The following is a 110883-nucleotide window of genomic DNA, read 5'->3' as shown; positions in this document are numbered from 1 at the left end:
CATGGCCCTCGTCGCGGGCCTCGCCTACAAGGCCTGGCAGAACCATCAGGCGAAAAGCGCCGGAGAGCTGCCCCCGCAACAGCAGCCCCAGCAACATCCGCAGATCGCCCATCAGCCGGCCCAGGAACTGCCCTCCCCCGAAGGCACCGCCTTTGCGCCGGACGGCCACGAGGCGGAAGACCGCGCCCGCCTGATCCTGTCCGCCATGATCGCCGCGGCGAAGGCCGACGGCTATATCGACCAGGACGAGCAGGAAGCCATCTATGGGCGCATCGAGGCGCTCGATCTCGACAGCGAGGACAAGGGCCTTCTCTTCGACGAGATGCGCCGCCCGCTCTCCATCGACGATCTCGTCGAGCGAACGCCAAACCAGGAAGTGGCCACCGAAGTCTACGCCGCCTCGCTGCTCGCGATCGATCCCGACCATCCGGCGGAGAGAGCCTATCTCGACATGCTGGCGGCAAGGCTCGGCCTGCCGGAGGCGCTGACGCACGAAGTCCGCCGCGCCACCGACGAGGTGCAGGAAGACGGGGTGCCGGCATAAGCGGCCCGCAGGCATAAAACACGAAAGCCGGGGTTGAGCCCCGGCTTCGGTTCCACGCATCCGCTCAGCTTATCGCCCGCTCAGCGCAGGCCAACTCGGCTCAGGAGCACTCAGCTCGTCGGCTGCTGACCGCCGCTTTTTTCGGCCTCTTCCTCGGCAATCGCCTTCTCCAGCGCCGGCATGAAATCCGTCTCGAAGGCCTTGGTATTGAGCGGGCCGACATTCTTGTAGACGATGATGCCGTCGCGCACGATGAACGTCTCCGGCACGCCGTAGACGCCCCAGTCGATCGCCGTGCGCCCGGTCGAATCCGTCGCGATGCGATCGAAGGGATTGCCGAGCGTGCCGAGGAAACGGCGGGCGTTTTCGCCCTCGTCCTTGTAATTGATGCTGGTGACGTCGAAGCGGTCGTCTTCCGACAATTGCATCAGCACTGGGTGCTCGCCGCGGCACGGGCCGCACCAGGACGCCCAGATATTGACGAGATGCACGCCTTCTTCGAGGTCGGCAGTCTTGAGGCCCTTGCCGTCTTCGTAAAGCGGCGGAAGATCGAAATCGGGCACTTCCTTGCCGATGAGGGCGGAGGGAACCTGCGAGGCGTCCTCGCCGAGCTGTTTCCAGAAGATGGCCACGAGAGCCATGAACAGAACGAGCAGCAGGACGAGCCAGACGCGTTTCATCGCGGGCGAATTGCGCCGTTTGCTCGTCGTCTTGATGGGAGGTTTCATAGGCCTTGTGTCGTCGAGCGGCGGCGCCTGGGGCCGGCCTTTTCCAATTCGTTGAGCCGACGCTTCTGAATGCGCGTATCGGCCACGACCCACACGATGAGGCCGATGAGAACGAGCGCGCTCGCACCATAGGCTGCGAGGATGAAAGGCAGATGCGTCATGGGGCGACCTCTAATGCGCGGCGGCGGGTCTGACGGCCGTGCTCGGGCGGCGGGCCGCGATCAGGATCTCCGTCGTGCGCGCCCTGCGCCGATAGATCTCCGCACGCATCGCCGCAAGATGCAGGGCGACAAAAATAAGTGTGTAGGCGACGGCCATCACCACGAGCGGCCACAGCATCGACGGCGCGATCGACGGCCCGTCGAGGCGGATGACGCTCGCCGATTGATGCAGCGTGTTCCACCAATCGACCGAGAACTTGATGATCGGGATGTTGACGAAACCGACGAGGATGAGGACGGCCGCGACCTTCGCCGCCCGCGTCGGGTCATCGAAGGCGCGCCACAGGGCCAAGAGCCCGAGATACATGATGAAGAGCACGAGAACCGAGGTGAGCCGTGCGTCCCACACCCACCAGGTGCCCCACATCGGCTTGCCCCAGACGGAGCCGGTAAAGAGCGCGAGGAAGGTGAACGCCGCCCCGATCGGGGCTGCCGCCCGCGCCGACACGTCGGCGAGCGGATGGCGCCAGACGAGCGTGCCGAGAGCCGCGCCCGCCATCACCAGGTAACAGAACATCGCAAGCCAGGAGGCCGGCACATGCACATACATGATGCGCACGCTGTCGCCCTGCTGATAATCCGGCGGCGAAGCCACCAGCGACAGGTAGAGGCCGATGGCCAGCGTCACCACCGCGAGAACGGTGACGAAGGGCAGGATACGTGCCGACCACGACAGGAAGCGTGTCGGATTGGCGAGGCTGGAGATGGTACCCATGAGAAGACTTTAGGACCATTCTAGAGTGACAGCAAACACCACTTGCTTTCACGTCCAGGCTCAACCAGCCATGAGCTAGATCAATCGAGACCGAGACGAAGTGCCGCTGCGCCCGCAATCGGCGCCAGAACCGCTGAAAACATCGTGAACGCGCACAAAATCAGGAAGGGCGCGAGGAACGGGTCCGGGTCGGCGATCGCCCCGTTGACGGCCGCGACCCCGAAAATCAGCACCGGGATCGACAGCGGCAGGACGAGGATCGCCGCCAGCATGCCGCCCCGCGCCAGCCCCGCCGTCAGCGCCCCGCCCACCGCGCCGATCATGGCAAGGGCCGGCGAGCCGACGACGAGCGTCGCCGTGACGGCCGCAAGCGACAGCGCGTCGAGATTGAGGATGAGCCCGAGGATCGGCGCCACGACCACGATCGGCAGCCCATGCGCCAGCCAGTAGCCGGCCGCGCGCGCGAAGACGAAGAGCGCCAGGGGCTCGCCCGACACCATGATGAGTTCGAGCGCCCCGTCCTCGCGGTCCTGGCCGAAGAGCCGGTCGAGCCCGAGAAGCAGCGACAGCAGCACCCCGATCCACAGAACCGCCGGCCCGATGCGGGCGAGAAGATTGAGATCCGGTCCGACGCCGAACGGAAACACGGTGACGACGGTCAGAAAGAAGAGGAGGCCGGTGAGCGCGCCGCCGCCGGCGCGGAAGCTCGCTTTGACCGTCTGTCCGATGATGGCGGAAAAGGCGCTCATGAAGGCTTTCTCATTGCAGCTCGAGCGTGCGGGTCGGCGGCACGGGAAGGGTGAGATGGGTCGCCGCGATGATGGCGCCGCCGGCATCGAGATGCGTCCGCATCAGCCCGCCGAGCACCGCCTCGCCGTCGCGGTCGAGGCCCGAGGTCGGCTCGTCGAGAAGCCAGACGGGCCGCTTCGACAAGACGAGCCGCGCAAGCCCGGCGCGTCGCCGCTGCCCGGTCGAGAGCGCCCGCGCCGGCAGATGCATGGCATGCGCGAGGCCCACCTTTTCGAGCGCGTCGTAGATCGCCTCGCCGCCCGTCTCGCCGCCATAGATGCGCGACCAGAGCTTCAGGTTTTCTTCCACCGTGAAGACGCTTCTGAGCCCGTCGCCATAGGCGAGGAAGTGCAAGAACCCCTCCTCCAGCGTGCCGGCCTTGATGGTCACGGAGCCGGCGACCGGAAACAGAAGCCCTGCGATCATGCGCAACAGGCTCGATTTGCCGGTGCCGTTCGGACCGACGATGGCGAGCACTTCGCCGCCTGACAGCGAAAAGCTGACGCCTTCGAAAATCGGCCGTCCCCCGCGTTCGCAGGCGAGATCTTCGGCATTCACGGAAATCGGGATGGGAAAGGAATTTTGGACCAAGTGTCGTTCTCTGCGGCATCGGCCGTTTGCGCGGCTGGTCTCCGCTTTAAGAATATTCTATATGCCCGGCAACCGGCGGCGGCAGGCGCTCCTCTCCGCCGGCCTCCAAAAAATCAGCCGGAACCGCACCGGAGGAGAGGCATTGGCCCAAGAGCGGCCGGCCTCATTGTGCGATCAAAGGAGCCTCGCGTGACCAAATCTCTCGACAGTTTCAAGGCCCGAAAACAGCTCGAAGTCGATGGGCGGACCTATACCTATTTCTCTCTGACTGAAGCGGAAAAGAACGGGCTCGACGGCGTTTCCCGCCTGCCCTTCTCGCTCAAAGTCCTCTTGGAAAACCTCCTGCGCTTCGAAGACGGGCGCAGCGTCACCGCCGACGACATCAAGGCCGTCGCCGAATGGCTGAAGGAGCGCCGCTCCTCGCGTGAGATCGCCTATCGTCCGGCGCGCGTCCTCATGCAGGACTTCACCGGCGTGCCCGCCGTCGTCGATCTCGCTGCCATGCGCGACGCCACGACGCATCTCGGCGGCGACCCGAACGTCATCAACCCGCTCGTCCCGGTCGACCTCGTCATCGACCATTCCGTGATGGTCGATTATTTCGGCACGCCGGAATCCTTCGAGAAAAACGTCGAGATGGAATACGAGCGCAACGGCGAGCGCTATCAGTTCCTGCGCTGGGGCCAGGGCGCGTTTGAAAATTTCCGCGTCGTTCCTCCGGGCACCGGCATCTGCCACCAGGTGAACCTCGAATATCTCGCCCAGACGGTGTGGACGCGTGAGGAAGACGGCGAAACGTTTGCCTTCCCGGATACCCTCGTCGGCACCGATTCCCACACGACGATGGTCAACGGCCTCTCCGTTCTCGGCTGGGGCGTCGGCGGCATCGAGGCGGAGGCCGCCATGCTCGGCCAGCCGATCTCCATGCTCATCCCGGAAGTCATCGGCTTCGGCCTCACCGGCCGCCTGCCGGAAGGCACGACCGCGACCGACCTCGTTCTGACGGTCACCCAGATGCTCCGCAAAAAGGGCGTCGTCGGCAAGTTCGTGGAATTCTTCGGTGAGGGCCTGTCCAACCTCTCGCTCGAAGATCAGGCCACGATCAGCAACATGGCGCCGGAATATGGTGCCACCTGCGGCTTCTTCCCGATCGACAACGACACGCTCAAATATCTGAAGGCGACCGGGCGCGATCCGCATCGCGTCGAGCTGGTGGAGGCCTATGCCAAGGCGCAGGGCATGTTCCGCTTCGACGACACGCCCGATCCGCATTTCACCGACACCTTGACGCTCGACCTCTCCACGGTGGTTCCCTCGCTGGCCGGTCCGAAGCGGCCGCAGGACCGGGTGCCTCTGACGGACGCCGCAGGCGCCTTCGAAAGCGCCCTCGGCGAATTGCGCGGCGGCAAGAAGAGCTCGCAGGAGCCGCCGGAAAGCACCGGCGAGGCCCGTTACATGGACGAAGGCGCTGAAGGCGTCATGGACGTGCCGTCCTATCCGGTCGAGGGGATGGAATATCATCTGCGCGACGGCGACGTGGTCATTGCCGCGATCACCTCGTGCACCAACACCTCCAATCCGAGCGTTCTGATCGCCGCCGGACTTCTCGCCCGCAAGGCGCGCGAGAAGGGCCTGGAGGTGAAGCCGTGGGTGAAAACCTCGCTCGCCCCGGGTTCGCAGGTCGTCACCGACTATCTGGCGAAATCGGGTCTGCAGGAAGATCTCGACGCGCTCGGCTTCGACCTCGTCGGCTATGGCTGCACCACCTGCATCGGCAATTCCGGACCGCTGCCGGAGGCGATTTCCGCAACCATTGCCGAAAACGACCTCGTCGCCTGCTCGGTCCTCTCGGGCAACCGCAACTTCGAAGGCCGCGTCAATCCGGATGTGCGGGCGAATTATCTCGCCTCGCCGCCGCTCGTCGTCGCCTATGCGCTGGCCGGCTCGCTCCGCCTCAACGTCACCGAGGAGCCGCTCGGCGAGGACAGAGAAGGCAACCCCGTCTACCTGAAGGACATCTGGCCGAGCTCGAAGGAGGTCGCCGAGATCGTTCGCCAGGTGATCTCGGAGGAGATGTTCCGCACCCGCTACGGCGACGTCTTCCGCGGCGACAAGCGCTGGCAGGGGATCAAGGTCGAAGGCGGCATGACCTACACCTGGCCGTCGTCGTCGACCTACGTCCAGAACCCGCCCTTCTTCGAAGGCATGGACAAGACGCCGAAGCCGGTGGAGGACGTGGAAAAGGCGCGCATTCTGGGCCTCTTCCTCGATTCCATCACCACCGACCACATCTCGCCCGCGGGCGCCATCAAGCGCGACAGCCCCGCCGGCGACTATCTGGTGTCACATCAGGTGCGGCCGATCGAGTTCAACTCCTATGGCTCGCGGCGCGGCAATCATGAAGTGATGATGCGCGGCACCTTCGCCAACATCCGCATCAAGAACCAGATCCTGTCGGGCGTCGAAGGCGGCTACACCCGTCACTATCCCTCCGGCGAGGAGCTGCCGATCTACACGGCCGCGATGCGCTACGAGGAAGAGGGCGTGCCGCTCGTCATCTTCGCCGGCAAGGAATACGGCACCGGCTCGTCGCGCGACTGGGCGGCGAAGGGCACCCGTCTTCTCGGCGTGCGCGCCGTCATCGCGGAGAGCTTCGAGCGCATCCACCGCTCCAACCTGATCGGCATGGGCGTCCTGCCGCTCGTCTTCAAGGACGACACCTCCTGGCAGTCGCTCGGCATCAAGGGCGACGAGGAAGTGTCGATCGCGGGCCTCACGGATATCCGTCCGCGCAGCGAGGTGACGGCCAGGATCACCTTCGCCGACGGCCGCACCGAGGAGGTGCCGCTCATGGTGCGCATCGACACGGAAGACGAGCTCGACTACTACCGCCACGGGGGAATTCTGCACTATGTGCTGCGCAACCTCGTGAGCGACAAAGAAGCCGCATAGGGATCTTCTGATCTCGGCGGTTCAAGACATGTCACAAGGGTGTGCGCTCACCCCCTTGTGACACTCTTTTGGGGGAGGAGCAGGCATAGTGCGCCGCGTCATGCATCGCTATTTCCGCCTGCTTCCTTTCGCCCTGCCCGCCACGCTCGCTGTCATGCTCGGCGCCGCACTGGCGATCGCAGCCGCGCCGGCCAGGGCCGAAAGCGCGCAAGCCGCCACACCCAGATCAGGGACGAAGGCCGTCATCGAGCTCTTCACGAGCCAGGGCTGTTCCGCCTGTCCGCCGGCCGACGCCTTTCTCAACGAATTGTCGACCCACGACGACCTCATCATCCTGTCGCTGCCGGTCGATTACTGGGACTATCTCGGCTGGAAGGACACGCTCGCCCAGCCCGAAAACACCGCCCGTCAGCGCGCCTATGCGGCGGTGCGCGGCGACGGCAAGGTCTATACCCCGCAGATGGTGGTCAACGGCCACGGCCATTATGTCGGCAGCAACCGCCACAAGATCACCTCGCTGCTCGCCACGGCCCATCTCCCGGTCTCGGTCTCTCTCTCCCGCAGCCACAAGCGCCTCAACGTCGACATCGGCGCCGGCACGCCCCCGCAAGACGGCATGGTGACCGTGCGCCTCGTCACCTTTCTGAAGAAGGTCGATGTGCCGATCCGCTCCGGCGAAAACCGCGGCCGCACCCTCACCTACCGCAATGTCGTCCTCGACAACGAGCCGATCGGCATGTGGGACGGCAAGGCGATGAAGCTCGTTCTTCCGACGGAAGCCGTCATGGAAGGGCCCGGCAAAGGCTGCGCCATCATCCTGCAGATCGAAAGCGACAAAGGCCCAGGCCGCATCCTCGGCGCCGGCACGCTGCACGCCGAGGCGCAGGGCTGAGGTTTACGAAGGACAGCGGCGAGAGGCGCGTCACGACGCCCGCCCTCACTCCGGCGCCTGCTCCTGGCGCACCTCTTCGATCAGCTCCTTCACCTTCGGCAGAATATGGTCGACGATCACCGTCACGCCCTCTTTCGTCGGATGCAGCCCGTCCGGCTGTTTCAGGCTGTCGTCGAGCGCCACGCCGTCGAGGAAGAACGGATAGAAGAGAACGCCCGTCTCTTTCGCGAGATCGGGATAGATCGCGTTGAAAGCCTCGCCATATTCGTCGCCGAGATTGGGCGGCGCGTACATGCCGGCGAGAAGCACCTTCTGGCCGCGCTCTTGCAAGCGCCTGACGATCGTGGTCAGCGCCGCACGCGTCACCTTCGGGTCGACACCGCGGAGCGCATCATTGGCGCCGAGTTCGACGATGACGGCATCCGCCGTCTCCGGCACCGACCATTCGAGACGCTGCTGCCCACCGGTCGCCGTATCGCCGGAAACGCCGGCATTGATCACCTTGGCCGCGATCCCCTCTTCGTCGAGGCGCGCCTGCAACTGATCGGCAAAGCCCGCGCCGGAGGCAAGGCCATAGCCCGCCGTCAGGCTGTCGCCGAAGGCGACGATCTCCACGGGCTCGGCCGCCTGCGCCCGCGTGCCCACAAGTCCGCCGCCCATGATCCCTCCCATGATGAGAGCGAGCCCGAGCCCGAGCGCCGGCCAGATCCGGCCCGCACCACCTGTCCTCGCACCACCTTTGCTCAAAGGAACGTGACCCGGGCCACCCTGGCCCCCATAAACGCCCCCAGAAACTTTGAATGTCATATGCGAAGCCCCATATGCGCAGCCGTGCCCGAAGGCGGATATAGGTTTTCATAAGCGTGCGTGAACCGGCCATTCTGATCGACGGTGCAGAGCTGACGCTCGGCACCGGCCGCTCCCAAGTCCATGTTCTGAGGCAGGCGAGCCTCGTCGCCGCCCCTGGCGAGATGATCGGCCTCATCGGCCCGTCGGGCTCCGGCAAATCGACGCTTCTGATGGTGGTCGCGGGGCTCGAGCGCGTCGACCGCGGCCGTGTCGCCGTGGCCGGGCGCGATTATTCGGAAATGGACGAAGACGCGCTCGCCGCCTTCCGCGGCGACAAAATCGGCTTCGTCTTTCAGGCTTTTCATCTGATGCAGACGATGACGGCGCTGGAAAACGTCGCCGTGCCGCTCGAACTCGCCGGAAAATCGGACGCCTTCGCCCGCGCCGAAAAGATGCTGGCGCGCGTCGGCCTCGGCGAGCGCCTCTCCCATTATCCGGCGGCGCTGTCGGGCGGCGAGCAGCAGCGCGTGGCGATCGCCCGCGCCCTCGTCACCGAGCCTGCGATCCTGATCGCCGACGAGCCGACCGGCAATCTCGACGAAGACACCGGCCGCGAAATCGCCGATCTCCTCTTCGAAACGGTGCGCGAGCACGCCACCACCCTTCTCCTCGTGACCCATGATCGGGCGCTCGCCGAGCGCTGCGACCGGACCGTGAGGATCGCAAGCGGCCATATCGAGCCGGTCAGCGGCGACAAGGCAGTGCCGGCGCGCGAACGCGCCGTAGCGAGCCCGGCCTGAGCGGCCGATGACAGCCTCTTCCTCCCCCGCCCCTCGCCGCGCCCCCGCAACCACCTCGCTGCGCTTTGCGCTGCGCGAGCTGAGAGGCGGTCTTGCCGGCTTCTACGTCTTCCTCGCCTGCATCGCACTCGGCGTCGCCGCGATCGCCGGCGTCAATTCCGTCTCGCGCGCCCTGACGGAAGGCATCGCCCATGAGGGCCGCACCATCCTCGGCGGCGACATCTCCTTCTCGCTCATCCACCGTCAGGCGAACCCGGACGAATATGCCTTCCTCACGAAGACGGCCGACGATGCCGGCGGCACGCTCGCGCTCGTCTCCAATATGCGGGCGATGGCCCGCCGTCTCGACGGATCCGACCAGACGCTGGTCGAGCTGAAAGCGGTCGGGCCGGGCTATCCGCAGCTCGGCACCTTTGCGCTTGCCGGCGGCGGCGATGTTCAAGACGCGCTCTCCACTCAGAATGGCGTCGCGGGCGCCGTCGCCGCGCCGGAGCTGATGGAGCGGCTCAGCCTCAGCGTGGGCGACGAAGTGGCGCTCGGCGCCACAAAAGTCGCGATCCGCGGCGTCGCCGAGACCGAGCCCGACCGCCTCTCCGACGGCATCGGCTTCGGCCCCCGCCTTCTCGTTTCCGAAGAAACGCTGGAGGCGACAGGCCTCGTGCGCCCCGGCAGCCTGATCACCTACGAATACCGCCTCGTCCTGCCCGGCGCCTCGGATGAACGCCTCGCAGCGATCCGCGACACGGCCGACGAGCGCTTCCCCGAAGCCGGCTGGCGCATGCGCTCGCGCGACAACGCCTCGCCACGGCTTTCCGACAACATCGACCGGTTCGCCCAGTTTCTGACCCTCGTCGGCCTCACGGCCCTCGTCGTCGGCGGCGTCGGCGTCGGCAATGCGGTCGCAAGCTTCGTCGATCTGAAGCGGCCGTCGATCGCCACGCTCAAATGCCTCGGCGCCTCGCGCAGCTTCGTCTTCCGCACCTATCTGACGCAGATCCTCATTCTCGCCGCCCTCGGCATCGCGATCGGCCTCGCCGTCGGCGCCATCCTTCCCTTCGTGGCCCTTGCCGCCCTCTCCAACATCCTGCCGCTTTCCGCCGTCCCCGCGCTCTATCCGCGCGAGCTGGCGCTCGCCGCCCTCTACGGGCTTCTCGTCGCTCTCTCCTTCTCGCTCTGGCCGCTCGGCCGAGCCCGCGATCTCAAGGCGTCCAGCCTGTTTGCCGACCGCTCCGCGCATTTTGCCGCAAAACCGGCTCTGTCGATCCGCCTCCTGCAACTCGGCCTTCTCGCCGGCCTCGCCGCGATCGCCATCCTCCTCTCGGCCGACTGGCATATCGCCGCCTGGTTCGTGGCCGGCGTCATCGTCGTCTTCTTCGTCCTGCGCCTCATCGCCTTCGCCATCGTCTGGGCCGCCGCTCATGCCAGCACCATCCGCAACACCACTCTGCGGCTCGCCATTCGCAACATCCAGCGCCCGGGCGCCTTGACCGGCAGCGTCGTTCTCTCGCTCGGTCTCGGCCTCACGCTCCTCGTCACGCTCGCCCTCATCGACACCAATATGCGCGCCCAACTGACCGGGCGCATCGCCGACGAGGCGCCGGACTTTTTCTTCGTCGACATCCAGAATGCCGAGCGCGAGCCGTTCATCGCCCTCCTGCGCCAGGCGGCGCCCGACGGCACCATCCAGACCGTGCCGATGCTGCGCGGCCGCATCACCGAGCTTCACGGCACCCCGGCTTCGGAGATCGAGCCCGAAGAAGGCTCCGGCTGGGTGCTGCGCGGCGACCGCGGCATCACCTATTCGAGCGACCTTCCCGAAAACTCGCGCATCGAAGAGGGCGAATGGTGGCCTGAAGATTATGCGGGAGAGCCCCTCGTCTCCTTCGATGGCGAGCTTGCCCGTGGCCTCGGCCTCAAGCTCGGCGACACCGTCACCGTCAACGTGCTCGGCCGCTCCATCACCGCGAAAATTGCCAATTTCCGTTCCGTGGAGTGGGAATCGCTCGCCATCAACTTCGTCATGGTGTTTTCGCCCAACACGTTTGCGGGCGCGCCGCACACCCATCTCGCGACCCTCGCTCTGCCCGAAGGAAGCCCGGAGAAAGTCTCCGGAAACGTCCTGCGCGAGGTCACCAACGCCTTTCCGGGCGTCACCTCGGTACGGGTGAAGGACGCGATCGAGGCGGTCAATTCCGTGGTGCGGCAATTGGCACTCGCCGTCCGCATCGCGGCCTCCTTGGCGCTCGTCGTCTCCATGCTCGTTCTCGCCGGCGCGCTCGCCGCCGGACATCGCCAGCGCCGCCAGGATGCCGTCATTCTGAAAGCACTCGGGGCGACCAGGCGTCAGCTGATGACGGCGTTTGCCGTCGAATACGGGCTTCTCGGCCTCGCCACAGGCTTTTTCGCGCTTCTGGCGGGCGCCGGCGCCGCCTGGCTCGTCGTCTCCGCCCTCATGGATTTCCGCTTCACGCTCTTCCCCTGGGTCGCGGGCGCAGCGGCCGTCATCGCCCTCGTCGTGACGATCGGGCTCGGCCTTGCCGGCACCTGGCGCATCCTCTCGGTGCGCCCCGCGCCCTTCCTCCGCAATCTGTGATCGGGATAATGTTTCGCTTAACCTTGCGTGATGTTAATTTCTTCCAGGACGGACAGGTCTTGTGATGGACTTGTCCCATTGCCATATGCGGAGCGACGCCCGTTTTTAGCTTAGGCGGAGCACCCCAACAGGAGGAATTCGATGGCTGAATTCGACCGGCAGTACCAGACTGTCGATCGCTCGAGCACAGTATCCCGGGCCGGCGCCCGCGCTGGCATCGACGAGGGCCTGCGTGCCTTCATGCTCGGCATCTACAACAACATGGCGATGGGCCTTGCCGTCACCGGCGTTGCCGCCTTCGCCACGTTCTATTTCGCCGTCGAGCAGACGGCGGGTGGCGCGATGCTGACGCCCTTCGGCCAGGCCGTTTATGCGAGCCCGCTGAAGTGGGTGATCATGTTCGCCCCGCTTCTCTTCGTGTTCGGCTTTTCGGCCGGCATCAACCGCATGCAGCCGGGAACGGCGCGGATGGTGTTCCTCGCCTTCGCGGCGGTGATGGGTCTGTCCCTGTCGACGATCTTCCTGGTCTTCACCGGCCAGTCGATCGTGCAGACGTTCTTCGTCACGGCGGCGGCCTTCGGTGGCCTCTCTTTGTGGGGTTACACCACCAAGAAGGATCTGTCGGGCTGGGGTTCGTTCCTGGTGATGGGCCTGATCGGCATCATCATCGCCTCGATCGTGAACATCTTCCTCGCCTCGTCGGCGCTGCAGTTTGCCGTCTCGGCGATCGGTGTCCTGCTCTTCGCAGGCCTCACCGCCTACGACACGCAGCGGCTGAAGAACACGTATGATTACGTGTCCGGCGACACGGTGGCCGCGGGCCGCGCCTCCATCATGGGCGCCCTGCAGCTCTACCTCGACTTCATCAACCTCTTCATGTTCCTGCTTCAGTTCATGGGCAACCGCAACTGAGCGGAATGAGGTTTTTGAGATAGCTTCGAACGGCGCCTTCGGGCGCCGTTTTTGTGTGCGCTTTCTCCCATCGACGCTGATCGCGCAAAGCGCTATGGCGAAACGATGGACACACCCGCCTCTCTCACCATTCGCGCCGCCGAAGCGGCCGATATCCCGGCCATCACCAAGATCTACGCCCATGCCGTCCTTCACGGCACGGCGAGCTACGAGCTCGATGCGCCCGACGAAGCCGAGATGCTGTCGCGTTTCGAGACGATCCTGGCGGGTGGCCATCCCTACCTCGTGGCGCTTCGTGGCGATGAGATCCTGGGCTACGCCTATGCCGGCGCCTTTCGCGCCCGCCGCGCCTACCGCTACATGGTCGAGGACGCGATCTACATTCATCCCGAAGCGCACCGCCAGGGGATCGGCCGGCGCCTGCTCGAAGCGCTCATTCAGGAATCGGAACGGCGCGGCTTTCGTCAGATGGTCGCCGTCATCGGCGACGGCAGCCGCCATGTCGCCTCCGTCGGCCTGCATGCGTCGCTCGGCTTCCGCCATGCCGGCACGGTCACCGCCTCAGGCCTGAAATTCGGCCGCTGGCTCGACACGGTATGGATGCAAAAAGAACTCGGCGAAGGCGGCAGCACCCTGCCCGATCGCGAGCCCGGGCTCCCGGCAGAATAAGCGCGCAGGCGGCGAGACGGGCCGCCCGCCGATCAGCCCGAAACGAGCTTCAGCTTCGGCTTGTCGAGGATCTTCAGAACCTGCGCCAGATCGTGGCCGCGCTTCAGGATCGTGCCGCCGGTCGCCACCACCCGGTAGGCGCCCTGTTTGCGGGCGAGAGCGGGCACCTTCTCCACCTTGTAGAGCGGCATTTCGCTGGCGCGCCGGAAGATCGAGAAAATCGCCCGATCCGCCAAATGGTCGATGGCGTAATCGCGCCATTCGCCTTCCGCCACGCGCCGCCCGTAAACTCTGAGGATGACGTCGAGTTCGGTGCGGTGGAAGGCGACCAGCGCCTTGTTGGCGCCCGGCTTCCCACCGGCATGCGTCCCAGACTGCGCCCCAGAATGCGTCGACGAATGCCCCCCGGGATGCATCGACGAATGCCCGCTCGTTTTCTCGCTCGAATGCGCTGCGAAACCCGTCCGCAGCGCGGCCCTAGACCCGTCTTCTGTCTCGCTCAAGCAAGCCTCCTGATGGCCGTTCATTAAAGCGGCAATCGCGGCAGGCAGGCAAGGCTAGATTGGTTGAACGTCCCGTCGCGGGAAAGAAATTTCATATTGTCGCCGGAATTCAGCCCTTCGCACGCCACTCTGGAAAGCGAGATTGAGACTGCCTCATATAATTCGTCGGAGCCGGGGCGACGGTTCGCCCCCAGCCCCCGAACTCCGGTTCCGCCGAATATTGTTCCGAGTAGGTTCAATCCCCCAGAGGTAACACCTTAAAGGCCGGTCAGTCCGGCCTTTTTCTTGTCCGGCCCTTTTCTTCTACGGCCCCTCATCGTGTTCGCTGCCGGATCGGGCCAGGCGTCACGCCTGGTCTTTTCGGTCCCCTTCTTTCCTTTCCCCATCTGGCCCTAGAATAGGGAGCAGTCGCGGTGCCCATGCGTGATTCGCAAGGCACAGCCGAACCGGCCCGAAGGCCCCGCATGGGAGACCGTCATGCCCCGCCTCTTCACGGCGCTCGAGCTTCCCTCCGACATCGCCTTCTCGCTCTCCCTGTTGCGCGGCGGCCTGCCCGGAGCGCGCTGGATCGACCCGGAGAACTACCACATCACGCTCCGCTTCATCGGTGATGTCGACCACCGCACGGCGAACGAGGTCGCCGGCACGCTGGCGCAGGTGAGCCGGCAGGGTTTCGAACTCTCCTTGTCGGGCCTCGGCACCTTTGGCGGACGCAAACCCCATTCCGTCTGGGCGGGCGTCTCCGCCGGCGACAAGCTGCGCGAACTGCAGGCCGATCTGGAACGCCGCCTGCAGCGTCTCGGCCTCGATCCCGACCGGCGCAAATTCAGTCCGCATGTGACGCTCGCCCGCCTCAAGACGGCGAGCCAGGGCGATGTCGCGGCCTATCTGGCGCTCCGCGGCGATTTCCGCACGCCCCCCTTCGAGGTCGGGCGCTTCGTGCTTCTCTCCTCGCGCGATTCCAGAGGCGGCGGCCCCTACATCATGGAAGAAGCCTACCCGCTCGCGGCCTGACACCGCCCGGACGGACGGGGCGGACCCCAGCCCAATCATCCCTCTCAATCGCGCATCGGATCGCGCGGCGCATGCGGCCGCCCGTCGAGAAAGCCGAGATCGCGCAACCGCGCTTCCGGCATCTCGTCGAGATCGAGCCGTCGCGGCCTGCCCCGCCAAGCCATAAATTGCGCCATGAGAGCCGCAAACCATTGGATGCGCCGGACTGGGCGTCCGGACGCGCATGTTTCTGCGAACATCGCCCATCTCCTGAACAGGTCTCTCCTGAGTGATGTTCGTTTCTAAGCCTTGCAGCGGCCTCCGATCCAACCAATAATCCGCACCTTGCAATAAGGTGCACTTATGCCTTCTTCGCTTCCGCCAGTGGCGGCGATCCGGGTTTTCGAGGCCGCCGCGCGGCATCTGAACTTCACGGCGGCCGCCGAAGAGCTCGCCATGACGCAGGCGGCCGTCAGCTATCAGATCAAGCTTCTGGAAGAGCGCCTCGGCACGCGTCTCTTCGTGCGCCGGGCGCGCGGCGTCGAGCTGACGGAGGCGGGCGCCCGCCTTGCCCCGGCCGTGCTGCGCGCCTTTGAAGGGTTGCGGGAGAGCTTCGCCGCCTTGGCCGTCACCAGCGAACACATTCTGTCGGTGAGCGCCGTCGCCACCTTCGCGACCACCTGGCTTGTTCCAAGGCTCGGCTTCTTCCAGCTCGCCCATCCGGAAATCGCCGTGCGTCTCGACACCAGCAACCAATTGACGGATTTCGCGCGCGATTCCGTCGATCTCGGGCTGCGGGCAGGCCGCGGCGACTGGTCGGGCCTTGCGATCCACAAGCTGCGCGACATCGCCTTCTCGCCTATGCTGAGCCCGGCGCTTGCCGCGCGCCTCGGCCCCGCGCCGAAACCCGCCGACCTTCTCGACCTCCCCTTGATCGATCCGTCGGATTCCTGGTGGACGGACTGGTTCCGCCTCGCCGGCATCGAGGCCGGTGACATCGAGGAACGCTCGGGCCTGCATCTTCTGTCCCAGCATCTCGCCGCCCGCGCGGCCCTCGCGGGCCAGGGCGTCGCCATCCTGGAGCCGGCCTTCTTCGCCGAAGAGGTGGCGGCGGGGCACCTCGTTCAGCCTTTCTCCCTCGCCGCCTCTTCCAACTGGGCCTATTACCTCGTCTATCCCGAGACCCGCCGTCCGCCCCGCAAGGTGCGCGTCTTTCGCGATTGGATCATGAGCCGTCTGCAGGAAGAGGCGGCGCTCCGCCCGGACACGGCGGCGAGAGAGGCACCTGATCCCCGCACGAGCTGAGGCGGCGATGCGGCCAGGCGGCGCCAGTCATTAGCAGCGTTGGCAGCTCGCCCCTCCGCTCCAGATAAAGGCCCAAGGCCAGACAAAAGTGTACGGACGGACGTCTCGGCATCATCCCAGCATCAGCGACGCACGGAAGGCTCGAACATGAAAATCGGCTTCATCGGATTGGGCCAGATGGGCACCGGCATGGCGAAAAACCTCATCGCCGCCGGTCACCAGGTCACGCTCTACAACCGCACGCGTTCCAAGGCGGAGGCCCTGGCTGGAGATGGTGCAACAGTCGCTGACACGATCGCCGACGCCTGCCGCGGAGAGGCCGTCTTCACCATGCTGCCGGACGACAGGGCGCTCGCAGGAATCGTCGACGGCCCCGACGGCATCCTGGAACACCTGCCCAAGGGCGCGCTCCACATCTCCTCGAGCACGATCAGCGTCGCGATGGCGGAGCGGCTCGCCGCATCCCATGCCGAAAAAGGCCAGGCGTTTCTTTCAGCCCCCGTCTTCGGGCGTCCGGAAATGGCCGCCGCCGGCAAGCTCTTCGTCGTCGCCGGCGGCGCCGCGGCCGCCATCGAGACGGCGAAACCGCTCTTCGAGGCGATCGGCCAGCGCACCTTCGCCATATCCGAGGAGCCGAAGGGCGCGAGCCTCGTCAAACTCTCCGGCAATTTCCTCATCGCCTCGGTGATCGAATCCCTCGGCGAGGCGATCGCCCTCGTCGACAAAGGCGGCATCGACAAGAACGCCTATCTGGAGCTTCTCACCTCGACGATTTTCGGTGCGCCCGTCTACAAGACCTATGGCGGCCTCATCGTGGAGGAGAACTTCGAGCCGGCCGGCTTCCCAGCACCCCTCGGCAAGAAGGACGTCGATCTCGCCATGCAGGCGGGCGATGCCCTGAACGTCCCGCTGCCGATCGCAAGCCTCTTGCACGACCGCTTCCTGCGGCTTCTCGCCCATGGCGGGGAAAATCTCGACTGGTCGGCGATGGGCGCGCTCGCGGCAAAGGATGCCGGCAGAAAGAACTAGCCTCTCTCTCGACCTTCTTCGCGCATCGCCTTGTGGCGCTGCGCACGCCATTCCTCGCGCGTGATTTCCCAGATCTCCGAGGGCAGGCGGCCGCTGACGAAGCTGCGCTCCGTCACCGCGACGAGGCGCATCCCGCCGCGCTCGGAGACACGCCTGGAACGGTCGTTCGCGACCGCCTTGGAAACACGCAGCAAAGGCTCACCGAGCGTCTCGAACCAGAATACGCCGACGGCCTCGGTCGCCTCGCCCATCAGGCCCTGCCCCTGCCATTCGGGCGCCAGCCAGAAGCCGCGCTGGTCGTCGTCGCTGTCCCGCCTCAGGCTGATCACGCCGATCGCCTCGTCCGGCCCTGCTTTCGGGCGAAGCGTCCAGTGCCATTCGCGCCCGGCCTCGATCGCCGGCAGCGCCACGTCGCGGATATAGGTGAGCGCCCCATCCTCCGGATAGGGCCACGGCACCACCGCATTCAGATAGCGGACGATCTCAAACTGCGGAAACCTGCGCTGAATGGCGGCAGCGTCATCGATCCGCAATGGTCGCAAGGTTAGGCGCGGCGTCGAGATCTCCGGAATTTTTTGCATGGCCGCAGACCCGACCACCTTACTGCCCGCGCGCCAACAGGATGCGGAAGGCGAAGCCGCCGAAAATGCTGGCACAAAGCCAGTCGATCGCGCGCGAGATCTTGCGCGAACGGCGCAAAGTGGCAGAAACGCGGTCGGCCGCGAGCACCATTGCTGCGCAGGAGGGGACGCCGAGACAGATAAAATAAGATCCGAGAAACGCCAGCTTGGCAGAGGCGTGCGGGTCGTTTACCGAAATGAACTGCGGCAGGAAGGTCACGAAGAACAGAACGATCTTCGGATTGAGGAGATTGATGCCGAAACCTGCAAGCCAGCTCTTCACGAGCGGCTGTCTGGAGCGCAGGCTCGTATCGAGTGTCAAAGCCGAACCACGGCGGATCGCCTGGAACGCGAGGTAGAGAAGATAGAGCGCTCCGACAATCTTCACCGCGAGGAAAGCCTTTGGCGAGGCGGCGAGGAGCGCCGACAGCCCGAAGGCCGCGAGCATCGTGTGCACCACGAGGCCCGAGGTCGCGCCCAGCATGGCGGCAAGTCCGGCCGCGCGTCCCTGCGTCAGCGTGCGGCTGAGAAACAGCGTCATATCGGGCCCGGGCGTAATGATGAGCACGCCGGCCGCGAAGGTGAAGGTGGCGATGACCGCCAGCGAAGGAAGAAAGTCCATACGCGCCTCCTGAGGACCGCATTCATGCCTCTTGCCGATGTCACGCGCCACCCGTTTTTTGCGCCGGTTTTGCGGCTGATGCCCGCGGTCCGCACGGCCGGATCGCGGCCTTTGGCGGATCTTCCCGTGCTTCTGCCACCGCCCGCGCGCCGCGGTCGCCGTGTGGACGACGCCATGGACTTCGTGAAGCGGCGCCCGACGATGACGGCGCTCTCCGCACTTCTTGCGATCCTCCTCGTCTTCGCCGCCTTTCCCGCCATCGATCTCGCCGTCGCCAGGCTCTTCTTCGATAGCAGCCACGGGTTCACGGCGACGGGCGCGCCGCCCTTCTGGCGCAATGTCGGCCGCGGCCTCGAAATCTTTATCGCCATCGCCATCGGCCTGCCCTTCGTCGCGAGACTCCTATGGCCGGACAGGCCGATGCTCGTGCGCCCGCACAAGCCGGTCTTCCTCTATCTCGTTCTGGCGATCGGGCCGGGGCTTCTCATCAACGGCCTTCTCAAGACGTTCTCGGCGCGCCCGCGCCCCCGTCATCTCTTCGAATTCGGCGGCGAAGAGGTCTTCGCCCGTGTCGGCGATCTCTCCGGCACCTGCCATTCCAACTGCTCCTTCGCCTCCGGCGAAGCGGCCTCCGCCTTCTGGCTGATCGCGCTCGTCTTCGTCGTGCCGAGGGCCTGGCGTCTGCCCGTCTTTCTCGCCACCTTCGGGCTCCTCCTCATCGTCTCGTGGACGCGCCTCGCCATGGGCGGGCATTTTTTGAGCGACGTTCTCGTCGCCTGGCTCGTCACCTTCCTCGTCATGATCGTTCTGCGCTTGCCGGTGCTCTACCGGTTCCAGCCCGAGATCGATCGCGGCGTCACCGCCGCCCTCACCATTCTCGGGCGCCGGCTGCGCGCGGCCGGGCGGTTTGTCTTCTCGACCCGCGCATAAGGCCACAGGCCCCCGTTCGTCGCCATCAAGCCGGGCCTCACGTCTTGCACCGCACCGCACCCGGCCTATAGTGCGCGGCCGATCATAACCCTGCGCAACAAGCGGATTTCCATGGCTTCCGACGTCAAGAAAGTGGTGCTCGCCTATTCCGGCGGCCTCGACACCTCCATCATCCTGAAATGGCTGAAAGTCACCTATGACTGCGAGGTGGTGACCTTCACCGCCGATCTCGGTCAGGGCGACGAGCTCGAGCCGGCCCGCAAGAAGGCGGAGATGCTCGGCATCAAGGAAATCTACATCGAGGATCTGCGCGAGGAATTCGTCCGCGACTTCGTCTTCCCGATGTTCCGCATGAACGCCGTCTATGAAGGCGTCTACCTTCTCGGCACCTCGATCGCGCGCCCGCTCATCTCCAAGCGCCTCGTCGAGATCGCCCACGAGACCGGCGCCGATGCGATCGCCCATGGCGCCACCGGCAAGGGCAACGACCAGGTCCGCTTCGAGCTCAGCGCCTATGCGCTCGATCCCGACATCAAGGTGATCGCCCCCTGGCGCGAATGGGACTTCAAGTCGCGCACCGACTTGATCGATTTCGCCGAAAAGAACCAGATCCCGGTGCCGAAGGACAAGCGCGGCGAGGCGCCCTTCTCCGTCGATGCGAACCTCCTGCATTCCTCCTCGGAAGGCAAAGTCCTGGAAGACCCGAACGAAGAGCCGCCGGCCTACGTCTTCCAGCGCTCCGTCTCGCCGGAAGAGGCACCCGACAAGGCGACGATCATCGAGATCGCCTTCAAGAACGGCGACCCCGTGTCGATCGACGGCAAGGCGATGAAGCCGCATGAGCTTCTGGCGGCCCTCAACGATCTCGGCCGCGACAACGGCATCGGCCGCGTCGATCTCGTCGAAAACCGCTTCGTCGGCATGAAGAGCCGCGGCATCTACGAGACGCCGGGCGGCACGATCCTGCTTGAAGCTCACCGGGCGATGGAATCGATCACGCTCGACCGCGGCGCGGCCCATCTCAAGGACGAGCTGATGCCGAAATACGCCGAGCTCGTCTACAACGGCTTCTGGTATGCGCCGGAGCGCGAGATGATCCAGGCGCTCGCCGACAAGAGCCAGGAGAAGGTCGAAGGCACCGTCCGACTGAAGCTCTACAAGGGCAATGTCATCGTCATCGGCCGGGCGAGCGCGCAATCGCTCTACAATGACGAACTCGTCACCTTCGAGGACGATCGCGGCGCCTACGACCAGCGCGATGCGGCCGGCTTCATCCGCCTGAACGCCCTGCGCCTTCGGACGCTCGGCATGCGCGACCGGCTGAAAAGCTGACGAAAGACTGGCGGCAAGTCCGCATGTCTTTGCAATTGGAGAGGATCAGGACCATTTATTTCCTATGTCCTGGTCCTTTCCCATCGGCCGGCTCTTCGGCTCGGAAATCCGCATCCACGCCACCTTCTTTCTTCTCCTGGCGTGGATCGGGTTCGCGCATTACCAGATGGGCGGGGCCGCGGCCGCCATCGACGGCGTTCTCTTCATCCTGGCGATCTTCGCCTGCGTCGTCGCGCATGAATTCGGTCACGCGCTGACGGCACGCCGCTTCGGCATCAAGACGCCCGACATCACGCTTCTGCCGATCGGCGGGCTCGCCCGTCTCGAACGCATGCCGGAAAATCCGCGCGAGGAAATGCTCGTCGCGCTCGCCGGCCCGGCCGTCAACATCGTCATCGCCGCCGTCTTGATCCTCGCCCTCGGCGGCGCCGTCGATACGGCCTCGCTCGCCTCGCTCGACAATCCGCAGGTGAGCTTTCTGGCCCGCCTTGCCGGCGTCAACCTGTTCCTCGCCCTCTTCAATCTCATCCCGGCCTTCCCGATGGATGGCGGGCGCGTCCTGCGCGCGGCCCTCTCCTTCAAGCTGAGCCGCCCGGCCGCCACCACGATGGCCGCACGCATCGGCCAGGGCATCGCCGTCGGCTTCGGCTTTCTCGCCCTTTACGGCAATCCGATCCTTCTCCTCATCGCCGCCTTCATCTTCCTCGCCGGCAATGCGGAGGCGCGCTCCGTCGGCCTCGAAGATGCCGCACGCGGTCTCAGGGTGCGCGATGCCATGATCAGCGAGTTCGAATCCCTCGCCCCCTCCGCGACCTTGGGCGAGGCCGCCGAGCTTCTTCTGCGCACCACACAGCATGAATTCCCGGTCGTCGACGGCAGCGGCCGCCTGCGCGGCATCCTCACCCGCGCGACGCTGATCGAAAAGCTCGCAGCCGAGGGGCCGGACGCCCCCGTCCTGCATGTCATGACGACCGATATTCCGGTGATTGCCGCGCGCGCCCGCCTGAGCGATGCGCTGAAGCGCCTCCAGGCCGGCATGGCGCCGGCGGTCGGCGTCGTAGAGGGCGGCATCAGCCTGGCCGGCCGCACCGAAGGCGGCCGCTTCATCGGCTATATCACCGTCGACAACATCGACGAGCTGATGATGATCCGCGGCGCCACCGGGCCCGCCTCACCACCAGGCCGCGGCACCGGCCCCGTCGTGCCGCAATAGCCGGTTGCGAACCCGGTCACCGGGCGCGCCCAACCGCCCGGGCCGCAGCGCCCCGCAATCACCCGGGCGGAGCCGAACGAACCCCGATCAACGACTGACACGCAGATTGGAAAGCGAATCGCCGATCTGTTTGAACGCCGTCTGCAAGGCCGAGGTATCCGGGGAATCGAAGTAGAAGCTGTCCTGCGACGCACAGCGTCGCATCATCTGCTCGGTCGAATAACCCGGCTTGTTGAAGGCGATCGTGTAGACGAGAATCCCGGCATTTTTCATCGAGGTGCAAACCTGCTCGAGACGTTTGTTCAACTCGCCCTTGGGATTGCTGTACCCCAGACGTTGTTCGGACTCTGGGCCATAAGCAGAATATTCTTCGCCCCAAGTGTTTTCACCATCTGTCATAATGATGGCGGCCTTATCCATCAGTTCATTGTTGTAGTCGAGTGGCAAGCCGTTTGTGCCCATATCTCCGCCCCAGTAGCCGCGCCAACGCGGTGACAACATCCGCCAGCCCCAGACCGCACCGAGATTGATGTGGGTATTGCCGTCTGTCGTCATCCTGTTGATACCGGCCTCGATCGTCGACTTGACGGGCGTCATTGGTGTCACGGCCTCAGGGCAATATTTGTTTGGGCTCCGCCAAGAATTATTATACGGCGTATAATACGCAGTCGGCTTAGTAACTTTCCACTCACCCCAATAGCATTTGTCCCAAACTTCATAACCCGTGCAGTATCTAGTTGAATTATTCCAGTCATTTTTGGTAGAGTCAGGCCAGAGATACACATGAAAACGGGATTCGACAGGAGGTTTGACCGTGTCGTCGTGCATGGGCGGGGTATCCGTCACGTCCTGGCCATCGGCGCGCGCCTCCACGCAGCCGCCCCACGCTCCGCCGGCTGACTGACCGTAATCGGCGTAAGGGAGGTCACTTGGATCTGTGACATTCTCTATGATCCAACCCGTGTTTCCTCCCCCGATATTTACGGCCTGCGAGAACGGCACCAGGCCCACATAGAGGTTCTCAGCGACGGCATCGTCTCCGAACAGGATATCGACCAGCGTCTTGGCCGCGGTTTTCAACGACCCCAGGCTCGATCTCATCGACCCCGTATTGTCGAGCACCATCACGACTTCGAGCCCACCCATCTCGCGCGTGACCTCCGAATGGGCGCTCACCGTCAGCGACTTGAAGCCGAGGAGGCGCATGAACGTGGTCGGCACCTTCGCCGAGGCATTCACGGTGATCGTGGTCTGCGCCGCATTCACCGTGGCCTTGACGTCGGTGATATGGGCATCCGCATAGCCGTCGGGGAAGTTCGCCCGGACGAACTGCTCCACCTCTTCCTGCACATTGGTCGAGTTGATCCGCGATCCGGCCGCAAGCCCACCGGCATCGGCCGCATTCAGGAGTTTCGCCTGAACGAACTGCGCGCGCCCGACATCGACGGCAAAGCCCATCAGGACGATCAGCCCGAGCGCCGAGAACCCGATCAGCGGCGCAACGGAACCGTCTTCCCGGCGCAGATAGCGATGAAAGAGGCGACGGAGAGAACACAACATCACGAACATCCCGCTGTCGTCGTCAGCTGCCCCAGACGGGGGCGGAACATGGCGTATTTGTAGATACCGTGGTCACCGAAGAAGTAGCTGCCGAATGTCGGCGTCCACTCGTAGAACACCTCGGTGATGATGAGATAATCCTTGGGATCGAGCGTGAGGTCGCCCGGCACGTCGGCGATGTCGCCGATATCGCCGATGCGGCTCGCCACATCGAGTATCCCGCCGCCCTTGCACTGCCATTTGACCCGGATCTTGGTCTCATCGCTGTCTCGGGCGACGGCGCTCAGGATGACGAGGCCGTGGTCGCTGAAATCGAGCGGCTTCATCAACTCGGTTGACGCCTGGAACAGCTGGTCGGCCATCGAATAGGTGAGGGTCTTGTCGCGGGCCACGGCGTCGGCGACGGTGAAGGCCATCTTGTCGGCCTTCTGCTGAACCAGGATATAGCGGCTCATTTCAAAGCCGCCGAGCGTCAGGATCACGAGGAAGGGCGCCGAAAGCGCGAATTCGAGCGCGGCCACACCCGCCTCGTTGCGCCGCAAGGCGCGCAGTCGCGCAGATACCCGGCGTGCTACGCGCCGTGATATCCCACAGGCCAGGTTCAGGATCGGTCGCATCAGAAAGGCTCGTTCTTCACCACCGCATGCACGGTGATATCGAGAGTGTTGTCGCTGCCGCCGAGGATTGAGCCGATCATCGGCGTGATGAACTTCCAGGGATAGGTGATGGTGTAGACGACGACCGTCTTGCCTCCGCCGTAACCCGGCGTGCCGGAATTGTCGTCGTATTTGCCGTTGCCGTTGAGATCCGTGTAGTTCTCGCCATCGTCGCGCACGCCATTGCCGTTGGCGTCGATGAACGGCTCGGGGCCTGCGGTCATTTCGTCGAAATCGGTAAAGGAGCGGCTGCTGATCTTGACCCTGGCCGGGTCGATCAGAACGCTCGCATCCGCTTCGAGGGCGGCGCGGATCGTCTGCTCGCGGGAGAGCTTGTTCTCCTTATCGGTGTAGCCCGTGCGCCCGAGCCGGGTTGCAGTGTAGCTCGCATGCTCCAGCACGCTTTCGGCGGAGAGATAAAGCCCGAGCTCGACGACCCCCATCATCATGAAGATCAGGAGGGGCGAAATCAGCGCGAATTCCACCGCCGTCGCGCCGTCTTCGTCGCGACGCCACCGCGAACATCTTGTTCGATATCGTCCGAGCATAGTTAACGCCTTACGATGACGTTTTCTTTTGTCTCTTCGAGCCGTCATGTGGCTTGCATCTTCGACCCAAAAAAGCACGAAGCGATTAAAATGCGCTGCATTTGGCGGGAAACCTGCAAGAAGCCTCAATGAGGCGTTAAGGGGCGCGTGAAAAATCCGGAGAAATGTGTCAAAGGGCGCTTCTGAGGCGCCTTTTCCGCGCTTCGGACGATGTTTGCGCCACAACCCCTGTCTTCCATGACTGGAATGGAGTATGGGCGGCGCACATATAAAGGCCCTCATGACAAAGACTCTACGTAACATCGCCATCATCGCGCATGTCGATCATGGCAAGACGACGCTCATCGACGTGCTCCTCAAGAGCTCGGGCTCCTTTCGCGAGGGGCTGCGTGTCGCCGAGCGCGCCATGGATTCCAACGCGCTGGAGCGCGAGCGTGGCATCACCATTCTCGCCAAGGTGACGTCGCTCGTCTGGCACGACGCACGCATCAACATTGTGGATACGCCAGGCCATGCCGATTTCGGCGGCGAGGTGGAGCGCATCCTCAATATGGTCGACGGCGCCCTCCTCCTGGTGGACGCGGCCGAAGGCCCGATGCCGCAGACGAAATTCGTGCTCACCAAGGCGCTCGCCGCCGGGCTGAAGCCGATCGTCGTCATCAACAAGGTCGACAAGGGCGATGCCCGTCCCGACTATGTGCTCAACGAAGTCTTCGATCTCTTCGCCGCCCTCGGCGCCTCCGAAGAGCAGCTCGACTTCCCCGTGCTTTACGGCTCTGCCAAGCAGGGCTGGATGGCGGAAACGCCGCAAGGCCAGCATCAGGGCATCGATGCGCTCCTCGATCTCGTCGTGCGCCACGTCAACGCGCCGACCACCGAGGAAGGCCCGTTCCGCATGCTGGCGACGACGCTCGAAGCCGATCCCTTCCTCGGCCGCATCCTTACGGGCCGCGTGCGCTCCGGCGAGATAAAGCCCGGCCAGACGGTGAAGGCGCTGTCGCGCAAGGGCGACGTGGTCGAAAATTTCCGCGTTTCGAAGGTGCTCGCCTTCCGCGGCCTGGAGCGTCAGCCGATCGACAAGGGCGAGGCCGGTGACATCGTCGCTCTCGCCGGCATGAGCGATGCGACCGTCGCCGATACGCTCGCCGATCCGGAGGTGACGACGCCGATCGCCGCCCATCCGATCGATCCGCCGACGCTCTCCATGTCGTTTCGCATCAATGACGGGCCGCTTGCCGGGCGCGAGGGCTCCAAGGTGCAGAGCCGCGTGATCCGCGAGCGCCTTTTGCGTGAAGCGGAAGGCAACGTCGCGCTGAAGATCACGGAATCGACCGACAAGGACGCCTTCGAGGTCGCCGGTCGCGGCGAATTGCAGCTCGCCATCCTGATCGAGACCATGCGCCGCGAAGGCTTCGAATTGACCATCGGCAAGCCGCGCGTCGTCAACAGGACGGACGAGAACGGCGAGGCGCTGGAACCGATCGAAGAGGTCACGGTCGACGTCGACGACGAGTTCTCCGGCGTCGTCATCGACAAATTGTCCACCCGTCGCGGCGAGATGGTGCAGATGCAGCCCTCGGGCGGCGGACGCACGCGCATCGTCTTCTATGTCCCGACACGCGGCCTCATCGGCTATCAGCCGGAGCTTCTCTCCGACACGCGCGGCACGGCGATCATGAACCGCGTCTTCCACGAATGGCAGCCCTGGCGCGGCGAGATTCCGAGCCGCCAGCGCGGCGTCCTGATCTCCAACGGCACCGGCGCGGCCGTGCCTTACGCGCTGTTCAATCTCCAGGATCGGGGTTCGATGATGATCGGGCCGGGCGAAGCCGTCTATCCGGGCATGATCGTCGGCGAGCATTCGCGCGGCAACGATCTCGAGGTGAACGTCCTCAAAGGCAAGCAGCTCACCAATATCCGCTCCGCGGGCAAGGACGATGCCGTGCTTTTGACGCCGCCTTTGAAGCTCAGCCTGGAGCAGGCGCTGTCCTACATCGCCGAAGACGAACTCGTTGAAATCACGCCGCAATCTATCCGTCTGCGCAAGGCGATCCTCGATCCGAACGATCGCAAACGGGCCGAGCGCAGCAAAAAAGATGCCGCTTGACGTATCGACAGTGATTGCTCGAAAGGGGCGAAGCGGCTTACGCTTCGCCCATGAGCGCTGTCGTTATCGATATCCGCTATGCGGAACATTCCGATGCAACCGCCATCGCGGATGTGCATGAGCGTTCCTGGAGCGAGGCCTATGCCGGCATCCTTCCGGCCGTCGCGCTTCGCCAGATGGTCGCCCGCCACGGACCCCGCCACTGGGTGGAGGTGATCGGCCGCAGGCGCAATGTCCTCGTTCTGGAAGTGGGCGGCGTGATCGCCGGCTATGCCACCTTCGGCGTCGCCAGGCAGCGCTCCCATGCCCGCACCGCCGAGATCTACGAGCTCTATCTCCTGCCGGAATATCAGGGCATCGGCGGAGGACGCCTGCTCTTCGAAGAGACCTGCCGCACCTTGAAGGAGCGCGGCTTCACCCGTCTCATCGTTCGCGCCTTGACGGAAAACGCCCGCGCGCTCGAATTCTACGAGCACCGCGGCGGCGAAATCCGCTCCATGGCGCAGACGCTTTTCGGCGAGCGGCGCATGCCCGTCGCGGTTTTTTCGTTCAAGCTCTAAGAGCTGTCGAGCGTTCAGACGACACTCTGAAGCTTCTTCTTAAGCGCGTCCGCATCGCCGGCGAGAAGCAGCACCTTCACGCGGCTCGTCCCGCCGCTTGCAACCGACACCGAGCTCTTCGGCACACCGAGCGTCTTCGCCACCAGATTTTCGAGCGCCTTGTTGGCCGCGCCCTTTTCCGGCACGGCCCGCACGCGCGCCTTGATGACGGCGCGCCCGTCGGCAAGCTCTTCCACCCCTTCGAGCGCATCCTTGGCGGCCTTCGGTGTCAGACGCACCGAAAGCAGGAGCCCCTCGGAGGTCGCCTTGAACGGCTCGCTCAAAAGACGACGGGATAGATGTAATAGACGATGATCCGCTGCAGCAGAAAGATGAGAAGGATCGCGATGATCGGCGAGATGTCGAGCCCGCCGAAGGCCGGCACGAAGCGCCGGATCGGCCGCAGCACCGGCTCCGTCAGCTGATACAGCATGCGCCCGATCGTCGAGACCACCTGATTGCGCGGATTGACGACGTTGAAGGCGTAAAGCCACGAGAAGATCGCGCTGGCGATGATCACCCAGGTATAAAGATTGAGGATCAGAAGGATAACGTCGAGAATGGCGCGCATGGAGGTCCGAGGTGTCTGTGGTGGCAGGACGCTCGCCCATGTAGCTGCCAAGCCGGCGCCTTACAAGGCGTGATCCCGCCGCGCCCCGGCCGTCGAAGCGCGCCCTTCAACACACAGGCGTCGATCTTACGCGACGAGCCGGCAGAGCCGCCGCACCTCTTCGGCCCCATGGGCGCCGGAGCTGAGGGCCACTTCGCGGGCGATCCGGTCTTCCTCGCGGCACAGGTCGCGCTTGGCGCGCAGGGCGCGGATGAGGGCATTGGCGGCGCAGCTGCGTGCCGGATCTCCCGGCTGATAGACTTCCTGCATCAGGAGTATGATCTTGGCATCTTCGCCCATGGCAAAGTCCCTCCTTCGCAGATGACAACGCCCTTTGATTCAAAAGCGTTTCAACTCCGCGACAGTAAGTGCGCGTTATGCTTAACCATTGGTTACGCCCCCGCGCAATGAGCCTCTTCCCCCCTGTGGAAAGCGCCCAAGGTGTCTTCTAGCAGCTGAGGCTTGCGCCGGCCGTGCCTCCAAACGCGGACCAGCCATCTCCGTGCGCAGACGGGGCTTGCGCAGGCAGGGCTGGCGGACGCCGCATCGCGCCCGTCAGGCAGCGAGATCGTGATGCGGCAGCTTGCTGCGCTGGCTCACGGCCCAGCCGGAGACGACGACCGGCTCGCGCTCGAAGCGCGGCAGAAGGCTGCGCCCCAGAATATGGTCGGCCGCCTTCTCGCCCACCATCAGCGAGGGGGCGTTGAGGTTGCCGTTGGTGATCTGCGGGAAGATGGAGGAATCGGCCACTCTGAGCCCCTTGACCCCGATCACCCGGCATTGCGGATCGACGACGGCGCCGACATCGTCGGCCGCCCCCATGCGACAGGTGCCGCACGGGTGATAGGCGCTTTCGACTTCACTGCGCACGAAATCGTCGAGTGCCGCATCGCTCATCGCCCCCGGCCCGGGCGCGAGCTCGGCGCCGGAGAATTCTCCGAAGGCCGGCTGTGCAAAAATCTCGCGCGCCAGCCGGATCGCCGCCCGAAAATCGCGCCAGTCCTGTTCGTAGCTCATATAGTTGAAGCGGATTGCAGGCGCCGTCGCCGCATCCGGCCCATTCAGCCGCACAGAGCCGCGCGAGGGGGAACGCATCGGCCCGATATGGATCTGGTAGCCATGCGCGCTCGCCGCCGCGCTGCCGTCATAGCGCACCGCCGCCGGCAGGAAATGCATCTGCAGGTCCGGATATGCGACGCCCGGCGCGGAGCGGATGAAGGCGCAGGCCTCGAAATGATTGGTGGCGCCGAAACCGGTGCGCGTCAAAAGCCAGCGCGTACCGATGCGCCCGCGGCCGACGAGCCCGAGATGCGGGTTGAGCGTGACCGGCTTGCGGCATTCCTGCTGCACATAGACTTCGAGATGATCCTGCAGATTGCCGCCGACGCCCGGCCGGTCGGCGACGACGTCGATGCCCTGTTCGCGCAAATGCTCCGCCGGACCGATCCCCGAAAGCATCAGAAGCTTTGGCGAATTGATCGACGAGGCGGCGACGATGATTTCCCGCCGTGCCCGGATCGTCTCGCGGGCGCCACCGCGGGAGACGACGAGCCCGACGGCCCGGCGATCCTCGAACAGGATGCGCTCCGCCAGCGTATTGCTCATAAGCTCGACATTCGCGCGCTTCAACGCCGGGCGCAGATAGGCCTGGGCCGATGACCAGCGCTGGCCGCGCCACACCGTCATCTCCATCGGCCCGAAACCTTCCTGAGCCGAGCCGTTGTAATCGAAGGTGAGCGGATAACCCGCCTCCGCGCCCGCCCGGATGAAGGCCGAATAAAGCGGATTGCGCATCATGCCGCGCGTCACATGCATCGGGCCGTCGCTGCCGCGCCAGCCGTCCTCGCCGCCATGGCTCGTCTCCAGCCGCTGGAAATACGGCGCCACGTCGGCATAGCCCCAGCCGGCGGCGCCCATCTCCTGCCAGGTGTCGAAATCCTGCGGATGGCCGCGCACATAGACCATGCCGTTGATCGACGAGGAACCGCCGATCACCTTGCCGCGCGGGCAGGCGAGCGAGCGGCCGCCGAGATGCGGCTCCGCCTCGCTGCGATAGCCCCAATCGTAGCGGCTCGTATTCATCGGGATCGAGAAGGCCGCCGGCATCTGGATGAACGGCGAGACGTCGCTGCCGCCATATTCCACGACGAGCACGCTGTTCTGCCCGTCCTCGGACAGCCGGTTGGCGAGCACGCAGCCGGCGGAGCCGGCGCCGATGATGATGAAATCGACGTCACGCATGAGCTTGTTTCCGATTGAGGAGAGCATCGACGGCATGTTCGAGGAGCGCGGCCGCACCGTCGGGATCGGCGGGCTCCGCGAGCGAACGGCGGATCCACACGCCGTCGATGAGCGCGGCGAGCGTTTCCGCGATCCGCACCGCCTCCTCGCGCACCACCAGATCCTGCAGTGCGTGCAGGAGATTGCTTTCCAGCCGCCGCGTATAGACGCGCAAGAGCCGGCGCGCTTCGGGCTCCGTCTGCGCCGCCTCGTAGAAGGCGAGCCAGGCGGAGATGACGGCGGGACGAAACTGGGCTTCCGAAAAATTCCCGGCGATGATGGCGCTGATGCGGGCCCGCGGCGTCGCCGCGGTTTTCAGGCATCGCTGCATCTCTTCGCCGAGCTCGGAGAGAAGATGGCGCATGGTGGCGAGCAGGAGCTTGTCCTTGCCGCCGAAATAATGATGCGCGAGCCCGGCCGACACGCCGGCCCGCTTGGCGATCGTGCCCATGGTGATATGCGCCATGCCCTCCTGATGGATGGCCTCGATGGCGGCGTCGATGAGCGCCTTGCGGCGCACGGGTTCCATTCCGATGCGTGGCATTGTCGTCTCCTGCCGCTCTTCTGCTTTTTTTTGATTGATCAGTCAATCAAGCAAACATTGCCATTCCGCAGCGATGGTGTTTCGATGCCGCCGCCGCGTCGGAGGCCGCCTGACGACCCCGCCGCACCGGCGGGCCTGGCGCCTTGAGCCGCGCGGCACGCAATTGAATAACCAAGACGGAGACACCGAATGACGCCCATCGCCCGACAGCTTCTTGCCGCCCTATCCGGCGGCGTCTTTGCCCTGTCGCTCGCGGGTCCGGCGCTGTCCCAAAGCGCCCCCGATGCCTGCAAGACGGTGCGCTTTTCCGATGTCGGCTGGACCGACATCACGGCGACGACGGCGCTGGCCTCTGTGGTGCTGGAAAGCCTCGGCTACGAGCCGGACGTGAAAGTCCTGTCCGTGCCGGTCACCTATGCGTCGCTGAAGAACAAGGACATCGACGTGTTCCTCGGCAATTGGATGCCGACGATGGAAGCCGACATCGCCCCCTATCGCGAGGACGGTTCGGTGGAGACTTTGGAGCCCGCCAACCTCACCGGCGCCAAATACACGCTCGCCGTGCCCGCCTACACCTACGAGAAGGGTCTGAAGAGCTTCGACGACATCGCCAGGTTCAAGGACGAGCTCGACGGCAAGATCTATGGCATCGAACCCGGCAATGACGGCAACCGTCTCATCCTCGGCATGATCGAGGACGATCAGTTCGGCCTCGGCGATTTCGAGCTCGTGGAATCCTCCGAGCAGGGCATGCTCGCCCAGGTCGGCCGCGCGGTGAAACGCGACGAGCCCATCGTCTTCCTCGGCTGGGAGCCGCATCCGATGAACGCCAATTACGAGATGAAATATCTCTCCGGCGGCGATGACGTCTTCGGCCCCGATTACGGCGGCGCCACGATCTATACGAATGTCCGCGAAGGCTATCTCGACGAGTGCCCGAATGTCGGCCAGTTCCTGAAGAACCTGAAGTTCACGCTGCCGATGGAAAACGAAATCATGGGCGCGATCCTCAACGACAACAAGGAAGGCCGGACGGCCGCCAAGGAATGGCTCGAAGCCCATCCCGACACCCTCGACAAATGGCTTGAGGGCGTAAAAACCTTCTCCGGCAAGGATGGCCTGCCGGTGGTCAAGGAAAGCCTCGGGGGCTGAGGCCCCGGCAAACAGCCAAAAATTCCGGGCCGGCGAAGATCTCCGCCGGCCCACCGCAACCCAGGACGGGGATCAGCCGTTCACCGCAAGAAGACAGCGGATGCTCCGCCGTCAGAAGCGGTTGGGAATGCACAAAAAAAACCTGAGATCGCCGGCGGCGGATCGTCTTGAAGAGCTGACGCGGGAGAACGCCGAACTGAAGGCGCAGCTCGCGGCTTTGGGCGCGGGCGGGAGCGCCTCCGCCGCAGAGGAAGACAATGCCCGGGCCCGCCTGTTGCGCCGCGAAGAGCAGCAGGCGATCGTCGCCGCGCTCGGCAATCGCGCGCTCGCCGGCGCTCCGCTCGACGATCTGTTGGGCGAGGCGGTCTCCGGTGTCGGCAAGGCGCTCGGCTGCGACTACACCGCCATTCTGCGGCTTCTTCCCGATGGCGAGAACTTCCTTCTGACCGCCGGCTCGGGCTGGCGGACGGGCCTCGTCGGCACGCATCTCGTCAGCGCGCGCACGGGCTCCAAGGCCTCCTTCGCTTTGAGTTCCGGACAGCCCGTCGTCACCAGCGACATCGGCCACGAATCCCGCTTCGACCAGAGCGACATTTTTCTCGAACACGGCGTCAAGAGCGGCGTGACCGTCCTCATCGGCAAGCAGGACAACCCCTGGGGCGCGCTCGGCGTGCATGCCTGCGAGACCGAGCGCTTCGTCGCCGAGGACATCGGCTTCGTGCAGGCCGTCGCCAACATTCTCGCCGTGGCGATCGAGCGGCAGCGTGCCGAAACCAGATTGCAGGCGCAGGAACGGCGCCTGCGTCTGGCGCTCGACAGCGCCCATATCGGCACCTGGGTCTGGCACAAGGAAGAGGGCCTCTCCTATTGGGACGAGACCACCTTCGACATCTTCGGCGTTCAGGAACGAAGCGGCCCGCTCACCCATGAGGAGGCCCTCGCCTTCGTCCATCCCGCCGATCGCGAGCGCGTCTCGCGCGAGCTGAAAGCTCTCATCGAGGAGGGCCGGCCGTTATCGATCGAGTTCCGCATCACCCGCTCCGACGGCGAAATCCGCTGGCTCGCCTCGGCCGCCGAATGCCATCGCAGCGACCAGGGCACGCGCGCCTATGGCGTCAATTACGACATCAGCGCCACCAAGAAGGCGCAGGCCGAGCTTGCCGACAACGCCGCCCGTTACCGCCTTTCGCTGCGCGCCGTGGCGGGCGTCGTCTACCAGCGCGACATGACGACGGGCCAGGTGACGGCGAGCGAAGGCCTGGAAAGGCTGGTCGGAGAAAGCCATGGCGGCACCTCCTTCCTGCCCTGGTGGATCGAACGCGTCCATCCCGACGACCGCGACAGGCTGCGTGCCCTCGACGCCGAGCTGCAAAAAGGCGAGCGCGACAGTTTTGAGGCGACCTATCGCGTCCGCCACGCGGACGGCCGTTGGATCGACGTCTGGGACCGCGCCTATCTCGTGTTCGACAAGGAAGGGCGTCCGAGCCGCCTCTTCGGCTTCGCCTCCGATGTGAGCGAGCTCCTCGAGGTGCAGCGGCGCCAGACGGTGCTTCTCGCCGAGCTCGACCACCGCGTGAAGAACATGCTCGCCAATATCAGCGCCATCGCCACGCAAAGCCGCAGCGAGACGCATTCCATCGATTCCTTCATCCGCTCCCTGCGGGGCCGCATTCAGGCGCTCGCGGATGCGCATGAACTCCTGAGCCGCTCCGGCTGGAACGGCGCGCTGTTGCGCGACCTCGTCGAAGGCGCCTTGAGGGCCGCCGGCGGGCGCGCCAATGTCCGCCTCGAAATCGACGGTCCCGATGTGATGCTGCCGCCGCGCCTCACGCAGAGCCTCGCCTTGAGCCTGCACGAACTCGCCGCCAATGCCGCCCGCTTCGGAGCGCTCTCGGCGCCGGGAGGTCATCTCAAGATCAGCTGGGAACGCGACGACCTGCGCAACGGCCATCTGTTCTCATGGGACGAAACCGCCCCGGAGGCTCTGCAGCCGCCCGCCAATGAGGGCTTCGGCACTTTCGTCATCCGCTCCATGATGGAGACGGAGCTGCGCGAAAAGGTGCGTCTGGAATTTCGTCCCCAGGGTGTTCTGTGCACGTTCCGCATCCCGCAGATGAAGGAGGCGCCGCGGCACGATTTGCCGGCGGCCGCACGCGGCCGTCAAAACGGCAGGAATGGTGCCGAACCCGCTTTGCCGAAAGGCTCGATCCTGATCGTGGAGGATTCCCCCCTCCTCGCCTCCGTCATGCAGGAAGCGGTGGAAGCGGCGGGGTGGCCGGTCGTCGGCCTCGCCGCCGATGTCGCGGAAGCGCGCCGCATGGTGGCGGAGCGCAGTTTCTCGCTCGCCCTCCTCGACCTCAATCTGCAGGACGAGATTTCGACCGAAGTGGCGCGCGACCTCCGCCGCAAGGGCGTGCCCTATGTCATCGCCAGCGCCTATCGCCCGCAAGATCTTCTGGAGCCGGACTTGGCCGATGCCCCCTATCTGCCGAAACCGATCGACCAGAGAGCGCTCGTCGAAATCGTGCGCCTGTTGATGTCGAGCCCGCTCGAAAGCTTCGCATCCATGTGAGAGGCCGTCGATGTGAGAGGCCGCGATGCATCGCCCGGATCGACGGGAGCCCGGAACCAGACGGCGGGCGACCGAGCCGAACGCCCGCGCCCCCTCTATGAGAGCGCCCCTCCATGAAAGCAGAGTCAGGACACCATCTCAAAGCCGGCGAGCTGGCGCACGGCGGCTTCGACGGCGACCCGCTCGAACGGCTTGCGCACGATCAGGGCATCCCGCTCCCCGACGGAGCGCAGCACTTCGCTCGGAAATGCCGTCAGATACATGACCCGCGCTTCATGGAAGCGGCGGATGGTGCTGACGGCGTTGAGCCCGTTGCCCTCGGCGAGGCGGACATCGGCGAGGATGAGATGCGGCCGCTTTTCCGCCGCCTTGAAAACGGCCTCGCTCTCTTTGCTGGCCGTGCCGATGACCTCGATGCCCATGCCCGAAACGATGCCGGAGATGTCGTTGGCAAGAAGCGGCTCATCCTCGATGATCAGCGCCGACAAGGTCGGCGAAGCGAGCATCCGGTAGCCGTCGTCGACGAGATGCTGCGCCCGGTCCGGGCTGATGCCGAGGATCGTCGCCACGTCCTCCGCCCGAAAGCCGCACACGGCTTTCAGGGCAACGGCTTCGCGTTCTTTCTGCGGCAGACGCAAAAGACCGCCATGCAGCACTTCCTGTCCGATGGCACGGCCGTTGCTGACCCACATCGGCGAGATCTCGGACGCGCCGACCTCATGGAAATGGCGGAAAAGGATGATGAGCGGATCGCCGTGCCCGTCGAGGCGCGCCGGATCGAACCGGCGCAGACAGCGTTCGATCACCTCGTCGGCCTGCGGCAGCGAGCCGAACAGGCAGAAGGCGTAGCGGCGAAGACGAGCCACCGCTTGTTTCACGTCGTCGGAAACCTGCGTGTTCATAATCTCCCCCGATCCGGATGAAAGCCGCCCAATCCGACCGAAACCCGAAGGATCAACCTAGACGAATGCTGGCGCGACCACATTAACCTGAGCGAACTTAGTATCCAAACGCGCCTCGAGGCGCCAAAAGCGCGTAGCCGTCTAATTACCTTAGACGTGAAACCCCGACAAAATATGGCAGGCTTCGCCGCCGCGGGTGATTCTTGCGCGAAACCGGGCATTGGGGAAGAGAGCAGGCAAACGGTGCCATGACGACCGGTGACGACCGGAATGACAAAGTCCGTCGCGAGATCGCCGAGCTGATCCCGCATCTACGCCGCTTTGCGAGGTATCTCGTCCAAAATCCGGAATGGGCGGACGACCTCGTGCAGGAGTGCCTGGTGCGCGCGGTCGCCTCTTTGGGGCGCTATGAAGACGGCACCAATCTGAAAGCCTGGCTCTTCACCATCCTGCGCAACATCTACAAGAACGATCTGCGCAAGAGCGCCAATCGGCGACGGGTCGAAGAGGACCTGACGCATGAGGCGAGCACCCACAGCAAGCCCGTCCAGGAATCCGCCGTGGCTCTCCAGGAGGTGCGCCAGGCCTTTGCCCACCTCTCGCCGGAGCATCGCGAGATCCTGCTTTTGACGGCGGTCGAAGGCGTCGGCTACGAGGAAGCGGGCGAGATGCTCGATATTCCGATCGGCACGGTGCGCTCGCGCGTCTCGCGCGCCCGCGCCCGCCTCACCGAGCTCCTGGGGCAAGGCAATGCGGACGAAACCGCCGCCGGGGAGCCCCGCGGCGCCGAAACCGGAATGCACAAGAAAGACGGATAGGGCTCAACGCGCGTGAGCCGCAGGCCCTCTGGTGGGGAAAGCAGGGCCTCTGGGTGACGTGAAAGAGCGGCTGGGCGCCGCCCTCGCTCGCCGATGTCAGATGCTGAGCTGCAGAGAGATTCCCGTGCCGCTCTCGCGGGGTGCGGCCGCAAGGCGAGCCCTCAAACGCCGAGGGGCCGCCGAACCGGCCGCCGCACCGGCTCACGCGCCCCTGAAAGCCGCTCGGCTCAATCCTCGCGTTTCGTCGTTCTGAACGGAGAATAGTCGGCAGAAGTCCCCGCCCCGTCGCCAGCCATCGCATCAGACGCGTCTTCCGGCGCCTGCGCAGCGCCGGTGAGCGCCTGAAGCAGGCGCTCCGGCACGTCCTCCGCCAGGACTTCCTCGCCGAGCTTCGCGAGCTGCCTTTGCAGATTGGTGTCGTCCTGCGCGACGGGGGGCGAAGATACCATGGGTTTGCCGCCGAATTGAGTTCGCGGTCTGATCATCTCAACTGCCTTGAACCAGCGCTTCGTCGCGCGATGTTGCTCGACCGCCGGTCCGCTGTCAAACGGCCGCCTACCGTGCGGAAACCGCCTCTGCGCCGCCGTTGACCGCAGCCCCGGACGCCGAAGCGGCGGTCTTGCGGACCGGATTTCTCGGCGCCTTCCAGCGCCCGGCCTTGCGGTAGAGGCTCGCCTCCAGGTCGGCAAGCGCTTCGTCGAGGAACGCCCGCATCATCGGCGACACCGACTGCATCACATCCTCGTCGGCGCGCTGCCACAGCGCTTCGATCTCGGCGACCTTCTCCTCACCCTTCTCGGTGAGTTCGATCATGCATTTGCGCTGATCCTGCGGGGCGGTCCGCCGGCGGATATAGCCGTTGCGCTCCAACCGCACCGTCATCTTCGTCACCGTCGGCGGCTGGATGGCGAGCAGCAGCCCGACATCGGAGAGGCACATGGCGCCCTTTTCCTTGAGCAGCATCAGGACGCCGTCCTGGCCCGGATGCAGATCGATCTCGCGCAATTTCGCCGCCACGAAAACGCGCTGGGCCTTGCCGGCCTGCGAGAGTTTGTAAAGCAGTGTGTCTTGGACCAACACCGTATCCTTCCTCCTCGGTGACGCGCCGATTTCTTCAAGCGCGTCAGTGCATTCGGTGGCAGGAAACACGGCAGTCGGAGGCTGGTTCCGCTCCAGGCTGCTCGAAACGCGCTTTTGTCGCGCGTTCCGCAGGGTCAGTGAAAAGGGCGCCGGACGGCGAGCCCGCGCCCCTTATCCAGCGATATCGCTCTCCGCCGAGACGTCGTTCCGCTCGCGCCGCCTCGGGGCGTTCTGCCGCTCGCGGGCCTTCGCCTTGGAGCGCGCAGCGGCGGCTTTCTGCGCCTCCGCGGTCAGTTTCATCGTCGACACATAGGCGTTTTCCAGATGCGCCCGCATCCGCTGCGCCGCGAGCTCCCGGTCGTTGGCGCACAGCGCATCCATGATCTCCATGTGCTCCTTCACCCAGGTCACAATTCGTTGAACCGGCTGAATGCCTTGATATTCCAGAAGCCGCCGCATCCGGTTCTGGTGCTGGATCGCCTGCACGAAGAAGCTGTTGTTGGAGAAGCCCGCCATCATCTCGTGGAACTGCGCGTCGATGGCGAACAATTCCAGGCTGCTCGGCGCCAGCATCTCGCCCTGTTCCAGGAGCCAAAGATGCCGGGCGCGGGCGCGGTCGAGCGCCACCATGTCGATCTCGAACGTCTCCAGCATCAAAGCGGCGGGCTCCACCATGATGCGGAAATCGTAGCTGTTGCGCATCGCCACCGAGGTGTCGATCGCCGGCTGAAACGTCCAGCCGCGCCCCTTGTTCTTGGTCACGATGCCTTCTTCGGCCATGCGCGACAGCGTGCGCAACAGCACCGCCCGGCTCGTCTTGAAGCGGTCGAGCAGCATCGTCTGAGTGACGGTGTTGGGAATATCCCCCTGCAGACGCTCGCGAATGAGGTCGAGATAGAGCTCGTCGTCGCTGCTGCTCGGCGCCGCCAGGATCGTGCTCTTCAGGGCCGTCCAGCCCTTGAGGAGGACATATCCCTGGTTCGGACGCGCCCGCACGATCTCTTCCTGGGCGAGGAGAGAGAGCGCCGCCCGCACCGGCGTGCGCGACACGCCGAGCTGGGTTGCCAGCGCCACCTCCGCCAGGCGATCGCCTTCTTCGAGCCGCCGATCTCGCACGATGTCCAGAATCTGATTGGCCAGAGCATATTGGCTCCTGGAACCGCGTTGCCCGTTGGTTTCCTCTCGTCTGGCGCGCATTCGACTCCCCCTGTGGCCTCTGCTTCGATAGATTTGGGTAAACGCTTCGGCGTCCGACGGCAATTCCCCGTTGGACGCAGTAACCGGCACGTAAGTCTCATCTAATCGCGACAGATCTGTCGCCCGCACCCAGTATTCTCGCGGCCGCGTCATTGCGCACCGCGATCTGTGCCGACCCCCGCAAACACCGCATCACATTGCACCAATATGTGCATTTCGTCCATTGCCGACTCAATCATAAAACTTGCCGGGGAATTCCAGCAATAAGAAATCACCGACGGTTGAAAATGCTTGGGGGATAAACAGTGACGCTCTGGGCGCTACGCCGATGCCAGCAAAGAGCGCATATCTTCGCCGCTTGTCTTTAATCTGTACAAATAAGCTAAAATAAGACGCAATGAGGTCGCACCCGCGCCGAGGCGATCGGGGCCCGGACCTCACAATTTCTGCGACAGTGCGCGGAGATCAGGTTTGCCGTCTAACTTTCTTCCGACACCATTGCGTGAGGAAGGTCGAGCGCCACGCATCCCGGCTCGCCTTGCGGCAGAAACGGCGCCGGCCGCCCGTGCAACCGCCTCACGAAACCTTCGAGCCGGTAGGCCTCCCGCCGCAGTTTTCCGAAGCGCCCGCTGACGAGGCACACCGCCATGCTGCCTGCCAGCCGCAGAACGGCGAGGGCCCGGCTCCCCCGCCCCGCACCTCGCCCGATTTTCTCCATCACATAGGCGTGCGACCAGCCGAAAGAGATGTCTTTGACGCGGTTCGATTTCGCGGCCGGGCGGGCGGAAGGCCCGGAAGACCGGTTGCCGAGATGCACCGCCTCCGCCTCGGCCACATAGATGATCGGACGCCGCGCCGCCCGGTAGCGGAAGGCGAGCTCGTCGTCTTCGAAATAGAGAAAGATCGCCGGATCGAAGCCGCCGAAGGCGAGGAACGGCGCCACCCGGACGAGCATCACCGCCCCCGACAGCATCGCGATGCAGGCATCGCCGTCGGGCGGACGGCGGTGCTTCTGGCGCGGTTCCAGCGCCGAATCGACCCGAAAGAACACCTTGCCCGTCTCGTTGACGATGCGCGGCACGAAGAGCGCGCAGTCCGGATAGCGCTCCGCCGCGGCAAGAAGCGCCGCGACGGCATCCTCCGACATCGCCGCATCCGGATTGATGACGAGCGCGAATTCCGTCGTGACGGCGGCCAGCCCGGCCATCACGCCGCGGCCGAAACCGCAATTCACCTCGAACGCCAGAATGCCGAGGCCCCGCTCCCTGGCCGCCGCCTGTGTGGCGTCCGAGCTGCCGTTGTCGACGACGAGGCCCGGCAGCCGTGCCGAATGCGCGCCCTGCCAGCGCAGCGCCTCGGCCGAATTGTAGGCGACGGTGACGAGCGTGACGTGTCGGGCCACATCCGCGCGGCTCGGCGCATCACCACCTGTCCCGGCGCTGCTCGCCACCCGCTCCATCCCCTCGTTCGTCACGCCGCGCTCCTGAAATCCGATGCCGCCGGCCTTGCCCGACCGCCAGCCCCTTGTCGAGGCCCCCGTGTCGAGGCCCCGTGTCGAGAGCCACTTGTCGAGCCCCGTGTCGAGGGCCGCCCCTCGAAAGCCCCCCATCGAGAGCCGGGCCTCATCGGCCTTTCACATCAATGATGCACACGCGACCCTGGCGAAGGGCCCGTCCCGCGCTACCATTCGCCACATCGCTCGCACGGCCGGCGCCAGAAGCGCAAAGCTCGGCACCCGGCCGAACGGAGCCGGCACCCTGTCGGCAGCAAGACAAAAAGGGGGCGTGCGTTGAACACACAATCCGAAAACAGAAACACGGTGGGCCTTTGGCTCGCCCGGCTACTCGGCCTCGTTCTGGCTCTCATCGGGCTCGTTCTGGTCGGCGGCGGCGGCTGGCTCGCAAGCCTCGGCGGCTCGTTCTATTACGTTCTCGCCGGCCTCGGCCTTCTGGCGTCCGGCATCTTGATCATGGCGGGCCGTGCCAGCGGTGCCTGGCTCTACATCCTCGTGTTTTTCGCCACGCTTCTCTGGGCCTATTGGGAAGTCGGCCTCCACGGCTGGGCGCTCGTGCCCCGCGTCGTGGCGCCGACCGTGCTTCTCGTCCTCGTCATTGCCGCGATGCCGCCGCTCGCGCCGTGGGATTATTCCTGGCGCTCGGCCTTCGCCGGCATCGCCGCAGTCCTCGTCCTGATGGTGGGCGGTGGTGTCTATATCGCCACCGTCAACGCCCCGAAGGTCGAGGGTCCTCTGCCGGCGGCCGGGCATCTCGCCATGAGCGACCCTTCGCTCAAGGAGGTCGGCAGCGACTGGCCGGCCTATGGCGGCACCTATTCGGCGCGGCGCTATTCCCCGCTTGCCGAAATCAACCGCGACAATGTCGGCAAACTGAAGCGCGCCTGGGTCTACCACACCGGCGATCTGCCCGACAGCGAGCTCGCCAAGGGCAAATACGGCGCCGAGACGACGCCGCTCAAGGTCGGCGACACGCTCTATCTCTGCTCGGCGATGAACATCATGATCGCCGTCGATCCGGAAACCGGCAAGGAGCGCTGGCGCTACGACCCGAAGGTGTCCGACGATTGGATCCCGTACACCGCGGCCTGCCGCGGCGTGACCTATTTCGAGGTGCCTGACGCCACGCCCGATCAGGTCTGCCCGACGCGCGTCATCGAAGGCACGCTCGACGGCCGCCTCGTCGCCGTCGATGCCGAGACCGGCGAACCCTGCTCCGATTTCGGCGACAACGGCTCCGTCGACTTCAAGCGCGGCATGGGCGAGGTCGTCCCCGGCATGGTCTCCATGACCTCCGCCCCCACCATCGTGCGCGGTGTCATCGTCACCGGCCACCAGGTGCTCGACGGCCAGAAACGCTCCGCCCCTTCGGGTGTCATCCAGGGCTTCGATGCCGTCACCGGCGAGCAGCGCTGGGCCTGGGACATGACGCAGCCGGAGATCACCGGCCAGCCGCCGGAAGGCGAGACCTACACCCGCGGCACGCCGAATATGTGGACGACGGCGAGCGGCGACGAAGAGCTCGGCCTCGTCTATCTGCCGATGGGCAATTCCGCCGTCGATTACTGGTCGGGCGCCCGCTCCGATGCGGAGAACGAATATTCGACCTCCCTCGTCGCCATCGATGTCGAGACCGGCAAGCCCGCCTGGCATTTCCAGACCGTGCATAAGGATGTGTGGGATTACGATCTCGGCGCGCAGGCGACGCTCGTCGATTTCCCCGTCGGCGAGGGCACCGTGCCGGCACTCATTCTCCCTTCCAAACAGGGCGACATGTACGTCCTCAACCGCGAGACAGGCGAGCCGATCACCGGCGTCGAAGAACGCCCCGTGCCGACCGGCGGCGTCGAGCCGGACCAGCGCTCGCCGACCCAGCCCTTCTCGCTCTATCACACGCTGCGCAAGCCGGAGCTGACGGAAGCCTCCATGTGGGGCATGTCGCCGATCGACCAGATGGTGTGCCGGATCGAGTTCCGCCGCTCCTCCTATGAGGGCTTCTACACGGCGCCGACCTCCGACCAGCACTGGATCGAATATCCGGGCTACAATGGCGGCACCGATTGGGGCGGCATCGCCGTCGATCCCTCGCGCGGCGTCATCGTCGCCAATTACAACGACATGCCGAACTACAACCGCCTCGTGCCGCGTGCCGAGGCCGAGCGCAAAGGCTGGGCGCCCCGCGGCCAGCAGCGCGGTGCCATCGGCGGTGCGGAAGGCGCCGGCGATCCGCAGGCCGGCACGCCCTACGCCATCAACGTCAATGCCGGCTGGCGCCTGCCCTTCACCGGCCTCCTGTGCAAGGAGCCGCCCTATGGCGGCATCCGCGCCATCGACATGGAGACGGGCAAGACCCTCTGGGACCGCCCGTTCGGCGAGGCGCGCACCAACGGCCCCTTCGGCATCCCCTCCATGCTGCCGATCACCATCGGCACGCCCAACAATGGCGGCTCGGTGGTGACCGCCGGCGGCGTCATCTTCGTCGCCGCGGCGACCGACAATCTCATCCGCGCCATCGATATGGAGACGGGCGAGACCTTGTGGAGCGACGTGCTGCCGGCAGGCGGCCAGGCGACGCCGATGACCTATGAAGCGAACGGCCGGCAATATCTCGTCATCATGGCGGGCGGCCACCACTTCATGGAAACGCCGATCGGCGACGCCCTCGTCGCCTACGCTTTGCCGCAGCAGCAATAGGCCTCAGCGCCTCCAAAAAGCACCGCCCGGGGCATGTCCCCGGGCCTTTTCATGTTCGCAGCTGCTGGTAGTTTCGGACATTCGGGGCGCCGCAAGCGGGCCCTATCCCGGCATCTTCAGCGGCGGAAAGCCCTCGTACCATTCCCCATGACGGCCCTCGTGATTGTCCATGCCGGGCCGCGTCAGATAGCCCCTCGGCGGAATGTAGCTCGAGATCGTGCGCGCCGGCCGCTCCGACCAGGTCAGGTTGAAGGCCGCGAGTTTCGGAAAGAATTCCATCGCCGAATAAGCCAGATGGTCGTGCACCCACCACGCCATGGCGCGCCAGTCGGCCCCATCGGCATAAAGGTCGGCAAACCACGGGATGACGATGCAGGCCGTCGCCCCCATCTCGCCTTGAGGCCCGCGCCGGTCCCAGATATGCCCGGCATAACTCATCTCGTTGCGCGCGCAATTGAGCTTGTTCTCGTTGCCGAAGGCGTTGAGTGCAGGCGCCCGATAGGCCGAGCGGATGGCGATCCGCCCGAACGTCGCCTCGAGCGGTTCGAGAAGCTCCTCGCAGAGCCGCCGCCCCGCCGCGATCATCAGATCGGGATCGTCCGGCACGTTCGGCAGGCCGTAGAAGCCTGAGATTTCCGAATAGAGAAAGTCGCGCAGGAAGAAATTCTGCGACAGCCGCACCCGCCCGAGCTCTTCGAGCGCTTTCATGCTGGCGGGCTTCCTCCTCACCCCACCCTCACGGCCGGCGCCAACTGTGCGAAACGGCACGCAAAAGGTCTCGCGAAAGACCGCGAGCCGAACAGAACAGCGCACCGGCCGCAGCCTTGGAACGACCGGCGGAGAAATCCGAAAAACGACGAAAACATGGGAAGAAAATTGGTGGAGCCGAGGGGAATCGAACCCCTGACCTCTGCAGTGCGATTGCAGCGCTCTCCCATCTGAGCTACGGCCCCGCCGCGAACCGAAAACGGTCGCAAGCGACGCGCATTTAGGGTGTGCCCCCGGAGGGTGTCAAGCGGACTTCCGCATGGCGGGCCGTTCGGTGCCCTAATCTTTGACCGCACGCCCCGCATCGTCTTCGAGAGCCGCATCGCCTTCCCGTCCCACATCGCCTTCCCGGGCCGCATCGTGTTCCAGGAACGTGATCCGGCCCTCCGGCCGAGGTGCCACCTCGCGCGCGGACCGCACGAAGGCCATGACGTCGTTGGCGATCAGCCGGCCGTCGCGCCCGTTGATGAGGGCGTGCCCCTTCGTCAGCGCCACATAGCCGTCGCCGCCGTCCGCCATGAAGTCGTTGGTGGCGAGCGTATAGACCGCGCCCGGATCGAGCGGCTTGCCGTCGATCTCCACGGCCTCGACGCGTTCCCCCGCGGGCCTTTTGAGGTCGACCGTCACGCGCATGCCGGAAATCTGCGGGAAGCGGCCACTCGCATTTTCCACATCGCCAAACCCGTGTTCGAGCGCCTCCAGGATCGCCGCGCCGGAAATCTCGAGCTTCACCGTCACATTGCCGAAAGGCAGCTCGGTCAGGATATCGCGCCGCGTGATCGTGGCACCCGGCTCATAGGTCCGGTTGCCGCGAATGCCGCCGCCATTGGTGATCGCGACATCGGCTGCGGTGCCGGCCCGCATCGCATCGGCGACGAGATTGCCGATCGCGGCCTCTCCGGTGCGCAAGGTGGCGCGGCGGCTGTCGAGCGTGGTCTTGGTGGTCCCGACCCCGACATCGAGCTCCTTGGAAAGATCGGCCTGAAACTCGTCGATCTTCGCCTGCACGGCGCTGTCGCCGATGACGCCCGCCGTATCGATCGGACGAAATTCCGGCCACCACGAAAGCCTGCGCGCGCCGCCTTTCTCTTCGATCCCCATGCGCACATCGACGGCGATGACGTACTCGCCCTGCTCCTTCGATTCCGCCATCGCGGTCTTGCCGTCGAAGAAGATCATCAGATCATGATCGTCGCCGGAGAGGATGAGATCGAAGGCGCGGCTTTGGATGAGCGCGCGGTCGACCTCGCGGCCGGCATGCGCGACGGCGACGAGAAAATCCGCCCCCTTGGCGCGCAAAGCCTCGGCCGCGTCTTCGCCGGTCGCAAGCGCCGGCGCGATTTTCAGCGTGCCGGGGCTCGACTTCTGATAGGAATCCTCCGCCGTGAGGCCGACGATGCCGATCTTCACGCCCTCCGCCTCGATCATGCGCGTATCGGCGATCGTGCCGATCCTCTTGCCGTCCTGATCGCGGAGATTGGCGGCGAGCACGGGAAACTCCGCCTCGCCCATGCGCCGCGCAAAGACCGCAGGTCCGAAATCGTATTCGTGGTTTCCCGGCACGAAGACGTCCGGCTTGATGATGTTGAGGAGCGTGATGATATGCGCCCCCTCGTCGAAGCCCGCCATCAGCGAGGGCGAAATCGCATCGCCTGCATGCGCGAAGATGACGTGATCGCGTTCGGCACGTTCGCGCGCCACCACGGCGCCGATGCGGGCATAGCCGCCGCGCACGTCGTCGGAACCGGCCATCTGGTCGGCATCGTTGACGAGAAGAAAGGTGACGGAGACGTCCTCGGCCGCCGCAAAAGAGGGCGCGAGCGAGACGGCAATGACGAACGCGGCAAACCACCGCAGCGTTGAAGCCATGGCTTCATTCCTCTGTTCGGACAATCACTTTACAGAGTTTCCAGGATTATGCGTGCTTCGACCCGCTGCTCCATTGGCTCCGCTTGTGCTACGACCTATCTTGCACAACTCGGTGACGCCATGCGCAGACAGGTGGAAGGTGCGCCGTAGAGTCTTATCTTGGCCCTGATGCCAGAACGAGGGAAGCCGTAGTGCTGGACCGGCCCATTTTTTCCAGTTTTTCCGATTCCAGACGCAATGACATGAAGGACATGGTCCTTCCGTCGGATCATCCGCCCGTGCGGGCCGGGCGCATCGGTGTCCTGCTCGTCAATCTCGGCACGCCCGACGGCACGGATTACTGGCCGATGCGCCGTTATCTGAAGGAATTCCTGTCCGATCGCCGCGTCATCGAAACGCCGCGTCTTTTGTGGTGGCCGATCCTCAACGGCATGGTTCTGTCGACCCGCCCGCAAAAGAGCGGCGAGGCCTATGCCACGATCTGGAACAAGGAGCGCAACGAATCGCCGCTGCGCACCTTCACCCGCAGCCAGGGCGAAAAACTTGCCGCCGATTTCGCCGCCGAAGAGCGCATCGAGGTGGACTGGGCGATGCGCTACGGCAACCCGACGATCGCCGAAAAGCTGAACGCGCTGCAGGAAAAGGGCTGCGAGAAGGTTCTGATCGTTCCTCTCTACCCGCAATACAGCGCCACGACGACGGCGACGGTGAACGACAAGACCTTCGATGCCTTGAAGGAGATGCGCTGGCAGCCGGCGATCCGCACGGCGCCGCCCTGGCATGACGAGCCCGCTTATATCGACGCCCTCGCCCAGTCGGTCGAAGAGCACATCGCCGGGCTCGATTTCACGCCGGAGGTCGTCATCGCCTCCTATCACGGCCTGCCGAAATCCTATTTCGAGAAGGGCGATCCCTATCACTGCCATTGCCACAAGACGACGCGGCTCCTGGCGGACCGCCTCGGCTGGCCGAAAGACCGGCTTCTGACCACCTTCCAGTCGCGCTTCGGCCCGGAGGAATGGCTGCAGCCCTACACCGACGAGACGACGGCCAGGCTTGCGAGCGAAGGCGTGAAATCGCTCGCCATCATGAATCCGGGCTTCGTCTCCGACTGCCTGGAGACGCTCGAAGAGATCGCCATCGGCGTCGGCGAGACGTTCGAGGAGCATGGCGGCGAAAACTTCAGCCACATCCCCTGCCTCAACGATTCCAAGCACGGCATGCACGTCATCAAGACCGTCGTGATGCGCGAACTGCAGGGCTGGCTTTAGGGAATTCTCGTCCGAGTTGAACCTCGCCACCAAAGGGGATGGCATCGTCTGCGTCGGTGTATTAACGTGTACACATCCTAGCACATAGGCGTATCCATGACCGCCAGCACCACCATGACGATTCGGGTTCGCCCCGATGTGAAAGACAAGCTCACGCGCATTGCGACCGAGACACAGCGGAGCAAGTCCTTCCTCGCCGGCGAAGCGGTCGCCGCCTATGTCGAGCGTGAGCTTGAAATCATCGACGGCATCAAGCGCGGCCAGGCCGACGCCGCGGCCGGTCGCGTGATCCCCCATGATGAGGCGATGGCGGAAATCTACGCCGTCATCGCGGAAGCCAAAGCCAAAAAGCAGACGGGCAAGGCTTGAAACGGCCGGTCACGTGGTCCCGCACAGCGCTGGACGACATCAAGGAACAGGTCAGGTACATCGCCAGAGATAACCCGACAGCCGCTACGCGGGTCGCCGAACGGATTGAAGACGCGGGCAAGGCCCTTGGGCAGATGGCGACTGGCCGGCCCGGTCGCGTGACAGGAACCTATGAGAAGTCCGTTCCCCGTCTGCCTTACGTCATCGCCTACGAGCTGCGGGAGGCGGCGGGCCTCGAAAGCATCGTGATCTTGCGCATCATCCACACGTCGCGGAACTGGCAGGTTGAGGAGTGGCCCGACTAGGCTGAACCACCGCGCCCCGGCCGCGACCTCCGAGACGATCGCAGCCATCGTCTTGCCCACTCCCATCGAGGGCGCGCCGGAAGAGCGCGGCCTTGCGCGTCCGGCAGCATCTCGGCGATGTGATCATCCCCGTCGTGTTCGATTAACGGAAATCTGCTACCGCCCTTGGCCGGCAAGATTGCCCACGAAGATTGGCGCGGCAGGACCGCCATTCCCATGTAGAGGAAGACGGCCTCGCGGCAGGCCCAAGGAGAAGTAACACCCATGCTCGGTGGATTTGATATCGTCGTCATCGGCCTTGTCGTCTTGATCGCGCTCGTTCTCTTCGCGAGCGTCAAGACGGTCCCGCAGGGCCACAATTACACGATCGAGCGCTTCGGCCGTTACACCCGGACGCTGTCGCCCGGCCTCAACATCATCGTCCCTTTCATCGACCGCGTCGGCGCCAAGATGAACATGATGGAGACGGTGCTCGACGTGCCGAGCCAGGAGGTCATCACCCGCGACAACGCCACGGTGACGGTCAACGGCATCACCTTCTTCCAGGTCATGGATGCGCCGCGCGCCGCCTATGAGGTGAACTTCCTGGAAAACGCCATCGTCAATCTGACGATGACCAACATCCGCTCCGTCATGGGTTCGATGGATCTCGATCAGCTTCTCTCCAACCGCGACGAGATCAACGAAAAGCTTCTGAAGGTGGTCGATGCGGCCGCCGGCCCCTGGGGCGTGAAAATCACCCGCATCGAGATCAAGGACATCGATCCGCCGCGCAATCTCATCGATTCCATGAACCGTCAGATGATGGCGGAGCGCGAAAAGCGCGCCTCGATCCTGACGGCACAGGGGCTGCGCGAGGCCGCCATTCTGAAGGCGGAGGGCGAAAAGCAGTCGCTCATTCTCCAGGCCGAGGGCCGGCGCGAGGCCGCCTTCCGCGATTCCGAGGCGCGCGAGCGCGAGGCGGAGGCCGAGGCGAAGGCGACCGCCTATGTTTCGGAAGCCATCTCAAAGGGCGACGTGCAGGCGATCAACTATTTCGTCGCCCAGGAATATGTCGGCGCGCTGAAGGCTTTCGCCACCTCGCCCAACCAGAAGACGTTCCTGATGCCGGTCGAGGCCTCTTCCGTCATCGGCGCGCTCGGCGGCATCACCGAAATCGCCCGCGAAGCTTTTGCCGACAAGGACGAGCGTCCGGTGCGGGCGGGCCGCAGCGGCGCCAGCAGCAGTGGCAGCGTGCCCTTCACCGGCCAGCGGCCGGAGCCGTCCGGTGACATCTCATGATCCAAGCCGCGATCGAAAGCCTCGGCGGCTGGACCTGGTGGATCCTCGGGCTCGTGCTTCTCGGTGTGGAGGTTCTCGCCCCCGGCTTCTTCTTCCTGTGGTTCGGCGTCGCCGCGCTCATCATCGGGGTGAGCGCCGTCACCGTCTCCTGGCCGTGGCAGATGCAGATCCTGGGCTTCGCCGTTCTGTCAGTGGTCGCCGCGCTCGCCGGCCGCCGCTTCTTCGGCTATCGCGACGCGCCGTCGAGCGATCCGCATCTCAACCTGCGCACCGCCCGTCTCCACGGCCGCACCTTCACGCTCACCGAGCCGATCGCGGAAGGCTCCGGCCGCATCCGCATCGACGACAGCATCTGGCGGGTGAGCGGCCCCGACACCCCGGCGGGCGCGCGCATCCGCATCGTCGGCGCCGACGGCGCGCTTCTGCTGGTCGAACCGGAAGCCCCGCTCAACCACGACTAGCCCCCCGGCGACTTCCGGCTGGCCTCCCGACTGACCCGGGGCTGGCCCGCGCAAACCTTGCGTTAACTATAAGCGTTTACCGCTTGGCAGGCATGTCTCGCGCGTCGCGGGACGGGAAAGCCTATGCGCGTGCGCCTGCCGGCCATCATTGCTTCCGCCGCACGGATCGGCGTCCTGGTTCCCGCACTTCTCGTCGTGCAGGCGAACTCCGCTCGCGCCCAGGAAACCTCAGCCCCCACCGACTTCACCTTGCGCGGCAGCGATGCAGCCGACGAGGACACGCTGTTTCAGGATAGCGGCGAAGCAAATAACGGCGACGCGGACGACGCGACCGGACGGAGAGCGAGAGCCGCACCCCCGCCGCCGCCGGGCGAGCCCTATCCGAGCCCCGATGCGCCCATCGGCCCGCCGCCCTTTGGGCCGAGGCCGGACGAACCGATCGGTCCGCCGCTCGCCGGGCCCCCGTCCCCGCCTCAGCCGGAACCGCGCCAGCGCCGCGCCACGCCAAAACCGCAGCTCGACGGCCGCCGTCTCATCCGCCGCGTCGTGGAGGAGGAAGAGGCGGAAGATCCCTATGCGCAGGTCGGCGTGCGCCTCGGCACCTTCGTCCTGCGCCCGACGCTCGATCTGGGCGCCATCGCCTCCGACAATCCCGATGGCGACGAACAGCAATCCTGGGAGGCGGGCGGCCTCGTCGCCCCCACCCTCAATCTGCAATCCGACTGGGACCGTCACGCCGTCGAACTCGATCTCCGCGGCACGGCAAGCTTCTACGACGACCATGCCAACGACGACCGCGAGGCGGAGGCGAAATTCACCGGCCGCTACGACATCAGCTCCGACACGGAAGTGAATGTCGAGGCGGGCTACCTCTACACGCTCGAATCCTTCACCGATCCCGACACGCCGTCAGCCGCCGTCGAACGTCCGGCCGAACAGAATTACAACGCCGCTCTCGGCGTCACCCAGCGCTTCAACCGTCTCGGCATGTCGTTGCGCGGCTCCTTCGAGCGCGAAACCTACGAAGACGTCACCACGGCCTCCGGCGCCACGATCAGCCAGGAAGACCGCAACAACAACGATTATGCGCTGACCGGGCGCGCGAGCTATCTCATCTCGCCGGCGCTCGAGCCCTTCGTGGAGGCGCGTCTCGGCACCACCCGCTACGACGAGAGCACGGATGCCGCCGGCTATCGCCGCGACAGCCGCTGGGGCGAGCTGACCGGCGGCGTCATCGTCAATCTGTCGCCGAAACTCGCCGGCGAGATCGGCGTCGGCTATCGCCACGAAAACTACGACGATCCGCGTTTTGAGGATCTCAACGCGCCGCTCGCGACGGCCGCGCTCTTATGGTCGCCCCGCCGCCTCACCAATGTCCGCCTCGACATCGCCACGACGACGGAGGGAACGACGGTCGAGGGCGCGTCTGGCTCCGTCATCCATTCCGCCGATCTGACGCTCGAACGGCGCATGCGCCACAATCTCTTCGCGGAGGCAGGCCTCGGCCTCGATTACCGCGATTACCACGGCGTCGATCTGACGGAGACGACCTGGACCGCCTTCGGCGGCCTCGTCTACGACCTCAACCGCTACGCCGCCCTCGTCGGCCGCTACACCTACGAGCGCAAGATCCTCGATCCCGGCGACACGGTCGAAACCAACACCGTCTCCGTCCGCCTCCGCCTGAAGCGCTAGGGTCCAAGGCGCCCCAGAATCTCGCACCCGACTCCGGGGCCAGAATTTAGGGCCAGAATTGAGCGTCAGACTCCAAGGATTGACGGAAGAAGCCCATGACACGGCCTCTTCCCCTCCCCCTTGCGGGGAGGGGTGTCTTCGATGGCCGGGCGGGCAGCGGCTCTCGCCTTGAAACTCACCACTCCTTCATGCCCCAGCGCCCGGACCCATCGGATTTCCCGATCATATCGCCGAGAATTTCGAACTTTTTATTCAAATTTCACGGACCTACCTCCCTCCCGTAACAGCAACGGGATTTCAGCTATGAGCGAAGATTACTCCTCCACCAGACCCGAGGAACTGAAGCCGTTCCTCGGCCGCCATTTCATCTACACCTATGACAATGGCTGGCAGTACGAGATGTACATCAAGAACGCCGACACCATCGACTACCGCATCCACAGCGGCATGGTCGGCGGTCGCTGGGTGCGCGATCAGAAGGTGCATCTGGCGCGTCTCTCCGACGACGTGATCAAGGTGTCCTGGGACGAGCCGACCGGCACCTCCGTCAGCGTGTCGGTGAACTTTGCCGAGCGCCAGCTCCATGGCGTCATCTTCTTCCCCCAATGGATCGCCCAGGATCCGAAGAAGACGGTGTGCTTCCAGAACGAGCATCTCGACGAGATGCGCGCCTTCCGCGATGCCGGCCCGACCTATCCGAAGCTCGTCATCGACGAATTCGCGAAAGTGACGTTCCTGGAGACCTGCGCAGTCGACGACGAAACCGTCGTCGCGGTGGCGCCTGAGGAATTGCCCGAAGGCTATGCCAGCCGGACCTGATCCGGCCCGTCGAGCAACAGGCGGCCCAGCGCCAGAGCCGCCTTGCCGGCCCGCGTCTCGTCGGCCCAGCTCAGCGCGAGCGGGATGACCCTCCGGCTGCCGCTGACGAGATCGAGCTCCACCAGGCGTCGCGCCGCCAGATGCGCGGCAACGAGATGTTCGGGCAGCCAGCCCCAGCACAAACCGCTGAGAACTGCCTCCACACCGGCTTCCAGGCTGTTTACGTCCCAGGTGCGGCCATCGGAGGGCGACAGCCCCTCGCTCGCCATCACCGCACCGTCACCGCTGATCGCCACACGCAGATGGCGCGCCAGCGTCGCCGGCGTGATCGCACCGCCCGACCTTTGCACCAGCGGATGCCCGGGGTCGGCCACGGCCAGCATCGGGATGTCGATGAGCGGATGCTGATCGGCTCGTCCCGGCTGCCAGAGCGAGATGGCGAGATCGAAATCGTCGGAGGCCCGATCCGGCTCGGGCACGCGCACACTCTCGCGCAGCGCCACCTCCACATTCGGATGGTGCTCGGCAAACACCTGCAGCGCGCCGAACAACCTCTGACGGGGAAAGATGCTGTCCACGCGAAGCCGCACCTGGCTCTCCTCGCTGCCGAGCGACCGGGCGCGATCCTCCAACCGGGTGAGATCGTCGATGAGCGGATTGGCCTCCGCCAACAGGGTTCGCCCGGCCGGTGTCAGCCGGGCCTTGCGGCCTTCGATCTCAAAGAGCGCGACGCCGAGGCGCTCCTGCAGGCGGCTGATGGCATAGCTGACCGAGGACTGGCTGCGGTTGAGCCGTTCCGCGGCCTGGGCGAAGCCGCCGCTCTCGACGACGGCCTGCAGGACGGCCCATTGCTCCATCGTGGTTCTGGGAATCCGCATCGCGCCCGTCCGGTCCCCGCCCCTCTTTGATTCCCGGCTTGAAGCCCCCCGTCCTCTCCCGGGGCGAGATGTCCCTCGCGCTGATCCCGCGCTGATGAAGCGTGGCGCGACAGGCGCGAGGTCGGGTCGGAGACGTCATCGCCTCCGACCTTTCCGCATCCCTTGGAGGGAGCCCCCTTATACGTCGGCGCCATAGGGCGGCGCCGACGTGATCGGCCAAACTAGCCGATGAGGCCCTTCAGCCAATCCTTGCCGAGCTTCTTCAGCTCCGCCTTGAAATCGTCCGCGATATCCTCGCGGTCGAGCGCATAGGCGACATTGGCGGCAAGGAAGCCGGATTTCGCGCCGCAATCGAAGGTCACGCCGCGGAAGCGCACGCCCGTAAAGCGCTGCTTCTCGGACAGGGCCTTCATGCCGTCGGTCAACTGGATCTCGCCGCCGGCGCCGGGCTTCGTCGTCTCCAGAAGCTTGAAGATCTCCGGCTGCAGGATGTAGCGGCCGGAAATATAGAAGGTCGAAGGCGCCTCTTCCTTCTTCGGCTTCTCCACCATGCCGGTGATTTCGACGCCGACATCGTCGTCCTCGCCGAGCGCCACGATGCCGTATTTGTGCACCTGTTCCGGCACCGTCTCTTCGAGCGCGATGACGTTGCCGCCGTGTTTCTCGTAGGCGGTCATCATCTGCGCCAGACAGCCGGGTTCTGAACGCATCAGCATGTCGGGCAGAAGCACGGCAAACGGCTCGTCGCCGACGATCTCGCGCGCGCACCAGATCGCATGGCCGAGACCGAGCGGCGCCTGCTGGCGGGTAAAGCTCGTGCCGCCCGCCGGCGGCAATTCGGCCTTCAACACGTCGAGCTCGGCGGTCTTGCCGCGCGCCTTCAGCGTGTCTTCGAGCTCCGGCTGAATGTCGAAATGGTCTTCGATGACGCCCTTGCCGCGCCCGGTGACGAAGACGAAATGCTCGATGCCGGCGGCCTTCGCCTCGTCGACCACATATTGCAGCACGGGCCGGTCGACGATCGTCAGCATCTCCTTCGGCACGGCTTTGGTAGCGGGAAGAAATCGTGTGCCGAGGCCTGCGACAGGCAGGACGGCTTTTCTGATCCGGTTAACCACGGGAACCTCTTGGGGTACGGACAAGCGCGACACCCGTTTAGAATAAGCGTCCCGCACGAGTCCAGGCGGGTCGGGGTGGCGCACGCAGGCTCAAAACCTAGGCGACGCCCGCAGAAAGTGAAGGCCAGAAGAAAGGGGACGGGCGCGCATGAGCGTTCTGGTAACGGGGGGCGCCGGTTATCTGGGCAGCCAGCTCGTGCTCGCGCTTCGCGACGAGGGCGAGAATGTCGTCGTCCTCGACAACCTGTCCACAGGCTATGAATGGGCCGTGCCCCGAGGCGCCGAACTCGTCATCGGCGATGTCGGCGACCGGCTTCTCCTCAACCATCTCATGCGCACGCGCCGCGTCGATGCCGTCCTGCATCTCGCCGGCGCCCTCGTCGTCGTCGATTCCGTCGCCGACCCGCTCGGCTATTATCTGAACCACTCGATCAAGACGCGCGAACTGATCGCCGCCGCGGTCGCCAACGGGGTCGAGCACATCGTCCTGTCCTCCTCGACCGCAATCTATGGCCACCCTGCCGAAAATCCGGTCCCGGAGACCGCGCCGCTCGAGCCGCTGACGCCCTACGCCGTCTTCAAGGCCTCGGCGGAGCGCATGCTCGCTGAGGCCGGCGCCTCCTACGGCCTCAAGAGCGTCAGCCTGCGCACCGGCCACATCGCCGGCGCCGATCCGTCGGGCCGCGTCGGCCATGCGATCGTCGGCGCCACCGATCTCGTCAAGATCGTGCTCGAAGCGGCCCTCGGCCGGCGCGAATACGTGCCCGTCTTCGGCACCGATTACGACACGCCCGACGGCACCGGCATTCGCGATTACGTCCATGTCGCCGACGCCGCCGATGCGCATCTCGCCGCCCTCGCTCATCTCCGAGCCGGCGGCGACAGCCTCACGGTCAATTGCGGCTACGGCCAGGGCCACAGCGTGCTCGAAGTGATCGACGCGGTGCAGAGGATCGCCGGCAAAGTGCTCGATGTGCGCGCCCGCGCCCGCCGGGCCGACGATATCGTCAGCCTCGTCGCCGATCCGCACCGCATCCTGAAGACGCTCGCCTGGCAGCCACGCTTCTCCAATCTCGAAACGATCCTGGAACACGCGCTCGCCTGGGAGGCCCGCGCCGCCATGCGCGCCGCCTGAGACGCAATCGCCGCCCTCTCACGGCCGGTTTCTCGCCCCGGCGTGGCACGGCGGCTTTTGCCGCGCCTGAAGCCACGCTAACATGGGCCCTCAAACGAGCGGCTTGAATGCCGCGCCGGTTCGCGTCATGTGCTGCGGCACGATGAACCCTCGGCGCGGAGCCGAAAGGCGCCGCCACCGTCGATCCCGGTGATCGACCGGACGAACCGGCCAGGCGCGGGAGCGTGAGATGCGCAGTTTCTTTGCAGGCTTCATGGTGGCGCTCGCCGCTCTCGCCTTTCTCGGCGCGGAGACGGAATTCGTCGCCTCGCGCGCCGCAGCGGCGGAGGCGATCGTCGTCGCCCAGAACGACCGCCAGCCGTCCCTCTTCCGCTTCCTGTTCGGCCCGCGGCGCAACGCCCAGCCGCAGCGCCAGGAGCCGCAAACGCGCCAGCGCGCCCCGCAACGCTCCGCCCCGAGCCGGTCCACGCGCCGTAGCACGCCCCGGGCGCCCGTGGAGCCGCAGGTCGACATCGTGGAGAAGGCGGAAGACGCAAAGCGCGTCCTCGTCGTCGGCGATTTCTTCGCCCGCAGCATCGCCAAGGGTCTCGACGAAGCCTTCGCCGAAAACCCGAAAGTCATGATCATCCAGGCCGCCAACGGCTCCTCGGGCCTGGTGCGCGACGATTTCTACGACTGGCCGGCGCGGCTTCCCGAGCTCATCGAAGAGCACAAGCCCGATGCCGTCGTCGTCATGCTCGGCGGCAACGACCGCCAGGAGATCGGCAAGCTCGCGGTGCGCGGCGACGAATGGAACGAGGCCTATGGCGACCGCGTCGCGAAACTCGCCAATGTCATCGCCGAAAGCGGCGAGCCCGGCATCTGGGTGGGCCTCGTGCCGGTCGCCTCCTCCGTCATGTCGCGCGATTACAGCGCCTTCAATTCCATCTACCGCGAGACCCTGGAAGATTCGCCGGTCAAATTCGTCGATGTGTGGAACGGCTTTGCCGACGACGAAGGCAAATACGTCTCCTCCGGCCCGGATATGAACGGCCAGAACCGGCAGCTGCGCGTCGGCGACGGGCTCAATTTCACCCGCGCCGGCCAGCGCAAGCTCGCCTTCTTCATCGAGCGCGATTTGCAGGAAATCCTGAAGACCGGCTCGCCGTTCCTGGCCGCCCTCGAGGAGGGCGAGGCGCCGGCCGAGAAGGAAGCCCGGCCTGCGATCAGCGCCATGATCCCGATCGACAAATTGATCTTGGGCAATGCCGGCGGCCTGTCCACCTACACCCCCCGGATCCGTGCCGAAGCGCCGACAGGCGCCGACAAGGAAGAGCCGACAGGCGCCGACGAGAAAGCGTCTGCACCCGAGGACGAAACGGCGGCGGACAAAGCCGTACCGCCCTCCTCGCCCGCCGAGGCCGCGCCGCAAAAGGTCGAAGACGGGGACGCCGAGCCGGAGGCGGAAGCCCTGCTCGCCAAAATGATCGCCGGCACGCCGCCGCCGGCCGGCCGCATCGACGATTACCGCTGGCCGCCGGAGCGGCGCACGCAACCGGTCAAAGCCGCCGACAAGGCGGCCGAAAACGGTGAAAGCGCCGCAGCCAAAACCTCATCTGACGCAACAGTCGAGACTCCGGACCCGGCCGAACGCGCAGCGGAAGCGACCGCCGAATAGACCTCACGCGTCGAAACGCGCCGAGGCCCCGGCCCTCGCTATATCTGAAGTCACATCGCCGCTTAGATCCGCCGTCACAGCGGCAGCGAGGTCTCGCCCATCAGAAACTGGTCGATCGAGCGCGCCGCCTGCCGGCCTTCGCGGATCGCCCACACCACCAGCGACTGCCCGCGCCGCACATCGCCGGCCGCGAACACCTTGTCGACGGAGGTGCGATAGCTCTTCTCATCGGCGAGAATGTTGGTGCGCCGGTCCTGCTTCAGCGCGCCGCCGAATTCCTTGACGAAGGTGTCTTCCAGCGGTCCGGAAAAGCCGATGGCGATGAAGGCGAGATCGGCCTTCAGGATGAATTCCGTGCCTTCGAGCGGCTGACGCTTTTCATCGACGCGGGCGCATTTCACGCCGGTCAGAACGCCGTTCTTGCCGACGAATTCGAGCGTCGCCGCCTGGAATTCGCGCTCCGCCCCCTCCGCCTGGCTGGAGGAGGTGCGAAGCTTCGTCGGCCAGTACGGCCACACCAGCGCCTTGTTCTCCTTCTCCGGCGGGCAGGCGCGGATATCGAGCTGCGTCACGGAGATCGCGCCCTGGCGGAACGCCGTGCCGACGCAGTCCGAGGCCGTATCGCCGCCGCCGACCACCACGACATGCCGGCGTCCGGCCCAGATGTCGTCGGGATGATCGATCTCCGGCACCGGCTCGCCGTTCACGCGCCGGTTCGACTGGATGAGATAGGGCATGGCGTAATGCACGCCGGTCAGATCCATGCCGCCGATGCCCGGATCGCGCGGCCGCTCGGCCCCGGTCGCGATCAACACCGCATCGTGCTCGTCGACGAGCTCCTTCATCGGCTTCGTCACGCCGATATTGACGCCGTAATGGAAGATGACGCCCTCGCCTTCCATCTGCGTCACGCGCCGGTCGATATGGTATTTTTCCATCTTGAAGTCGGGGATGCCGTAGCGGCAGAGCCCGCCGGCCTTCGGCTCGCGCTCATAGACATGCACGTCGTGGCCGACGCGCGCGAGCTGCTGGGCCGCCGCCATGCCGGCCGGGCCCGAACCGATGATGGCGATGCGCTTGCCGGTCTTTCGCTCCGCCGGCTGCGGACGGATCCAGCCTTCCTGAAACGCCTTGTCGGAGATCGCCTGCTCCACCGTCTTGATGGTGACCGGCACGTCTTCGATGTTGAGCGTGCACGCCTCTTCGCAGGGCGCGGGACAGATGCGGCCCGTCCATTCGGGGAAATTGTTGGTGGAATGGAGGTTGCGCGCGGCCTCCTCCCAATCGCCCTGCCAGACGAGATCGTTCCAGTCGGGGATCTGGTTGTGCACCGGGCATCCCGTCGGCCCGTGGCAATAGGGAATGCCGCAATCCATGCAGCGCGAGGCCTGCCGGCGCACCTCCGGCTCCGGCAAGGGCAGGACGAATTCCTTGAAATGCCGGATGCGGTCGGACGCCGGCTGGTAGCGCTGTTCCTGCCGATCGATCTCCAGAAAGCCCGTGACTTTAGCCATAACTACGCTTCACCCGTCATTCCCGCTGCCGCCCCGCACTCGTCGTGCCGAAAGCCCGCCGCCGGAGATCCCGATCCGGTCAGGCTTCATGCCGCAGCCTTTTTTGGATTTCCAGTTCCGCCTGGCAGGCAAATGCCCGCAGATCGGCCCCATGCCCCTACTCGCGCCGCCCTTGCTCGCGTGTCTCTCGTTGCGCGTTCCGCACCTGTCGTGATGGGCCGGCCTGGCGCCGGCCCCGACCTTTGCCTCACTCCGCCGCGATGCGTCGCCCGCCGCCCATGCGGCGTTCTTCCATCTCGACGAGGGCACGACGATACTCGACCGGCATCACCTTCACGAATTTCGGCCGGAAGTCCGCCCAGTTCTCCAGGATGTGCTTGGCACGCTTGGAGCCCGTGTAATGGTGATGGTTGGTGATGAGCGTCAAAAGCCGCTCCTCGTCATGCGTGTTCATGTTGGAGGAGACGTTGACGCGGCCGTGCCATTCCATGTCACCGCCATGGTGGTGCAGCTCTTCCAGAAGCGCCTCTTCCTCCGGCACCGGTTCGAGCTCGACCATGGCGAGGTTGCAGCGCCGTTCGAACGAGCCATCCTCGTCGAGCACATAGGCGATGCCGCCCGACATGCCGGCCGCAAAGTTGCGGCCCGTCTCGCCGATGACGACGACGATGCCGCCCGTCATGTACTCGCAGCCATGGTCGCCGCAGCCTTCCACGACCGCGATCGCCCCGGAATTCCTGACGGCGAAGCGCTCGCCGGCGACGCCGGAGAAATAGCACTCGCCCTCGATGGCACCGTAAAGCAGCGTGTTGCCGACGATGATCGCCTGCTCGGCCGGAAGCTGGAAGCCCTCCGCCGGCCGCACCACAATGCGCCCGCCGCACAGCCCCTTGCCGACGTAATCGTTGGCGTCGCCTTCGAGGTCGAAGGTCACGCCGCGGGCCAAAAACGCCCCGAAGGACTGGCCGGCCGTTCCCTTCATCTTCACCACGATCGTGTCGTCGGGCAGGCCCTCATGGCCGTAGCGCTTGGCGATCTCGCCCGACAGCATGGCGCCGACGGAACGGTCGAGATTGGCGACCTTCACATCGATCTGCACCGCTTCGCCGCGTTCGAGTGCGGGCGCTGCTTCCTTGATCAGCTTGCGGTCGAGCACCGTCTCGATCGGATGCTCCTGGCGCCGCGTCCAGCGAACCTCCTCGTCAGGCGCCTCCTGGCGATGGAAAAGCTTGGAGAAATCGAGCCCCTTCGCCTTCCAGTGCTTGATGAGCGGCATCGTGTCGAGCCGGTCGGAGCGTCCGACGAGCTCTTCGAGCTTGCGCACGCCCATCGCCGCCATGATCTCGCGCACCTCTTCGGCCACGAAGAAGAAGTAGTTGATCACATGCTCCGGCGCACCGCGGAAGCGCTTGCGCAACACCGGATCCTGGGTGGCGACGCCGACCGGGCAGGTGTTGAGATGGCATTTGCGCATCATGATGCAGCCGGCCGCGATCAGTGGCGCGGTCGAGAAGCCGAATTCGTCGGCGCCCAACAGCGCCCCCACGATCACGTCGCGTCCGGTCCTCAGCCCGCCGTCGACCTGCAGCGCCACGCGCGAACGCAAGCCCTCATGCACCAGCGTCTGGTGGGTCTCGGCAAGGCCGATCTCCCAGGGCAGACCCGCATGCTTGATGGAGGTGAGCGGCGAGGCGCCCGTGCCGCCGTCATAGCCGGAAATGGTGATGTGGTCGGCGCGCGCCTTGGCGACGCCGGCCGCAACCGTGCCGACGCCCACTTCTGCCACGAGCTTCACCGACACGTCGGCCGCCGGATTGACGTTCTTCAGGTCGAAGATGAGCTGCGCCAGATCCTCGATCGAATAGATGTCGTGATGCGGCGGCGGCGAAATGAGGCCGACGCCCGGCGTCGAATGGCGGACTTTCGCGATCACCGCATCGACCTTGTGGCCGGGCAGCTGGCCGCCCTCGCCGGGCTTTGCACCCTGCGCCACCTTGATCTGCATCATGTCGGAATTGACGAGATATTCCGTCGTCACGCCGAAGCGGCCGGAGGCGACCTGCTTGATCGCGGAACGCTCCGAATCCCCGTTCGGCTTCGGCACGAAGCGCTCCGGCTCCTCGCCGCCCTCGCCGGTGTTCGACTTGCCGCCGATCCGGTTCATGGCGACCGCGAGCGTCGTATGCGCCTCGCGCGAAATCGAGCCGAAGCTCATCGCGCCGGTCGCGAAACGCTTCACGATCTCCGCCGCCGGCTCCACCTCTTCCAGAGGCACCGGCTCGACGTCCATGGCCTCCGCCTCACGGATGCGGAAGAGCGAGCGGATCGTCAGCCGCTTCGCCGCCTCGCCGTTCACCATCTCGGAGAAGGTGCGGAAGCGGTCGAAACCTTCGCCGCGCACCGCATGCTGCAGATGCGCCACGGCATCCGGCGTCCACACATGGTCTTCGCCGCGCATGCGGAAGCCGTATTCGCCGCCGACTTCGAGCGTGCGCCTCAGAACCGGGTCGTCGCCGAAGGCAAGGCGGTGACGCCGTGCCGTCTCCTCGGCGATCTCTGCGAGGCCGACGCCTTCGATCATCGTCGCCGTGCCGAAGAAGAAGCGGTCGACGAAGGCCGAAGACAGGCCGACAGCGTCGAAGATCTGCGCACCGCAATAGGATTGGTAGGTGGAGATGCCCATCTTGGACATCACCTTCAAAATCCCCTTGCCGACGGATTTGATGAAGCGTTCCACCACTTCGCGCGCATCGACGACGTCCGGGAAGTCGCCGCGCTCATGCATCTGCGCCAAAGTCTCGAAGGCGAGATAGGGGTTGATCGCCTCGGCGCCGTAGCCGGCGAGCACCGCGAAATGATGCACTTCGCGCGCCTCGCCCGTCTCCACCACAAGGCCGACCGAGGTGCGGAGCCCCTTGCGGATCAGGTGATGGTGCACGGCCGCCGTCGCCAGAAGCGCCGGCATGGCGATGCGCTGCGGGCCGACCAGGCGGTCCGACAGGATGATGATGTTGTAGCCGTCGAGCACCGCCCGCTCGGCGCGCTGGCACAGCCGGTCGAGGGCGTCTTCCATGCCGTCGGCGCCGAGGCTCGCATTGTAGGTGATGTCGAGCGTCTTCGTCTGGAAATGGTTGTCGGCGATGTCACCGATGCCGCGGATCTTTTCGAGATCGGCATTGGTGAGGATCGGCTGACGCACTTCGAGCCGCTTCCTCTCCGACAGGCCTTCGAGATCGAAGAGGTTCGGCCGCGGCCCGATGAAGGAGACGAGGCTCATGACGATTTCCTCGCGGATCGGATCGATCGGCGGGTTCGTCACCTGGGCGAAGTTCTGCTTGAAATAGGTGTAGAGCAGCTTCGGCTTGTCGGAGAGCACGGAGACCGGCGTATCCGATCCCATCGATCCGATCGCCTCCTGCCCGGTCACCGCCATCGGCGCCATCAGGATCTTCAGGTCTTCCTGCGTATAGCCGAACGCCTGCTGGCGATCGAGCAGCGAGGCAGCCGTCGTCGGCGCGCGCGAGGCGACCTCCGGCATGTCTTCCAGAACGATCTGCGTGCGGGCGAGCCACTGGCGATAGGGATTGCCTTCCGAAAGCCGCGCCTTCAGTTCGCCGTCGTCGATGATGCGGCCTTCCTGAAGATCGATGAGCAGCATCCGACCCGGCTGCAGCCGCCATTTGCGCACGATCGAGCTTTCGTCGACCGGCAGGACGCCGGCTTCGGACGCCATGATGACGAAGCCGTCGTCGGTCACGACATAGCGCGCCGGCCGAAGCCCGTTGCGGTCGAGCGTGGCACCGATCTGGCGTCCGTCGGTGAAGGCGATCGCCGCCGGCCCGTCCCACGGCTCCATCAGCGCCGCATGGTACTGGTAGAAAGCCCGCCGCTTCTCGTCCATCAGCGGATTGCCGGCCCAGGCCTCCGGCACCAGCATCATCGCCGCATGGGCGAGTTCGTAGCCGCCGATGGTCAGGAATTCGAGCGCATTGTCGAAGCACGCCGTGTCCGACTGCCCCTCATAGGAGATCGGCCACAATTTATCGATGTCGTCGCCGAGAAGCGGCGAGGAGATCGACGCCTGGCGGGCCGCCATCCAGTTGACGTTGCCTCTGAGCGTGTTGATCTCGCCGTTATGGGCGACCATCCGGTAGGGATGGGCGAGCTTCCAGGACGGAAAGGTGTTCGTCGAGAAGCGCTGATGCACGAGGGCGAGCGCCGAGGCGAAGCGCGGATCCGACAGGTCCTTGTAATATTCGCCGAGCTGATGGGCGAGGAACATGCCCTTGTAGACCGCGGTGCGGCTCGACATCGAGACGATGTAGAAGCCTTTGTCGCGTCCGTCGCTCTCGTGGAAGATGCGGTTGGAGATGACCTTGCGCAGAATGTAGAGGCGACGCTCGAAATCGTCGCCCTCGAGCCCGTCCGCCGCGCCGATGAACACCTGCCGGTGCACCGGTTCCGCCGCGCGGATCTTCTGCGCCTTCGACAGGCAGGAATTGTCGACCGGCACGTCGCGCCAGCCGAGAACCGTCTGGCCTTCCTCGGCCACCACCTGCTCCACGACGCCTTCCAGATGCCGGCGCAGCTCCGCGTCCTGCGGCATGAAGATGACGCCGACGGCATAGCGGCCGAGCGGCGGCAGCGAAAAGCCATGGGCCTCCGCTTCGCCGCGGAAGAACGCGTCCGGCAGCTGGACCAGCATGCCCGCGCCGTCGCCGACCTCGGGGTCGGCGCCGACAGCGCCGCGATGCGTCAGATTGTCGAGAATCTTGAGCCCGTGCTCGACGATCGTGTGCGAAGGCCGCGCCTTCAGATCGGCGATGAAGCCGACGCCGCAGGCATCGCGCTCGCCGCGCGGATCGAGAAGACCTTGGCCGGCAGCCGGCGTTTTTCGCGTTCCGCGCACGCGCTCCGCGCGCTCAAACGCCTGCGCCGCTGCGCGCATCCGCTCGCTCTTGAGGTGAGGTTCCATCGTCACGGCCTGCCTCCGCCATCTCGCCCCGCTGCGAAACCGTTCGTCTCGGGGCACCTCTTCCGTTCGGGTCGCACGCCTCGTTCAGGACATGCGGCTCGAGCAATCGGCTTAACGCCTAAGCTCATACTTAACTGGTTGGGCACATTAGGGTTGAGCGGAATGCCCTTCGCTCGGCCCTTGCATGCCCCGTCTTCGTCGTCGGCGATCTCGGGACCGGCGCCCTCCACCAACTAGGACAGAAGACCTGTCCTATTCATTCACCATCTCAAATTTTGCAAGAGACGACAAGTCGACTCTCCGCACCGTTCGAAGGCCGAACGGGGTTGTTGCGTCGTCGCCGGTGCCGCAGGGTGAAATCCGTGGCAAGCTTCGCCGTCGCGGAGAGAAGCTTCACGGCCGCGGCTGGGCAGCTTTCGCCAACCGTCTATGCCAGAATTTCCCGCCTCGTCAAAGGAGAGATGGGACTTCGCCAAAATTCCCCGATCCTGAATGACTTCTCCTGCCGCCTTCCTCGCGGGCTCGTCTGTCAAAGCCCGAAGCGGAGACTTGACCGGCCGCGCGGGAGCCTGCGGGTGCGGCCGGGCTTTCGCACATCACCTTGAGGAAGGCGCCGGCAACGCCGCCCGAAGCAACAGAGAAACAGCCGAGAGACAGCCGAGAAACATCGAGAAAAACCGCCCGCGATCGACAGAACTCTCCAAGGCCCCGTTTCCTGCCGCGTAAACCTCGAAACGGCGGCCCCGGGAGCCCCCTTCCCGGCGTCGCAGGCCGCCGCGCCCTCTTGCGCAAGACGCGCGCCGGCCCTAAGCCGCCAATATGCAGTTTGCCAGCGACAATTGGTCCGGCGCGGCGCCGGAAATCGTGGAAGCGATCGCCCACCAGGCGGCCGGCCATGCCGATGCCTATGGCGTGAGCGCCCTCGACCGCGCCGTCGAAGACCGCTTCAACGCGCTTTTCGAGCGGGAAGTGGCCGTTTTCTTCGTCGGCACCGGCACCTCGTCGAACGCCCTCGCGCTCGCCGCGGTCAACAAGCCCGGCGGCGCCGTCTTCTGCCACCGCGAAAGCCATATCGTCGTCGACGAATGCGGCGCGGTGGAATTCCAGACGGGCGGCGCCCGCCTGATGCAGCTCGACGGCCCGCTCGGCAAGATCGATCCGGGCGAGTTCAAGGATGCCGTGTCGCGCTTTTCACCGGATTTCGTGCATGCCGGCCAGCCGATGGCGCTGTCGCTGACGCAGGCGAGCGAGGTCGGCACCATCTATACGCGCCAGGAGGTCGAGGCGCTGACGGCCATCGCCCATGACCGCAGCATCCCGGTTCACATGGACGGCGCGCGTTTTGCCAATGCGCTCGTCCAACTCGGTGAGAACCCGGCCGACATCACCTGGCGCCAGGGCGTCGACATTCTTTCCTTCGGCGGCACCAAGAACGGCTGCGTCTCCGCCGAGGCCCTCGTCTTCTTCGATCCGAAGATGGCGGCCGAGCTTCCCTATCTCAGAAAGCGCGCCGGCCATCTCTTCTCCAAGACCCGCTTCATCGCCGCCCAGTTCCAGGCCTATCTCGCCGACGATCTGTGGCTGCGGCTGGCCACCCACGCCAATGCCATGGCCGAGCGCCTGCGCGCCGGCATCGAAAGCTCCGACGAGGCCCGCCTCGCCTGGCCGAGCGAGACCAATGAGAGCTTCGCCTTTCTGGGACGCGAGCGGGCGAGCTTCCTGCGCAAGGCCGGCGCCGTCTTCCTGGAATGGCCGCGCCCGCATGGCCTGAAGATCGAGGCAGGCGAAGACGAAATCCTCGTGCGCCTCATCACCAATTTCCAGACCAGCGAAGACGAGGTCGACCGTTTCGTCGAACTCCTCCGCGCCGATCTGAGGGGCTAGCCGCAGATCCCCCGCGCGCGGCTCGCGCGATCGGACCACAGAAAATCAGACCATAAAAAAGGCGCCCCTCGCGGGGCGCCTTCGACCGATGACTGGAGGTCGGGTCGGGGGGTGTCAGGCGGCCTTGCTGGTCGAGATCGACGGATCGATCTGCTTTTCGGATTTGTCCGAACCGCTGATCGCAATCTTGCGCGGCTTCATGGCCTCCGGAATCTCGCGCACGAGATCGATGTGGAGAAGGCCATTCTCGAGGGTCGCGCCGGTCACCTCGACATGGTCGGCGAGCTGGAAGCGGCGCTCGAAGGAACGTGCCGCGATCCCGCGATAGAGAATTTCGCGTTCGCGCTCGTTTTCGTCTTCGTTGCGCTGCGCCTTGATCGTGAGAATGTTCTCTTTCGATTCGATGTCGATATCGCGCTCGCCGAAGCCGGCCACGGCCATCGTGATGCGGTAGGCGTTCTCGCCGGTCCGCTCGATGTTGTAGGGCGGGTAGCTCTGGCCGCCGTTTTCCGAGCCTGCCATGGAATCGAGCATGTTGAACAACCGGTCGAAGCCGACGGTCGAACGGTAAAGCGGGCTCAAATCATACTGACGCATCTGAAGTCCTCCATTGAAGCGACATTCTGGGGAGGAAAAGACGGCCTCTTCGAAAAGCCGATCCGCCCTTTCCGCGGGACCCTTTCGGCGTCCCGATCGAGAAATGGGAACTCCCAAAATCCCTTTCAAGCCTTTTCGTGCAGCTCCCGAAAATCGCGGTTTCCCGGGCTTTCGCCGCTGAACGCCAGATGAACGGCCGGTTCTGAACGAGTTCAGTGAGCTCCGCCTAGTCTCCAAACATCGATGGAGGGCAGCCCCTCCGCATCACTGAGGAGACGAAGCCATGAAACTCAACATTCTCGCCGCCGCCGGTCTTGCGACGCTCTCGTTCCTGCCGCTCGCAGCCGGCGCCAGCGCCGCGCCGATCGCCGCCGCCGGCCAGGCCGGCATCACGGCAGAACGCAGCGATGCCGTCACCAAGGTCGATTATCGCGGCCGCGGCTGGCGCCATGACAACCGCCGCCACTGGAACCAGAAGCTCAGCACGCACCGCATCTCGCGCAAGCTGCGCCGCCAGGGCTTCACCCCGGTCCGCTATTTCGACACCCGCGGTCGCGTCTATTCGCTCGCCGCCCGCGGCCGGCGCGGCGCCCCGGTCATGCTCCGGGTCAACGCCTATAACGGCCAGGTCATCAGCGTGAGCCGCATCGGCCCGAAGCACCGCGGTCCCGATCGTGGTCACCACGGCGGCTGGCGTCACCGCTAATCCCAAAACCGCTCCGGCACCCTCGACGGAGCCTCAGAGATCGGGCGCTGCATCTGCCCCCTCCAGCGTCCGGTGACGGAGCCGGCGGCCTTCGGGTCGTCGGCTCCCCTTTTCGGGGCGCGCGCATGGGGCACCATCCCATCAGACGCCATCCCATCGGACGCCATCGCGCCGGGGGCCGCGCCGGGCGCCCCATCGGGAACCAACGCCGCTGCTTGCCGCCCGACCCACTTCCCAGTATCAGCGCTGCGGGAGGCGCAGCCTTGGCCATTCTGTTTGAAACCGAGCAAAATCCGATCCCGGACGGCACGAACGCCGAATTCGTGCTGACGCCCGATGGCCGCAAGCTGCGCACCGCCTGGTGGCATCCGGCGGCGTCGGCGAAGCGGGGCACAATCCTCGTTCTCCACGGCCGGGCGGAATGCATCGAGAAATATTTCGAGACCGTGGGCGAATTGCGCCGCCGCGGCTATTCCGTCGTCACCTTCGACTGGCGCGGCCAGGGCGGTTCCTCGCGCAGCCTGCGCGATCCGCGAAAAGGCCATGTCGACGATTTCTCCGAATATCTCGTCGATCTCGAAACGGTGATGCGCGAGGTGGCGCTCGCCCGCTGCCATCCGCCCTACAACATCCTCGCCCATTCGACCGGCGCCGCCATCGCGCTCCTTTATGCCGCGCGCGCCCGCACCCAGGTGGAGCGCATGGTGCTGACCGCGCCGCTTCTGGCGCTTTCAGGCGGGCGCACCCATTTTCTGCGCGTCGTCACGGGCATCCTCAATTATCTCGGCCTCGGCGAGATGTATGCCGGCCCCTTCCGCGGCAATCTCGTTCAGCTCCGCCCCTTCGAGGGCAACCGCGTCACCTCCGACAAAAGACGCTATGAGCGCGTCCGCGAATTGATCGAGGCGCATCCCGAGCTCGGCCTCTCCGGCCCGACCTTGGCCTGGGTGCATTCGGCCCTGCGCGCGGCGGAATTTCTCGCTCTGCCGGAATTTGCCGAACGCGTGCCGCTTCCCGTCCTCATCGCCATGGCCGGCCAGGAGAGCATCGTCTCGAACCGAGCGATCGAGGATTTCACCCTGCGCATCAAGACCGTCGGCAATGTCCGCATCGCCGGCGCCATGCACGAGATCCTTCAGGAAGACGACCGCTACCGCGAGATCTTCTGGGCCGCCTTCGATGCCTTCATCGGCGAGCCCGACGAGGCCTGGCGCGCCGTGTTCACGTCGCCAGGAGCGCCTCCACCTCAGGCCTGAGGCGCCTGTCGCCGAGCGCCAGGATCTGCCCGCCGCCCGCCGCCGGCCCACCGGTCCAGCTCGTCACCGCGCCGCCCGCACCTTCGATGATCGGGATGAGCGGGGCGATGTCGTAGGGCTTCAACCCGGATTCGACGACACAATCCACGCCGCCCATCGCCACCATCGCATAGGCGTAGCAATCATAGCCGTAGCGCGTCAGCCGCGCCCGGGCTGAAAGCCGCTCGAAGGCCGGCCTTTCCGCTTCGCTGAAGAGATTGGGATCGGTCGTGGAAATATGCGCGTGGTCGAGCGCCGCGCAGGCGCGCACCGTGATCGGCCGCGTCTGTCCGCCGCGCGCCAGAAAGCTGCCGGTCTCCCCCGAGCCGAAAAAAACGCTCGCCGACATAAGGCTGCGACATCATCCCGGCCGCGGGCTTGCCGTCGATCAGAAGACCTGTGAGGCAGCCCCAGAGCGGCAGGCCGCAGATGAAGGCGCGCGTGCCGTCGACGGGGTCGAGGATCCACACATGCGAGCGGTCCTCGCCTTCGGCGCCGTATTCCTCGCCGATGATGCCGTGCTCGGGATAGGTCTTGCGGATGAGATCGCGCATGGCGCGTTCGGCGCCGCGATCGGCCTCCGTCACCGGGTCGAAGCCCGCCGCAAGCTTGTTGTCGACGGCGATCGCCGCGCGGAAACGCGGCAGGATCGCATCGGCCGCCACGTCGGCGAGACGGTGCAGGAAGGGGAAAAAGCTTTCCATGGAATGCATAGCAGGGTTGCCGTTTTGCCACTGTGTGGAAAAAGTTGTTTTAAATCAGAGGGTTGATGAATTACCCAAAACGTTTGCATTGCCGCTCAGGGTGACTATATCGGAACCCGACGGACAATCTGTGCCGTAAGCCTCTTGCATCTTGTGCAAAGCAGCATAGATTGTGCGTTGCGATACGTTGTATCGCAGCCCTCATTGGGCGTTTCCTCCCTAGACTTGGCCGCACCTCGGTGCGGCCATTTTTCTTTCTGCCCCTGCCGTTTTCGAAGGCGTGGCGCGTTGGGAGGCAGACCGTTTCGAAGGCCGCATCCGCACGAAGACCTGTCACGATTTATTCCGCCGCCTCGTCGAAGGCGATCGGCGGGGCGATCGAGACGCCCATCAGGGCCTCGGCCAGATCCTCGACGAGAGCTTGCACGCTCTCGAAGCCGTCGTGGAGGCGGATCGCCTCTTCGTCCATGTAGAGCCCCCGGTTCACTTCCACCTGCATCACATGCAGTCCGGTCTGCGGACGCCCGTAATGCTCGGTGATGAAGCCCCCGGCATAAGGCTTGTTGCGGGTCACGCAATAGCCGCGCCGCCGCAGCATCTCCACGGCCTGATCGGTGAGTTCCGGGGCGCAGCTCGAGCCGAAACGATCGCCGATGACGAAATCCGGCCGGATGCCCGGCGCGGCGTTGCGCGCCGACGACGGCATCGAATGGCAATCGACGAGAACGGCGTAGCCGAACTGCGCATGAATGGTCGCAAGCCGCTGCCGGAGCGCCTCGTGATAGGGGACATAGATCGCGTCGATGCGCTGAAGCGCTTCGGCGAGCGCGATCGGCCCGGCATAGATCGCCCGGCCTTCGGAGACGATGCGCGGCACCGTCCCGAGCCCGCCCACCGCTCTGATCGATCGGCTGTTGGCGTAGCCCGGAAGCGGCTCGCGAAACATTTTCGCCTCGAGCTCGTAGGGCTCGCGGTTCACATCCACATAGGCGCGCGGATAGACGGCGGAGAGAAGCGGCGCCCCGCGTTCCGCGACGCCCGCAAACAGCATGTCGATCATGAAATCTTCCGAACGCCGGATCTCCGTCGCATCGAGCTGCGACTGGGCGAGAAAACTCTTCGGATAGAAGCGTCCGCTGTGCGGGGAATTGAACAGGAAGGGCGAGACGGGGTCGGAGCGACCCAACAGGCTGAAAGGCCGCAGGGGCGGCAGCTCGTCTCCCACGCGCTCGTCCATCAAAATCCTCTTGTCATATGCGGATATGTTGCCGATCTGCCGCGCCCCTGTCCATAACGAACCGGCCCCGTCATTGTCTCCGGGCCGCTTACCCGATATTTACCGAGCGGGCTCACAACGGACGGGTTCAAGACGGAAGGCGCTGGAGAAGCATGCGAGGTCGAATCCTGCTCGCCGAAGACGACGAAGACATGCGTCGTTTTTTGACCAAAGCTCTCGAACATGCGGGTTATGACGTTCTCGCGTTCGACAATGGTCTCTCGGCTTACAATCGATTGCTCGACGAGCCTTTCAATCTGCTTTTGACCGACATCGTCATGCCGGAGATGGATGGCATCGAGTTGGCGCGCAAGGCGTCCGCGCTCGATCCCGATCTGCGAATCATGTTCATCACCGGCTTTGCCGCGGTCGCCCTCAACCCGGACATGGCCGCGCCCCAGGATGCAAAAATCCTGTCGAAGCCGTTCCATCTGCGCGACCTCGTCAACGAGGTCGATCGCCTGATCGCGGCCTGAGAGACGGGCCGGCGGCGCCGGGGCCGCAAACAATATCTTGAAGCGGGGTCAAGAACTCTGCCCTCGGGGCCTTGCACGGCCGAAACGCAGAGGATATATCCCCGCGAGTCGCCTTCGGGCGGCACCCCTTTGGAAGGGCGCGTAGCTCAGCGGGAGAGCACTACGTTGACATCGTAGGGGTCACAGGTTCAATCCCTGTCGCGCCCACCATTCCATCGAAAAACTCAGGCCGAAACTTCAAGCCTTTGTTCCCGCCGACATATCCGCGGCGGCCTCGGCCCGCTATGCGGCCCGCCTTGCTGCCCCCCTTGCCGCCATGGCGGCAGAGCGCTCCGTCAGCCACCAGATCAGCGCAAAGAGCGCCACCAGCGTCAGGCCCGCCAAGGCCGGAAGCGCGTCGGGTTTCGCCACCTCCCCCGCCCCATCCGTCGCCAGCAATTGCGGCACCGCCTCGACGAGCCAATAGCCGCAGGTGATGAAGCAGAGCGCAAACAGCGCCCCGATGGCGCCCTTCCCCGCCGTGCCGAGGAGATCGGGCAGAAGCAGCGCCAGCCCGACCCCGAGCAGGCTCAGATCGTAATCATAGGCGTAAGGGGTGATGAGGAGCGAGGCGACCGCCGTCACACCGAGGCTCTGACGCAAGGTGAAGGCCCCGAACGTCACCCGGACGATCGCCGCAAGCCCCACGAGCGCCGCCAGCCCCTGCGCCGCGAAGGCCGGCGCCACACCGAGCCCGAAACTGCGCGCCGTCGCATAGATCGACACCATGCGGTGGAGCGGAAAGACCCCCTCTTTGAGAAAGCTCCCGGTCTCGCGCGTAGCCTCCAGAAAAGCCGCCCAGATGCCGGCGCCGAAGCAAAACGTGGCGGCGAGACAGGCGGCCGCCACGGTGAGCGCGGCAGCCACCGCCGCCGCGAACCGCCGGGCAAGCAGCGTCCTGACCGCAAGGCCGGCGGCAAGATGCGGCTTGATGATCATCAGCCCGAGCGGCACGCCCGCCTGCCATCGCCGCCTTTCGAAACCGAGACAGGCGAGCGCGATCAGCGCGCCCGTCAGAAAGCCGTTCTGCCCGCCGCTGATGCCGATCCCAAGGGCGGGAAAGATCAAGATCGCCACCAGAGCAAAATTTTCGCCCGCCAGCCGCTTGAGCGCGAAGAGATAGAGCGCGAGCGAGCCGCCGACGAAGACGAGATAGGCGGCACCGGCCGGCAGAAGCCCGAGCGGCGCCATGACGAGGTTGAAGGGCGGCGGATAGGCCCAGGTCATGGCATCGAGGCCGCCGCGCGCCTGAAGGAGCGGCCAGAGGCTGTCGTGCCGATACGCTTCTTCGAGCCGCCCCGCCCAGACGAGGCGTGCGACCATGTGGAACATGTCGAAATCGACGAGCCGCGCCGGCCCCTCCGCCTCCGCGGCAACCGAAAACCGATAGGCGCGGCCGAGCGTCGCCGCCGCGAGAAGCGCCAGAATGGGCGCCTGAAAGCGCCGGAAGCGGGCGCCGATCTCCTGGCCCGCGGGCATCTCACCGCCGTTCATCCCCGGCCTCCCGGCCACCGCATCCGCTGCATTTCCCCGCCTGTATTCCCCGCCGGCATCTCCGCCTCTGCGTCCCCGACACGCCTCTCACCGCCGGGCTTTTATGTGGACCCCACCGTTAACACCCGCCTATCGGCGCCAGGCCCAAAGACGAAGCGCCGGGCCCCAGGAAAAAGCCGCGAGCCCCGGCCAAGAAAACAGCCGAGACCAGGAGACAAAACAGCCGCAAAAGGCAGAGACAAACTGTCCGCTGCCACCATCTGACGAGTCAGGCTAGGTTGACACTCCGGCCATGGGGCTGTCGCATGGCCATGAGGGGGCTCGCCGATCCGGCGTCGCTGCGCTTGCAGAGCGGAAGACCGTCTCTGCAGCAACCGATGCCTAAGGGATGCGCCCCCTTTCTGCTGCCGGTCGCGAGCCTGCTTGCGGCCCGGAGCCTCGGTTGGCAATCCAGCGACACCGCGGGTCGCCTGGAACATGGGAGATTGAGATGGTCCTCACCTTTTTCGGGGTGATCTTCAACCTGGTCGGTATTCTTCTCGTGATGCGCTACGGCATCGCCTTTCAGGCGCAGAAGCCCGGCATGCCGGAGCCTCGTCCGCCGCAAAACGACGAAGAGCGGGCGATCCTCGAGAACATTCGCCGGGCCGGCCAGTTCGGCATCGTGATCCTGGTCCTCGGCGCCTTCCTCCAGATCCTGGGCGTCTTCTACAGCTAGCCGAACGCGCGCGCCTTTTGCGCGCCTGCCCCCGAGCATCTGCCCGCCGGGCAACAGCCCTCAGGCGCTCGCGCGCACCGGCCAGTTGCGGCCGATGAGGTCGTCGACAGCCTCCAACGGCAGCGGCTCGCTGTAATAGAACCCCTGACCGAGTTGGCATCCGAGCTCGGCGAGCTTCTCGCCGAGCGCCAGCTCTTCTATGCCCTCCGCCGTGGTGTCGATACCGAGCGCCTGGCTGAGATGCAGGACCGCCTCCACGATCGCCTGCCGGTCTTCGCTCTCCAGCATGCCGGCGATGAAGGATCGGTCGATCTTGAGCGTGTCGAGATGCAGTTCGCGCAGATGGTAGAGCCCGGAATAGCCGGTGCCGAAATCGTCGAGCGCGACGCGTATGCCCGCCTTGCGAAGCGCCGCAAGCACGGCCTTCACCTCGTCCATGCGCTCCACCAGCGCCGTTTCCGTGAGCTCCACCTCCAGCCGGTGCGGCGCGAATCCGGCGCGCGCCAGGATGTCGAGGAGCTGGCTCGGCAGGGCCGGATCGAGAAGCTGCACCGGTGCGAGATTGATCGATAGCGTGAAGCTCGACGGCCACGCGACCGAGGCTTCCATCGCCTGCTCCAGAAGCACGAGCGTCATGCGGGTCAGCTTGCCGCTGTCCTCCGCCATGGCGATGAACCGGTCCGGCAACAGCAGCCCCTTGTTCGGATGCAGCCATCGCGCCAGCATCTCGAAGCCGACGATCCCGCCCGTCTTGAGGTCGACGACGGGCTGCAGGTAGGGGACGATCTCACGCTTCGTCAGCGCATCGTCCATCTGCTGCTCGAGCGCGATCCGCTCCAGAAGCGCCGAATCCATCCCCGCTTTGTAGAAATGGAAGCTGCCGCGCTCTTCCGCCTTGGCATGGTACATGGCGATGTCGGCGTTGCGCAAAAGCACGTCAGCGGCTTCTCCGTCGTCGGGATAGAGCGCCACGCCGACGCTCGCGCCGATGCGCATGCTGATGCCGCGGACACGGATCGGCAGCGCCATGTCGTGGACGATCTTATGGACGAGCCGCAGGAGTTCGTCGGTCTCGTCCTGATATTCGAGAAGCGCGGCGAATTCGTCGCCGCCGAAGCGCGCCACCACACCCCGGCCGGCCGCAAGCCGCGTCAGCCGCTCGGCGACGATGCACAGAACCTCGTCGCCCATCTGGTGGCCGTGCAGGTCGTTGACCGGCTTGAAGCGGTCGAGATCGATGATCAGAACGGCAATCCGCCGCCCGCCATCGCGCGCGGCGATCACATGGCTCTCGAAGATCTCGAACAGCCGCCGGCGGTTGGGGAGCCCGGTCAAAACGTCGTGCCGGGCCAGGCGCTGCGCCTCGCGCTGGGCGGCATCCTTGGCCGCCATCTCCTGGCGCAGCTGCACGACCCGCCAGATGGCGACGCCGAGCAGGATCACCGTCATGATGACGGCCGTCCCGAAAATCTCGTCGAGCTGCCAGGATTCGTGGTGGCGGCTGAAATCGTACAGCGCCTCGAAGAAATCCAGGCTGAGGCTGAAGGCGTAACCGACAGCGGCAGCCGCAGCGATGATCAGAAGGGTTCGGATCAAGACACTGCTCCGGCGTGACTCCTGAGTGCTGGCGGGGGATGGCCGGGGCTCGGAGCGAAAACTGTTACGCTGCATAAGACCTCAAAGTTGCGCTTTTCCAACGACAATCAAGCCCCGCCACAGAGTCTTCAATCTCTACGTGTATATCGCAGAAAAAGGTTTGCCGCTTCTGAATCTTGCGCGCCTCGCAGGTTCGCCGCCTGGCGCCACCCGGACTCCATCCCCGGCACCCACCTCGCCCGCAGCCTCGCAGATGGCACGCCCGGCAGCGGAGCCGAGGCGTCATCCTGCATGCGGCTCATTTGGGAAACGCCTCCTTCTGACCGTGCACGTTCGGCGTGTAGCCCGGGCCGATCGTCAGCGGCCGGTCGGGCATCTCCTTCTGTTCCACGGAAGAGACGAAATCCTTGTCGATGCGCTGCAGCTCGGCGCCATCCGGCGCCCTCAGCACGATCGCCACGTGATAGGGCATGTCCTTCCTCGTGCCTTTGAGGCCCGGCGTATCGAAGACGAACTTCTTCTCGTCGCCTCGCACTTTTTGCGAAAATTGGATCGCCGGTCCGCCGCTCGGGTCCTCGAAACGCGCCTCCACCACGGCGCCTTCCGGCAGCTGGCGTTTCGGCGCGAGAACCACCCCGTAATGCATTTCGGAGATCCGGTAATTGAAGATGAAACCGCCGCCCGCGAGAATGAGATAGGGCTTCCGGCTTTCGTCGGCGCACGCCGTGAGAAGGCCGGCGCTGATCAGCCCCGCGACCAGACCGAGCCTGCATCCGCGCATATCGATCCCCCGCCCGATTTCCGTCTCCCCGATCGCCATCTCGAAGGCGTCACCCGCAACCAGCTCGAGGCCGGCGAAGCCGCTCAGCTCTTGGATATGTGGTCCGGCTTGCCCTTGCGGTCTCCCGTGGCGAACTCTTCGAGCTCCTTTTCATCCATCGAATCATACATCGACTTCGAGGCGCCTTTGAGATCGGATGTCCTGGTCTCGCCGCGCTTGCCGGAAAGCGCCGCCCCGGCGGCCTTTTGCTGGGCTTTCGACTTGGCTGGCATCATGGCATCTCCTGACGAGGATGCCGGGGAAACGCCCAGGCGGATGCGATGGTTCATTCGGCCGAAACCGAATTATCCTCCGCCCGCAAGCACTTGCCCGCCATCGACCGTCACCGTCGTGCCGCTCACATAGGCGCTGGCCCGTGAGGCGAGAAACAAGAGCGCCCCGTCGAGATCGCCCTCTTCGCCGAAGCGGCGCATCGGATTTTGTTTGACGATCGCCTCGCCCGCCGGGCTCTCCAGGAAATCGCGGTTGATCTCCGTCAGAAACCAGCCCGGCGCGATCGCATTGACGCGAATGCCGTAGCGCGCCCATTCGAGCGCCAGCGCCTTGGTGAGATGGATGAGTGCGGCTTTCGAGGTCGCATAAGGCGCCGTCCCCTTGGAAACGGCAAAGCCGAGGACCGAGGCGATGTTGACGATGGCGCCGCCCGTCTCCGCCTTCGCCATGCGCTCTGCGGCCGCCTGCGCCACGAAGAACGCCGCGTCGAGATTGGTTTCCATCACCTTCCGCCACTGCGCCCGGTCGAGCGAGATGGCGGGCCCCGCCGGCGCGATGCCGGCATTGTTGACGAGGATCGTGACGGTGCCGAAACGCGCCTCGGCGGCATCGAAGGCGGCCGAAACGCCCGCCTCGTCCGTAACGTCCGAGGCGACGGCGAGCGCCGAGCCGCCCTGTCCTTCGATCTCGCGCACCAGCTCTTCGAGCCTGTCCTGGCGCCGCGCCGCCAGCACCACCTTGGCACCGTTTTCGGCAAGCACGCGCGCAAAGCGCCGCCCGAGCCCCGATGAAGCGCCGGTGACGAGCGCCACCTGTCCTTTCAGATCGAAGAGCTCGCCCGCGCGCATCTGATCCCCCTTGAGCTGCGAAACGCTCTAATTCCCGTAGAGCTTGAGCGGCAGCCAGGTTGCCACATCCGGCAGGAACCACAACAGGACGAGCGCGAAGACCTGGATGCAAACGAACGGAACGATCCCGCGATAGATGTCGGTGGTGCGGATATCGGGCGGCGCCACGCCCCGGAGATAGAAGAGAGCGAAGCCGAAGGGCGGCGTCAGGAACGAGGTCTGCAGGTTCACCGCCATCATGATGCCGAGCCAGACCGGGCTCATCGTGCCGCCGCCCGGCATTTCCATCTGCAGAAGAATGGGCGCCACGATCGGCACGACGATGAAGACGATTTCCAGGAAATCCAGAAAGAAGCCCATCACGAACATGACGAGCATGACGAGAAGGATCGCCGCGAGCGTGCCGCCGGGCAGCGCGGTCAGAAACTCCTCGATGAAATCGGCGCCGCCGAGACCGATGAAGACGATCGAGAACATGCGCGCGCCGATGATGATGGTGAACACCATCGCCGAAATCGCCATCGTCGACTGGCAGACGGCCGCGAGCACCCGCTCGCCGTTTTGATCGTGCCAGGCGAAGGTGCGCCAGAGCGCCATCGCCACGCCCCAGGCAAGACCGAGGGTGAGCACCACCGCCGCCCCGATCGCCACCCATTCCTCGACCGAGACCACGCTCCTTTGCGAGCGCAGATCGTAGAACGAGGTGAGGAGGAGAAGGCCGGCCATGCACAGAACGCCGATCAAGATCGGCCCGGCGCGGCGCTCGTCGCACTTGTAGCCGGCGAGCATCGTCGCGCCGATCGCGCCGACGCCCGCAGCCTCCGTCGGAGAGGCGAGCCCGATCAAAATCGAGCCGAGCACGGCGACGATCAACAGAACCGGCGGGGCGAGCGCATGGATCACCTGACCCCAGAAAGCGAAGCCGGAAAGCTCGCCGAGTTCCTCATGCGGGATCGCCGGCGCTTCGGCCGGATGCAGAAAGACGTAGATGATCTGATAGACGATATAGAGGCCGACGAGCATGAACCCTGGCAGCAGCGCGCCGGCGAAGAGATCGTTCACCGACACCGTGTCGGGCGCGAAGATCCCCATGGAGAACTGCGCGTTCTGATAGGCGACGGAGAGCTGGTCGCCCAGAAGCACGAGCACGATCGAGGGCGGGATGATCTGCCCGAGCGTACCGGAGGCCGCGATCGTGCCGCAGGCGAGACGCTTGTTGTAGCCGCGCTTCACCATCGTCGGCAGCGACATCAGCCCCATCGTGACGACGGTGGCGCCGACGATGCCGGTGGAGGCGGCGAGAAGCGCGCCGACGATGCACACCGAAAACGCCAGACCGCCCGGCACCGACCCGAAGAGCCGCCCCATATTGTCGAGGAGTTCTTCCGCGATCCGCGATCGCTCCAGCATCACCCCCATGAAGACGAAGAGCGGCACGGCCACGAGCGTCTCGTTGGTCATCGTGCCGAAGATCGACTGCGGGAAGGCGGTCAGAAGCGACAGCGAGAAGACGTCGAAGGCGGAGCCGATGAGGGCAAAGCCGAGCGCCGTTCCGGCGAGCGTGAAGGCCACGGGAAAGCCGGCCGTCAACAGCCCGCAGGCCGCCACGAACATCAAGAGACAAAGAAGGAGCGGGTCGATCATGAACTTTGCCGATCGCCCGTTCTGCGGACGAGGCCCGTTTGGTTGCGTGAATTAATGGACGCTGTCGCGCGCAATTCCAGCCGCCGTATAGCTGTCGTCATGCTCCTTGAGCGCCACGATGGCGCGCAGAGCCATCGCCACCCCCTGCAGCCCGACGAGAATGGCGAAGACCCAGATGAAGGTCTTCAGCGCGAAGATGAGCGGCAGGCCGCTTACTTCCGTCGAACGCTCCAGGATGCGCCAGGAATTGCTGACATAGCCGAGCGACAGCCAGAAGGCCGCCACGCACACCGGCAGGAGCAGAAACAGCGCGCCGAAGAGATCGACGAGCGCCTTCTTGCGCGGCGAGGCCTCGCGGTAGAGGACGTCGACGCGCACATGCCCGTCCTGCAGGAGCGTGAAGCCGGCTCCGGTCATGAACAGGATCGCATGCATGTACCAGATCGATTCCTGCATCGGGATGAAGCCGATGGAGAAGACGTAGCGCAGGATGACGGTCGCAAACTGCACGAGCGCCGTCAGGACGGCGAGCCACATGACGGCGCGGCCGATGCGGTAGTTGAGACCGTCGATCACGGCGATGATGGCTTTCACGCTCTCTCCCCTTCAGGCGCGGCAGGCGGCCCGCCCAAGCGCCTAAACCCTTCGCGGAAAACTGAAAAGGGGCGGGAGAACCCGCCCCGAACACCCTTCCTTCGAACGCGCCCCCCGAACGCGCCCCCTCGAACGCGCCCAACGAACGCGCCCAACGAACGCGTTTCGGCGTCAGGTCGCATCACCCGCGACCGAAGCCTCACGCGAAAGGCGTCAGCGCCCGCTTGTTGGCGTAACTCTGGTCGGAAATCTTCGTCCAGTCGACCGCCTTGGCACGGAAATCCAGGAACGCCTCGTAGACCTTCTTGGTCAGCGGGTCGGAATTGCCGGCCTTGTCGAGAACGTCTTTCGCCGCCTTGCCGAATTCGCGGTAGATCTCGTCGGAGAACTCCACGAGTTCCACGCCGTGATCGTTGACGAGCGTCTTCAGCGCCTGGCCGTTGTTGGTGTTGTAGGACGACAGCGTCTCGTTGTTGACGGCATAGGCGATCGCCGTCATCAGCGTCTGGTCGCTTTCCGAAAGCCCGTCCCAGAACGGACGCGAAATCCCGAAGCTCAGAAGCGAGCCCGGCTCGTGGAAGCCCGGGTAATGGTAGTTCTTGGCGACCTTGTAGAGACCGAAGGCGAGGTCGTTCCACGGCCCCACCCATTCCGTCGCATCGATCGTGCCCGATTGCAGCGCCGGCAGGATTTCCGAACCGGCGAGCGTCACCGAGGTGCCGCCGAGCGCCGTGATGACGTCGCCGCCGAAGCCCGGAATGCGCATCTTCAGGCCTTTGAAGTCGTCGACGGTCTGCATCTTTTTGTTGAACCAGCCGCCCATCTGGGAGCCGGAATTGCCGCCGGGCAGATGCTTGATGCCGAACTGGCCGCCGACCTCGTCCCACAATTCCTGGCCGCCGCCCTTCTGGATCCAGGCGTCGATCTCCGCCGGCATGAAGCCGAACGGCACGGCGCAGAAGAAGGAATAGCCGGTGAGCTTGCCCTGATAGTAATAATCGGCCGAATGGTACATCTGCGCCGTGCCTTCCTGCACGGCGTCGTTGCACTTCAGGGGCGGGACGAGCTCGCCGCCGCCATAGACCTTCATGGTGATGCGCCCGTCCGTCGCCCCGTCGATCAGGGTGGCGAACCGTTCCGGCGCCTCGCCGATGCCCGGAAAATTCTTCGGCCAGGAGGTGACGCACGTGATCTGGATGCGGTTTTGCGACAGCGCCGGCGTGGCAAGGGTCGTGGCCGCGGCCGCACCGGTGCCGAGCCCGGCTGTCTTCAAAAACGAGCGACGATCCATGCTCTGTTTCCTCCCTTGGGTCGTCTTCTTTAGCGGGCGGGAAAACTTGCATTTTCGCCAAACTCTGTCCAGCGCGGCTCTCTGCGGCGAAGCGGCAGGCAAGAGATTGAGAAAGGCCGCACGTGACGCGAGAAGACGGGCTGACTTTTGCCCACCGACCGCATTAGGATGCCTGCCACGATGCGCAGCAGAAACACCCCCATCATTCTCGTCACCGCCGATGTCCGTCCCGCCGACGGCTATGTCTGGCATGCCGTGGCCGAAACCTATCTGAGGGCCATCACCAGCATCGGTGCGGTGCCGCTCATCCTGCCCTCCATGGCCGACCGCATCGATCTCGATGCCGCCGTGGAGATGGCCGACGGCGTCCTCGTCACCGGCTCGCGCTCCAACGTGCACCCGGACCGCTACGGCGTGACGCCGGAGGACAAGCACGGGCCGTTCGATCCCTCGCGCGATGCGACGACGCTTCCCCTGATCCGCCTCGTCCTGCAGCGCGGCCTGCCGCTCCTCGCCGTCTGCCGTGGTTTTCAGGAGCTGAACGTCGCGCTCGGCGGCGCCCTCTTGTCGGAGGTCCAGGAGATCGAGGGCCGCTTCGACCATCGCTCGCAGGCCGACGAACCCGATCAGCGTTTTGCGCTCGCCCACGACGTCACCTTCGCGCCGGACAGCCGTCTCGCAACGATCGTCGGAAATCAGCGCATCCGCGTGAATTCCGTCCACCGCCAGGGCGTCGACCGGCTCGGCCGCGGCCTCGTCGTGGAAGCGACCGCCGATGACGGCACCATCGAGGCCGTGCGCGTCTCCGATGCGGCGAGCTTCGCCTTCGGCGTGCAATGGCATCCGGAATACTGGGCGGAGACCGATCCGCCCTCGCGGGCGATCTTTGCCGCCTTCTCGGAGGCGATCCGCCAGCATCAGGACGCCAAGGCGAAAATCGCCGCCGAACAGGACACCTGACCGGGCGGCGGCAGAAGCCTAGGCGAGAGCCCCCGCCAGCAGAAGCCCGCCGAGCGCGGTGATCGCGAGCGCCCCGCCCCATTCGAGCACCGAGACGAAGGCCGCGCCGGCGCCGGGCCGCGTCTGAAGAAGCTTGGCCGCCACGCCCTTGGCGCCGACGGCGAGCGCGGCGAGGACCGCGACCGTGAACCCGGTCCCGAGCGCCATCAAGAACGTCGCCGCGACCCCGGCCCAGAAGATCTTCTGCGACAGCGCGAAGACGAGGACGATGAGGGCGCCCGAACACGGCCTCAGGCCGACGGAGACGACCGCCGCGGCCGCCCCGGCCAGTCCCCGGCTCTTCTCCACCAGCGCCGCATCCGGCACATGCCCGCAACACGCGCCATGGTCATGATGATGATCGTGATGATGAGTGTGCCCGTGCCCGTGATCATCAGGGTGGTGGTCATGCGCATGCCCGTCCTGAAGATACGCCGCGCGGAGATGCACGTCATGCCCATGCGCCCCGGCCGCGACCGGCGCGAGGCCGGCAGTCGCAGGACGCATGCCGAGGCGCAGCCGCGCGAAAAGCCGCCGCGATTTGCGCAACAGCAGGAAAAGACCGAGCGCCAGAACGAGCCCGTAGCTGCCGATCTCGAAGGCGCGCGCCGTATCGGTGATGGCAAAGCTCGTCAGCCCCAGAACCGCCGCAAGCGCGCCGATCAGCGCCACCGCCACCACCGCCTGCAGAAACGCCGCCAGGAAGGCGATCAGAACCCCGCGCCGCGCCGTCTTCTCGTTGGCGAGGATATAGGACGAGATCACCACCTTGCCGTGGCCGGGTCCGGCCGCATGCACGATGCCGTAGATGAAGGAGACGCTGCCGAGCCACCAGAAGGCCGACCCGTCGGAGGCGAGCCGCGACAGGGTCGCCGTCAGCTCGCGATAGAACCCCTTCTGCAAGGCCGCGATCATCGGCACGAGCCCGGCGCCGCCGCCCTCGCCCGGCAGGCCCACGCCAAACGGGGAGGTCGCCGCCTCGGCATCGGAGACGAGGCAGACGAAGACCGCCAGGACGATCAGCGGCATGAGCGCGACAAGCGCGACAGGCGCATCCGGCCGCACACTCCCCTCTCGCCGCATCAGGGACATGTGATCATCGCGGCATTCTCCGTGCCGGCCGTCAGGCTCTTGAATTCCGCGGGAAGCTCGCGCTGGTCCGCGCCGATCGTCGCCAGCATGGCGGCGGCAGTCGCATCCGGCTCCTCGCCGAGCGTCACCTCGAGCTTGCAGGAGGCCGGCGCATCGGCAAGCCGCACCGCCTCCTTCGACGGCAGCGAAAAGGCGACGAAATATTCCGGATCGGAGACAACGAGCTCGACCGGCGCGTTCGCCGCGATCGGCTCTTTCAGCGGCAGGGTGAAATGCAAAATCAGTTGCTTGCCGCTCGGCTGCAGCCAGTAATCGACGGGATCGCCGAGCTTCACCGGCTCACCGCCGGCGGTGAGCACAGTGAAGAAGTCATAATCGGCCAGCGACGTGACGTTGACCTCCGCCAAGGGCTTCAGCTCTTCGGCCGACAATTTGCCGTCGCCGTCGGCGTCGAGCCCCTGCGTCGCATAGGCGGAAAACGCCTCGTCGAAGCGCCAATGATGGCGGATGCCGACGATGCGCCCGCTTTTGTCGAAGGAAACCTCCGAGGCGACATCCACCCACACATGCGGATGCGCCAGCGCCGCCCCCGGCAAGAGCGCGAGGGCCAGAACGAGAAGCGAGAGCAATCGGCGCGCCATCGGGCAGTCTCCGGTCGTCGCATCCGACCCAATCGGCGGACGCACAGGCGCTTTCTCGCACAAGTGCGGCGACAGCGCGGCGGAATAATCTTTCGCACGACGTCGCGGCAGAAAGTCATTTGCCCCTCCGCCCGCGGCTTTTTGGCGCTCCTCCAGCCAGAAGCTTTCGCGCCGGGCGCTTATCTCTGCGCCAAGAGGAAACGCCTAAAAAAACAAAAAGGACCTGAGCCATGCCCGTCATCGCCTTGTCGGAAGCCGAGCTCGCAAGCCATCCCGCCTTCGAAGGACACGAAGAGGTGGTGCGCATCGAAGACGAGGCGGCAGGCCTCGCCGGCTACATCGCCATTCACGACACCACGCTCGGCCCCTCCCTCGGTGGCTGCCGCGTCTGGCGTTACGCCGATGAAGGCGCCGCCCTTGAGGATGTTCTGCGCCTGTCGCGCGGCATGACCTACAAGAACGCGCTCGCCGGCCTCAATCTCGGCGGCGGCAAGGCCGTCATCATTCTCGCCCCCGGCGCGCCCAAGACCCCGGCGCTTTTTGAGGCCTTCGGCGCCGCGATCGAAGAACTCGCCGGCCGCTACATCACCGCGGAAGATGTCGGCACCAGCCCCGCCGATATGGCCGATGTCGCCCGCGCGACGAAGCATGTGCGCGGCACGCCGGCTTCGGGCGTCGCCGATCCCTCGCCCTATACGGCGCTCGGCGTCTTCCACGGCATTCTCGCCGCCGTCGAGTACCGTTTCGGCTCGAGCTCGCTGGAAGGCATCCGCGTCGCGGTCCAGGGGCTCGGCCATGTCGGCTGGCGCGTCGCGGAAAAGCTGCACGAGGCCGGTGCCGATCTTCTCGTCTCCGACATCGATGCAAAAACGCTGGCGCGCGCCGAAGAGGCCTGGGGCGCGCTCGCCGTGCCCGTGACGGAAATCCACGCCGCGCCCGTCGATCTCTTCGCCCCCTGCGCCCTCGGCGCCGGTCTCAACCGCACCACCATTCCGCAGATCCGCGCCGCCATCGTGGCGGGCGCCGCCAACAACCAGCTCGCCGAGGCCGACGACGCCACGCGGCTGCGCGAACGCGGCATTCTCTATGCGCCCGATTACGCCATCAATGCCGGCGGCGTCGTGGCGCTCGCTTTGGCCGGCGCCGGCCGCTCGCAGACGGAGATGCGCGACAAGGTGGAGGCGATCGGCTCGACGCTTGCGTCGATCTTTGCGCGCGCCGCGGAAGAGAGGACGACGACGGCCGCGATCGCCGACCAGCTCGCCGAAGAGCGGCTGACCGCCGTCAAGCGGCGCTCGCAGGCCGCCTGAGGCGCCGACACACCGAGGCACAGGACCGGCGGGAAGCGCCGAGCCCTCATGCGCGAACCCCTAATCCGCGACCGAGGCGAGCACCGCGTCGGCCGCCGCCGTGCCGGAAATGAACGCCGCCTCCGAACGCGCGGCGATGCACCAGTCGCCGCAGGCGACGAGCCGCCCTTTCGCCCCGACGAGGCAGGGTTCGCCCGCGGGTTCCGCGACGAGCGCCTGGCGCCAGCGCCGGATTTTGCGGGCCATCAAGGGCGGCAGAGGCCCGTCCGCCTCGGCGGCGAGAAGGTCGAGGAGCCGCTCCGACAGCTCGTCTTCGCGTGCGCCGAAATGCGCTTCGGAAAACCCGGCCGATGCGTGCACGACGAAACTCTCCGTATCGCCGCGGCCGGCCTTCGAGCTGTTGCGGATGGCGACACTCAAATCGCCGCGCCTTGAAATCCAGTCGGCCATGATCGGCACGGCGCCGTCGAAGACGAAGAGCCCGGCGATCGCCGGCCGCATCACCACCTCCGACAGGCGGTCGAAGGGCTTGCCATGGGCATGCAGCAGCGGTTCGGCGGCAGACGCCGGAAGCGCCACGATCACCGCATCGAACGGCCCGATCGGCGCGGAATTGCTTTGCAGGAGATAGCCCTCGCTCGCCCGGCCGATCCGTTCGACCGCGGTGTGCGTGCGGATATCGAGCCCCTTTCCGGCGAAATCGGTGAGGCCGTCCATGCTCGGAAGGCCGATGAGCCAGGGCTCGTCGCTCTCGCGCCCCGAGGGCGCCCAGCCGGTCGCCTTGCCGGCGAAGACCGCCTCCTGCATGAAGGATTTGAAGGGCTCTTCGCGGGCCGTGACATAGACCGCGCCCGCATCGACCGGCACGCCGGCGACCTCTTCCGAGGAGAGCCGCCCTCCGGACTTTCCGGCCGCTTCGAAAAGGATGGGGTCGAGCCCCGCCGCACGCAGGCGCCTGGCGGCGGCGAGACCGGCGAGACCGGCCCCGATGATGGCGATCGATGCGTCCTTCAAATGTCCTCCTCGTCGCCTTTCACAAAGCGCCTCAGGGCGCGGTGCCGATGCCGGGTTCCGGCGCGCCCGGCGCTGGTTCAAGCAAAGCTGCGAGCCGCCGTAAAGCCCTGTCGCGCCTCATTGTTCGGCAAGACACTCGCGCATGCCGGCAACCGCCACCTCACGCACGAGTTCCGCCATGCCCCGCGCCTGGTGCCGCGCGATCGCAGCCCCCGCTTCGGCGCTCGCCGCGGCGGCGTTGCCGACGACGCCTTCGGCATTCAGATCCTCGGCAAGCCAGCCATAGCCGACATCGCCATAGGCGCGAAGATGGCGAAAGCGCTCGGTAAGCCCGCTTTGCCGCGAGGGAAAATTCTCCAGAGAAAGATGCCGGACGAGATCGGGCTTGAAATGCAGCATCAGCGCGGTCTCCACGAAACCGCCGTGAATGCCGACGGCACGCTCCGAATCGTCGGCAAGTTCCGCCGGCAGACCGAAGCGCCGCCAGCTCGTCGTCACCGCCAGAAGCCCGTGGCGCGCCCGAAGTTCGAGCACGGCCGCCCCGGCCGAGGGCGTGTTGCCGCCATGCGAGCTGATCAGAATGAGTTTCCGGAGGCCCGACGCCGCCACCCCTTCACCCATGGCGACGATCGTCTGCGTCATCTGCGCCGCCGAAAGCGACAGCGTGCCGGCAAAGGACATGTGTTCGAGCGAGGCACCGACGCTGATCGTCGGAAGAAGCAGCGCTTCGACGTCGGGATCGAGCGTCTTCGCGAGCTCCCCCGCAAGCCCTTCGGCGATGTGGCAATCGGTGCCGAGAGGCAGATGCGGCCCGTGCTGCTCGGTGGCCGCGATCGGCAGGATCGCCACGGTGCGCGCAGGATCGCATCGGGCGAGTTCGGGGCTCGTCAGATCCTGCCAAAGGCGCAACATGGGAAGCCTCTCCAACGCGTCTCACATCCATGTGAAAAGCAAATACGCCCGCTCTGCAACGCCTTTTGCGCAAGGGAGCCGTGCCGCCGCCGATGAGGGCGAGAGATGAGGGCCAGGGGTGAGAGAACGATGAGAGCTTGCTTTCCGGCCTGGAAGGCCCTTTGCATGCGAAATGGTCTCTCTCTCCGAAGACGCAGGCGCTGGCGCCGCCGCGGCGCGCCTGCGTGCGCTTCTTCTCATCATGCTCGCCTTTCTCTGCTTCGCCTGTCTCGACACGACGGCGAAATATCTCGGCCAATGGCTGCCGGCGATGCAGATCGTCTGGGTGCGCTTTCTCACGCATTTTGTCCTGACGCTCGTCATCTTCCGGCCGTGGCGCGACATGGCGCTCTGTCTGCCGCGCAACAAGAAGCTCCAGGTGGCGCGCGCCTGCTGCCTCGTCGGCTCGACCTTGTTCAACTTCCTGGCCGTGCGCCATCTTCAGCTTGCCCAGACGGTCAGCATCTTCTTCATCGGCCCCTTCATCGTCACGGCCCTTGCCGGGCCGATGCTCGGCGAATGGGCGGGGCCGCAGCGTTGGGCGGCGGTCGTCGTCGGTTTCATCGGCGCGCTCATCATCATCCAGCCGGTGCCGGGGGCCTTCGAGCCGGCGATGCTTCTCTCGGTCGGGGCTGCGACCTCGAACGCGCTCTACGTCATCCTGACGCGCCAGATGGCCGGGCGCGAAACCGCGCAGAGCATGATCGTCATGCCGGCGATCCTCGCAAGCTTCGCCATCGCGCCGCTCGGCATCGCCCAATGGGAGACCGTTCCCAGCACCTTTCTCTGGGGACTCCTCGTCGCCACCGGCTTTTTCGGCGGCCTCGGCCATTGGCTGTTGATCAAGGCGCACGAGCTCGCGCCCGCCACCCTGCTTGCGCCTTTCGTCTACAGCGAGATTCTCTGGATCACCGCCCTCGGCTTCGTCATATTCGGCGATGTTCCGCCGCGTTCGACGGTTCTGGGAGGTGCGATTATCATCTTGAGCGGCCTTTTCATTCTCTATCGCGAACGGCGCACCAGGACGCCTCCCTCGATTGAACCGCGCGCCTGAAAAACCCGTCTTCCGGTTCGCGCCGAGCCCGAACGGCTATCTGCATCTCGGCCATGCCTATAGCGCGCTTCTCAACGAGCATGCCGCCAAGGCCGTGGGCGGACGTCTCCTCCTGCGCATGGAGGACATCGACTACACCCGCGCCCGACCGGAATTCACCGACGCGATTTTCGATGATCTCGCCTGGCTCGGCATCGCCTTCGAACAGCCGGTTCTGTGCCAGAGCCATCGCTTTCCGGCCTATGCCGGCGCGCTGGCCGCCTTGGATCGTCTCGGCCTTCTCTACCCGGCGTTCTTGAGCCGCTCGGAGATCCGTGGCGCCGTCTCTGACAAGGAAAAGACCGGCCATGTCTGGCCGCGCGATCCCGACGGCGCCCCGCATTATCCCGGCCTCGAACGCGACTGGTCGCGGCAGATGCGCGCCGAACGGATCGCGACCGGCGCCCCCTATGCGCTGCGCCTCGACATGCGCCGCGCGCTCGCGGGCCTCGAGCCTCTCGCCTGGCAGGAACTCGACCTGGAGACCGGAGAAACCACACGGGTGAGCGCCCATCCGAGCGGCTGGGGCGACGTCATTCTGGCGCGCAAGGACGTGCCCGCGAGCTATCATCTCGCCGTCACCCTCGACGACGCCTATCAGGGTGTCACCCATGTCGTGCGCGGCGCCGATCTCGAAGCGGCGACCTCGGTCCACCGCCTCCTGCAGGTGCTGCTCGGCCTGCCCGCGCCCCTCTACCACCATCACCGGCTGATCCTCGACAAGGAGGGCCGCAAGCTCGCGAAATCCGCCGGCTCGACCGCTCTGGGCGATCTGCGCGAGGCGGGTGCCACGCCCGAGGAGATACGCCGCAGCCTGGGCTTTGCGCCGCGAGCCGCCGCCTCCGTCGCCTGAGATTCCCGTAGCCGAAGTTCAGGTAAAAGCGCGCAACACCATCAGCCAGAAGGCGACGCCGCCGACGCCGAAGGCCGTCGAGATCAAGGTCGTGTTGGAGGCGAGCGCCTCGCCCGTGCCGAAGCGGGTGGCGATGAGGAAGGCGTTGACGCCGGTCGGACAGGCCGCCACCAGCACCAGAGCGGCCGTCGGCACCGGGCCGAGCCCGACGAGAAGCGCCACCGGCAGAACGACGAGCGGCATGAAGAAGAGTTTGATGCCGGCGATGAGTGCGCCTGCCGGGATGTTGCGGGCGATGCCGTAGCGGGCGAGCCCCATGCCGCAGGCGAAAAGCGCCACCGGTCCCGCCACGTCGGCGAGGCTGTCGATCAGTTTTTCGGCGAGCCCCGGGATCGGCAGATGGAAAACGTGCCAGATGCCGCCCAGGATGATGCCGATGATGAGCGGATGGCGGATGAGTTCGAGCGCAAACGCCCCCCACATGGCGCGGCTGCTCTCCACCTCCGCCACCAGCCCGTCGCGCCGCCGCGCCCAGGAGTTGAGGGCGAGGCTGGCCGCCATCATCACCGGCAGATGCACCGAGACGAGAATGAGGACGACCACCGTGCCGGGATCGCCATAGGTGGCGCGCGCCAGCGGAATGCCGATCAGAACCGTATTGGCGAAGGCCGCCGACACGCCCGCGACGACGCCTGAGCGCGTGTCGCGCTTGAACAGCCGCCGCACCAGAACATGCGCCACCGTCCAGGTGACGAGCACGCCCGAAAAATACGCAATCCAGATCCGCCACGGCGACAGGCCGTGGAAATCCGCATGCGCCAGCGTGCGAAAGAGGAGGAGCGGAATGGCGATGGTGAAGACGAAATCGGCGAGCGCCCCGCCGGTCTCCATCTTCAGGAGCTTGAAGCGTGCCGCGAGATAGCCGATCCCGATGAGGCCGAAGATGGTGAGGACGATGCTGGCGGTGTCGGACATCGGCGTTTGCGGCGTTGGCGGCGTTTGCGGCGGTTGCAGCGGCTTCGGCCGCGATGGACGGCTGTGGGCGGCTATGGCGGCGAAATTCGGATCTCCTCCCGCCTTAAGCCGCCGCCACTTGATTGCCTAGGAGGAAGCGGGGACAAGGGCTGAAGAAAAGCTCGATTTCACGCTCCCCGGACGGGGGAACCAGAAGAAAGGCGCCCATGGCCCGCAGCATCTTGATCACCGGCTGCTCGTCCGGCATCGGCCGCCATTGCGCCCTCGGCATGGCAAAGCGCGGCTGGCGCGTCTTTGCGACGGCGCGCAAGGAGACGGATCTCGCGGCCCTGCGCGAAGCCGGCGCCCGCTACGGTCTCGAAGCCCTCTATCTCGACTATGCCGACGACGCCTCGATCGAAGCCGCCCTGAACTCCGTGCTCGCCGCCACGGAGGGCCGCCTCGACGCCCTCTTCAACAACGGCGCCTATTCGCAGCCGGGCGCCCTTGAAGACCTCTCCTCTGCCGTCCTGCGCGCCCAGTTCGATGCCAATTTCTTCGGCTGGCACGAGCTCACGCGAAGGGTGATCCCGGTGATGCGCCGCCAGAATGCCGGCCGCATCGTCATGAATTCCTCCGTTCTCGGTCTCGTCGCGCTCGGCTTCCGCGGCGCCTACAATTCCTCGAAATTCGCGCTCGAAGGCTACACCGACACCTTGCGCATCGAGCTTGCCGACACCGGCATCGAGGTCGTGGCGATCGAACCCGGCCCGATCGCAAGCCGCATGACGGAAAACGCCATCGCCGCCTTTCATCGCAATGTCGACATCGACGCCTCCGTCCACGCCGCCTATTACCGCCGCCGCCTCGCCTCCATGGAAAAGGGCGGCAACACCTTCGGGCAGCTCGGGCCCGACGCCGTCCTCGAGGTTCTGATCGAGGCCTGCGAGGCGCCCAGTCCGGCGACCCATTATCCCGTCACCCGCCAGACCAGGATCGCCGCCTTCGGCCGGAGGCTTCTGCCGCGCCGGTTGCTGCACAAAGCCGCGACGCGCGCCACCAATTAGGAAAAACGACAGCCCGCTTCCGCCGCCTCTCAGATTTGCGTCTCGTCTGTGGCTGGCTTAATGCGGTTTTCTGGTCCTCAGCCAAGGCAGGAAAACCATGGAATATCTTGGTCCGGTCGCCGTCCTTGCCGTCGTCGTCGTGCTTGTACTCGGATTGTGGAACATGCTGCGCGGCGGCAGCCCCAATCGTTCGCAAAGCCTGATGCGCTGGCGCGTCGGTCTGCAGCTTCTCGCCGTCATCGTCCTGATGGCGGGCCTCTGGCTCAGCACCCGCTGAAATCTGCCCAGACCCCACTGAGAAATCCGCTGGGCAAGCGTGCCTTTGCGGCAACAATCGCTGAAGCTTTGGCCGCCTTTGGCCACCTTTCCGGCAAACACCGTTGCCGCGCCCGGCCGGCAAAGCTAAAGCCGAAGGAACAATTTCACGGGGCTGTGATGCGGTTATTGAGCTTTGGCGCAGGTTTGGTTGCGCTTTTCGGGACGTCTGCGGCGCTGGCGGCGGATCTGCCGGCCGAGCCCGCCGACCCCGTCTATTATGCGGCCGAGCCGGTCAGCACGTATCATTTCTTTGACGAAGTGCGCATCGGCGCGACGGGCTTCCTCGACGACCGCCATCGCCTCACCGACGAGGAAGAAGGCGTCTTCCTCAACGGCGAAGTGCTCTTCGGCAATCCGATGACGCCCTTCGACAACCGCTTCGTCGATTTCCTCCTGCGCCCGCGCCCGCATATCGGCGGCACCGTCACCACCTCGGGCGGCACCAATCAGATCTATGCCGGCCTCACCTGGGACTACAATCTGACCAACCGGATTTTCCTGGAAGGCACCTTCGGCGGCACCATCCACGACGGCAACACCGATCACGTGGAAACCGGCGCCCGCCTCGGCTGCTCGGCGCTGTTTCGGGAAAGCGCCGGCATCGGCGTCAACGTCACGCAGCATCTGCGCGTCATGGCCCGCATCGACCATTCCTCGAATGCCGGCCTGTGCGACGACAATGACGGCCTCACCCATGCCGGCGTGATGGTCGGCTACAAGTTCTAGGTCGCGATCCAAGTCGCGGCCTTCAGCGCCGCGTCTTCCGCGTCTTCGGCTCCCCGCCGCCCGTGACGACCGCAGAAAGGTCCACGGGCGCCGGTGCGGTTTCGCTCGGCGAAACGCTGCGACACTCTCCCGCGTGACGTGCTTCAATCTTGTGCGAATTGCCTTAGTTTCGGCTCCGCCAAAAAACGGAGACGAGGCCGATGGTTGTCCTGAACAAGATCTACACGCGCCAGGGCGATGACGGGACCACCGCGCTCGGCACGGGCGAGCGCCGTTCGAAATACGATCCGCGCGTCGAAGCCTACGGCACCGTCGACGAAACCAATGCGCTCCTCGGCGTCGTGCGGGCCGGCCTCAACCTGACGGCCGGCGCACCGACGGAAGAGATCGACCAGATGCTCGCCCGCATCCAGAACGACCTCTTCGATCTCGGTGCCGATCTCGCCACCCCCGATGACGGCAAGCCCCGGGACTACGAGCGCCTGCGCATCGTCCCCTCCCAGGTGGAGCGCCTGGAACGCGACATCGACCGCCTCAACAAGGAGCTGTCGCCGCTGCGCTCCTTCATCCTGCCGGGCGGCACCTGGGCGGCCGCGCATCTGCACCTTGCCCGCACCGTCGCGCGCCGCGCCGAACGCCTCGTCGTCGCCCTGGCGGACCGCGAGCCGGAAAAGGTCGGCGCCCCGGCAATCCAGTATCTGAACCGGCTCTCCGACTTCCTCTTCGTCGCCGCCCGCTGGGTGAACAGCAAGGGCGAAACCGACGTCCTGTGGGTGCCGGGCCAGAACCGCTGATGCGGCGGCCCTGCGGCTCGAACCCCGGTTGAGCGATGTTCCTGCCGCTCCACGACGCCAATCCGCTCGGCTATATCCGCCGGCCCTATGTCAACTGGTCGATCATCGCGATCACGGCGGCATGCTTTGTCCTGACCGGCGGCCTGGATAGCGCGCGCGTGGAGATGGCCGCCCTCTCGCTCGGCCTCATCCCCTCCGTCGTCAACGACATCGCCGAATTGCCGCCGAGCTTCGTGCTGATCCCGGAAGAGCTGAGCTTCATCACCTATGCCTTCCTGCACGGCAACCTCATCCACCTCGGCGGCAACATGCTGTTCTTGTGGATCTTCGGCGACAACATCGAAGATGCGCTCGGCCATCTGCGCTATCTCGCCTTCTATCTCTTCGGCGCGGCGGGCTCGGGCTACATCTACACCCTCGCCAATCCCGCCTCCGAAGCGCCCCTCATCGGCGCCTCGGGTGCGGTTGCGGCCATCGTCGGCGGCTATCTGATCCTGCATCCGAAGGTCAAACTCTGGGTCCTGGCCTTCGGCCGCATCCCGCTGCGCCTTCCCGCGTTCATCGTGCTCGGCGCCTGGCTCGTCTTTCAGATCGCCAATCTCGCCATGTCGACGCCGGAATCGAGCAATATCGGCTGGTGGGCGCATATCGGCGGCTTCGCGCTCGGCGCCGCGCTCGTCGTGCCGCTCCGCCGCCGCGGCGTCCCCCTCTTCGACCGCGACCTGCCGCGCTGAGCAGAACCGCGGCGCCGGCCATCGGCATCGAGACACAATGCTCAAGTCAAACAATAAGAGACAGACTTTCCGAGAATTATATTGCGGCCATAAAGCCTGGTTTCTCCATCCCAGAATTATGACAAATGATGTTCTTCATGGGCATCCTGCGTCATCCACAAATCGGAACTATTCTCCGCGTCGATCTCAACGAAGGCTTCCGTGTCCCCGAGATGCGGAAGCGACGGCCCGCAATTGTGGTGTCTCCACCTCTTCCTGGCAGAGAGCAATTGTGCACGATCGTGCCTCTGAGCACGACAAAGTCCAAAACCCTGCAGCCATACAATTGTACTCTGGAACTGGATCCACCGCTGCCGTTTCCCTATGCCCAACCAACCATGTGGGTGAAGGCAGACATGATCATGTGCGTTGCTTTTCACCGCCTGAAGCTGCTCGACCGCGGTAAAAACAACGAAGGCGAGCGAGTTTACGATATTCGGGTATTGCCTGCCGAAAAGATGGAAGAAATTCGCGCGTGCATTCGTCGATCACTTGGCATGTGAGATTTGACAAAATGATCGAAGAAGCCCATTTCTTGGGTGGCCCCGGAGAAATCCGGGATTTAAGTCCCGCAAGGGCCGCTGTGACAGGCGATGACAAGCTGGTCACAGTGTCAGCAAAAAGCCCCGTTTCGACGGGGCTTTTTCATGTCCGGCCGACCGACGTGGACCGCACACCGATGGCGTGCAGCTCGTCCATGGTGATCTCGCCCTCGACAAAACCTCCGATCGCTTCGGCATGGTCCGGACTCGGCGACAGCCCCTGACGAGAGTTTGCGGCCGACGCCTCTTCGACGGCGCGCCGGCGGCACTCGATGGCTTCGGGCAATCGGTCGGGGCGCTGCCGCTGGACGTTCATGGCTCCCATTCCCCGCCCTCAAAATACAGCACAAGCCGGCTGGAAAGGGAGAGGAGATCCTCCGAATACGGGCGCTTTCGGCTTGTCATTGGCGGAGCGAGCATCGCTGGGGCGGAGCGCGCATCGCTGGCCAAACCGGATCGGACGGCCGTGCAAATAGGGCGTTGGCAGGTTGACACCGGCGCCGTCGATCACGCCCCTCTTATCCGCGTGTTGGGCCTGTCCGCCGCGATCGGCTATGGCACAGCGACAGCCATTCGCAATGGAGCCCCGTTTGCAAACCGCTCTCGCCTATGCCGTCGCGGCGATTGCCGAGATCGCCGGCTGCTTCGCCTTCTGGGCCTGGCTCCGGCTCGACCGATCGGTCTGGTGGCTCGCTCCGGGTCTCGTCGCTTTGCTCGTCTTCGCCTCGGCGCTGACCTTCGTTGAGACGAATGCGGCCGGGCGCGCTTTTGCCGCCTATGGCGGCGTCTATATCGCGGCCTCGCTCCTGTGGCTGTGGAGCGTCGAAGGGCTGAGGCCGGACCGCTGGGACGTGACGGGCGCCGCGATCTGCCTTCTCGGCACGGCCGTCATCCTTCTCGGGCCCCGGACGCCCTGAACCCGGCTTTGAGAACCGGTCTGCGCCGCTCAGCTCTCCATCAACTCTGTGGAATGCCGCGGTGATAGTCGGCGCCCCACAATTGCTTCAGCCGCTGGTCCCGGCCGCAGCCTTCGCGGTAGCCCTTATAGGCATAGGCCTTGGTGACGTAGCCGAAGCGCGACAGGATGCGCTCGTCGCTCTTGTAATAGTTCTGGTGATAGGCCTCGGCCGGCCAGAATTCCCCGGCCTTCTCGATCTCTGTGACGATTTTCTGGCCGAGTTCTTTTTCGGTCACCGCCTTGGAGGCCTTGGCCGCGGCAAGCTGCTTGTCGTCGAGCGCGAAAATCGCCGTCGTGTAGCTGTCGCCGCGGTCGCAGAACTGTCCGCCCGCATCCGTCGGGTCGACCGAATGCCAGAAGACGTCGAGAAGCTTTTCATAGCTGACGACATTCGGATCGTAGGTGATCTCCACCGCCTCTTTATGCCCCGTGCCCCCGGCCGAGACCTGGCGATAGGTCGGATTGCGCAATGTCCCGCCGGTGAAGCCGGAAATCGTCTCCTTCACCCCCGGCACCTTGTCGAAATCGGCCTCCACGCACCAGAAACAGCCGCCGGCGAAGATGGCGGTGTCTTGGCCCCCTTTTGCTTGGCCCGCCTTCTCCTGCGCCCCGGCGGCGGTTGCGAGGGTGAACATGGCGAAAGCTGCGGCGACAGCAAAAATGGCTTTCATGACGAAACCTCACGAGCGTCCTCACGCCGATATGGTGCAGCCCGCTGCCTGCGACGAGGCGCCTCACGCGGCTTTGACGCACGAAAGGCCGCTGACGTTAACGGAAACTTTGGGGTGCGCTCTCTTGCCACCGTCGGTGAGCGACGCTAACCGGGGGCAAACAACGGAGGTTGCCTGATGAAAGTTCTCGTCCCGGTTAAGCGGGTGCTCGATTACAACGTGAAGGCGCGCGTCAAGGCCGATGGCTCCGGTGTCGACCTCGCCAATGTGAAGATGTCGATGAACCCCTTCGACGAGATCGCGGTCGAAGAAGCCATTCGCCTCAAGGAGGCGGGCAGCGCGGAGGAGATCGTCATCGTCTCCGTCGGTCCCTCGCAGGCGCAGGAGACGATCCGCACGGCGCTCGCCATGGGGACCGATCGCGGCATCCTCGTCCAGGCGGAAGGCACGGTGGAGCCGCTCGCCGTCGCCAAGATCCTGAAGGCCATCGTCGAGGCCGAGGCGCCCGGCCTCGTCATCATGGGCAAGCAGGCGATCGACGACGACTGCAATCAGACGGGCCAGATGCTTTCGGCCCTTCTCGGCTGGTCGCAGGGCACCTTCCTGAAAGAGCTTCAGATCAAGGGCGAGGAAGCGGAAGTCACCCGCGAGATCGACGGCGGTCTTGAGACCCTCTCGATCGCTCTGCCGGCGGTGGTGACGGCCGATCTGCGCCTCAACCAGCCGCGCTACGCCTCGCTTCCCAACATCATGAAGGCGAAGAAGAAGCCGATCGAGACGAAGACGGCCGACGATTACGGCGTCGACCTCTCTCCGCGTCTCGAAGTCGTGGAGACGCGCGAGCCGGCGAAGCGCCAGGCCGGTGTCATGGTGGGTTCCCCGGCCGAACTCGTCGAAAAGCTCAAGAACGAAGCGGGCGTACTCTGAGGGATCGCGAAATGACCATTCTACTCGTCGCAGAACACGACAATCAGAGCCTCAACGAGGCGACCGCCAAGGCACTCACCGCCGCCAGGGAGATGGGCGGCGACGTTCACATTCTCGTGGCCGGCAAGGATGCGCGCCCGGCGGCCGAAGAGGCGGCGAAGCTTGCGGGCGTCGCCAAGGTGCTCCTCGCCGAAGACGAGGCGCTCGCCCATCATCTCGCCGAGCCGATGGCGGATCTGATCACGGGCCTTGCCGGCGATTACGGCGCCGTCCTCTCGCCCGCCACGACGAGCGGCAAGAACGTCATGCCGCGCGTCGCCGCCCTCCTCGACGTGATGCAGGTTTCCGACATCATCGAGGTCGTGGCGCCCGACACTTTCAAGCGCCCGATCTATGCCGGCAACGCCATCCAGACGGTGAAGGCGACAGACGCCAGGAAAGTCGTCACGGTGCGCACCTCCGCCTTCCAGGCGGCCGAAGCGGGCGGCGAAGCGCCGATCGAGACGGTGTCGGCCCCGGCCGATCCTGGGAAATCGCGCTATGTCAGCGCGAAAATCCAGGAAAGCGAACGCCCGGAACTCGCCGCCGCCAAGATCATCGTCTCCGGCGGACGGGCTCTCGGCTCCAAGGAAAAGTTCGACGAGGTCATGCTCCCCTTCGCCGACAAGCTCGGCGCGGCAGTCGGCGCAAGCCGGGCCGCGGTCGATGCGGGCTACGCCCCCAACGACTGGCAGGTCGGCCAGACCGGCAAGATCGTGGCCCCGGATCTCTACATCGCCTGCGGCATCTCGGGTGCCATCCAGCACCTTGCGGGCATGAAGGATTCCAAAGTCATCGTGGCGATCAACAAGGACGAGGAGGCGCCGATCTTCCAGGTCGCCGATTACGGTCTCGTCGCAGATCTGTTCACGGCCCTGCCGGAACTCACCGCCGAACTCGACAAGGCCGGCGCGTGATCTAGATCGTGGCTCCGTAACCTTCAGTGACGGGCCCTTCCCCTGCGTCGAGAAGGGCCCGTTTCAACGCGGAAAATGTTGCGACGCACACTTCCCCTTTCCCGAAGCTTGTTCAATATTCAGCGCAAGCGCCAGCAACAGAGATGATCCATGGCGGATGAGATCAAAACGGTCGCCATAGTCGGTGCAGGCCAGATGGGCGCAGGCATTGCCCATGTCTGCGCTTTGGCCGGTTACGATGTGATTCTGCACGACATTTCGCCGGATCGGCTGCAGGGGGGGCTTGCCACCCTGGAAGGCACGCTCGCCCGCCAACGCGCCTCCGGCCGCATCAGCGAAGAAGAGCGTCAGGCGGCGCTCGCCCGCGTGCGTCCCGCCAAGGGCGTCGAAGGATTGGCCCCGGCCGATCTTCTCATCGAGGCGGCGACGGAAGACGAGGCGGTGAAGCGCAAGGTCTTCGCCGAGGTCTGTCCGATCCTCGATCCCGAGGCGATGATCGCCACCAACACCTCGTCGATTTCGATCACCCGGCTCGCTGCCGCCACCGACCGCGCCGAACGCTTCATCGGCATGCATTTCATGAATCCGGTGCCGGTGATGGAGCTCGCCGAGCTCGTGCGCGGCATCGCGACGGAAGATTCCACCTTCGAAGAGGCGAAGCGCTTCGTCACCTCGCTCGGCAAGAAGATCGCGGTGGCGGAAGATTTTCCCGCCTTCATGGTCAACCGCATCCTGATGCCGATGATCAACGAGGCGATCTACACGCTCTATGAAGGCGTCGGCAATGTGGAGGCGATCGACACGGCGATGCGGCTCGGCGCGCACCATCCGATGGGCCCCTTGCAGCTTGCCGATTTCATCGGTCTCGATACCTGCCTATCGATCATGCAGATGCTCTACGAGGGCCTCGCCGATTCCAAATACCGCCCCTGCCCGCTTCTGGTGAAATATGTCGAGGCGGGCTGGCTCGGCCGCAAGGCGGGCCGCGGCTTCTACGATTACCGCAGCGACGAGCCGGTGCCGACCCGCTGAGGCCCGCCATCTCGCGCGCGCCTCGGGACTGATCGCGGGCCGCACCCGCCGGCCGGACTGCTCCCTTCTTCCAACCGGACAAAATTCCCGGAGACGACCCATGCCGCCTGTCTTCCGCTCGCTCATTTACGTTCCGGCCGACAAGCCCCGGGCGCTCGCCAAGGCGCGCGACCTTGCCGCTGACGCCATCATCGTCGACCTCGAAGACGCCGTTTCCCCCGACCGCAAGGAAGATGCCCGCGAGGCGCTGCGGGAGGCCCTCGCGGAGCCTTTTTCCGCGCCCGTCATCGTGCGCATCAACGGTCTTGCGAGCGAATGGGCGACGGAGGATCTTCTCGCCGCGCTTGCCGCGCGCCCTGACGGTCTCCTCATCCCGAAAGTCGAAAGCGCGGCCGATCTGGAGCGTGTCGGCGACGCCCTCGACCAGGCCGATGCGCTCGACCGCATCTCGCTCTGGGCGATGATCGAGACGCCGAAGGCGCTCCTCAACCTCGCCGACATCGCCGCCTCGTCCGAAAAACTGCCGCTCAAAGGCGTCGTCCTCGGCCTCAACGATCTCGCCAAGGAGACGGGCGTGCGCCCCGCAGAGGACCGCGGCGCCTTCCTGCCCTGGATGATGAGCGTCATCGCCGCCGCCCGCGCCTATGGGCTCGTCGCCATCGATGGCGTCCTGAACGATTTCGGCGACGACGCCCGTCTCGAAGCCGAATGCGCACAGGCGCGCGCCCTCGGCTTCGACGGCAAGAGCCTCATCCATCCCCGCCAGATCGACACGGCGAACCGCATCTTTGCGCCGAGCGCCGAAGAGATCGCCGAAGCCGAGACGATCGTCGAAGCCTTCGCCCGCCCGGAACATGCCGGCAAGGGCGCCATCGGCCTCGAAGGGCGCATGGTCGAAAGGCTGCATTTACATGTCGCGGAAAGCCTGCTTGCCAGAGCGCGTGCAATCGCCGACAGAGATCCAGCATGAAGCTCTACCGTCTTCTCACCGGCCCCGACGACGACGCCTTCTGCAAGCGCGTCTCCGCCGCCCTCAACGCCGGCTGGCAATTGCACGGCTCGCCCGCCCTCACCTTCGACACGGAGGCGAAGCGCACGATCTGCGCCCAGGCGATCGTCAAGGAGGCCGACGGCGACTGGCAGGCCGAAAGTGCAGCTGAGAATTTTCGCTTAAGCGACTATTGATGAACGGCCGCGCAAAGAGCACAGCATGTCTTGGCGCGGCGGAGTTTGCTTTCCCGCGCCGGTGCAAAGCCATTCGTCGCATGCATGGCATGCATGAGCATTATCCGACCGACGCGTTTGCAACGCAGGATCGGCACGTTATGAAGGGGCCAAGGAGCGTTCGATGAAAGATTTGACTGAACGACAGCGACCGCTGTCGCCCTTCACGCAGATCTACCGCTGGCCGATCACCATGGTCACCTCGATCTTGCACCGCATCACCGGCATCGGCCTTTATATCGGCTCGCTTTTCTTCATTGGCTGGATCGTCGCCCTCGCTTTGGGGCCGGAAGCCTATGGCTGGGCGACCTGGTTTTTCGGCTCGCCTTTCGGCTGGCTCGTCCTCTTCGGCTACACCTGGGTGCTCATGCAGCATCTGATGGGCGCCATCCGCCATTTCATCTGGGACACGGGCGCGGGCTACGAGAAGCCGGTGACGCAGAAGCTCGCCTGGGCTTCGCTCGCTGGCTCCGTCGGCCTCACCGCGCTCTTGTGGATCGTCATCCTCCTCGCCCTCTAGAAAGGCCCCGTCATGCGCACACCGCTTGCAAAAGCCCGCGGCCGCGGCTCCGCCAAGGAGGGCACCGGCCATTTCATGCAGCAGCGGATCACGGCTTTCGCCAACATCCCGCTGGTTCTCGCCTTCCTCTTGATCCTCGCCTCGCTCATCGGGGCGGATTACCAGACGGCCCATGACCGCGTCGCCAACCCCTTCATCGCGGCGATCCTCATCGGCCTCACCTTCAATCTTTCCCTGCACATGCGCATCGGCATGGAATCGGTGATCGAGGATTACATCCACCACGAAGGTCTGAAGGTGCTGAGCTATCTCGCCAACACCCTCTTCACCTACGGGATGGCCATCCTCGGCATCCTTTCCATCCTGATCATCGCCCTTGGAGGCTGACTTGGCGACCAACGGCCAGAACGGACAATCGAACGGCGCGACAGGCGCCCCCAAACAAAACGGCAAGGCCTATCCGATCATCGACCATGCCTTCGACGTGGTCGTCATCGGTGCGGGCGGCGCGGGCCTTCGGGCAGCACTCGGCGCCTCGCAGGCCGGCCTCAAGACCGCCTGCATCAGCAAGGTCTTCCCGACCCGCTCGCACACGGTGGCCGCCCAGGGCGGCATCTCGGCCGCCCTCGGCAATATGGGCGAGGACGACTGGCGCTGGCACATGTACGACACCGTCAAGGGGTCGGACTGGCTCGGCGACCAGGACGCCATCGAATATCTCTGCCGCAACGCGCCGAAAGCCGTCTACGAGCTCGAACATTGGGGCGTGCCCTTCTCGCGCACCGAAGAGGGCAAGATCTATCAGCGTCCCTTCGGCGGCATGACCACCCGCTTCGGCGAAGGCACCGCGCAGCGCACCTGCGCCGCCGCCGACCGCACGGGCCACGCCATGCTGCACACCATGTACGGCCAGGCGCTGAAGCATTCGGCGGAATTCTACATCGAGTATTTCGCCATCGACCTGATCATGGACGAGGGCCAGTGCCGCGGCGTCATCGCGCTCTGCCTGGAAGACGGCTCCATTCACCGCTTCCGCGCCCATAAGACGATTCTGGCGACCGGCGGTTACGGCCGCGCCTATTTCTCCTGCACCTCGGCGCATATCTGCACCGGCGACGGCAACGGCATGGTGCTGCGCGCCGGCCTGCCGCTCCAGGACATGGAATTCGTGCAGTTCCACCCGACCGGCATCTATGGCGCCGGCTGCCTCATCACCGAGGGCTCGCGCGGCGAGGGCGGCTATCTGACGAACTCCGAAGGCGAGCGCTTCATGGAGCGGTATGCGCCGTCCGCGAAGGATCTCGCCTCCCGCGACGTCGTCTCGCGCGCCATGACCATCGAAATCCGCGAAGGCCGCGGCGTCGGCAAGGAAAAGGACCATATCGAGCTGCACCTCGAGCATCTCGATCCGGCCGTCCTGCACGAGCGCTTGCCGGGCATCTCGGAAACCGCAAAGATCTTCGCCGGCGTCGACGTCACCAAGGAGCCGATCCCGGTCCTGCCGACCGTCCATTACAACATGGGCGGCGTGCCGACGAACTATCACGGTGAAGTGCTGACCAAGGTCGGCGGCGATCCCGATGCCGTAGTGCCGGGCCTGATGGCCGTCGGCGAGGCCGCCTGCGTCTCCGTCCACGGCGCCAACCGCCTCGGCTCCAACTCGCTCATCGACCTCGTCGTCTTCGGCCGTGCCGTCGGCGATCGTTGCGCCGAAACGGTAAGCCCCGGCGAGCGCCATCCGGATCTTCCGGCAGGCTCCGACGATTTCGCCCTCTCCCGCCTCGACCGCGCCCGCTACGCCAAGGGCGGCACGCCGACGGCCGCGCTGCGCGACCGCATGCAGAAGGTGATGCAGTCGAACTGCGCCGTCTTCCGCGACGGCCCGGTGCTCGAGGAAGGCCGCAAGCTGATCGACGACGTCTGGCGCGGCGCCGAAGACATCGGCGTCACCGACCGCTCCCTCATCTGGAACAGCGATCTCGTCGAGACGCTGGAATTCCAGAACCTCATCACCCAGGCGGTGGTGACGATGGAAGCGGCCGCCAACCGGCACGAAAGCCGCGGCGCCCATGCGCGCGAGGATTTCCCGGATCGCGACGACCAGAACTGGATGAAGCACAGCCTCGCCTTCATAGACGAAGCCGCCCACACGGTGCGCCTCGAAGACCGGCCGGTGCACACCTACACGATGTCGAACGACGTGCCCTATATCGAGCCGAAGAAGCGCGTCTACTGACGCCGGCCGACATCAGAGTTCGCGAAAGGGGCGCTCCGGCGCCCCTTTTTTGTGGCCAGTTTCCAAACCGAGGTGGACCGGCAGGACTGCGATCGCACACCGGCGTGCATATTCGCAGCAGCACGCCTTTTTGAGCGCAACAAAAAAGCCCCGCCGAAGCGGGGCTTTTTATCTGAGACCTTGGCAGACTTGAAGTCGTCCTCGCCAAGGCCTGCCACCTTTCGGTGGTCTTGCAATCCGCGACGCCGCAGCATTCTTCGTATACTAGACTAGAGACATGCGCTTTTTCCTCTATCCTCCCCGTCATGACCACTGTCGTTCGGAAAGGGGTTCCATATGCCGTGGGCGGAAATGGCAACGGAAGCTTGGGTCGAAACTGTCTCGGCCGAGATCGTTCAGTTGAAGGATCCTGTCGGTCTCAGCTTGGCTCGCTTCGAGCTGCTGCCTCGTGAATTCGAGGGCCGTGGTGCGATCCACTACGGCACGCTTCGGATCGATGGCGATTTCGTCCCGCCGAGCCAGATCACGGCCATCTTCGGCGACCTCGAAGTGAGCGGACGTATTTCCACCCAAGGCGTGGATGGGGCCGATGGCAACACAACCCTTCTCGTCCTGGGCAGCGTTGAGTCATCCACGCTGGTCAACGACTGGTCGAGCCTCATCCTGGTTTCTGAAGATGTCGTCGTCAGGGAATGGGCTCTCATGGATCAGGAAGACTCGTCGTTCGTTGCAGGCGCAAATTTTGTTACGCCCCTTTTCTTGGGTTACGACATATGGGCGACGGTCGGTGGCGCTGCTTCCATGGAGGCTGGAATTGGATATGCAGTCCAAATAGATATGAACGGACGAGAGAATTTTGATCACGTGTTTCGTCCGAATTTGAGCAAAGAAGAGACCGAACGAATGCTGCGAATAAGTGACTCTCAACAGCTTTTCGAGCGTTTCTATAACACGGGGACTATCCTTCCATCCGACTAACAATGAGTTCATCAAGCCCGAGGAGTGCGCCAACTACCTCCACAACGCCGGATATGCTTCCATCAAAGGGTGAAACGCTCTAGTCTACGTCTGAACCGTCATCTGCCTAACGCGCGACGTAACTGAATGCGTCGCGCGCGGTCAGCGCGAGTTTCCGATCATGCGGCATGAGTTCAAAAAGAGCGACGTGCACGATCTCGTCCAGGATATCCTCACAAGCGAAGTCGTCGATCTCAGGGTCGCCCAAATCAATGTGCGGGCGGCGAGCAGTTGCGACGGCGACGACCTGATTCGCATCGATGTGATCTTCGACGGACATGCCGAGGACGTCGACGCACGTGAGCTGGCAGGCCTCACACGCCACATCCTGCCCAGGCTGCGCGCGCTCGGCGAAACAGGCTTTCCGCTGTTTTCGTTCATCGCGCTCAACGAGGCGAAGGGTTTGATGGGCGACGCCGCGCGATTCATTTGACCGCCACCCGCGCCCTCACCGCGGCGCGAGGCGGATCGCTCCATCGAGGCGGATCGATTCGCCGTTCATATAATCGTTCTCGCAGATGAACTTCACGACATGCGCGTATTCGTGCGCCTGGCCGAGACGTTTTGGAAACGGCACGCCGGCGGCGAGGCTCTCGCGCACTTTCTCCGGCATGCCGGAGACCATCGGCGTCTCGAACACGCCGGGCTGAATGGCGCAGACGCGAATGCCGTATTCGGTGAGGTCGCGCGCGACCGGCAGCGTCATGCCGAGAACGCCGCCCTTGGAGGCGGCATAGGCCGCCTGGCCAATCTGCCCGTCCGTCGCCGCCACCGAAGAGGTCATGACGATGACGCCCCGGCAGCCGTCCGCCGTGATCGGCTGCAACTGCGACATCTCCGGAACCGACTGCGCGATCATCTGATAGGTGCCGATGAGGTTGACCTCCACCACCTTGCGGAACGAGGCCATGTCGTGCGCCTTGAGCTCGCCCGTCTTGCGGTCGGTGCCGAGCGTCTTGCGCCCGAGCGCGATGCCCGCGCAATTCACCAGGATGCGCTCCACGCCATGCGCCGCGCGCGCTTTTTCGACCCCGGCTTCAACGCTCGCGGCATCGGTCACGTCGACCGGCACGAAGGTGCCGCCGATGTCGCCGGCCGTCACCTGGCCCTTCTCCTCGTTCATGTCGAAGATCGTCACCCGCACGCCCTGATGGGCGAGCATGCGCGCCGTCGCCTCGCCGAGACCTGAAGCCCCGCCGGTCACGATCGCTGCGATATCGGAATTGAGCTGCATTCTGTCCTCCCCTTGAAAGCCCGCCAGGCGGGCCCTGACCCTCGCTCTCCCCCTCTTAGCCAAGCCCCGCGTCTTGCGAAAGGACCACTCGCGCCCCAATTGAACACCATCAGATGGGAGCGCCAGATGCCACGTACGGTACCTGATATCGAGATTCTCGGCCCGGAGGATGCGGCCGACAAGGAAGCGGAAATCAAGCGCCGGTTCTGGCCGACGGTCAGGAAGGCGTTGCGCACGATTCCCTTCATGCATGAAGTGGTGTCCGCCTATTACGCCATGCTCGATCCGCGCACGCCGACACGCGCCAAGCTGACGGTGGTGGCAGCCCTCGCGTATTTCGTTTCCCCCTTCGACCTCGTGCCGGATTTCATCGTCGGCCTCGGTTTTCTCGATGACGCCTCGGTTCTGGCGGCAGCGCTGGCCGCCGTCTCCTCCTCCATTCGCGAGGAGCATCGCACCGCCGCCGCGACGGCACTTGAGGAAGAAGTGGGCGCCGGAGCCTGAGGAAACGCCCCCTTCGTCAAATTCTGGCCGTTTTTTCCCAAACAACCATGTCCGCGCATCGAGCCGATCAAACGGATGTCGGCAGGCTTCGCCTGTGGCCCATGCTCGGTTCATGATTTAGTAACCACGATGACGCATCTCTAGAGCGACCATCACGACCGACGCCTCGCCGATGCGGCGAGGCTTCGTAGAAACCACCGATTGCGGGACAGGCATGCTAAGGACATTTCTGACGAGCCTATTTTTGATCGTCGCGACCGCAGCCTTCGCTCAGACGCCGAATTCGCTGGGTCAGTTCAACGATTGGACGGCCTGGAGCTATCCGGGCGACAAGGGCACCGTCTGCTTCATCCACTCCACTCCGAAGAAGGAGATGCCGACGAATCTCAATCACGGCAAAGTCGCCTTCTTCGTGCGCTCCAGCCCGGCTGAAAACATCGGCCACGAGGCGAACTTCGTCGTCGGCTACGCCTTTGAGGACAAGTCGACGGTGACCGTCGACATCGACGGCAAGAAGTTCACGATGTTCACCAAGGGCGACAGCGCCTGGCTTCTGAACGAGGCCGAGGAGCCGCAGCTCTATGCGGCGATGAAGAGCGGGCGCCAGATGGTCGTCACCGGCACATCGCGCCGCGGCAACGAGACGAGCTATCAATTCTCCCTTTCCGGGGTGACGGCGGCGAGCAACAAGGTCGCTTCCGAATGTAAATAACGGCCAAAAGCCGAGATTTTCGAAACGGACCGTCCTGCGGGCGGTCCGTTTTCGTTTGCATGAGCCTGTGCTAAGACCCACCTTCGACACCGCCATGAACGATATGAGCCTTGCCACACCCGCGGCTGCGCCGCGCTTCGACGCGTCCGCACAGCCGCTCTCCACGGATGCTTCCGCCGTCCGCCGTTCCCTCGTCGGCCTGAGCCGCGAGGAGCTCGCCGATGCTTTGGGCGAAATCGGCGTGCCGGAACGGCAGCGCCGTATGCGCGTCAACCAGCTCTGGCACTGGCTCTATCTGCGCGGCGCCACCTCCTTCGATGCCATGACCAATATGGGCAAGGAGCTGCGCGCCGCACTCGACGACAAATTCGCCATTGCCCGCCCGGAAATCATCTCCGAGCAGATTTCCGTCGACGGCACGCGCAAATGGCTGATGCGCTTTCCGGCGCAGGGCGCCGATCGTCCCGGCCCGACGGCGGGCCGCCCGGTCGATGTGGAAACCGTCTATATCCCGGAAGAAGGCCGTGGCACGCTCTGCGTCTCGAGCCAGGTCGGCTGCACCTTGAACTGCACCTTCTGCCACACCGGCACGCAGAAGCTCGTGCGCAACCTGACGCCCGGCGAAATCGTCTCGCAGATCCTGGTGGCGCGCGAGCGCATCGGCGACTTTCCCGATCTTGCGACGCCGCAGGGCGCGATCGTGCCGACGGAAGGCCGCCTCGTCTCCAACATCGTCATGATGGGCATGGGCGAGCCGCTCTATAATTTCGAGAATGTTCGCGACGCGCTTCTGATCGCCTCCGACGGCGAGGGCCTGTCCCTGTCGAAGCGGCGCATCACCCTGTCGACCTCGGGCGTCGTTCCGGGCATTTTCCGCACCGGCGAGGAAATCGGCTGCATGCTGGCGATTTCGCTCCATGCCGTGCGCGACGATCTTCGCGACGAGATCGTGCCGATCAACCGCAAATGGCCGATCGCCGAGCTTCTCGATGCGTGTCGCGCCTATCCGGGCATGTCGAACGCCCGCCGCATCACCTTCGAATATGTGATGCTCGAGGGCATCAACGATTCGCTCGCCGAGGCGAAGGAGCTCGTGCGGCTCCTCAAAGGCATTCCGGCGAAAATCAATCTCATCCCGTTCAATCCCTGGCCCGGCAGCCCGTATCAATGCTCCGACTGGGACCAGATCGAGCGTTTCGCCGAGGTGGTGAACCGCGCCGGCTACGCCTCGCCGATCCGCACCCCGCGCGGACGTGACATCTTCGCCGCCTGCGGCCAGCTGAAGAGCGCCAGCGAACGTCTGAAGAAGCGCGAGCGCGAAGCGGCGCCGGCGCTCGCAGCGGAAGGCTGAGCGCCACCGGCATGGCCCGGGTCTGGCGGATCATCCTCCTCATACCGCTCGCTTTCATCGCCGCCTGCTGGGCGGCGGCGGCGGTCCTCTATTTCTCCGTCCCGCCGGAGCTTCATCCGGGTGAAGCGCTTCAGGATTACGCCTTCAAGGCAGCGCTCATTTCCTTCTTCGCCGCCTTCGTCGTCGGCGCCGTCGCCGGCATCCCGGCCTTCCTGATGATCCTGTTTGCGGAAAGCTTCGGCTGGCGCTCGCTCATCCTGCATCTCGTCTTCGGCGCGGTGGTCGGCTCGGCCGCGACCATCCTCGGCATTGCCGGCCCGCCGGCGTCCGAATTCTCCGACATCGCGATCTTCGCCGCCGCGGGCACGGTCGGCGCCTTCGTCTACTGGCTTCTCGCCGGGCGCCACGCCGGGGGCTAGGCTGGGGGGCTGGGCCGGCGGCTAGGCCGGGCCGATCCGCGGCAAATCCTCGCTTTTCGGCCAGATTGCCCGCGATTATCGCTTGCGCCTCGGGCACACGGCACTACCTTTCGCCCGCATTCACCGGAGGTTTTCATGCGCCCGCTCACCGGCCTTCGCGTCGCTCTCATCGGCTTCGTGGCCATCTTTCTCGCCTCTTGCGGCGTCAACACCATTCCGACCTACGAGGAACAGGCGAAGGCCGCCTGGAGCCAGGTCGAGAACCAGTATCAGCGTCGTGCCGATCTCGTCCCGAACCTCGTGGAGACCGTGAAGGGCTTTGCCCGTCAGGAAAAAGACGTCCTGACCTCCGTCGTGGAGGCCCGCTCCAAGGCGACGCAGACCAATCTCAACGTCGATCCGACGGACCCGGAAGCCATGCGCCGCTATCAGGAAGCGCAGGGCGAGCTCGGCGCCGCCCTCGGCCGGCTTCTCGCCATCACCGAGAATTATCCCGATCTCAAGTCCAACCAGAATTTTCTGGCGCTGCAATCGCAGCTCGAAGGCACGGAAAACCGCATCGCGGTGGCGCGTCGCGACTACATCGACGCCGTCCGCAAATACAACACCGAGCTCAAGACGTTTCCGGGTCGGCTCTGGGCGATGACGCTTTATTCCGGCTATGAGCCGATGGCGAATTTCGAAACCGCACCTGAAAACGCCAACGCCCCGCAGGTCGATTTCGGCGGCGGCAATGCGCCGGGCGTGACGTTCGACGCTCCCGCGAACGGCAACGCCCCGGCCAACGAAAACCAGCCGGCCAACGAACCCGCCACCGGCACCGGCAACTGATCTGAGACGAGAGACGTTTTGCGCGCCCTTCTTGCTGCTGTTCTGATCCTCGTCGCGCCGGCCTTCATCGCGCCGGCCGCCGCCCAGGATTTCCCGAAACTCACCGGCCGCGTCGTCGATGCGGCCGATCTCCTCTCGCCCACCGAAGAGGCGGAGCTCGTCGCCCTCTCCGACGATCTGGAAAAGAAGACCTCCGACCAGCTCGTCATCGCCACCGTCCCCTCGCTCGGCGGCCGCTCCATCGAAGAATACGGCGTCGATCTCGGCCGCGCCTGGCAGATCGGGCAGAAGGACAAGGACAACGGCGTCCTTCTCCTCGTCGCGCCCAACGAGCGTCAGGTGAGGATCGAGGTCGGCTACGGCCTTGAGCCCACCCTCACCGACGCGATCTCCAAACTCATCATCGAAGGCTCGATCATCCCCCGCTTCAAGGCGGGCGATTTCCCAGGCGGCATCACCCGCGGCGTCGAAGACATCGTCGCCGTCCTCGGCGGCGACCGCGAGGCCTGGGTCAAGCGCGCCAAGGAACGCGTGCCGGAGGGCGACATCGGCCCCACCATCTTCACGATGATCTTCCTGGCCGTCTTCTTCATCATCATGTTCTCCGGCCTCTTCGGCCCGCGCGGAAAGGGCCGCCGCAGCAGCGGGTTTCGCGCAGGTCTGAGCAATTACGGCGGCGGCTTCGGTGGCGGCGGCGGCGGATTTTCCGGCGGCGGCGGCTCCTTCGGCGGCGGCGGCTCGTCGGGCAGCTGGTAGGAGACGGACATGGCCATTCTCGACCCCACCGAACACGCCCGCATCGCCGAAGCGATCCGGACGGCCGAAAGCGGCACCTCCGGCGAGATTTTCGCCGTCGCCGCAGAGACGAGCGACAGCTATCGCTTCATCCCGCTCCTCTGGGCGGTGCTTGCCACGCTCTTTGCCGGCATTGCCGTCGCCTTCCTCTACCCGCTCGCCGAAGCCTGGCTCACCGCCCCCGCGCCCGGCAATGAATGGCTCGCGCAATCGCACGACCTCTGGGGCGACGGCCTCGATGCGCGCGTCGTGGCCGCCGGCGAGGTCGTCCTCCTGATCCTTCTCGGGCTCCTCGCCTCGCTGCCGTCGCTCCGGCCCCTCCTGGTGCCGGAATTCGTCCGCCGCCAGCGCGCCGAGCGTCATGCCATGCAGCAATTCATGGCGCACAATCTCCACGGAACCGCAGGCCGCACCGGCATCCTGATCTTCGTGTCGCTGGCGGAACGCTATGCGGCGATCATCGCCGATCAGGGCATCGACGCCCATGTCGACCAGAGCGTCTGGGACGAGATCGTGGCCGAGCTCATCGAGGACAGCCGCAAGGGTGCCCTGGCCGACGGCCTGGTGAAGGCGATCGCCGCCTGCGGAAAAATCCTCGAGGAACATATTCCGGCGGGCCAGGAAAACCCGAACGAACTGCCCGACAAGCTCGTCGAAGTCTGAACCCGACGCCAGAGATCGGGGCGGCCGGCCAGGCCGCCGCCCCATCGCACATCCGCGCTGAAACGCGTTCAATCCGCCTTGAGCGACAGCTTTCCGCACCATCCGTCCCGGTGGCCGCCGGCATAGGCCCGCACCAGCCCCTCCTGCAGCAGCAGGGCGCCGAGATCGCGGCCCTTCGCATCGCGCACATCGGCGACGACCCGACCGCCATATTTGTCGCTCTCCACCTCGCTCAAGGTCACGGCGGGATCGGTGACGAGCGCGGCGAGCGCATCCGTCGCCGCCAGCGCCTGCGCCTTTTCCGCCGCGCAGCGCGCACGCAGCTCCGGTGCGTCGATGCCGCGCAGCCGCACCAGAACCCGCACCTCCTGATCGAGCCAGATCGTCGCCCGCACCGCCAGCGTATCGCCGTCGACGACCCGCTCCACCACCGCCCGGTAGAGCCCCGGCAGCTCGGAACCCGCCGCAGCCGGCAGAGCCGGCACGGCAAAAGCGAGAAGCGACAGGGCGAATCGATCTAGGAACATGTTCCTACAATAGCGAATGCCGGTTAATTGACAATGTGGAAACAGCCGGCTCGGTCGCCGGTCGGTCAGACGATCGGTTTCGATCGGATCACTGCAGGCACGGCAAAGCCTCGAGGGGTCTCGGTGCACGGACGCAGTTATTCAAGCATTGGAAGTGACAAGGCGGACTTTCGACGTCACAATCCTTTTTCAGAATAAGCGACAGGCCGTCATCTCTTCTTAGGAGCGGCAAAAATTTTATAAATTCGGGCATGCATGTATTTATAGACGAATCGGGCGATCCAGGGTTTAAGCTTGAACGGGGCTCGACACCGATATTCGTCACATCAATGGTTGTGTTTCAGAACTCTTCTGACGCGCAAGAGACGAGCCTTCATATTGCGGCACTACGAAGTCAGCTGAGGGTCCAGCCTGAATTCAAGTTCAACAAGTGCAGCGGGTCGGTACGAGACGCATTCTTTGACGGTCTTTCTACGCATGAATTTTCGGTCCGGGCAGTGGTTGTACAGAAGCATCTCATACACTCCGAAGCCCTTCGGACGGTCAAAAAAAGCTTTTACAAGTTCTTTGTTCGGATGATGATGCAAAACGACGGAGGCGTCCTCAGAGACGCCAAAGTCGTGATTGATGGGTCCGGCGATCGCCTATTCAAGAAACAATTGCGGGCTTACCTGAGACAACACATCGAAACGGGTTGCGTCAGAAAATGGGACCTGAAGGAATCGACCCGAGACCCCTTAATACAACTTGCCGACATGACAGCCGGCGCGATCGCGCGGTCGTACCGACAAGATCGCAAAGAAGCCAGCCGGTGGCGCGATATGCGCCACGACAATGGCCAGCTGCAGAACGTATGGGAGTTCAGGTGAAATTGCGCTCCTGCGTCCTATCCAATCCCTTGGGACTGGCACGCACACCATCCGGCGACAGTTCGGATCGCAGGAGCGACTTGGCAGCACTTAAGATATACAGTCGATCTAGATAGTCCAGAAATTCTTGATAGATATGAGACAACGAGACCCGCGGGAACGACGTAGAGACGCCGCCCCTATCGATTTAATTACGCAAGCGCGCCTGCCGCGGCTTTGAGGCCGGCAAACGCGCCGGCCCGCCTTCCCCCTGATCAATTCAGGCTGATCAAGTCAGCCTGATCAGCCCGTCAGAAATCGATCGCACGGCCTTTGCGCTCCCAGTCGCCGAAGCGCACCGGCTCGGGGCCTTCCCCGCCGTTGAACTCTTTTGCCCGGGCCGCCTCCGCGGCGGCGCGCGCCTCGGCCTCTTGTCTGCGGCGCTCTTCGGCTTCGGCGAGCGCCCGTTTGGCGGCCTCCGGGAGCTCGCGCCGCGGCGTCGCCGCCGTTTCGGCCTGAATTCCCTCTCCGGAGGATTTGTTCGGCGCCTCGTTCATCCGCGTCTCCGTCATCATCGCCTCGTCACTGAGCGATATCTAGCAATCCCGGCCGCTCATTTCGACCGACCGGGAAAGCTTCGGAGATCTTTTCGTGCGGGCGACGCGCCCCCGTCAGGCGGCGCGCACATCCTCCAGGAATTCGCGCACCATGGCGCGCAGCGAGCCGGCATGCTGGTTGAGCTCCTCGGCCGCCGACAAAACCTGGCCGGAAGCGGAGCCCGTCTCGCCGGCCGCCTGCGTCACGCCGACGATGGTGCTCGACACTTCCGATGTGCCGGACGCCGCTTCGTGGACGTTGCGGGCGATCTCCTGGGTGGCGACGTTCTGCTCCTCCACCGATCCCGCGATCGCGACGGTGACCTCGCTCACCTCCTGGATGGCAGTGACGATATTCTCGATCGCCTCCACGGCGCTGCCCGTTCCGGCCTGCACGTCGCCGATCTGCCGGCTGATGTCCTCCGTGGCTTTCGCCGTCTGGGTGGCGAGACTTTTCACCTCGGCGGCGACGACCGCAAAGCCCTTGCCGGATTCGCCGGCTCTCGCCGCTTCGATCGTCGCATTGAGCGCGAGAAGGTTCGTCTGGTTGGCGATGTCGGCAATGAGATGCACGACCTCGTCGATTTTCTTCACCGAGACGGCAAGCCCCTGAACCACGCCGCGGCTCTGCTCGGCGCTGTCGCTCACCGTCTTCGCCATATCGGTCGATTGCTGCACCTGTCGGGCGATCTCCTGAACCGAGGACGACAATTCCTCGGCCGCGGCCGAAACGGTCTGCACATTCGTCGAGGCCTGTTCGGAGGCAGCGGCGACGGTCGTTGCCTGGCTGCTCGTTTCCTCGGCGATCGCCGACATGCTCTCCGCCGTCA

Annotated in this window: 110 protein-coding genes, 2 tRNA genes and 2 pseudogenes (2 of these 114 only partly in view); 63 read left to right on the top strand and 51 right to left on the bottom strand. The window is 65.1% G+C overall.

Annotated features, from left to right (window positions below; translation table 11 throughout):
- Nucleotides 1-544, top strand: the 3' portion of a protein-coding gene (locus ACK8CP_RS16615) for a tellurite resistance TerB family protein (protein WP_414832551.1). Its footprint begins 245 nt before the window's first position; the window shows 544 of its 789 coding nt (coding positions 246-789); its start codon lies beyond the left edge, outside the window; its stop codon occupies nt 542-544.
- A gap of 110 nt (nt 545-654) precedes the next feature.
- Here ACK8CP_RS16615 and ACK8CP_RS16610 read toward each other — a convergent pair whose 3' ends face one another.
- From ACK8CP_RS16610 to ccmA, 5 genes are all read right to left on the bottom strand, one after another.
- On the bottom strand, nt 655-1272 hold the full coding sequence (locus ACK8CP_RS16610; protein ID WP_234630253.1) for a DsbE family thiol:disulfide interchange protein: 618 nt from the start codon (nt 1270-1272) through the stop codon (nt 655-657).
- Nucleotides 1269-1433: a heme exporter protein CcmD gene (ccmD, locus tag ACK8CP_RS16605; protein WP_092813432.1), complete on the bottom strand. Its 165-nt coding sequence runs from the start codon at nt 1431-1433 to the stop codon at nt 1269-1271. Before ccmD ends, ACK8CP_RS16610 begins: the two co-directional genes overlap by 4 nt.
- A gap of 10 nt (nt 1434-1443) precedes the next feature.
- Nucleotides 1444-2208 carry a heme ABC transporter permease gene (locus tag ACK8CP_RS16600; RefSeq protein WP_234630251.1) on the bottom strand — a complete coding sequence of 255 codons (765 nt, stop codon included), beginning with the start codon at nt 2206-2208 and terminating at the stop codon, nt 1444-1446.
- An 80-nt stretch (nt 2209-2288) separates the two neighbouring features.
- Nucleotides 2289-2957 (bottom strand): heme exporter protein CcmB, encoded by a 669-nt coding sequence (ccmB, locus tag ACK8CP_RS16595; protein WP_234630250.1) that lies wholly within the window; start codon nt 2955-2957, stop codon nt 2289-2291.
- 10 nt (nt 2958-2967) lie between these two features.
- Nucleotides 2968-3561: a heme ABC exporter ATP-binding protein CcmA gene (gene ccmA, locus ACK8CP_RS16590; RefSeq protein ID WP_234630391.1), complete on the bottom strand. Its 594-nt coding sequence runs from the start codon at nt 3559-3561 to the stop codon at nt 2968-2970.
- Nucleotides 3562-3777: 216 nt separating this feature from the next.
- Between ccmA and acnA the strand changes: the two genes are divergently transcribed.
- Together acnA and ACK8CP_RS16580 are read left to right on the top strand one after the other, a co-directional pair.
- Nucleotides 3778-6540, top strand: a complete 2763-nt coding sequence (acnA, locus tag ACK8CP_RS16585; RefSeq protein ID WP_414832550.1) for an aconitate hydratase AcnA — start codon at nt 3778-3780, stop codon at nt 6538-6540.
- Between the two features lie 88 nt (nt 6541-6628).
- Complete coding sequence (locus tag ACK8CP_RS16580; protein WP_414832549.1) at nt 6629-7432, top strand: DUF1223 domain-containing protein; 804 nt, start codon at nt 6629-6631, stop codon at nt 7430-7432.
- A gap of 45 nt (nt 7433-7477) precedes the next feature.
- On the opposite strand, the gene ACK8CP_RS16575 is transcribed toward ACK8CP_RS16580, so the two are convergent.
- On the bottom strand, nt 7478-8104 hold the full coding sequence (locus tag ACK8CP_RS16575; RefSeq protein ID WP_414834287.1) for an arylesterase: 627 nt from the start codon (nt 8102-8104) through the stop codon (nt 7478-7480).
- A gap of 191 nt (nt 8105-8295) precedes the next feature.
- Here ACK8CP_RS16575 and ACK8CP_RS16570 point away from each other — a divergent pair, with 191 nt between their 5' ends.
- From ACK8CP_RS16570 to ACK8CP_RS16555, 4 genes are all read left to right on the top strand, one after another.
- Entirely contained in the window at nt 8296-9021 is a 726-nt protein-coding gene (locus tag ACK8CP_RS16570; protein ID WP_246008335.1) for an ABC transporter ATP-binding protein, read from the top strand.
- A 7-nt stretch (nt 9022-9028) separates the two neighbouring features.
- The gene (locus ACK8CP_RS16565; protein ID WP_414832548.1) at nt 9029-11614 is read left to right on the top strand and encodes an ABC transporter permease; all 2586 of its coding nucleotides are present in this window, start codon (nt 9029-9031) and stop codon (nt 11612-11614) included.
- A gap of 141 nt (nt 11615-11755) precedes the next feature.
- Nucleotides 11756-12526, top strand: coding sequence for a Bax inhibitor-1/YccA family protein (locus ACK8CP_RS16560; RefSeq protein WP_234630245.1), 771 nt, complete (start codon nt 11756-11758; stop codon nt 12524-12526).
- Between the two features lie 105 nt (nt 12527-12631).
- Complete coding sequence (locus ACK8CP_RS16555) at nt 12632-13195, top strand: N-acetyltransferase family protein (RefSeq protein ID WP_414832547.1); 564 nt, start codon at nt 12632-12634, stop codon at nt 13193-13195.
- 32 nt (nt 13196-13227) lie between these two features.
- Here ACK8CP_RS16555 and ACK8CP_RS16550 read toward each other — a convergent pair whose 3' ends face one another.
- Nucleotides 13228-13698, bottom strand: coding sequence for a DUF2794 domain-containing protein (locus ACK8CP_RS16550; protein ID WP_414832546.1), 471 nt, complete (start codon nt 13696-13698; stop codon nt 13228-13230).
- Nucleotides 13699-14175: 477 nt separating this feature from the next.
- Here ACK8CP_RS16550 and thpR point away from each other — a divergent pair, with 477 nt between their 5' ends.
- The 3 genes from thpR to ACK8CP_RS16535 all read left to right on the top strand — a co-directional run bounded on the left by thpR (nt 14176) and on the right by ACK8CP_RS16535 (nt 17025).
- A complete protein-coding gene (gene thpR / locus ACK8CP_RS16545) occupies nt 14176-14712 on the top strand; it encodes an RNA 2',3'-cyclic phosphodiesterase (protein ID WP_128290659.1) in 537 nt (178 codons plus the stop codon).
- A 342-nt stretch (nt 14713-15054) separates the two neighbouring features.
- Nucleotides 15055-15996 (top strand): transcriptional regulator GcvA, encoded by a 942-nt coding sequence (gcvA, locus tag ACK8CP_RS16540; protein ID WP_414832545.1) that lies wholly within the window; start codon nt 15055-15057, stop codon nt 15994-15996.
- A gap of 39 nt (nt 15997-16035) precedes the next feature.
- Nucleotides 16036-17025 (top strand): NAD(P)-dependent oxidoreductase, encoded by a 990-nt coding sequence (locus tag ACK8CP_RS16535; RefSeq protein ID WP_414832544.1) that lies wholly within the window; start codon nt 16036-16038, stop codon nt 17023-17025.
- Here ACK8CP_RS16535 and ACK8CP_RS16530 read toward each other — a convergent pair.
- Nucleotides 17022-17606, bottom strand: coding sequence for a GNAT family N-acetyltransferase (locus tag ACK8CP_RS16530; protein WP_414832543.1), 585 nt, complete (start codon nt 17604-17606; stop codon nt 17022-17024). The genes ACK8CP_RS16535 and ACK8CP_RS16530 overlap by 4 nt on opposite strands.
- Nucleotides 17607-17625: 19 nt before the next feature.
- Complete coding sequence (locus tag ACK8CP_RS16525; protein ID WP_128290654.1) at nt 17626-18267, bottom strand: LysE family translocator; 642 nt, start codon at nt 18265-18267, stop codon at nt 17626-17628.
- 24 nt (nt 18268-18291) lie between these two features.
- On the opposite strand from ACK8CP_RS16525, the gene ACK8CP_RS16520 reads away from it, so the two are divergent.
- The 3 genes from ACK8CP_RS16520 to ACK8CP_RS16510 all read left to right on the top strand — a co-directional run bounded on the left by ACK8CP_RS16520 (nt 18292) and on the right by ACK8CP_RS16510 (nt 21742).
- The gene (locus ACK8CP_RS16520) at nt 18292-19197 is read left to right on the top strand and encodes a phosphatase PAP2 family protein (RefSeq protein WP_414832542.1); all 906 of its coding nucleotides are present in this window, start codon (nt 18292-18294) and stop codon (nt 19195-19197) included.
- 111 nt (nt 19198-19308) lie between these two features.
- On the top strand, nt 19309-20529 hold the full coding sequence (locus tag ACK8CP_RS16515; protein ID WP_414832541.1) for an argininosuccinate synthase: 1221 nt from the start codon (nt 19309-19311) through the stop codon (nt 20527-20529).
- Nucleotides 20530-20593: 64 nt separating this feature from the next.
- The gene (locus tag ACK8CP_RS16510; protein ID WP_414832540.1) at nt 20594-21742 is read left to right on the top strand and encodes a site-2 protease family protein; all 1149 of its coding nucleotides are present in this window, start codon (nt 20594-20596) and stop codon (nt 21740-21742) included.
- 87 nt (nt 21743-21829) lie between these two features.
- Here the strand turns inward: ACK8CP_RS16510 and ACK8CP_RS16505 are convergent, their stop codons facing one another.
- The 3 genes from ACK8CP_RS16505 to ACK8CP_RS16495 form a co-directional block, all read right to left on the bottom strand.
- Nucleotides 21830-23311, bottom strand: coding sequence for a pilus assembly protein TadG-related protein (locus tag ACK8CP_RS16505; RefSeq protein WP_414832539.1), 1482 nt, complete (start codon nt 23309-23311; stop codon nt 21830-21832).
- Nucleotides 23302-23823, bottom strand: a complete 522-nt coding sequence (locus tag ACK8CP_RS16500) for a TadE/TadG family type IV pilus assembly protein (protein ID WP_234630234.1) — start codon at nt 23821-23823, stop codon at nt 23302-23304. Before ACK8CP_RS16500 ends, ACK8CP_RS16505 begins: the two co-directional genes overlap by 10 nt.
- 95 nt (nt 23824-23918) lie before the next feature.
- On the bottom strand, nt 23919-24443 hold the full coding sequence (locus ACK8CP_RS16495) for a TadE/TadG family type IV pilus assembly protein (protein ID WP_414832538.1): 525 nt from the start codon (nt 24441-24443) through the stop codon (nt 23919-23921).
- Nucleotides 24444-24786: 343 nt separating this feature from the next.
- On the opposite strand from ACK8CP_RS16495, the gene typA reads away from it, so the two are divergent.
- Both typA and ACK8CP_RS16485 read left to right on the top strand, forming a co-directional pair.
- Nucleotides 24787-26613 (top strand): translational GTPase TypA, encoded by a 1827-nt coding sequence (gene typA, locus ACK8CP_RS16490; protein WP_234630232.1) that lies wholly within the window; start codon nt 24787-24789, stop codon nt 26611-26613.
- Nucleotides 26614-26663: 50 nt separating this feature from the next.
- Nucleotides 26664-27173 (top strand): GNAT family N-acetyltransferase, encoded by a 510-nt coding sequence (locus ACK8CP_RS16485; RefSeq protein WP_261215550.1) that lies wholly within the window; start codon nt 26664-26666, stop codon nt 27171-27173.
- A 14-nt stretch (nt 27174-27187) separates the two neighbouring features.
- On the opposite strand, the gene ACK8CP_RS16480 is transcribed toward ACK8CP_RS16485, so the two are convergent.
- The 5 genes from ACK8CP_RS16480 to betI form a co-directional block, all read right to left on the bottom strand.
- On the bottom strand, nt 27188-27496 hold the full coding sequence (locus ACK8CP_RS16480) for a DUF167 family protein (RefSeq protein ID WP_414832537.1): 309 nt from the start codon (nt 27494-27496) through the stop codon (nt 27188-27190).
- Nucleotides 27493-27783: a YggT family protein gene (locus ACK8CP_RS16475; protein ID WP_092813306.1), complete on the bottom strand. Its 291-nt coding sequence runs from the start codon at nt 27781-27783 to the stop codon at nt 27493-27495. Before ACK8CP_RS16475 ends, ACK8CP_RS16480 begins: the two co-directional genes overlap by 4 nt.
- A gap of 126 nt (nt 27784-27909) precedes the next feature.
- Nucleotides 27910-28122, bottom strand: coding sequence for a hypothetical protein (locus ACK8CP_RS16470; protein ID WP_092813303.1), 213 nt, complete (start codon nt 28120-28122; stop codon nt 27910-27912).
- Nucleotides 28123-28377: 255 nt separating this feature from the next.
- Nucleotides 28378-30063 carry a choline dehydrogenase gene (gene betA, locus ACK8CP_RS16465; protein ID WP_414832536.1) on the bottom strand — a complete coding sequence of 562 codons (1686 nt, stop codon included), beginning with the start codon at nt 30061-30063 and terminating at the stop codon, nt 28378-28380.
- Nucleotides 30056-30646 carry a transcriptional regulator BetI gene (gene betI, locus ACK8CP_RS16460; RefSeq protein ID WP_414832535.1) on the bottom strand — a complete coding sequence of 197 codons (591 nt, stop codon included), beginning with the start codon at nt 30644-30646 and terminating at the stop codon, nt 30056-30058. The genes betA and betI overlap by 8 nt, the downstream gene beginning before the upstream one ends.
- A 189-nt stretch (nt 30647-30835) precedes the next feature.
- On the opposite strand from betI, the gene ACK8CP_RS16455 reads away from it, so the two are divergent.
- Together ACK8CP_RS16455 and ACK8CP_RS16450 are read left to right on the top strand one after the other, a co-directional pair.
- Nucleotides 30836-31798, top strand: coding sequence for a choline ABC transporter substrate-binding protein (locus ACK8CP_RS16455; protein ID WP_414832534.1), 963 nt, complete (start codon nt 30836-30838; stop codon nt 31796-31798).
- A gap of 127 nt (nt 31799-31925) precedes the next feature.
- A complete protein-coding gene (locus ACK8CP_RS16450) occupies nt 31926-34370 on the top strand; it encodes a PAS domain-containing protein (RefSeq protein ID WP_414832533.1) in 2445 nt (814 codons plus the stop codon).
- A gap of 125 nt (nt 34371-34495) precedes the next feature.
- Here the strand turns inward: ACK8CP_RS16450 and ACK8CP_RS16445 are convergent, their stop codons facing one another.
- Complete coding sequence (locus ACK8CP_RS16445) at nt 34496-35272, bottom strand: response regulator (protein ID WP_414832532.1); 777 nt, start codon at nt 35270-35272, stop codon at nt 34496-34498.
- Between the two features lie 248 nt (nt 35273-35520).
- On the opposite strand from ACK8CP_RS16445, the gene ACK8CP_RS16440 reads away from it, so the two are divergent.
- Nucleotides 35521-36090, top strand: a complete 570-nt coding sequence (locus ACK8CP_RS16440) for a sigma-70 family RNA polymerase sigma factor (protein ID WP_414832531.1) — start codon at nt 35521-35523, stop codon at nt 36088-36090.
- Nucleotides 36091-36317: 227 nt separating this feature from the next.
- Here ACK8CP_RS16440 and ACK8CP_RS16435 read toward each other — a convergent pair whose 3' ends face one another.
- The 4 genes from ACK8CP_RS16435 to ACK8CP_RS16420 form a co-directional block, all read right to left on the bottom strand.
- Entirely contained in the window at nt 36318-36539 is a 222-nt protein-coding gene (locus ACK8CP_RS16435) for a hypothetical protein (protein ID WP_414832530.1), read from the bottom strand.
- 106 nt (nt 36540-36645) lie between these two features.
- The gene (locus ACK8CP_RS16430; RefSeq protein ID WP_414832529.1) at nt 36646-37167 is read right to left on the bottom strand and encodes a MarR family winged helix-turn-helix transcriptional regulator; all 522 of its coding nucleotides are present in this window, start codon (nt 37165-37167) and stop codon (nt 36646-36648) included.
- 174 nt (nt 37168-37341) lie between these two features.
- Nucleotides 37342-38367, bottom strand: coding sequence for a GntR family transcriptional regulator (locus ACK8CP_RS16425; RefSeq protein ID WP_234630222.1), 1026 nt, complete (start codon nt 38365-38367; stop codon nt 37342-37344).
- A gap of 478 nt (nt 38368-38845) precedes the next feature.
- Nucleotides 38846-39976 (bottom strand): glycosyltransferase family 2 protein, encoded by a 1131-nt coding sequence (locus tag ACK8CP_RS16420; protein ID WP_414832528.1) that lies wholly within the window; start codon nt 39974-39976, stop codon nt 38846-38848.
- Between the two features lie 180 nt (nt 39977-40156).
- Between ACK8CP_RS16420 and ACK8CP_RS16415 the strand changes: the two genes are divergently transcribed.
- The gene (locus ACK8CP_RS16415; RefSeq protein ID WP_414832527.1) at nt 40157-42574 is read left to right on the top strand and encodes a membrane-bound PQQ-dependent dehydrogenase, glucose/quinate/shikimate family; all 2418 of its coding nucleotides are present in this window, start codon (nt 40157-40159) and stop codon (nt 42572-42574) included.
- Between the two features lie 102 nt (nt 42575-42676).
- Here ACK8CP_RS16415 and ACK8CP_RS16410 read toward each other — a convergent pair whose 3' ends face one another.
- The 3 genes from ACK8CP_RS16410 to ACK8CP_RS16400 all read right to left on the bottom strand — a co-directional run bounded on the left by ACK8CP_RS16410 (nt 42677) and on the right by ACK8CP_RS16400 (nt 45211).
- On the bottom strand, nt 42677-43282 hold the full coding sequence (locus tag ACK8CP_RS16410; protein WP_414832526.1) for a hypothetical protein: 606 nt from the start codon (nt 43280-43282) through the stop codon (nt 42677-42679).
- A 169-nt stretch (nt 43283-43451) separates the two neighbouring features.
- Nucleotides 43452-43527 (bottom strand) — tRNA-Ala (locus ACK8CP_RS16405).
- A gap of 94 nt (nt 43528-43621) precedes the next feature.
- Nucleotides 43622-45211 (bottom strand): bifunctional metallophosphatase/5'-nucleotidase, encoded by a 1590-nt coding sequence (locus ACK8CP_RS16400; RefSeq protein WP_414832525.1) that lies wholly within the window; start codon nt 45209-45211, stop codon nt 43622-43624.
- Between the two features lie 242 nt (nt 45212-45453).
- Between ACK8CP_RS16400 and hemH the strand changes: the two genes are divergently transcribed.
- The 7 genes from hemH (at nt 45454) to ACK8CP_RS16365 (ending at nt 51412) form a co-directional block, all read left to right on the top strand.
- On the top strand, nt 45454-46482 hold the full coding sequence (gene hemH, locus ACK8CP_RS16395; RefSeq protein WP_234630217.1) for a ferrochelatase: 1029 nt from the start codon (nt 45454-45456) through the stop codon (nt 46480-46482).
- Between the two features lie 96 nt (nt 46483-46578).
- Complete coding sequence (locus tag ACK8CP_RS16390) at nt 46579-46851, top strand: CopG family ribbon-helix-helix protein (RefSeq protein WP_414832524.1); 273 nt, start codon at nt 46579-46581, stop codon at nt 46849-46851.
- Nucleotides 46848-47156 (top strand): type II toxin-antitoxin system RelE/ParE family toxin, encoded by a 309-nt coding sequence (locus ACK8CP_RS16385; protein WP_414832523.1) that lies wholly within the window; start codon nt 46848-46850, stop codon nt 47154-47156. The genes ACK8CP_RS16390 and ACK8CP_RS16385 overlap by 4 nt, the downstream gene beginning before the upstream one ends.
- A gap of 264 nt (nt 47157-47420) precedes the next feature.
- On the top strand, nt 47421-48437 hold the full coding sequence (locus ACK8CP_RS16380) for an SPFH domain-containing protein (RefSeq protein WP_414832522.1): 1017 nt from the start codon (nt 47421-47423) through the stop codon (nt 48435-48437).
- Nucleotides 48434-48898: an NfeD family protein gene (locus ACK8CP_RS16375; protein ID WP_414832521.1), complete on the top strand. Its 465-nt coding sequence runs from the start codon at nt 48434-48436 to the stop codon at nt 48896-48898. Before ACK8CP_RS16380 ends, ACK8CP_RS16375 begins: the two co-directional genes overlap by 4 nt.
- A 123-nt stretch (nt 48899-49021) precedes the next feature.
- A complete protein-coding gene (locus ACK8CP_RS16370; protein ID WP_414832520.1) occupies nt 49022-50593 on the top strand; it encodes an outer membrane beta-barrel protein in 1572 nt (523 codons plus the stop codon).
- Nucleotides 50594-50896: 303 nt separating this feature from the next.
- Complete coding sequence (locus ACK8CP_RS16365) at nt 50897-51412, top strand: phenolic acid decarboxylase (RefSeq protein WP_234630211.1); 516 nt, start codon at nt 50897-50899, stop codon at nt 51410-51412.
- Here the strand turns inward: ACK8CP_RS16365 and ACK8CP_RS16360 are convergent.
- Both ACK8CP_RS16360 and galU read right to left on the bottom strand, forming a co-directional pair.
- Nucleotides 51394-52290 (bottom strand): LysR family transcriptional regulator, encoded by an 897-nt coding sequence (locus tag ACK8CP_RS16360; RefSeq protein WP_414832519.1) that lies wholly within the window; start codon nt 52288-52290, stop codon nt 51394-51396. The two genes, ACK8CP_RS16365 and ACK8CP_RS16360, sit on opposite strands and share 19 nt — an antisense overlap.
- A 221-nt stretch (nt 52291-52511) precedes the next feature.
- The gene (gene galU / locus ACK8CP_RS16355) at nt 52512-53408 is read right to left on the bottom strand and encodes a UTP--glucose-1-phosphate uridylyltransferase GalU (protein ID WP_414832518.1); all 897 of its coding nucleotides are present in this window, start codon (nt 53406-53408) and stop codon (nt 52512-52514) included.
- Nucleotides 53409-53556: 148 nt separating this feature from the next.
- On the opposite strand from galU, the gene galE reads away from it, so the two are divergent.
- The gene (galE, locus tag ACK8CP_RS16350; protein WP_414832517.1) at nt 53557-54543 is read left to right on the top strand and encodes a UDP-glucose 4-epimerase GalE; all 987 of its coding nucleotides are present in this window, start codon (nt 53557-53559) and stop codon (nt 54541-54543) included.
- A gap of 229 nt (nt 54544-54772) precedes the next feature.
- A complete protein-coding gene (locus ACK8CP_RS16345) occupies nt 54773-56200 on the top strand; it encodes a DUF459 domain-containing protein (protein WP_414832516.1) in 1428 nt (475 codons plus the stop codon).
- A gap of 74 nt (nt 56201-56274) precedes the next feature.
- Here the strand turns inward: ACK8CP_RS16345 and ACK8CP_RS16340 are convergent, their stop codons facing one another.
- Complete coding sequence (locus ACK8CP_RS16340) at nt 56275-57714, bottom strand: glutamate synthase subunit beta (protein ID WP_234630207.1); 1440 nt, start codon at nt 57712-57714, stop codon at nt 56275-56277.
- Between the two features lie 247 nt (nt 57715-57961).
- Nucleotides 57962-62689, bottom strand: a complete 4728-nt coding sequence (gltB, locus tag ACK8CP_RS16335; RefSeq protein WP_234630389.1) for a glutamate synthase large subunit — start codon at nt 62687-62689, stop codon at nt 57962-57964.
- An 819-nt stretch (nt 62690-63508) separates the two neighbouring features.
- Here gltB and ACK8CP_RS16330 point away from each other — a divergent pair.
- Nucleotides 63509-64573 carry a threonine aldolase family protein gene (locus ACK8CP_RS16330; protein ID WP_414832515.1) on the top strand — a complete coding sequence of 355 codons (1065 nt, stop codon included), beginning with the start codon at nt 63509-63511 and terminating at the stop codon, nt 64571-64573.
- 114 nt (nt 64574-64687) lie between these two features.
- On the opposite strand, the gene ACK8CP_RS16325 is transcribed toward ACK8CP_RS16330, so the two are convergent.
- Nucleotides 64688-65170 carry an Hsp20 family protein gene (locus ACK8CP_RS16325; RefSeq protein WP_414832514.1) on the bottom strand — a complete coding sequence of 161 codons (483 nt, stop codon included), beginning with the start codon at nt 65168-65170 and terminating at the stop codon, nt 64688-64690.
- Nucleotides 65171-65453: 283 nt separating this feature from the next.
- On the opposite strand from ACK8CP_RS16325, the gene ACK8CP_RS16320 reads away from it, so the two are divergent.
- Together ACK8CP_RS16320 and ACK8CP_RS16315 are read left to right on the top strand one after the other, a co-directional pair.
- Nucleotides 65454-65876: a hypothetical protein gene (locus tag ACK8CP_RS16320; protein ID WP_234630204.1), complete on the top strand. Its 423-nt coding sequence runs from the start codon at nt 65454-65456 to the stop codon at nt 65874-65876.
- Between the two features lie 263 nt (nt 65877-66139).
- Nucleotides 66140-67132 (top strand): alpha/beta fold hydrolase, encoded by a 993-nt coding sequence (locus ACK8CP_RS16315; protein WP_234630203.1) that lies wholly within the window; start codon nt 66140-66142, stop codon nt 67130-67132.
- On the opposite strand, the pseudogene hisN reads toward ACK8CP_RS16315, so the two are convergent.
- Both hisN and ACK8CP_RS16305 read right to left on the bottom strand, forming a co-directional pair.
- Nucleotides 67098-67875 (bottom strand): annotated as a pseudogene (gene hisN, locus ACK8CP_RS16310) (histidinol-phosphatase). The gene ACK8CP_RS16315 and the pseudogene hisN sit on opposite strands and share 35 nt — an antisense overlap.
- Before the next feature lie 340 nt (nt 67876-68215).
- Nucleotides 68216-69112: an N-formylglutamate amidohydrolase gene (locus ACK8CP_RS16305; RefSeq protein WP_234630201.1), complete on the bottom strand. Its 897-nt coding sequence runs from the start codon at nt 69110-69112 to the stop codon at nt 68216-68218.
- Between the two features lie 152 nt (nt 69113-69264).
- On the opposite strand from ACK8CP_RS16305, the gene cpdR reads away from it, so the two are divergent.
- Entirely contained in the window at nt 69265-69627 is a 363-nt protein-coding gene (gene cpdR, locus ACK8CP_RS16300; RefSeq protein ID WP_092813218.1) for a cell cycle two-component system response regulator CpdR, read from the top strand.
- A 135-nt stretch (nt 69628-69762) separates the two neighbouring features.
- Nucleotides 69763-69837, top strand: a tRNA-Val gene (locus tag ACK8CP_RS16295).
- 72 nt (nt 69838-69909) lie between these two features.
- On the opposite strand, the gene ACK8CP_RS16290 is transcribed toward ACK8CP_RS16295, so the two are convergent.
- Nucleotides 69910-71160, bottom strand: a complete 1251-nt coding sequence (locus tag ACK8CP_RS16290) for a glycosyltransferase family 87 protein (protein WP_414832513.1) — start codon at nt 71158-71160, stop codon at nt 69910-69912.
- A gap of 490 nt (nt 71161-71650) precedes the next feature.
- Here ACK8CP_RS16290 and ACK8CP_RS16285 point away from each other — a divergent pair, with 490 nt between their 5' ends.
- Nucleotides 71651-71878 (top strand): hypothetical protein, encoded by a 228-nt coding sequence (locus ACK8CP_RS16285; protein ID WP_234630199.1) that lies wholly within the window; start codon nt 71651-71653, stop codon nt 71876-71878.
- Between the two features lie 60 nt (nt 71879-71938).
- Here the strand turns inward: ACK8CP_RS16285 and ACK8CP_RS16280 are convergent, their stop codons facing one another.
- The 7 genes from ACK8CP_RS16280 to ACK8CP_RS16250 form a co-directional block, all read right to left on the bottom strand.
- Nucleotides 71939-73474 (bottom strand): putative bifunctional diguanylate cyclase/phosphodiesterase, encoded by a 1536-nt coding sequence (locus ACK8CP_RS16280; protein WP_234630198.1) that lies wholly within the window; start codon nt 73472-73474, stop codon nt 71939-71941.
- Nucleotides 73475-73772: 298 nt separating this feature from the next.
- Complete coding sequence (locus ACK8CP_RS16275) at nt 73773-74294, bottom strand: hypothetical protein (protein WP_414832512.1); 522 nt, start codon at nt 74292-74294, stop codon at nt 73773-73775.
- Nucleotides 74295-74338: 44 nt separating this feature from the next.
- Nucleotides 74339-74527 carry a DUF3008 family protein gene (locus ACK8CP_RS16270; RefSeq protein ID WP_414834286.1) on the bottom strand — a complete coding sequence of 63 codons (189 nt, stop codon included), beginning with the start codon at nt 74525-74527 and terminating at the stop codon, nt 74339-74341.
- Nucleotides 74528-74599: 72 nt separating this feature from the next.
- A complete protein-coding gene (locus ACK8CP_RS16265) occupies nt 74600-75376 on the bottom strand; it encodes an SDR family NAD(P)-dependent oxidoreductase (protein WP_414832511.1) in 777 nt (258 codons plus the stop codon).
- A 27-nt stretch (nt 75377-75403) separates the two neighbouring features.
- Nucleotides 75404-77020: a TRAP transporter large permease gene (locus ACK8CP_RS16260; RefSeq protein ID WP_234630194.1), complete on the bottom strand. Its 1617-nt coding sequence runs from the start codon at nt 77018-77020 to the stop codon at nt 75404-75406.
- A gap of 51 nt (nt 77021-77071) precedes the next feature.
- On the bottom strand, nt 77072-77614 hold the full coding sequence (locus ACK8CP_RS16255; protein WP_205649797.1) for a TRAP transporter small permease subunit: 543 nt from the start codon (nt 77612-77614) through the stop codon (nt 77072-77074).
- A 199-nt stretch (nt 77615-77813) separates the two neighbouring features.
- Nucleotides 77814-78905 (bottom strand): TRAP transporter substrate-binding protein, encoded by a 1092-nt coding sequence (locus tag ACK8CP_RS16250; protein ID WP_234630193.1) that lies wholly within the window; start codon nt 78903-78905, stop codon nt 77814-77816.
- A gap of 180 nt (nt 78906-79085) precedes the next feature.
- Here ACK8CP_RS16250 and ACK8CP_RS16245 point away from each other — a divergent pair, with 180 nt between their 5' ends.
- Nucleotides 79086-79865: a gamma-glutamyl-gamma-aminobutyrate hydrolase family protein gene (locus tag ACK8CP_RS16245; protein ID WP_414832510.1), complete on the top strand. Its 780-nt coding sequence runs from the start codon at nt 79086-79088 to the stop codon at nt 79863-79865.
- Between the two features lie 18 nt (nt 79866-79883).
- On the opposite strand, the gene ACK8CP_RS16240 is transcribed toward ACK8CP_RS16245, so the two are convergent.
- Entirely contained in the window at nt 79884-80996 is a 1113-nt protein-coding gene (locus tag ACK8CP_RS16240; protein ID WP_414832509.1) for a nickel/cobalt transporter, read from the bottom strand.
- Complete coding sequence (locus tag ACK8CP_RS16235; RefSeq protein WP_414832508.1) at nt 80987-81637, bottom strand: DUF1007 family protein; 651 nt, start codon at nt 81635-81637, stop codon at nt 80987-80989. The genes ACK8CP_RS16240 and ACK8CP_RS16235 overlap by 10 nt, the downstream gene beginning before the upstream one ends.
- Nucleotides 81638-81867: 230 nt before the next feature.
- On the opposite strand from ACK8CP_RS16235, the gene ACK8CP_RS16230 reads away from it, so the two are divergent.
- Nucleotides 81868-82947: a Glu/Leu/Phe/Val family dehydrogenase gene (locus ACK8CP_RS16230; protein WP_414832507.1), complete on the top strand. Its 1080-nt coding sequence runs from the start codon at nt 81868-81870 to the stop codon at nt 82945-82947.
- A gap of 60 nt (nt 82948-83007) precedes the next feature.
- Here ACK8CP_RS16230 and ACK8CP_RS16225 read toward each other — a convergent pair whose 3' ends face one another.
- A complete protein-coding gene (locus tag ACK8CP_RS16225; RefSeq protein ID WP_414832506.1) occupies nt 83008-83961 on the bottom strand; it encodes an NAD(P)/FAD-dependent oxidoreductase in 954 nt (317 codons plus the stop codon).
- Nucleotides 83962-84078: 117 nt separating this feature from the next.
- Nucleotides 84079-84873, bottom strand: a complete 795-nt coding sequence (locus ACK8CP_RS16220; RefSeq protein ID WP_414832505.1) for a creatininase family protein — start codon at nt 84871-84873, stop codon at nt 84079-84081.
- Nucleotides 84874-85045: 172 nt separating this feature from the next.
- Here ACK8CP_RS16220 and ACK8CP_RS16215 point away from each other — a divergent pair, with 172 nt between their 5' ends.
- A complete protein-coding gene (locus ACK8CP_RS16215) occupies nt 85046-85966 on the top strand; it encodes a DMT family transporter (RefSeq protein WP_414832504.1) in 921 nt (306 codons plus the stop codon).
- Nucleotides 85950-86858: a tRNA glutamyl-Q(34) synthetase GluQRS gene (gene gluQRS, locus ACK8CP_RS16210; RefSeq protein ID WP_414832503.1), complete on the top strand. Its 909-nt coding sequence runs from the start codon at nt 85950-85952 to the stop codon at nt 86856-86858. Before ACK8CP_RS16215 ends, gluQRS begins: the two co-directional genes overlap by 17 nt.
- Before the next feature lie 18 nt (nt 86859-86876).
- Here the strand turns inward: gluQRS and ACK8CP_RS16205 are convergent, their stop codons facing one another.
- Entirely contained in the window at nt 86877-87833 is a 957-nt protein-coding gene (locus ACK8CP_RS16205; RefSeq protein WP_128290601.1) for an AEC family transporter, read from the bottom strand.
- Nucleotides 87834-88039: 206 nt separating this feature from the next.
- Between ACK8CP_RS16205 and ACK8CP_RS16200 the strand changes: the two genes are divergently transcribed.
- The 6 genes from ACK8CP_RS16200 to ACK8CP_RS16175 all read left to right on the top strand — a co-directional run bounded on the left by ACK8CP_RS16200 (nt 88040) and on the right by ACK8CP_RS16175 (nt 91993).
- Nucleotides 88040-88879, top strand: coding sequence for an SDR family NAD(P)-dependent oxidoreductase (locus tag ACK8CP_RS16200; protein ID WP_414832502.1), 840 nt, complete (start codon nt 88040-88042; stop codon nt 88877-88879).
- A 97-nt stretch (nt 88880-88976) separates the two neighbouring features.
- Complete coding sequence (locus ACK8CP_RS16195) at nt 88977-89156, top strand: twin transmembrane helix small protein (RefSeq protein WP_128290599.1); 180 nt, start codon at nt 88977-88979, stop codon at nt 89154-89156.
- A 158-nt stretch (nt 89157-89314) separates the two neighbouring features.
- On the top strand, nt 89315-89923 hold the full coding sequence (locus ACK8CP_RS16190) for an acyloxyacyl hydrolase (protein WP_234630182.1): 609 nt from the start codon (nt 89315-89317) through the stop codon (nt 89921-89923).
- A gap of 200 nt (nt 89924-90123) precedes the next feature.
- The gene (locus ACK8CP_RS16185; protein WP_234630181.1) at nt 90124-90717 is read left to right on the top strand and encodes a cob(I)yrinic acid a,c-diamide adenosyltransferase; all 594 of its coding nucleotides are present in this window, start codon (nt 90124-90126) and stop codon (nt 90715-90717) included.
- 35 nt (nt 90718-90752) lie between these two features.
- Nucleotides 90753-91451: a rhomboid family intramembrane serine protease gene (locus tag ACK8CP_RS16180; RefSeq protein WP_414832501.1), complete on the top strand. Its 699-nt coding sequence runs from the start codon at nt 90753-90755 to the stop codon at nt 91449-91451.
- A gap of 125 nt (nt 91452-91576) precedes the next feature.
- Nucleotides 91577-91993 (top strand): type II toxin-antitoxin system PemK/MazF family toxin, encoded by a 417-nt coding sequence (locus tag ACK8CP_RS16175; protein ID WP_414832500.1) that lies wholly within the window; start codon nt 91577-91579, stop codon nt 91991-91993.
- A 142-nt stretch (nt 91994-92135) separates the two neighbouring features.
- Here ACK8CP_RS16175 and ACK8CP_RS16170 read toward each other — a convergent pair whose 3' ends face one another.
- The gene (locus ACK8CP_RS16170; protein ID WP_414832499.1) at nt 92136-92348 is read right to left on the bottom strand and encodes a hypothetical protein; all 213 of its coding nucleotides are present in this window, start codon (nt 92346-92348) and stop codon (nt 92136-92138) included.
- A gap of 274 nt (nt 92349-92622) precedes the next feature.
- Here ACK8CP_RS16170 and ACK8CP_RS16165 point away from each other — a divergent pair, with 274 nt between their 5' ends.
- Entirely contained in the window at nt 92623-92949 is a 327-nt protein-coding gene (locus tag ACK8CP_RS16165) for a YnfA family protein (protein ID WP_234630177.1), read from the top strand.
- Nucleotides 92950-92989: 40 nt separating this feature from the next.
- Here ACK8CP_RS16165 and msrA read toward each other — a convergent pair whose 3' ends face one another.
- Complete coding sequence (msrA, locus tag ACK8CP_RS16160; RefSeq protein ID WP_234630176.1) at nt 92990-93661, bottom strand: peptide-methionine (S)-S-oxide reductase MsrA; 672 nt, start codon at nt 93659-93661, stop codon at nt 92990-92992.
- 177 nt (nt 93662-93838) lie between these two features.
- On the opposite strand from msrA, the gene ACK8CP_RS16155 reads away from it, so the two are divergent.
- The 10 genes from ACK8CP_RS16155 (at nt 93839) to ACK8CP_RS16110 (ending at nt 102006) form a co-directional block, all read left to right on the top strand.
- Entirely contained in the window at nt 93839-94588 is a 750-nt protein-coding gene (locus ACK8CP_RS16155; RefSeq protein WP_414832498.1) for an electron transfer flavoprotein subunit beta/FixA family protein, read from the top strand.
- Between the two features lie 11 nt (nt 94589-94599).
- Nucleotides 94600-95544, top strand: coding sequence for an electron transfer flavoprotein subunit alpha/FixB family protein (locus ACK8CP_RS16150; protein ID WP_414832497.1), 945 nt, complete (start codon nt 94600-94602; stop codon nt 95542-95544).
- A gap of 150 nt (nt 95545-95694) precedes the next feature.
- The gene (locus ACK8CP_RS16145; protein ID WP_234630173.1) at nt 95695-96576 is read left to right on the top strand and encodes a 3-hydroxybutyryl-CoA dehydrogenase; all 882 of its coding nucleotides are present in this window, start codon (nt 95695-95697) and stop codon (nt 96574-96576) included.
- Nucleotides 96577-96676: 100 nt separating this feature from the next.
- A complete protein-coding gene (locus tag ACK8CP_RS16140; RefSeq protein WP_414832496.1) occupies nt 96677-97546 on the top strand; it encodes an HpcH/HpaI aldolase/citrate lyase family protein in 870 nt (289 codons plus the stop codon).
- Nucleotides 97543-97761 (top strand): DUF1737 domain-containing protein, encoded by a 219-nt coding sequence (locus tag ACK8CP_RS16135; protein ID WP_414832495.1) that lies wholly within the window; start codon nt 97543-97545, stop codon nt 97759-97761. Before ACK8CP_RS16140 ends, ACK8CP_RS16135 begins: the two co-directional genes overlap by 4 nt.
- Nucleotides 97762-97924: 163 nt before the next feature.
- Complete coding sequence (gene sdhC, locus ACK8CP_RS16130) at nt 97925-98320, top strand: succinate dehydrogenase, cytochrome b556 subunit (RefSeq protein ID WP_128290586.1); 396 nt, start codon at nt 97925-97927, stop codon at nt 98318-98320.
- A gap of 12 nt (nt 98321-98332) precedes the next feature.
- Nucleotides 98333-98707, top strand: coding sequence for a succinate dehydrogenase, hydrophobic membrane anchor protein (gene sdhD, locus ACK8CP_RS16125; RefSeq protein WP_128290585.1), 375 nt, complete (start codon nt 98333-98335; stop codon nt 98705-98707).
- Nucleotide 98708: 1 nt separating this feature from the next.
- Nucleotides 98709-100556, top strand: coding sequence for a succinate dehydrogenase flavoprotein subunit (gene sdhA, locus ACK8CP_RS16120; protein WP_255701454.1), 1848 nt, complete (start codon nt 98709-98711; stop codon nt 100554-100556).
- A gap of 336 nt (nt 100557-100892) precedes the next feature.
- Nucleotides 100893-101534, top strand: coding sequence for a hypothetical protein (locus tag ACK8CP_RS16115; protein WP_414832494.1), 642 nt, complete (start codon nt 100893-100895; stop codon nt 101532-101534).
- A 160-nt stretch (nt 101535-101694) separates the two neighbouring features.
- Nucleotides 101695-102006, top strand: coding sequence for a hypothetical protein (locus ACK8CP_RS16110; protein WP_414832493.1), 312 nt, complete (start codon nt 101695-101697; stop codon nt 102004-102006).
- Between the two features lie 15 nt (nt 102007-102021).
- Here the strand turns inward: ACK8CP_RS16110 and ACK8CP_RS16105 are convergent, their stop codons facing one another.
- Nucleotides 102022-102807: an SDR family NAD(P)-dependent oxidoreductase gene (locus ACK8CP_RS16105; protein ID WP_234630166.1), complete on the bottom strand. Its 786-nt coding sequence runs from the start codon at nt 102805-102807 to the stop codon at nt 102022-102024.
- Nucleotides 102808-102933: 126 nt separating this feature from the next.
- On the opposite strand from ACK8CP_RS16105, the gene ACK8CP_RS16100 reads away from it, so the two are divergent.
- The 7 genes and pseudogenes from ACK8CP_RS16100 (at nt 102934) to ACK8CP_RS16070 (ending at nt 108082) form a co-directional block, all read left to right on the top strand.
- Nucleotides 102934-103311 (top strand): YkvA family protein, encoded by a 378-nt coding sequence (locus ACK8CP_RS16100; RefSeq protein ID WP_234630165.1) that lies wholly within the window; start codon nt 102934-102936, stop codon nt 103309-103311.
- 244 nt (nt 103312-103555) lie between these two features.
- Complete coding sequence (locus ACK8CP_RS16095; protein ID WP_414832492.1) at nt 103556-104023, top strand: invasion associated locus B family protein; 468 nt, start codon at nt 103556-103558, stop codon at nt 104021-104023.
- A 103-nt stretch (nt 104024-104126) separates the two neighbouring features.
- On the top strand, nt 104127-105374 hold the full coding sequence (rlmN, locus tag ACK8CP_RS16090; RefSeq protein ID WP_414834285.1) for a 23S rRNA (adenine(2503)-C(2))-methyltransferase RlmN: 1248 nt from the start codon (nt 104127-104129) through the stop codon (nt 105372-105374).
- A gap of 11 nt (nt 105375-105385) precedes the next feature.
- Nucleotides 105386-105793: a hypothetical protein gene (locus ACK8CP_RS16085; RefSeq protein WP_234630163.1), complete on the top strand. Its 408-nt coding sequence runs from the start codon at nt 105386-105388 to the stop codon at nt 105791-105793.
- A gap of 135 nt (nt 105794-105928) precedes the next feature.
- Nucleotides 105929-106516: pseudogene (locus tag ACK8CP_RS16080) on the top strand (LemA family protein); the annotation flags it as partial.
- A 126-nt stretch (nt 106517-106642) separates the two neighbouring features.
- A complete protein-coding gene (locus tag ACK8CP_RS16075) occupies nt 106643-107380 on the top strand; it encodes a TPM domain-containing protein (RefSeq protein ID WP_414832491.1) in 738 nt (245 codons plus the stop codon).
- A gap of 9 nt (nt 107381-107389) precedes the next feature.
- Complete coding sequence (locus tag ACK8CP_RS16070) at nt 107390-108082, top strand: TPM domain-containing protein (RefSeq protein WP_414832490.1); 693 nt, start codon at nt 107390-107392, stop codon at nt 108080-108082.
- 68 nt (nt 108083-108150) lie between these two features.
- Here the strand turns inward: ACK8CP_RS16070 and ACK8CP_RS16065 are convergent, their stop codons facing one another.
- Nucleotides 108151-108609 (bottom strand): thermonuclease family protein, encoded by a 459-nt coding sequence (locus ACK8CP_RS16065; protein ID WP_234630159.1) that lies wholly within the window; start codon nt 108607-108609, stop codon nt 108151-108153.
- A 251-nt stretch (nt 108610-108860) separates the two neighbouring features.
- On the opposite strand from ACK8CP_RS16065, the gene ACK8CP_RS16060 reads away from it, so the two are divergent.
- Complete coding sequence (locus ACK8CP_RS16060) at nt 108861-109478, top strand: DUF3800 domain-containing protein (RefSeq protein ID WP_414832489.1); 618 nt, start codon at nt 108861-108863, stop codon at nt 109476-109478.
- A gap of 290 nt (nt 109479-109768) precedes the next feature.
- Here ACK8CP_RS16060 and ACK8CP_RS16055 read toward each other — a convergent pair whose 3' ends face one another.
- The gene (locus ACK8CP_RS16055) at nt 109769-110014 is read right to left on the bottom strand and encodes a DUF1674 domain-containing protein (protein ID WP_234630157.1); all 246 of its coding nucleotides are present in this window, start codon (nt 110012-110014) and stop codon (nt 109769-109771) included.
- A gap of 114 nt (nt 110015-110128) precedes the next feature.
- Nucleotides 110129-110883, bottom strand: partial view of a methyl-accepting chemotaxis protein gene (locus tag ACK8CP_RS16050; protein ID WP_414832488.1) — the end only. 1309 nt of this gene lie beyond the right edge of the window; 755 of the gene's 2064 nt are visible here — the last part of the coding sequence; its start codon lies off the right edge, out of view; it ends in the stop codon at nt 110129-110131.

The sequence above is a fragment of the Afifella sp. YEN Y35 genome (assembly GCF_047553465.1).
GTDB lineage: Bacteria > Pseudomonadota > Alphaproteobacteria > Rhizobiales > Afifellaceae > Afifella > Afifella aestuarii.
The sequence above is the reverse complement of the archived record's forward strand: the minus strand, read 5'-3'. Positions and strand labels throughout refer to the sequence as shown.

Coding starts and splice junctions, on each gene's coding strand:
- ACK8CP_RS16610 (WP_234630253.1), bottom strand. CDS start 1,272: ATGAAACCTCCCATCAAGACGACGAGCAAACGGCGCAATTCGCCCGCG.
- ccmD (WP_092813432.1), bottom strand. CDS start 1,433: ATGACGCATCTGCCTTTCATCCTCGCAGCCTATGGTGCGAGCGCGCTC.
- ACK8CP_RS16600 (WP_234630251.1), bottom strand. CDS start 2,208: ATGGGTACCATCTCCAGCCTCGCCAATCCGACACGCTTCCTGTCGTGG.
- ccmB (WP_234630250.1), bottom strand. CDS start 2,957: ATGAGCGCCTTTTCCGCCATCATCGGACAGACGGTCAAAGCGAGCTTC.
- ACK8CP_RS16575 (WP_414834287.1), bottom strand. CDS start 8,104: ATGGGAGGGATCATGGGCGGCGGACTTGTGGGCACGCGGGCGCAGGCG.
- ACK8CP_RS16565 (WP_414832548.1), top strand. CDS start 9,029: ATGACAGCCTCTTCCTCCCCCGCCCCTCGCCGCGCCCCCGCAACCACC.
- ACK8CP_RS16560 (WP_234630245.1), top strand. CDS start 11,756: ATGGCTGAATTCGACCGGCAGTACCAGACTGTCGATCGCTCGAGCACA.
- ACK8CP_RS16555 (WP_414832547.1), top strand. CDS start 12,632: ATGGACACACCCGCCTCTCTCACCATTCGCGCCGCCGAAGCGGCCGAT.
- thpR (WP_128290659.1), top strand. CDS start 14,176: ATGCCCCGCCTCTTCACGGCGCTCGAGCTTCCCTCCGACATCGCCTTC.
- gcvA (WP_414832545.1), top strand. CDS start 15,055: ATGCCTTCTTCGCTTCCGCCAGTGGCGGCGATCCGGGTTTTCGAGGCC.
- ACK8CP_RS16530 (WP_414832543.1), bottom strand. CDS start 17,606: ATGCAAAAAATTCCGGAGATCTCGACGCCGCGCCTAACCTTGCGACCA.
- ACK8CP_RS16525 (WP_128290654.1), bottom strand. CDS start 18,267: ATGGACTTTCTTCCTTCGCTGGCGGTCATCGCCACCTTCACCTTCGCG.
- ACK8CP_RS16520 (WP_414832542.1), top strand. CDS start 18,292: ATGCCTCTTGCCGATGTCACGCGCCACCCGTTTTTTGCGCCGGTTTTG.
- ACK8CP_RS16515 (WP_414832541.1), top strand. CDS start 19,309: ATGGCTTCCGACGTCAAGAAAGTGGTGCTCGCCTATTCCGGCGGCCTC.
- ACK8CP_RS16510 (WP_414832540.1), top strand. CDS start 20,594: ATGTCCTGGTCCTTTCCCATCGGCCGGCTCTTCGGCTCGGAAATCCGC.
- ACK8CP_RS16505 (WP_414832539.1), bottom strand. CDS start 23,311: ATGTTCGTGATGTTGTGTTCTCTCCGTCGCCTCTTTCATCGCTATCTG.
- typA (WP_234630232.1), top strand. CDS start 24,787: ATGACAAAGACTCTACGTAACATCGCCATCATCGCGCATGTCGATCAT.
- ACK8CP_RS16485 (WP_261215550.1), top strand. CDS start 26,664: ATGAGCGCTGTCGTTATCGATATCCGCTATGCGGAACATTCCGATGCA.
- ACK8CP_RS16475 (WP_092813306.1), bottom strand. CDS start 27,783: ATGCGCGCCATTCTCGACGTTATCCTTCTGATCCTCAATCTTTATACC.
- ACK8CP_RS16470 (WP_092813303.1), bottom strand. CDS start 28,122: ATGGGCGAAGATGCCAAGATCATACTCCTGATGCAGGAAGTCTATCAG.
- betA (WP_414832536.1), bottom strand. CDS start 30,063: ATGCGTGACGTCGATTTCATCATCATCGGCGCCGGCTCCGCCGGCTGC.
- betI (WP_414832535.1), bottom strand. CDS start 30,646: ATGCCACGCATCGGAATGGAACCCGTGCGCCGCAAGGCGCTCATCGAC.
- ACK8CP_RS16455 (WP_414832534.1), top strand. CDS start 30,836: ATGACGCCCATCGCCCGACAGCTTCTTGCCGCCCTATCCGGCGGCGTC.
- ACK8CP_RS16450 (WP_414832533.1), top strand. CDS start 31,926: ATGCACAAAAAAAACCTGAGATCGCCGGCGGCGGATCGTCTTGAAGAG.
- ACK8CP_RS16445 (WP_414832532.1), bottom strand. CDS start 35,272: ATGAACACGCAGGTTTCCGACGACGTGAAACAAGCGGTGGCTCGTCTT.
- ACK8CP_RS16440 (WP_414832531.1), top strand. CDS start 35,521: ATGACGACCGGTGACGACCGGAATGACAAAGTCCGTCGCGAGATCGCC.
- ACK8CP_RS16435 (WP_414832530.1), bottom strand. CDS start 36,539: ATGGTATCTTCGCCCCCCGTCGCGCAGGACGACACCAATCTGCAAAGG.
- ACK8CP_RS16425 (WP_234630222.1), bottom strand. CDS start 38,367: ATGCGCGCCAGACGAGAGGAAACCAACGGGCAACGCGGTTCCAGGAGC.
- ACK8CP_RS16420 (WP_414832528.1), bottom strand. CDS start 39,976: ATGGGGGGCTTTCGAGGGGCGGCCCTCGACACGGGGCTCGACAAGTGG.
- ACK8CP_RS16410 (WP_414832526.1), bottom strand. CDS start 43,282: ATGAAAGCGCTCGAAGAGCTCGGGCGGGTGCGGCTGTCGCAGAATTTC.
- ACK8CP_RS16400 (WP_414832525.1), bottom strand. CDS start 45,211: ATGGCTTCAACGCTGCGGTGGTTTGCCGCGTTCGTCATTGCCGTCTCG.
- hemH (WP_234630217.1), top strand. CDS start 45,454: ATGAAGGACATGGTCCTTCCGTCGGATCATCCGCCCGTGCGGGCCGGG.
- ACK8CP_RS16390 (WP_414832524.1), top strand. CDS start 46,579: ATGACCGCCAGCACCACCATGACGATTCGGGTTCGCCCCGATGTGAAA.
- ACK8CP_RS16380 (WP_414832522.1), top strand. CDS start 47,421: ATGCTCGGTGGATTTGATATCGTCGTCATCGGCCTTGTCGTCTTGATC.
- ACK8CP_RS16375 (WP_414832521.1), top strand. CDS start 48,434: ATGATCCAAGCCGCGATCGAAAGCCTCGGCGGCTGGACCTGGTGGATC.
- ACK8CP_RS16370 (WP_414832520.1), top strand. CDS start 49,022: ATGCGCGTGCGCCTGCCGGCCATCATTGCTTCCGCCGCACGGATCGGC.
- ACK8CP_RS16365 (WP_234630211.1), top strand. CDS start 50,897: ATGAGCGAAGATTACTCCTCCACCAGACCCGAGGAACTGAAGCCGTTC.
- ACK8CP_RS16360 (WP_414832519.1), bottom strand. CDS start 52,290: ATGCGGATTCCCAGAACCACGATGGAGCAATGGGCCGTCCTGCAGGCC.
- galE (WP_414832517.1), top strand. CDS start 53,557: ATGAGCGTTCTGGTAACGGGGGGCGCCGGTTATCTGGGCAGCCAGCTC.
- ACK8CP_RS16345 (WP_414832516.1), top strand. CDS start 54,773: ATGCGCAGTTTCTTTGCAGGCTTCATGGTGGCGCTCGCCGCTCTCGCC.
- ACK8CP_RS16340 (WP_234630207.1), bottom strand. CDS start 57,714: ATGGCTAAAGTCACGGGCTTTCTGGAGATCGATCGGCAGGAACAGCGC.
- gltB (WP_234630389.1), bottom strand. CDS start 62,689: ATGGAACCTCACCTCAAGAGCGAGCGGATGCGCGCAGCGGCGCAGGCG.
- ACK8CP_RS16330 (WP_414832515.1), top strand. CDS start 63,509: ATGCAGTTTGCCAGCGACAATTGGTCCGGCGCGGCGCCGGAAATCGTG.
- ACK8CP_RS16325 (WP_414832514.1), bottom strand. CDS start 65,170: ATGCGTCAGTATGATTTGAGCCCGCTTTACCGTTCGACCGTCGGCTTC.
- ACK8CP_RS16320 (WP_234630204.1), top strand. CDS start 65,454: ATGAAACTCAACATTCTCGCCGCCGCCGGTCTTGCGACGCTCTCGTTC.
- ACK8CP_RS16305 (WP_234630201.1), bottom strand. CDS start 69,112: ATGGACGAGCGCGTGGGAGACGAGCTGCCGCCCCTGCGGCCTTTCAGC.
- cpdR (WP_092813218.1), top strand. CDS start 69,265: ATGCGAGGTCGAATCCTGCTCGCCGAAGACGACGAAGACATGCGTCGT.
- ACK8CP_RS16290 (WP_414832513.1), bottom strand. CDS start 71,160: ATGAACGGCGGTGAGATGCCCGCGGGCCAGGAGATCGGCGCCCGCTTC.
- ACK8CP_RS16285 (WP_234630199.1), top strand. CDS start 71,651: ATGGTCCTCACCTTTTTCGGGGTGATCTTCAACCTGGTCGGTATTCTT.
- ACK8CP_RS16275 (WP_414832512.1), bottom strand. CDS start 74,294: ATGGCGATCGGGGAGACGGAAATCGGGCGGGGGATCGATATGCGCGGA.
- ACK8CP_RS16270 (WP_414834286.1), bottom strand. CDS start 74,527: ATGCCAGCCAAGTCGAAAGCCCAGCAAAAGGCCGCCGGGGCGGCGCTT.
- ACK8CP_RS16265 (WP_414832511.1), bottom strand. CDS start 75,376: ATGCGCGCGGGCGAGCTCTTCGATCTGAAAGGACAGGTGGCGCTCGTC.
- ACK8CP_RS16260 (WP_234630194.1), bottom strand. CDS start 77,020: ATGATCGACCCGCTCCTTCTTTGTCTCTTGATGTTCGTGGCGGCCTGC.
- ACK8CP_RS16250 (WP_234630193.1), bottom strand. CDS start 78,905: ATGGATCGTCGCTCGTTTTTGAAGACAGCCGGGCTCGGCACCGGTGCG.
- ACK8CP_RS16245 (WP_414832510.1), top strand. CDS start 79,086: ATGCGCAGCAGAAACACCCCCATCATTCTCGTCACCGCCGATGTCCGT.
- ACK8CP_RS16240 (WP_414832509.1), bottom strand. CDS start 80,996: ATGTCCCTGATGCGGCGAGAGGGGAGTGTGCGGCCGGATGCGCCTGTC.
- ACK8CP_RS16235 (WP_414832508.1), bottom strand. CDS start 81,637: ATGGCGCGCCGATTGCTCTCGCTTCTCGTTCTGGCCCTCGCGCTCTTG.
- ACK8CP_RS16230 (WP_414832507.1), top strand. CDS start 81,868: ATGCCCGTCATCGCCTTGTCGGAAGCCGAGCTCGCAAGCCATCCCGCC.
- ACK8CP_RS16220 (WP_414832505.1), bottom strand. CDS start 84,873: ATGTTGCGCCTTTGGCAGGATCTGACGAGCCCCGAACTCGCCCGATGC.
- ACK8CP_RS16215 (WP_414832504.1), top strand. CDS start 85,046: ATGGTCTCTCTCTCCGAAGACGCAGGCGCTGGCGCCGCCGCGGCGCGC.
- ACK8CP_RS16205 (WP_128290601.1), bottom strand. CDS start 87,833: ATGTCCGACACCGCCAGCATCGTCCTCACCATCTTCGGCCTCATCGGG.
- ACK8CP_RS16200 (WP_414832502.1), top strand. CDS start 88,040: ATGGCCCGCAGCATCTTGATCACCGGCTGCTCGTCCGGCATCGGCCGC.
- ACK8CP_RS16195 (WP_128290599.1), top strand. CDS start 88,977: ATGGAATATCTTGGTCCGGTCGCCGTCCTTGCCGTCGTCGTCGTGCTT.
- ACK8CP_RS16190 (WP_234630182.1), top strand. CDS start 89,315: ATGCGGTTATTGAGCTTTGGCGCAGGTTTGGTTGCGCTTTTCGGGACG.
- ACK8CP_RS16185 (WP_234630181.1), top strand. CDS start 90,124: ATGGTTGTCCTGAACAAGATCTACACGCGCCAGGGCGATGACGGGACC.
- ACK8CP_RS16180 (WP_414832501.1), top strand. CDS start 90,753: ATGTTCCTGCCGCTCCACGACGCCAATCCGCTCGGCTATATCCGCCGG.
- ACK8CP_RS16175 (WP_414832500.1), top strand. CDS start 91,577: ATGATGTTCTTCATGGGCATCCTGCGTCATCCACAAATCGGAACTATT.
- ACK8CP_RS16170 (WP_414832499.1), bottom strand. CDS start 92,348: ATGAACGTCCAGCGGCAGCGCCCCGACCGATTGCCCGAAGCCATCGAG.
- msrA (WP_234630176.1), bottom strand. CDS start 93,661: ATGAAAGCCATTTTTGCTGTCGCCGCAGCTTTCGCCATGTTCACCCTC.
- ACK8CP_RS16155 (WP_414832498.1), top strand. CDS start 93,839: ATGAAAGTTCTCGTCCCGGTTAAGCGGGTGCTCGATTACAACGTGAAG.
- ACK8CP_RS16150 (WP_414832497.1), top strand. CDS start 94,600: ATGACCATTCTACTCGTCGCAGAACACGACAATCAGAGCCTCAACGAG.
- ACK8CP_RS16145 (WP_234630173.1), top strand. CDS start 95,695: ATGGCGGATGAGATCAAAACGGTCGCCATAGTCGGTGCAGGCCAGATG.
- ACK8CP_RS16140 (WP_414832496.1), top strand. CDS start 96,677: ATGCCGCCTGTCTTCCGCTCGCTCATTTACGTTCCGGCCGACAAGCCC.
- ACK8CP_RS16135 (WP_414832495.1), top strand. CDS start 97,543: ATGAAGCTCTACCGTCTTCTCACCGGCCCCGACGACGACGCCTTCTGC.
- sdhC (WP_128290586.1), top strand. CDS start 97,925: ATGAAAGATTTGACTGAACGACAGCGACCGCTGTCGCCCTTCACGCAG.
- sdhD (WP_128290585.1), top strand. CDS start 98,333: ATGCGCACACCGCTTGCAAAAGCCCGCGGCCGCGGCTCCGCCAAGGAG.
- ACK8CP_RS16115 (WP_414832494.1), top strand. CDS start 100,893: ATGCCGTGGGCGGAAATGGCAACGGAAGCTTGGGTCGAAACTGTCTCG.
- ACK8CP_RS16110 (WP_414832493.1), top strand. CDS start 101,695: ATGCGGCATGAGTTCAAAAAGAGCGACGTGCACGATCTCGTCCAGGAT.
- ACK8CP_RS16105 (WP_234630166.1), bottom strand. CDS start 102,807: ATGCAGCTCAATTCCGATATCGCAGCGATCGTGACCGGCGGGGCTTCA.
- ACK8CP_RS16100 (WP_234630165.1), top strand. CDS start 102,934: ATGCCACGTACGGTACCTGATATCGAGATTCTCGGCCCGGAGGATGCG.
- rlmN (WP_414834285.1), top strand. CDS start 104,127: ATGAGCCTTGCCACACCCGCGGCTGCGCCGCGCTTCGACGCGTCCGCA.
- ACK8CP_RS16085 (WP_234630163.1), top strand. CDS start 105,386: ATGGCCCGGGTCTGGCGGATCATCCTCCTCATACCGCTCGCTTTCATC.
- ACK8CP_RS16070 (WP_414832490.1), top strand. CDS start 107,390: ATGGCCATTCTCGACCCCACCGAACACGCCCGCATCGCCGAAGCGATC.
- ACK8CP_RS16065 (WP_234630159.1), bottom strand. CDS start 108,609: ATGTTCCTAGATCGATTCGCCCTGTCGCTTCTCGCTTTTGCCGTGCCG.
- ACK8CP_RS16060 (WP_414832489.1), top strand. CDS start 108,861: ATGCATGTATTTATAGACGAATCGGGCGATCCAGGGTTTAAGCTTGAA.
- ACK8CP_RS16055 (WP_234630157.1), bottom strand. CDS start 110,014: ATGAACGAGGCGCCGAACAAATCCTCCGGAGAGGGAATTCAGGCCGAA.